91 protein-coding genes and 9 pseudogenes are annotated in these 102,276 nt (G+C 61.3%); 57 read left to right on the top strand and 43 right to left on the bottom strand.

The genetic code is table 11. The features are described from left to right. Window positions 1-91: 91 nt before the first annotated feature. The 3 genes from repA to repC (DAEP_RS0122225) all read left to right on the top strand — a co-directional run bounded on the left by repA (window position 92) and on the right by repC (DAEP_RS0122225) (window position 3,843). Window positions 92-1,303: a plasmid partitioning protein RepA gene (gene repA, locus DAEP_RS0122240; protein WP_027246254.1), complete on the top strand. Its 1,212-nt coding sequence runs from the start codon at window positions 92-94 to the stop codon at window positions 1,301-1,303. Window positions 1,304-1,406: 103 nt separating this feature from the next. Beyond that, complete coding sequence (repB, locus tag DAEP_RS0122230; RefSeq protein ID WP_027246253.1) at window positions 1,407-2,402, top strand: plasmid partitioning protein RepB; 996 nt, start codon at window positions 1,407-1,409, stop codon at window positions 2,400-2,402. A gap of 160 nt (window positions 2,403-2,562) precedes the next feature. Further along, on the top strand, window positions 2,563-3,843 hold the full coding sequence (gene repC, locus DAEP_RS0122225) for a plasmid replication protein RepC (protein WP_027246252.1): 1,281 nt from the start codon (window positions 2,563-2,565) through the stop codon (window positions 3,841-3,843). A 12-nt stretch (window positions 3,844-3,855) separates the two neighbouring features. On the opposite strand, the gene DAEP_RS0122220 is transcribed toward repC (DAEP_RS0122225), so the two are convergent. Then, the gene (locus DAEP_RS0122220; protein ID WP_027246251.1) at window positions 3,856-4,953 is read right to left on the bottom strand and encodes a tyrosine-type recombinase/integrase; all 1,098 of its coding nucleotides are present in this window, start codon (window positions 4,951-4,953) and stop codon (window positions 3,856-3,858) included. A gap of 125 nt (window positions 4,954-5,078) precedes the next feature. Between DAEP_RS0122220 and DAEP_RS0122215 the strand changes: the two genes are divergently transcribed. The 7 genes from DAEP_RS0122215 (at window position 5,079) to DAEP_RS0122185 (ending at window position 12,530) form a co-directional block, all read left to right on the top strand. Next, the gene (locus tag DAEP_RS0122215; protein ID WP_008335645.1) at window positions 5,079-5,963 is read left to right on the top strand and encodes a DUF1403 family protein; all 885 of its coding nucleotides are present in this window, start codon (window positions 5,079-5,081) and stop codon (window positions 5,961-5,963) included. 2 nt (window positions 5,964-5,965) lie between these two features. Next, on the top strand, window positions 5,966-6,556 hold the full coding sequence (scpB, locus tag DAEP_RS0122210; RefSeq protein WP_027246250.1) for an SMC-Scp complex subunit ScpB: 591 nt from the start codon (window positions 5,966-5,968) through the stop codon (window positions 6,554-6,556). A 309-nt stretch (window positions 6,557-6,865) separates the two neighbouring features. Beyond that, window positions 6,866-8,200: a DUF4365 domain-containing protein gene (locus DAEP_RS0122205; protein WP_008335641.1), complete on the top strand. Its 1,335-nt coding sequence runs from the start codon at window positions 6,866-6,868 to the stop codon at window positions 8,198-8,200. After that, window positions 8,197-9,672 carry an argonaute/piwi family protein gene (locus DAEP_RS0122200; RefSeq protein WP_008335638.1) on the top strand — a complete coding sequence of 492 codons (1,476 nt, stop codon included), beginning with the start codon at window positions 8,197-8,199 and terminating at the stop codon, window positions 9,670-9,672. Before DAEP_RS0122205 ends, DAEP_RS0122200 begins: the two co-directional genes overlap by 4 nt. Before the next feature lie 244 nt (window positions 9,673-9,916). Next, on the top strand, window positions 9,917-10,516 hold the full coding sequence (locus tag DAEP_RS0122195; protein ID WP_008335637.1) for a helix-turn-helix domain-containing protein: 600 nt from the start codon (window positions 9,917-9,919) through the stop codon (window positions 10,514-10,516). Next, complete coding sequence (locus DAEP_RS0122190; RefSeq protein ID WP_008335635.1) at window positions 10,497-11,726, top strand: type II toxin-antitoxin system HipA family toxin; 1,230 nt, start codon at window positions 10,497-10,499, stop codon at window positions 11,724-11,726. The genes DAEP_RS0122195 and DAEP_RS0122190 overlap by 20 nt, the downstream gene beginning before the upstream one ends. A gap of 12 nt (window positions 11,727-11,738) precedes the next feature. Next, complete coding sequence (locus DAEP_RS0122185; protein WP_008335632.1) at window positions 11,739-12,530, top strand: AbiJ-NTD4 domain-containing protein; 792 nt, start codon at window positions 11,739-11,741, stop codon at window positions 12,528-12,530. Between the two features lie 209 nt (window positions 12,531-12,739). Here DAEP_RS0122185 and DAEP_RS23850 read toward each other — a convergent pair whose 3' ends face one another. The 3 genes from DAEP_RS23850 to DAEP_RS0122170 form a co-directional block, all read right to left on the bottom strand. Further along, a complete protein-coding gene (locus tag DAEP_RS23850; protein WP_050772053.1) occupies window positions 12,740-13,918 on the bottom strand; it encodes a reverse transcriptase family protein in 1,179 nt (392 codons plus the stop codon). A 199-nt stretch (window positions 13,919-14,117) separates the two neighbouring features. Next, window positions 14,118-15,377: a phosphoribosyltransferase-like protein gene (locus tag DAEP_RS24135; protein ID WP_139199595.1), complete on the bottom strand. Its 1,260-nt coding sequence runs from the start codon at window positions 15,375-15,377 to the stop codon at window positions 14,118-14,120. 78 nt (window positions 15,378-15,455) lie between these two features. Continuing rightward, on the bottom strand, window positions 15,456-16,037 hold the full coding sequence (locus DAEP_RS0122170; protein WP_200813253.1) for a plasmid pRiA4b ORF-3 family protein: 582 nt from the start codon (window positions 16,035-16,037) through the stop codon (window positions 15,456-15,458). A 921-nt stretch (window positions 16,038-16,958) separates the two neighbouring features. On the opposite strand from DAEP_RS0122170, the gene DAEP_RS0122165 reads away from it, so the two are divergent. The 4 genes from DAEP_RS0122165 (at window position 16,959) to repC (DAEP_RS0122150) (ending at window position 21,436) form a co-directional block, all read left to right on the top strand. Then, window positions 16,959-17,297: a DUF736 domain-containing protein gene (locus DAEP_RS0122165; protein WP_008335621.1), complete on the top strand. Its 339-nt coding sequence runs from the start codon at window positions 16,959-16,961 to the stop codon at window positions 17,295-17,297. A 228-nt stretch (window positions 17,298-17,525) separates the two neighbouring features. Continuing rightward, on the top strand, window positions 17,526-18,881 hold the full coding sequence (locus tag DAEP_RS0122160) for a ParA family protein (RefSeq protein WP_027246248.1): 1,356 nt from the start codon (window positions 17,526-17,528) through the stop codon (window positions 18,879-18,881). Further along, on the top strand, window positions 18,878-19,921 hold the full coding sequence (locus DAEP_RS0122155) for a ParB N-terminal domain-containing protein (protein ID WP_027246247.1): 1,044 nt from the start codon (window positions 18,878-18,880) through the stop codon (window positions 19,919-19,921). The genes DAEP_RS0122160 and DAEP_RS0122155 overlap by 4 nt, the downstream gene beginning before the upstream one ends. Window positions 19,922-20,155: 234 nt before the next feature. Beyond that, a complete protein-coding gene (repC, locus tag DAEP_RS0122150) occupies window positions 20,156-21,436 on the top strand; it encodes a plasmid replication protein RepC (RefSeq protein WP_027246246.1) in 1,281 nt (426 codons plus the stop codon). A gap of 12 nt (window positions 21,437-21,448) precedes the next feature. On the opposite strand, the gene DAEP_RS0122145 is transcribed toward repC (DAEP_RS0122150), so the two are convergent. Next, a complete protein-coding gene (locus DAEP_RS0122145) occupies window positions 21,449-22,474 on the bottom strand; it encodes a tyrosine-type recombinase/integrase (protein WP_027246245.1) in 1,026 nt (341 codons plus the stop codon). Between the two features lie 420 nt (window positions 22,475-22,894). Here DAEP_RS0122145 and DAEP_RS0122140 point away from each other — a divergent pair, with 420 nt between their 5' ends. The 12 genes from DAEP_RS0122140 to DAEP_RS0122085 all read left to right on the top strand — a co-directional run bounded on the left by DAEP_RS0122140 (window position 22,895) and on the right by DAEP_RS0122085 (window position 36,778). Beyond that, complete coding sequence (locus DAEP_RS0122140; RefSeq protein WP_027246244.1) at window positions 22,895-23,779, top strand: DUF1403 family protein; 885 nt, start codon at window positions 22,895-22,897, stop codon at window positions 23,777-23,779. Window positions 23,780-23,781: 2 nt separating this feature from the next. Continuing rightward, the gene (gene scpB, locus DAEP_RS0122135) at window positions 23,782-24,396 is read left to right on the top strand and encodes an SMC-Scp complex subunit ScpB (protein ID WP_027246243.1); all 615 of its coding nucleotides are present in this window, start codon (window positions 23,782-23,784) and stop codon (window positions 24,394-24,396) included. A gap of 293 nt (window positions 24,397-24,689) precedes the next feature. Next, window positions 24,690-25,781 carry a MarR family transcriptional regulator gene (locus DAEP_RS0122130; protein WP_027246242.1) on the top strand — a complete coding sequence of 364 codons (1,092 nt, stop codon included), beginning with the start codon at window positions 24,690-24,692 and terminating at the stop codon, window positions 25,779-25,781. Continuing rightward, complete coding sequence (locus DAEP_RS0122125; protein ID WP_027246241.1) at window positions 25,778-26,665, top strand: nucleotidyl transferase AbiEii/AbiGii toxin family protein; 888 nt, start codon at window positions 25,778-25,780, stop codon at window positions 26,663-26,665. Before DAEP_RS0122130 ends, DAEP_RS0122125 begins: the two co-directional genes overlap by 4 nt. 215 nt (window positions 26,666-26,880) lie before the next feature. Further along, window positions 26,881-27,777 carry an ArdC family protein gene (locus DAEP_RS0122120; protein WP_027246240.1) on the top strand — a complete coding sequence of 299 codons (897 nt, stop codon included), beginning with the start codon at window positions 26,881-26,883 and terminating at the stop codon, window positions 27,775-27,777. A 180-nt stretch (window positions 27,778-27,957) separates the two neighbouring features. Next, window positions 27,958-30,612 (top strand): hypothetical protein, encoded by a 2,655-nt coding sequence (locus tag DAEP_RS0122115; protein WP_027246239.1) that lies wholly within the window; start codon window positions 27,958-27,960, stop codon window positions 30,610-30,612. A gap of 481 nt (window positions 30,613-31,093) precedes the next feature. After that, window positions 31,094-31,294 carry a hypothetical protein gene (locus DAEP_RS0122110; protein WP_027246238.1) on the top strand — a complete coding sequence of 67 codons (201 nt, stop codon included), beginning with the start codon at window positions 31,094-31,096 and terminating at the stop codon, window positions 31,292-31,294. Window positions 31,295-31,362: 68 nt separating this feature from the next. Continuing rightward, on the top strand, window positions 31,363-31,722 hold the full coding sequence (locus DAEP_RS0122105) for a DUF2958 domain-containing protein (RefSeq protein WP_027246237.1): 360 nt from the start codon (window positions 31,363-31,365) through the stop codon (window positions 31,720-31,722). Then, complete coding sequence (locus tag DAEP_RS0122100; RefSeq protein WP_027246236.1) at window positions 31,719-31,946, top strand: hypothetical protein; 228 nt, start codon at window positions 31,719-31,721, stop codon at window positions 31,944-31,946. The genes DAEP_RS0122105 and DAEP_RS0122100 overlap by 4 nt, the downstream gene beginning before the upstream one ends. Window positions 31,947-32,296: 350 nt before the next feature. Continuing rightward, the gene (locus tag DAEP_RS0122095; RefSeq protein WP_027246235.1) at window positions 32,297-32,917 is read left to right on the top strand and encodes a helix-turn-helix domain-containing protein; all 621 of its coding nucleotides are present in this window, start codon (window positions 32,297-32,299) and stop codon (window positions 32,915-32,917) included. After that, window positions 32,910-34,850, top strand: a complete 1,941-nt coding sequence (locus tag DAEP_RS0122090) for a relaxase/mobilization nuclease domain-containing protein (RefSeq protein WP_027246234.1) — start codon at window positions 32,910-32,912, stop codon at window positions 34,848-34,850. The genes DAEP_RS0122095 and DAEP_RS0122090 overlap by 8 nt, the downstream gene beginning before the upstream one ends. Window positions 34,851-34,864: 14 nt before the next feature. Continuing rightward, window positions 34,865-36,778, top strand: a complete 1,914-nt coding sequence (locus tag DAEP_RS0122085; RefSeq protein WP_027246233.1) for a type IV secretory system conjugative DNA transfer family protein — start codon at window positions 34,865-34,867, stop codon at window positions 36,776-36,778. A gap of 263 nt (window positions 36,779-37,041) precedes the next feature. Here DAEP_RS0122085 and DAEP_RS0122080 read toward each other — a convergent pair. The 3 genes and pseudogenes from DAEP_RS0122080 to DAEP_RS23225 form a co-directional block, all read right to left on the bottom strand. Then, window positions 37,042-37,932 (bottom strand): annotated as a pseudogene (locus DAEP_RS0122080) (IS3 family transposase); the annotation flags it as partial. After that, on the bottom strand, window positions 37,933-39,294 hold the full coding sequence (locus DAEP_RS0122075; protein WP_027246231.1) for an IS110 family RNA-guided transposase: 1,362 nt from the start codon (window positions 39,292-39,294) through the stop codon (window positions 37,933-37,935). 228 nt (window positions 39,295-39,522) lie between these two features. Continuing rightward, window positions 39,523-39,762, bottom strand: a pseudogene (locus DAEP_RS23225) (transposase); the annotation flags it as partial. A gap of 51 nt (window positions 39,763-39,813) precedes the next feature. Here DAEP_RS23225 and DAEP_RS24130 point away from each other — a divergent pair. Together DAEP_RS24130 and DAEP_RS24470 are read left to right on the top strand one after the other, a co-directional pair. Continuing rightward, a complete protein-coding gene (locus DAEP_RS24130; RefSeq protein WP_158526358.1) occupies window positions 39,814-40,020 on the top strand; it encodes a type 2 periplasmic-binding domain-containing protein in 207 nt (68 codons plus the stop codon). A gap of 784 nt (window positions 40,021-40,804) precedes the next feature. Then, window positions 40,805-40,982: pseudogene (locus DAEP_RS24470) on the top strand (transposase); the annotation flags it as partial. A 291-nt stretch (window positions 40,983-41,273) separates the two neighbouring features. Here the strand turns inward: DAEP_RS24470 and DAEP_RS0122065 are convergent. Further along, window positions 41,274-43,259, bottom strand: a complete 1,986-nt coding sequence (locus DAEP_RS0122065) for a 3-hydroxyacyl-CoA dehydrogenase NAD-binding domain-containing protein (protein WP_027246230.1) — start codon at window positions 43,257-43,259, stop codon at window positions 41,274-41,276. A 193-nt stretch (window positions 43,260-43,452) separates the two neighbouring features. On the opposite strand from DAEP_RS0122065, the gene paaG reads away from it, so the two are divergent. The 3 genes from paaG (at window position 43,453) to DAEP_RS0122050 (ending at window position 46,298) form a co-directional block, all read left to right on the top strand. After that, window positions 43,453-44,244, top strand: a complete 792-nt coding sequence (gene paaG, locus DAEP_RS0122060) for a 2-(1,2-epoxy-1,2-dihydrophenyl)acetyl-CoA isomerase PaaG (protein WP_027246229.1) — start codon at window positions 43,453-43,455, stop codon at window positions 44,242-44,244. 58 nt (window positions 44,245-44,302) lie between these two features. Beyond that, window positions 44,303-45,610 carry a phenylacetate--CoA ligase PaaK gene (gene paaK / locus DAEP_RS0122055; RefSeq protein WP_027246228.1) on the top strand — a complete coding sequence of 436 codons (1,308 nt, stop codon included), beginning with the start codon at window positions 44,303-44,305 and terminating at the stop codon, window positions 45,608-45,610. Between the two features lie 91 nt (window positions 45,611-45,701). Continuing rightward, a complete protein-coding gene (locus tag DAEP_RS0122050) occupies window positions 45,702-46,298 on the top strand; it encodes a TetR/AcrR family transcriptional regulator (protein ID WP_027246227.1) in 597 nt (198 codons plus the stop codon). Window positions 46,299-46,332: 34 nt separating this feature from the next. On the opposite strand, the gene paaZ is transcribed toward DAEP_RS0122050, so the two are convergent. From paaZ to DAEP_RS23450, 8 genes are all read right to left on the bottom strand, one after another. Beyond that, window positions 46,333-48,399, bottom strand: coding sequence for a phenylacetic acid degradation bifunctional protein PaaZ (gene paaZ / locus DAEP_RS0122045; protein ID WP_027246226.1), 2,067 nt, complete (start codon window positions 48,397-48,399; stop codon window positions 46,333-46,335). An 11-nt stretch (window positions 48,400-48,410) separates the two neighbouring features. After that, the gene (paaE, locus tag DAEP_RS0122040; protein ID WP_027246225.1) at window positions 48,411-49,472 is read right to left on the bottom strand and encodes a 1,2-phenylacetyl-CoA epoxidase subunit PaaE; all 1,062 of its coding nucleotides are present in this window, start codon (window positions 49,470-49,472) and stop codon (window positions 48,411-48,413) included. A gap of 279 nt (window positions 49,473-49,751) precedes the next feature. Further along, window positions 49,752-50,255 carry a 1,2-phenylacetyl-CoA epoxidase subunit PaaD gene (gene paaD, locus DAEP_RS0122035; RefSeq protein ID WP_027246224.1) on the bottom strand — a complete coding sequence of 168 codons (504 nt, stop codon included), beginning with the start codon at window positions 50,253-50,255 and terminating at the stop codon, window positions 49,752-49,754. Next, window positions 50,249-51,106 (bottom strand): 1,2-phenylacetyl-CoA epoxidase subunit PaaC, encoded by an 858-nt coding sequence (paaC, locus tag DAEP_RS0122030; protein ID WP_027246223.1) that lies wholly within the window; start codon window positions 51,104-51,106, stop codon window positions 50,249-50,251. The genes paaD and paaC overlap by 7 nt, the downstream gene beginning before the upstream one ends. Beyond that, entirely contained in the window at window positions 51,106-51,390 is a 285-nt protein-coding gene (gene paaB / locus DAEP_RS0122025) for a 1,2-phenylacetyl-CoA epoxidase subunit PaaB (RefSeq protein ID WP_027246222.1), read from the bottom strand. Before paaB ends, paaC begins: the two co-directional genes overlap by 1 nt. Window positions 51,391-51,404: 14 nt before the next feature. Further along, on the bottom strand, window positions 51,405-52,382 hold the full coding sequence (gene paaA, locus DAEP_RS0122020; protein WP_027246221.1) for a 1,2-phenylacetyl-CoA epoxidase subunit PaaA: 978 nt from the start codon (window positions 52,380-52,382) through the stop codon (window positions 51,405-51,407). Between the two features lie 21 nt (window positions 52,383-52,403). Next, window positions 52,404-53,609: a 3-oxoadipyl-CoA thiolase gene (gene pcaF / locus DAEP_RS0122015; protein ID WP_027246220.1), complete on the bottom strand. Its 1,206-nt coding sequence runs from the start codon at window positions 53,607-53,609 to the stop codon at window positions 52,404-52,406. A 121-nt stretch (window positions 53,610-53,730) separates the two neighbouring features. Beyond that, the gene (locus tag DAEP_RS23450) at window positions 53,731-54,609 is read right to left on the bottom strand and encodes a LysR family transcriptional regulator (protein WP_051337565.1); all 879 of its coding nucleotides are present in this window, start codon (window positions 54,607-54,609) and stop codon (window positions 53,731-53,733) included. 102 nt (window positions 54,610-54,711) lie between these two features. Between DAEP_RS23450 and styA the strand changes: the two genes are divergently transcribed. The 6 genes from styA (at window position 54,712) to DAEP_RS0121980 (ending at window position 59,682) form a co-directional block, all read left to right on the top strand. Next, on the top strand, window positions 54,712-55,962 hold the full coding sequence (gene styA, locus DAEP_RS0122005; protein ID WP_027246219.1) for a styrene monooxygenase subunit StyA: 1,251 nt from the start codon (window positions 54,712-54,714) through the stop codon (window positions 55,960-55,962). Window positions 55,963-56,028: 66 nt separating this feature from the next. Further along, on the top strand, window positions 56,029-56,676 hold the full coding sequence (locus tag DAEP_RS0122000; protein ID WP_051337563.1) for an OmpW/AlkL family protein: 648 nt from the start codon (window positions 56,029-56,031) through the stop codon (window positions 56,674-56,676). A 50-nt stretch (window positions 56,677-56,726) separates the two neighbouring features. Beyond that, window positions 56,727-57,230, top strand: coding sequence for a flavin reductase family protein (locus DAEP_RS23215; protein ID WP_051337561.1), 504 nt, complete (start codon window positions 56,727-56,729; stop codon window positions 57,228-57,230). 52 nt (window positions 57,231-57,282) lie between these two features. Further along, entirely contained in the window at window positions 57,283-57,828 is a 546-nt protein-coding gene (gene styC / locus DAEP_RS0121990) for a styrene-oxide isomerase StyC (RefSeq protein ID WP_208855473.1), read from the top strand. A gap of 48 nt (window positions 57,829-57,876) precedes the next feature. Then, entirely contained in the window at window positions 57,877-58,197 is a 321-nt protein-coding gene (locus DAEP_RS0121985; RefSeq protein ID WP_027246216.1) for an EthD family reductase, read from the top strand. A gap of 99 nt (window positions 58,198-58,296) precedes the next feature. Then, window positions 58,297-59,682, top strand: coding sequence for an aldehyde dehydrogenase family protein (locus tag DAEP_RS0121980; RefSeq protein WP_027246215.1), 1,386 nt, complete (start codon window positions 58,297-58,299; stop codon window positions 59,680-59,682). A gap of 63 nt (window positions 59,683-59,745) precedes the next feature. Here DAEP_RS0121980 and DAEP_RS23210 read toward each other — a convergent pair whose 3' ends face one another. The 11 genes and pseudogenes from DAEP_RS23210 to DAEP_RS0121925 form a co-directional block, all read right to left on the bottom strand. Next, window positions 59,746-60,858, bottom strand: a complete 1,113-nt coding sequence (locus tag DAEP_RS23210) for an ABC-three component system protein (protein WP_051337559.1) — start codon at window positions 60,856-60,858, stop codon at window positions 59,746-59,748. A 92-nt stretch (window positions 60,859-60,950) separates the two neighbouring features. Continuing rightward, window positions 60,951-61,967, bottom strand: coding sequence for an ATPase, T2SS/T4P/T4SS family (locus DAEP_RS23205; protein WP_036761589.1), 1,017 nt, complete (start codon window positions 61,965-61,967; stop codon window positions 60,951-60,953). After that, window positions 61,964-63,388 carry a TraB/TrbI/VirB10 family type IV secretion system protein gene (locus tag DAEP_RS0121965; protein ID WP_027246214.1) on the bottom strand — a complete coding sequence of 475 codons (1,425 nt, stop codon included), beginning with the start codon at window positions 63,386-63,388 and terminating at the stop codon, window positions 61,964-61,966. Before DAEP_RS0121965 ends, DAEP_RS23205 begins: the two co-directional genes overlap by 4 nt. Before the next feature lie 2 nt (window positions 63,389-63,390). Next, window positions 63,391-64,113, bottom strand: coding sequence for a TrbG/VirB9 family P-type conjugative transfer protein (locus tag DAEP_RS0121960; protein WP_027246213.1), 723 nt, complete (start codon window positions 64,111-64,113; stop codon window positions 63,391-63,393). Between the two features lie 5 nt (window positions 64,114-64,118). Continuing rightward, window positions 64,119-64,799, bottom strand: a complete 681-nt coding sequence (locus DAEP_RS0121955) for a VirB8 family type IV secretion system protein (protein WP_027246212.1) — start codon at window positions 64,797-64,799, stop codon at window positions 64,119-64,121. Window positions 64,800-64,816: 17 nt separating this feature from the next. Beyond that, on the bottom strand, window positions 64,817-65,830 hold the full coding sequence (locus DAEP_RS0121950) for a TrbL/VirB6 family protein (RefSeq protein WP_027246180.1): 1,014 nt from the start codon (window positions 65,828-65,830) through the stop codon (window positions 64,817-64,819). Further along, the gene (locus tag DAEP_RS0121945) at window positions 65,831-66,181 is read right to left on the bottom strand and encodes a hypothetical protein (protein WP_245595146.1); all 351 of its coding nucleotides are present in this window, start codon (window positions 66,179-66,181) and stop codon (window positions 65,831-65,833) included. A gap of 83 nt (window positions 66,182-66,264) precedes the next feature. Continuing rightward, window positions 66,265-67,032: a type IV secretion system protein gene (locus DAEP_RS0121940; protein WP_027246211.1), complete on the bottom strand. Its 768-nt coding sequence runs from the start codon at window positions 67,030-67,032 to the stop codon at window positions 66,265-66,267. Further along, window positions 67,029-68,141: a lytic transglycosylase domain-containing protein gene (locus DAEP_RS0121935; protein WP_027246210.1), complete on the bottom strand. Its 1,113-nt coding sequence runs from the start codon at window positions 68,139-68,141 to the stop codon at window positions 67,029-67,031. The genes DAEP_RS0121940 and DAEP_RS0121935 overlap by 4 nt, the downstream gene beginning before the upstream one ends. Next, entirely contained in the window at window positions 68,138-68,347 is a 210-nt protein-coding gene (locus tag DAEP_RS0121930; protein ID WP_027246209.1) for a hypothetical protein, read from the bottom strand. Before DAEP_RS0121930 ends, DAEP_RS0121935 begins: the two co-directional genes overlap by 4 nt. Continuing rightward, window positions 68,344-68,775: pseudogene (locus tag DAEP_RS0121925) on the bottom strand (VirB4 family type IV secretion/conjugal transfer ATPase); the annotation flags it as partial. The gene DAEP_RS0121930 and the pseudogene DAEP_RS0121925, both read right to left, overlap by 4 nt. 36 nt (window positions 68,776-68,811) lie before the next feature. Here DAEP_RS0121925 and DAEP_RS0121920 point away from each other — a divergent pair. Continuing rightward, the gene (locus tag DAEP_RS0121920) at window positions 68,812-69,522 is read left to right on the top strand and encodes an IS6 family transposase (RefSeq protein WP_008335478.1); all 711 of its coding nucleotides are present in this window, start codon (window positions 68,812-68,814) and stop codon (window positions 69,520-69,522) included. A gap of 21 nt (window positions 69,523-69,543) precedes the next feature. On the opposite strand, the gene DAEP_RS0121915 is transcribed toward DAEP_RS0121920, so the two are convergent. From DAEP_RS0121915 to DAEP_RS0121900, 4 genes are read right to left on the bottom strand one after another with little or no spacing between them, the layout of a single operon-like run. Beyond that, on the bottom strand, window positions 69,544-69,897 hold the full coding sequence (locus tag DAEP_RS0121915; RefSeq protein ID WP_027246207.1) for a phospholipase effector Tle1 domain-containing protein: 354 nt from the start codon (window positions 69,895-69,897) through the stop codon (window positions 69,544-69,546). Window positions 69,898-69,900: 3 nt separating this feature from the next. Further along, window positions 69,901-70,500, bottom strand: a complete 600-nt coding sequence (locus DAEP_RS0121910) for an SLATT domain-containing protein (protein ID WP_027246206.1) — start codon at window positions 70,498-70,500, stop codon at window positions 69,901-69,903. Further along, window positions 70,490-71,818: an SMODS domain-containing nucleotidyltransferase gene (locus DAEP_RS0121905; RefSeq protein ID WP_027246205.1), complete on the bottom strand. Its 1,329-nt coding sequence runs from the start codon at window positions 71,816-71,818 to the stop codon at window positions 70,490-70,492. The genes DAEP_RS0121910 and DAEP_RS0121905 overlap by 11 nt, the downstream gene beginning before the upstream one ends. 60 nt (window positions 71,819-71,878) lie before the next feature. Next, on the bottom strand, window positions 71,879-72,121 hold the full coding sequence (locus tag DAEP_RS0121900) for a hypothetical protein (RefSeq protein ID WP_027246204.1): 243 nt from the start codon (window positions 72,119-72,121) through the stop codon (window positions 71,879-71,881). A 445-nt stretch (window positions 72,122-72,566) separates the two neighbouring features. Between DAEP_RS0121900 and DAEP_RS0121895 the strand changes: the two genes are divergently transcribed. From DAEP_RS0121895 to DAEP_RS23830, 3 genes are read left to right on the top strand one after another with little or no spacing between them, the layout of a single operon-like run. Next, the gene (locus tag DAEP_RS0121895) at window positions 72,567-72,947 is read left to right on the top strand and encodes a helix-turn-helix domain-containing protein (RefSeq protein ID WP_200796230.1); all 381 of its coding nucleotides are present in this window, start codon (window positions 72,567-72,569) and stop codon (window positions 72,945-72,947) included. After that, window positions 72,944-73,465: an ImmA/IrrE family metallo-endopeptidase gene (locus DAEP_RS0121890; protein WP_027246202.1), complete on the top strand. Its 522-nt coding sequence runs from the start codon at window positions 72,944-72,946 to the stop codon at window positions 73,463-73,465. Before DAEP_RS0121895 ends, DAEP_RS0121890 begins: the two co-directional genes overlap by 4 nt. A 13-nt stretch (window positions 73,466-73,478) precedes the next feature. Further along, window positions 73,479-74,888 (top strand): exonuclease domain-containing protein, encoded by a 1,410-nt coding sequence (locus DAEP_RS23830; protein WP_027246201.1) that lies wholly within the window; start codon window positions 73,479-73,481, stop codon window positions 74,886-74,888. 97 nt (window positions 74,889-74,985) lie between these two features. On the opposite strand, the gene DAEP_RS0121880 is transcribed toward DAEP_RS23830, so the two are convergent. The 3 genes and pseudogenes from DAEP_RS0121880 to DAEP_RS0121865 all read right to left on the bottom strand — a co-directional run bounded on the left by DAEP_RS0121880 (window position 74,986) and on the right by DAEP_RS0121865 (window position 78,413). Continuing rightward, a protein-coding gene (locus tag DAEP_RS0121880) for an IS3 family transposase (RefSeq protein WP_154665125.1) occupies window positions 74,986-76,337 on the bottom strand; the annotation gives its coding sequence in 2 pieces (ribosomal slippage) (window positions 74,986-76,001 and window positions 76,001-76,337; 1,353 coding nt in all). A gap of 84 nt (window positions 76,338-76,421) precedes the next feature. Beyond that, window positions 76,422-77,024 (bottom strand): annotated as a pseudogene (locus tag DAEP_RS23200) (lytic transglycosylase domain-containing protein); the annotation flags it as partial. A 27-nt stretch (window positions 77,025-77,051) separates the two neighbouring features. Beyond that, the gene (locus DAEP_RS0121865; protein ID WP_027246198.1) at window positions 77,052-78,413 is read right to left on the bottom strand and encodes an ISKra4 family transposase; all 1,362 of its coding nucleotides are present in this window, start codon (window positions 78,411-78,413) and stop codon (window positions 77,052-77,054) included. Window positions 78,414-78,578: 165 nt separating this feature from the next. Here DAEP_RS0121865 and DAEP_RS24125 point away from each other — a divergent pair. The 3 genes and pseudogenes from DAEP_RS24125 to DAEP_RS0121850 all read left to right on the top strand — a co-directional run. Beyond that, a pseudogene (locus DAEP_RS24125) lies at window positions 78,579-78,743 on the top strand (IS110 family transposase); the annotation flags it as partial. Between the two features lie 390 nt (window positions 78,744-79,133). Further along, window positions 79,134-79,987 (top strand): annotated as a pseudogene (locus tag DAEP_RS0121855) (IS5 family transposase). Window positions 79,988-80,181: 194 nt separating this feature from the next. Further along, window positions 80,182-81,576 carry a membrane protein gene (locus DAEP_RS0121850; protein WP_007803209.1) on the top strand — a complete coding sequence of 465 codons (1,395 nt, stop codon included), beginning with the start codon at window positions 80,182-80,184 and terminating at the stop codon, window positions 81,574-81,576. Window positions 81,577-81,922: 346 nt separating this feature from the next. Here DAEP_RS0121850 and DAEP_RS23190 read toward each other — a convergent pair. The 4 genes and pseudogenes from DAEP_RS23190 to DAEP_RS0121830 form a co-directional block, all read right to left on the bottom strand. Then, a pseudogene (locus DAEP_RS23190) lies at window positions 81,923-82,447 on the bottom strand (IS110 family RNA-guided transposase); the annotation flags it as partial. A 59-nt stretch (window positions 82,448-82,506) separates the two neighbouring features. After that, a complete protein-coding gene (locus DAEP_RS0121840; protein ID WP_081731462.1) occupies window positions 82,507-83,358 on the bottom strand; it encodes a TniQ family protein in 852 nt (283 codons plus the stop codon). Then, on the bottom strand, window positions 83,295-84,173 hold the full coding sequence (locus tag DAEP_RS0121835) for a TniB family NTP-binding protein (protein WP_007803215.1): 879 nt from the start codon (window positions 84,171-84,173) through the stop codon (window positions 83,295-83,297). Before DAEP_RS0121835 ends, DAEP_RS0121840 begins: the two co-directional genes overlap by 64 nt. A 90-nt stretch (window positions 84,174-84,263) precedes the next feature. Further along, window positions 84,264-85,196, bottom strand: coding sequence for an IS5-like element ISRhba5 family transposase (locus DAEP_RS0121830; protein ID WP_007803217.1), 933 nt, complete (start codon window positions 85,194-85,196; stop codon window positions 84,264-84,266). A 251-nt stretch (window positions 85,197-85,447) separates the two neighbouring features. Here DAEP_RS0121830 and DAEP_RS0121825 point away from each other — a divergent pair, with 251 nt between their 5' ends. Beyond that, a complete protein-coding gene (locus tag DAEP_RS0121825) occupies window positions 85,448-86,290 on the top strand; it encodes a hypothetical protein (protein ID WP_007803218.1) in 843 nt (280 codons plus the stop codon). A gap of 58 nt (window positions 86,291-86,348) precedes the next feature. On the opposite strand, the gene DAEP_RS0121820 is transcribed toward DAEP_RS0121825, so the two are convergent. The 3 genes from DAEP_RS0121820 to DAEP_RS0121810 form a co-directional block, all read right to left on the bottom strand. Continuing rightward, on the bottom strand, window positions 86,349-86,918 hold the full coding sequence (locus DAEP_RS0121820) for a PIN domain-containing protein (RefSeq protein WP_007803220.1): 570 nt from the start codon (window positions 86,916-86,918) through the stop codon (window positions 86,349-86,351). Beyond that, window positions 86,915-87,379: an excisionase family DNA-binding protein gene (locus tag DAEP_RS0121815; RefSeq protein WP_007803221.1), complete on the bottom strand. Its 465-nt coding sequence runs from the start codon at window positions 87,377-87,379 to the stop codon at window positions 86,915-86,917. Before DAEP_RS0121815 ends, DAEP_RS0121820 begins: the two co-directional genes overlap by 4 nt. A 149-nt stretch (window positions 87,380-87,528) precedes the next feature. Further along, a complete protein-coding gene (locus tag DAEP_RS0121810; RefSeq protein ID WP_007803223.1) occupies window positions 87,529-88,596 on the bottom strand; it encodes a helix-turn-helix domain-containing protein in 1,068 nt (355 codons plus the stop codon). Between the two features lie 299 nt (window positions 88,597-88,895). Here DAEP_RS0121810 and DAEP_RS0121805 point away from each other — a divergent pair, with 299 nt between their 5' ends. The 11 genes from DAEP_RS0121805 to DAEP_RS0121755 all read left to right on the top strand — a co-directional run bounded on the left by DAEP_RS0121805 (window position 88,896) and on the right by DAEP_RS0121755 (window position 101,050). Continuing rightward, window positions 88,896-91,067, top strand: coding sequence for a ParB/RepB/Spo0J family partition protein (locus tag DAEP_RS0121805; RefSeq protein WP_027246197.1), 2,172 nt, complete (start codon window positions 88,896-88,898; stop codon window positions 91,065-91,067). A 126-nt stretch (window positions 91,068-91,193) separates the two neighbouring features. Further along, window positions 91,194-91,574, top strand: a complete 381-nt coding sequence (locus DAEP_RS0121800) for a DUF3768 domain-containing protein (protein ID WP_027246196.1) — start codon at window positions 91,194-91,196, stop codon at window positions 91,572-91,574. A gap of 116 nt (window positions 91,575-91,690) precedes the next feature. Continuing rightward, a complete protein-coding gene (locus DAEP_RS0121795) occupies window positions 91,691-91,963 on the top strand; it encodes a hypothetical protein (protein WP_027246195.1) in 273 nt (90 codons plus the stop codon). A 103-nt stretch (window positions 91,964-92,066) separates the two neighbouring features. Further along, window positions 92,067-92,450 carry a DUF6878 family protein gene (locus DAEP_RS0121790; RefSeq protein ID WP_027246194.1) on the top strand — a complete coding sequence of 128 codons (384 nt, stop codon included), beginning with the start codon at window positions 92,067-92,069 and terminating at the stop codon, window positions 92,448-92,450. Window position 92,451: 1 nt separating this feature from the next. Then, window positions 92,452-92,928: a DUF6915 family protein gene (locus DAEP_RS0121785; protein WP_027246193.1), complete on the top strand. Its 477-nt coding sequence runs from the start codon at window positions 92,452-92,454 to the stop codon at window positions 92,926-92,928. 106 nt (window positions 92,929-93,034) lie between these two features. After that, the gene (locus tag DAEP_RS0121780; RefSeq protein ID WP_027246192.1) at window positions 93,035-93,679 is read left to right on the top strand and encodes a hypothetical protein; all 645 of its coding nucleotides are present in this window, start codon (window positions 93,035-93,037) and stop codon (window positions 93,677-93,679) included. A 29-nt stretch (window positions 93,680-93,708) separates the two neighbouring features. Beyond that, window positions 93,709-93,981, top strand: coding sequence for a type II toxin-antitoxin system ParD family antitoxin (locus tag DAEP_RS0121775; RefSeq protein ID WP_245595147.1), 273 nt, complete (start codon window positions 93,709-93,711; stop codon window positions 93,979-93,981). Further along, a complete protein-coding gene (locus DAEP_RS0121770) occupies window positions 93,974-94,273 on the top strand; it encodes a type II toxin-antitoxin system RelE/ParE family toxin (protein WP_027246190.1) in 300 nt (99 codons plus the stop codon). The genes DAEP_RS0121775 and DAEP_RS0121770 overlap by 8 nt, the downstream gene beginning before the upstream one ends. A 126-nt stretch (window positions 94,274-94,399) precedes the next feature. Beyond that, window positions 94,400-98,797: a strawberry notch-like NTP hydrolase domain-containing protein gene (locus DAEP_RS0121765; RefSeq protein ID WP_027246189.1), complete on the top strand. Its 4,398-nt coding sequence runs from the start codon at window positions 94,400-94,402 to the stop codon at window positions 98,795-98,797. Next, window positions 98,794-99,840: a DUF7146 domain-containing protein gene (locus DAEP_RS0121760; RefSeq protein WP_027246188.1), complete on the top strand. Its 1,047-nt coding sequence runs from the start codon at window positions 98,794-98,796 to the stop codon at window positions 99,838-99,840. The genes DAEP_RS0121765 and DAEP_RS0121760 overlap by 4 nt, the downstream gene beginning before the upstream one ends. A gap of 298 nt (window positions 99,841-100,138) precedes the next feature. Further along, on the top strand, window positions 100,139-101,050 hold the full coding sequence (locus DAEP_RS0121755; protein WP_027246187.1) for a DUF2493 domain-containing protein: 912 nt from the start codon (window positions 100,139-100,141) through the stop codon (window positions 101,048-101,050). Between the two features lie 81 nt (window positions 101,051-101,131). Here the strand turns inward: DAEP_RS0121755 and DAEP_RS23185 are convergent, their stop codons facing one another. Beyond that, the gene (locus tag DAEP_RS23185; RefSeq protein WP_232237211.1) at window positions 101,132-101,497 is read right to left on the bottom strand and encodes a hypothetical protein; all 366 of its coding nucleotides are present in this window, start codon (window positions 101,495-101,497) and stop codon (window positions 101,132-101,134) included. 596 nt (window positions 101,498-102,093) lie between these two features. Here DAEP_RS23185 and DAEP_RS0121745 point away from each other — a divergent pair. Then, window positions 102,094-102,276 (top strand): annotated as a pseudogene (locus DAEP_RS0121745) (hypothetical protein); the annotation flags it as partial.

Genomic DNA, 102,276 nt, shown 5'->3' with positions numbered 1-102,276 from the left:
GGTGAAAATCGTTGTTAAGACTCGTTTTTCCGTGTAGATGACACTTTAAAGAGCGAAATCGCTGAAAAAGCGATATTTAGAGGGCAGGCGGATGCGAGATAGGTCATTTACGGCTGATACGAAGGATCAACCCTTCGACGAGATCATCCTTCGGCAGGGAGAGTTGATTTCTGACCGTCTCAATATGTTGCGGCAGGAACAGTATCCTCCAGATGCCCAGAAAGGTCTACGTCAGTTTTCGCTGGCGGAGGTTGCCTACTACCTTGGCGTAACCCAGTCGACCATCAAGAAGCTTCACCTCGAGGGCAAAGGCCCCGAGCCTGAAACGTCGTCATCCGGAAGGCGTAGCTACTCTGCGGAGCAGATGCTCGAGCTGAGAGCTTATCTGGACAAACATGGTCGGCCCGGCAAACGTCGATATGTGCCCTACCGACAGCCAGGCGAAGAGTTGCACGTTGTGTCTGTCGTGAACTTTAAAGGGGGTTCGGGAAAGACCACCACCGCAGCTCATCTCGCTCAGCATCTGGCGTTGAAGGGGCATCGCGTTCTTGCGATCGACTTGGATCCTCAAGCTTCGCTGACAGCTTTGCACGGTATTCAGCCTGAACTCGACAACGTGCCTTCGCTGTATGAGACACTCCGGTATGATGAAGAGCGCAAGCCCATCTCCGAAGTAATCCGACCGACAAACTTTCCAAATCTGGATATTGTTCCGGCAAGCCTCGAACTGCAAGAGTACGAATATGATACCCCGGTTGCACTGACGAGCAGCGACCCCCATGAGGGGCGAACCTTCTTCACTCGGATATCCAAAGCGCTCGGCGAGGTCGAAGAGCGCTATGATGTGGTCGTAATCGACTGCCCCCCTCAGTTAGGCTACCTGACGCTCACCGCTCTTACGGCCTCATCTTCGGTGATTGTGACCGTCCATCCTCAGATGCTGGACGTCATGTCGATGAGCCAGTTTCTTTTGATGCTGGGCGGGATCATGAAGACAATCCGTGACGCTGGAGCAAACATGCGCCTGAAGTGGTTCCGTTACCTCGTAACGCGATTTGAACCGACGGACGGCCCCCAAAAGCAGATGGTCGGGTTCCTCCAGGCAATGTTTCCAAATCAGATGCTTTCGGCTCCGGTGTTGAAATCAACCGCGATATCCGACGCAGGGATCACGAAGCAGACGCTCTACGAAGTCGAGCGGTCGCAGTTCGTCCGGACCACCTATGATCGCGCTGTCACTTCTTTGAACGACGTTAACGACGAGATTGCAGAGATGATCCACAAGGCTTGGGGGCGGGAATGACCGACATTTTGACAGCCGTGCAGATCATTGATTTTGACAGCCGTGCAACTGATCGGATGAGCGCCGAGCGTGGGTTGGACCGCGAAGCAAAGGAGTTAGCGTGATGGCTCGAAAAGACCTCCTGAAAAGCGTCATGAGCGGTTCCCCGGAGCAATCCAAGGATTCTGGCCGCTCTGGTTACGCAATGCGCGGTGCTTCGAAGTCGATGAAAGTTTCAATCGACAGCCTCGCGGAGAACTCGAAGCGTCTCCTCGAAGGGGAAACGATTGTGGAGATCGATCCACAATTGATCGACGTGTCCTTTGTCTCGGATCGCCTCAGCGATGACGACCAAGCGTTCGATGAACTGAAGGCTTCGATCGCAGCCGGCCGCCAAGACACACCAGTATTGCTTCGCCCGCATCCGGAAAAAGACGGTCGCTATATGATCGTCTTCGGGCATCGCCGCGTTCGAGTTGCATCGGCGCTCAACCGTAAGGTTCGCGCTGTTGTCAAACCAATGGACGATGTGGCGCACATTCTTGCTCAAGGGCAGGAGAATACGGCGCGCGCAGATCTCTCGTTCATCGAGAAGGCGCTGTTTGCGAAGAGTCTCTTGGATATGGGGCAGTTAAAGGATGTGATCCAAGCTGCGTTGACCATTGATGGGACACTGCTTTCGCGCATGCTGTCGGTGGCTCAGAATGTCCCGCGGGACGTTATCGAGCAGATTGGCCCAGCCAAGCAGATCGGGCGTGATCGCTGGGAGGATTTCAAGAAGCTTGCTTTGGAGCCGGCGAACGACAATATCCTCAAAGAAGCCTTAGAGTTTGACGGGTTTCAGGAACTCGATAGTGATGCTCGCTTCGAGTTCTTGCACAGCAAACTGGCAGAAGCGGGCAGGGCTCCGAAGCGACGAAAAGCACGCGCTACGCCCAAGAAACGCACCTGGACCGCCGGCAAAGGCCGCATCAAAGGCGTGATCGGCCGGTCCGGTAAGGCATTCAGTATTTCGCTCACGGCGCAAGATTCAACCGAGTTCGGAGACTTTCTCTCCGGTCGACTGGATCAGCTCTACAGCGAATTCCTCGCGACAAAAGAGGAGCAGTCGGAACGATGATCTAGGCAAAAGAAAAGCCCCCAAGCAGCGTGGCCTGAGAGCTAATCTGAAAAGTTTGGTCGCTTAGAAGATACCTCTCCCACGAATCACTGTCAACGACGAACGCTTTTGAGCGAACGGCTTTCTTTTGCCTCCACATTAACGGAGGTGAGATACAGGCATGAAACATACAGGTTGGCGCAAGCCGACACCGGGTCTTGGCATTGCAGAGCAGCTTGCCCAAGCCGGTGAACGAGTAGCTATACCCAAAACGCGGGCCTTCGTGGCCGTGAAGCGCGTTGGAGCCTACATTGGCCTCAAGGCCGGAGACATGATGCTCCTCGATACGCTCGGGGCCTTTACCCAGGGCCAGGACTGGGAGGAGGGGCAACGCCCGATCGTCTGGGCGTCGAACGCCTATCTGATGGAGCAGACGGGGTTCTCGCTCTCCGCGCTCAAGCGCCATGCACGGCGCCTGGCTGAGATCGGCGTGATTTCTTTCCAGGACAGCCCGAACGGCAAGCGTTGGGGCCGCAGGGACGCCGAGGGGCGCATCATCGAGGCCTACGGCTTCGATCTGTCGCCGCTGTCGGCGCGTGTCGTGGAGTTCGAGGAGCTACATGCCGATTTGCAGGCCGAGCGCGAGCTCTGTCAGCGCCTTAAGCGCCAGATCACGGTTGCGCGACGGATGATCCGCGCGCGGATCGAGGCCGCCGTCGGCTGCGCTCTCCGCGGCCCCTGGACGCAGTTCACCGGCCTTTTTGAAGAACTTCTGGACCGGCTTCCGCGCCGTCAGGAAGCCTCCGAACAGCTTGCCCGTCTGCTGACCTGGTTCAAGGAACTCCAGGAACGGGTGGAGGCGGCCTATCTCAAGGCGACTTGTGCGGCGAAACCTGTGGAGAACACCGGTAATAATGACGCCCAAATCATGGAGAAGACTCAAGAAATGAACCCCAGGGAGGTCATTTCCGAACCTCACATACTAATTACAAACCAACTTAATCCTGTAACTAGTAATTCCTCAGAAAAAGAGGAAGCGGCGGGTGTCGTGCACAATGCTCCATCCGAAGAGCGGGTTGACAGCGAGCTGGAAGACTGGGTTGCAGAGGTACGTAAGAAGCGCACAGGGCTCGACCTGCCGACAATCATGCAGGCCTGTCCGGAATTCGCATCCTGGGCGCGCAATATGGGTGGATTCCTGAAGGATTGGGGCGATCTGCACCGGGTTGCAGGGCAACTCAGGCCGATGATCGGGCTCTCGGAGCATGCCTGGAACGTGGCGCAGGACCGAATGGGCACCCAGGTGGCCACGGCCGCGTTTGCGCTCGTCTTCGAGAAGCACAGCGCAGGTGAGGTTTCCTCGCCGGGCGGATATCTGCGTGGCATGGTCGAGAAAGCCGGGGCAGGGGAGCTGCATCTCGAGCGCAGCTTCTATGGCAGGCTCAGCGGGCAGGCGGCGTGATGGGGCAGGGCGTCAGAGACCGGCGGCCTTGGTCAGGTTCACGCGAAACCGGTCGCGGCGCCGCTGGTACCGGCGGGTCATCTCGGCCGATGCGTGGCCAAGGTGTTTCTGGACGTAGCGCTCATCGACTTCGGCGCTGCTGGCGAGGCCTGCGCGCAGGCTGTGGCCGGAGTAGAGGGCGAGGCGGTCTTTCTCGAGGAGCTCGGAGCGGATGCCCGCGTCCAGCACGGTGCGCTTGATCAGGCGCGCGACGTGTTTGTCATTGAGTCGCGCCTCCAGTGCGCGCTTGCCGTCCCGCGAGGTGCCGACGAACACCGGCCCAAAATCAATTTTGGCAAAGTGCAGCCATTGCTCAAGCGTGTGCACGGGGCAGGTTTGTTCGGACGATCCGCGCCCGATTTCGACCTCGCGCCAACCGGTCTTGGTATCAAGAGTGAGCAGAGCGCCTTTATCGAAGATTTGAATCCAGCCACCGCTGTCCGGCGTGTCGTCCTTTCCGCAATCCAGGCTGACGATCTCACTGCGGCGCAGTCCGCCAGCATAGCCCAGCAGCAGAATCGCCCTGTCCCTGAGCCCGCGCAGATCAAAGGGCAGGGTCGCGATCATGGCGAGGATGTCCTCGGCCAGGATCGCCTCTTTCTGCACCGGTGGGCGCGCATGCTTGCGCTTGATCCCGGCCAGGACGCTTGCGATGTGGCGGTTCTTGCGATCGAGAACGAACCCTCGCTGTGCGTAGTTCCAGGCGAGACCGGACAGGCGGCGGTCGATTGTACTGACCGATAGGGCAGGGGAGGAGCCCGTCCCGGACGCCAGATCGGCAAGGTAAAGCCCGATCATCTCCGGCGACGGAGGCAGCAGCTCCGCGCCCTTCATCCGGCACCAGCGCGCGAAGTGCATCCAATCCTTCGCGTAGGCCTTCAGCGTGTTGTCTGAGGCCGCTGCGCGCGCATAGTCGCGGGCTGTATCGACCAAACGATCGAGCGTGCCTGAGCCCGCCACAAAGGAAGGCAGGCTCAAGGACTCGCCGTCAGGACGATCTCTCTCGTTGTCCTCGTTGCCGGAAGACACATTTGGCGGCTCTGAGGTCGATTTCTTGGTGTTTTCTGACATGGCGCTGAGCATAGTTATTCATGCCCGATAATGCAAACTTATTGGACATGACTGCGAGCGACAAGGTGGGGCGGTTTATGTGCTATTTTCTGGTAGAAAGCGCCGCGCTGATATAGGCTGCAGGCATGACATTTGCCCGGCCGGATCACATCGTCGACCTCGACACGTTACCCCGGATGCCCGCCTGGGTCACCTCTGCACGCGCTGAAACCCTTGAAGATGTTGCGTTTTTGTCGGGTTCGGCGCTGAACCACCTGCATCTTATGTTGGGACGCGCGGAGGTGCCCCAAGCCTTGTTTCGGGACCGGCTCGCGCTGCGCGCGGCCGAGGCTTGTATCGCGTTCTCTGGGCGGCCGGAGCGGGCAGGGGAGCTGCGCGACGCGGTGCACCTGCTGCGACCCGGCGATCTGCCCGGACCGGCGGGCGAAACTAGCCTCGCCTGGCGACGCGCTGTGGAACGGCCGGTATCGATCAAGGCTCTGGGTCGAGCCTTGCCCAGCTTCGACCTCCGCCAAATTGCCGCGTGGCTTGATGTGGGGAAAGGGGCGCCGGTAACCTGGGCCGCGAAGGTGTTGGAGGCGGTACTGCACGAGGTGCCGCGCGCAGATGTAGTAGGACTGATCCTCGCGGATGCGGCCCTCGCTCAGGCACTCGGCTGGGATCATCTCGTGCCGCTTCTGGCCCCAGCCCTGAAACGCGCCGACCTGCGCAAGCATGGCGAAGACCTGCGTCTCGCCTGTCATCGGGCGCTCGTCTCATCGGCAGTCGAGGCCGTGCGCCTTGCCGCTGACCTCGAGCGCCGAACGACGCATCTGAAATCCGTCGCGCCGAAACTCCGGGCCAAGGGGGCAGGGCAGGCGGTCGAGTTGTTCCTGACCAGCGATGCGGTTGCCCCTTCGGCGCTGCCCTTGCCGGATCGCGCCGCGCGGCGGCTCTGCGATCGGTTGGTCGACCTCGGCGCTGTGCGCGAGCTGACCGGGCGGGACACCTTCCGGCTTTACGGGGTATAGTGATGGCCAAGGATCGCCCCGAACTTGAGCTTGACCGCGAGTTGTCCGATCTGCCGCCCGAGCTGCGCTGGCGGGAATGGATGCGCCGGATCGAGGCCGTGCTCTTCGCCAGTGCCTCGCCAGTGCCGCGCGAAGACCTTGCCCGCGTGGTGGGGCAGGCGGCTTCGGTCGAATTGCTGGTCGAGGACCTTGCCGCCGATCTGGAAGGGCGGGCCTTCGAGATCGCTCGGGTCACTGGCGGCTGGATGTTCCGGACGCGGGCCGCCTACGCGCCCGCGATCCGCGCAGCGGCAGATGTCGGGAACCAGTTTCTGGATCTGAGCGAGTTCGACGTCGCGGTCCTGGCCGCCATCGCCTACCATCAACCGATCACCCGCGACGGGCTCAAGGACATCTTCGGCAAGGAGATCAGCCGCGACCTGATAGGGCGGCTGCATTCGCGCAACCTGATCGGGACCGGGCCAAAGTCGCCCAGGCGAGGGGCCCCCTATACCTTCGTCACCACCGAGCAGTTCCTGGTCGCTTTTGGGTTGGAGAGTCTGCACGATCTTCCCGATCGGGAGCAGTTGGAGGATGCGGGGGTTGTGGGGTAGCTGCTTCAAGTGGGCGTCGGCTGACGAACTGGAATCCTCGGCATAGAATTCATCCCGACTTTGCTCTCGCGGAATCTACCTCTGGGCATCATCGTCGGCAGCAACGAATTCCATCGTGAGGACAACGTCAGTCGTTTTGAAATCTGGTCGGGAAAGCTTGATAGACCTATTGACCGGTCAGTCCAAGGGTCGCCTACCCAGTTCATCTGCGATCATTCAATCCATCATGGCCTACATGTAGTATCCGAGGCCTTACGAAACGCTGATTGAAGTGCTATCTCTTTCATATGGAAGGTACGGGTTATTGGCGTGAACAAGAAGATTACTGCCAGTCAGCGCATTGGCGAAATCGGGGAGAAGGCGGCTAATCTTCAATTCTTGCGAATTGGGTTCCAATTCGATGGGCGTTCACGGCTGGAAGCGGGGATAGACGGCATCGCTGAGGTGATGGACGATGATCAGCCGACAGCGAAGATGATTGCCGTTCAGGTCAAGGCTACTGAGCGTGGCAGCTATGTCGGCGAGACGGACGCCGGTTTCACCTATCGTGTCCGCGCTTCAGATTTCGACTACTGGCGCGGCTCCAACCTACCCGTGATCCTTGTTCTCTACAGGCAATCAGATGACACGTTCTTCTGGAAATCGCTCGAAAACCTCGTTGGCGAGGCCGAACGCACATTGCAGTTCGACAAGGAGCGCGACGTCTTGGACGGACGTGCGAAGAATCACCTCGCTGCCCTGACCGTCGCCAAGCAAGGACACGGTTACTACGTCCCGCCACTTGGGGGAGGGGAGGAAGCGATCATCAACATGGTGCCATTGCAGCTTCCTGAGGAAATCTTCGTCGCACAGACACAGCTCTCTACCCAGAAGGCGCTCGCCCGGATGAATAAGGTCCGGGACGGCCAGCGGTACGATTGGATGGTCGATGAAACCTCGCTTTGGACATTCTGCGACCCACTAACCACACCCGTTCGCGACCTGGTCGAACGGGATCAGGTCGAACGGATCGAAACCGACTTTCTGGCACAACACGACGCAGTGGATCAGCAATACAAATTTGCGGGTCTGTTGCGACATACTCTGGGCCATGACTTTCGGGATTTGCTTGGATGGGACCGAAAGAAAAAGCAGTTCTACTTCTTGCCAACACCTGGAGGCGTCGCGCGCAAGTTTCGCTATCTTGGTGCGAAGCAGAAGACACAGGCAGACGTTGTCAGCGTCTATCAGAAGTCGAAGGGGGAGGGGCCCATCGACTATGTGCGGCACCATTCATTCCATCCCCGGTTCGAGCGCTTGGCGGACCAATGGTACCTGATCATCAACCCATCCTACTATTTCACTTCGGATGGAGAGCGCGCGCTCAACTATCCGGATGCCTTGTTGTCCGGGAAGAAGCGCCTCGACACAAACAACACCGTTCGAGGCCAGGTGATCATGTGGCATCGATTGCTGTCAGGTATGGAATTTGAAGATGCCGGCGAACTGCTGGCACCCGACACCAAGACGGATCGTATCATCAAGTTTGGTGACCCGCCTTCCATCGAACTGCCAAAGAGTGTGCCCGAGGACGTGTGGGGCGCGAAGGCGCAGAAGTCGAAGAAGCCGTCCGGCTCGAATGAACAAGGCAGCTTTGACCTATGAGCGACTTCAAGACAAAGATCTTCCCGGAGCCTGAACTGGAATTTGGTGACCAACACCATCATCCTGATCCACGATTGGGGTTGCTACAGGCGGGCCCGTTGCAAACGAACCTGGGGGACACGATCAAAGTCGGCGTTGTTGGCAGCGCTCTGACCGTCGAAAAATCAGGCGAGTTTCTGAATGCGATCGAAGATGGGTTCGAGGGTAAGACCGAAAAGCACCCGAACCTGCACCCGGACTTCCCTGGGTTGAGAAACCAGAACCCCTATCGGTGCCGGTTTGAAATGGTGGCTGCCGAAGATGGAGTGCTGACGAAAGGTCAGATCGAGAAGATTGCCAAGGAACCGAGCGATGCGCGTGCTGTGGAGATAGCCGTCGACGCAGTTATGGCGCAACTGGAAAAGTTGGAGGCGCATCATGAACGGCCGGACGTGGTCATGGTTTCTCTCCCTGTCAAGTTGATCGAACGGGTCTGGAGAAACGAGCGGGCGCGCGATGACGAAGGTATAGAGGGCGAAGCGGCCGACGCGAAAGCTGGCAGAGAAACCTCTCCGAACTTCCGTGGCTTGCTCAAGGCCAGAGCGATGGACCTCAGATTCTCAATTCAGATTGTCTGGGAGGATGTCATCAACCCCGATGCCAAGATCCCTCGCAAGATCAAGGAGAACTCTGACCGCCAAACCCAAGATCGAGCTGACCTCGCATGGAACCTCATGACGACGCTCTACTACAAGGGCAGCGGCAAGGTGCCCTGGCGCAGATTGCCGGAAGAAGGCGAGTTCACCGCCTGTTACATTGGCATCAGCTTTTTCAAGGATGCCGAAACCGACGAGATATGGACCAGTGCTGCGCAAATGTTCGACGAGCGGGGCAGAGGGTTCATTCTTAGAGGCGGTCCTGCGCAGTCAGAGTCGCGGGGTCGCCACCCGTTCCTCACTATCGATGAGGCTCACAAGCTTACCGAGAGCGCCTTGGCCGCCTACAAGTCGGTCCATAGAACGATGCCGGCACGCGTGATCGTCATGAAGACGTCGCGCTTTCGCGAGGACGAGGCCGAGGGTGTTGGCAAGGCGCTCGACGAGGCAGGTGTGGAACTGCGCGATCTCGTTTGGATTCATGAGAGCTATTCAGTCAAGGTGCTGCGCGACGGCGACTTCCCTGTCCTCCGCGGCACCTTCGTTGAACTGGACGGCAATGGGCTGCTCTATACCAACGGCAGCATTCCCTACTATGGGACCTATCCTGGCCTCTATGTCCCGAACCCCCTGTTGCTCTGTCCGCACCCGCAAAGCGAGAGCACGATCGAACAGATTGCGAAGGAAGTTTTCAGCCTCACGAAGGTGAACTGGAACTCGACCCAGATGAACCAACGCTTGCCGATTCCGATCCGAGCAGCCCGTAAGGTTGGTGACGTGTTGAAATACGTTCCCTCGGGGCAAAAGGTCAGCAGTGACTATCGGAAGTACATTTAGAAGCTGCACACGGAGCACGCCGTCGGCTCCGTGGCTGCTGTTAAGAGCATCTGATCGTCGATCCTCGAAGCTCCCAAGTTTCCAGCGGATCTTTTTTCGGCAAGTGACTTCTCTGGCGTTTGATACATAAAAGAACATCACGCGCATGCCTTGATGTAGAATTCTACATCAATCTTGAAGTCTGCTTCAGTGAGTGATATGTTTATGAATATCATAGATGGCAAACGAAGCAGCAAGATAGATCATGAGTTACGCAATAGAGCACATCGCAGAGTCGCTCAAAGCCGCGCGGGAACGCAAAGGGATCTCTCAGCGCGCGCTCAGTGCGAAGGCTGGGGTTCCACAGAGCCACATCTCCAAGATCGAGAACGGGGCGGTCGATCTGCGTCTGTCCAGCCTGGTCGAGCTTGCACGTGTACTTGATCTGGAATTGACTCTGGTCCCGCGCAAGAAGCTGCCTGCCGTTCGGGCGATCATTCGCGGTGATGATGATGGTCACCGTGACGTTCAGAGCGCGCGTAAGGCGACGAACCTATTGCAGCGCCTTGATGACCAGATAGCAGCGCTTCCCAGTGAAACGCTCTCTGAGATTGTCGTTCAGGAGTTGCAGCGCCGGGCGCGCGAATTGATGCACTTCAAGCTTTCAGCCGATGATGTTGTTCAGTTGCAAGAAGCGTCTGCTGCCATGCAGGAGTTCCTGAGCGATCCGCGCAATCTGGAAGCGGTCGAGCAGGCGCAGAGCCAGTTGCGCATGCTGCGCAACGCACTCGCCCATGGGGCGGGTGTATCTGCACCATCCTTACCGCGTCCGGCCTATCGTCTGGATGGTGACGATCATGGCTGATGTCAGTGTCCTTGAAGTCCTGCTCTACGGAGAGCCGATAGGTACGTTGACGCGGGTCAGCGGTGATACCTCGCTCTTTGCTTTCTCTGAAGGCTATGTCGCCGATGCGGGCAGGCCGGTTCTGAGCCTCGGTTTCAAGAATGAGCTTGGGGAACTGACCACTGATTTCGGTACGCAGAACATGCACCTGCTGCCCTTCTTCTCCAATCTTCTGCCCGAAGGTCACATGCGAGACTATCTCGCCGAGCGCGCGGGCGTGAAGCCCGTCCGTGAATTTTTCCTGCTCTGGGTTCTCGGCGAGGACCTTCCCGGTGCGGTCACTGTTCGGCCCGCCGATGGTGAGGCGTGGCCCCCCGACGCTGATGATGGTGAAGATCATCACGATGATCATCGAGATCAGGCGCTGAGGTTCTCGCTGGCAGGCGTTCAGTTGAAGTTCTCGGCTTTGGGAGACAAACAAGGCGGTCTTGCGATTCCGGCCAAGGGGGTCGGCGGCTCCTGGATCGTCAAGTTGCCAGCGCAAGGCTTCGATGCTGTCCCCGAGAATGAATTCTCGATGATGACGCTCGCGCGTCTCTGCGGCATGGATGTTCCGCCGATAAGGCTGATCGATGTTGCCGACATCGGCAACCTGCCCGAGGGCATGGATAAGGTCAGCGGTCAGGCGCTGGCGGTCGAAAGATTTGACCGTCTAAGTGATGGCAGCGCTGTTCACATTGAAGACTTCGCGCAGGTCTTTCGCGTTTATCCCAAGGACAAGTACGAGAAGGCAAGCCAGCGCAACATCGCACAGGTACTGGCCGCTGAATGCGGAGAGGCCGACATCGCCGAGTTTATCCGGCGGCTGACTTTCAATGTGCTGATCGGCAATGCCGACATGCACCTCAAGAACTGGTCGCTGATCTATCCGGATCGTAGGCAGGCAGCGCTCGCGCCGTGTTACGATTTTGTTTCGACCATTGCCTACATAGACGACGACAAGGCGGCGCTCACCTTTAGCCGCACCAAGAAGTTCTCCGGGTTCTCGAAGGACGAGCTGTCGCACCTGGCTGCAAACGCCGGTTTATCCGAGAAGCTGGTTCTGGGAACCGCACGCGAGACTGTCGCGCGCTTCCATGAGCACTGGCAGGCCGAAAAGGGAAACCTGCCGCTGACCGCGGATGCGATCAAGGCGATCGAAGCCCATTTGCACACAGTGCCGATAGCGTAGGGGATTGGCAGAATGGCAGAGAGTTTTTCGAACCGGCACGGCTACCGCAGCGCAGCCGCGGAGATAACCGTTCACGAGGACGCGCCCGAAAACCTGCGCTATGCGATCCCGCTGATTGGGCAGGACATCGGCATGAGCCCGTCCGCCATGCGCCGGATCATCTGTCAGGTGTTGCTCGTCCCGCCTGACCGGAACAACTGGTCGGAGCACCCCAACATCTGGGAAGAGGTCGTTGGGCTACTTGCCGACTGTCCTTGGTACAAGGTCTATGACATTGCTGAAGCGTTCCATACGGCACTCGCGCAAGGGTTCAACGACAATGCAAGCAGGTTCGATGGCCGGCTGAACCAGTTTTTTGTCGAAAATGGCATCGGCTGGCATATGAACGACGGCCAGATAGTCTATCGCGGCTCCGAAGCATTTACCGGCGCGACACAAGAGGCCGTCGAAATCCTCGAACATACCGGGCGCAGTGCCGCCGCACGCGAGATCCACGAAGCGCTGCGCGATATTTCTCGGCGGCCAGAGCCGGATGTGACCGGGGCAATCCAGCATGCCTGCGCAGCGATGGAAGCGACCGCGCGGGATCTGGCCGGCGATTCCAAAGCAACATTCGGCCAGCTTGTAAAGCGATTGGACCTTCCAAAACCTCTTGATACCGCAGCCGAGAAACTGTGGGGCTATGCGTCCAACAACGCTCGTCACGGGTTGGAAGGACAGCAGGTTGATACGCCAGAGGCCGAGCTGGTTGTCAGTGTAGCCTGCGCGGTCTGCACCTATTTGGCCAAACGCGCGGTGATATAGCGGCCCGAACAGTCTGATGAAGTGACTGGGATTTCAGAGATACTGGAGCAACGCAGAAGGCCGACACTTAATTCACAGGACCGGTTCAAAATCAGTGCGATCTCAGGCTGGAAAGACCTTCTAGGTTCTCCGGTGGTGATTTGAGCTCAGAAGCTTCTCCAAATTGATGAAAATCCGTAGGTAGAAGACGCCCATCGAACAGATTAAATTCACCTCCTTGTCTGCGACCAATCTGACGAGTCTAAAATCGCCCGACATTTCGCCGCATAGACCGGATCGATCTGACCGGCGAACGCGATCAGGCCCAACAGATGTTGGCGGAGGCCTTCAACGGAGGCGAATCCGCGCCGCGCTGCATGTTGAACCGGCCCCTGATCGGGAGCGCTTATGTGATACAGGTGCTTTCGAAGCCGCGAGCGGAAATCGCGGGTCAGCTTCGGCGTGTCTCCGTCCACCAAAAGGCCGAGCACGACTTTCCGTGCTCCCGGAGAAACAATCGTCGTCTTGGATTGGTTCGGCGCCAGTCCTCGAGCAGCCAGGGTCTCATAGACTCGCCCTACCAGATCATGTGCGCGGGATCTTCCAAACGACTTTCGTGTCGTTGAAAAGGTGAGATCGTCTGCATAGCGCGAGTATCGGACGCCGAAGGTCTTCGCGATAGCAGTCAGTCTTTCATCTAGGTCGCGCACTGCGAGATTGGCCAACATTGGACTGGTTGGTGCGCCTTGCGGCAAGACGCCAAGCAGGTCTCGTGGATAAAGCGATGTCAAGGACGAGTGCCGAAACTTGGGCGTTCGTCGCTGAGGCAAGACAGCAGTATCGTTGCGATGTTTGTCGCGGAGACGGGTGCACAAGCGCGCAAGCTCAAACGCGACCAGCGGCTGGTAGCCCCGCTCCAAAAACACCCGATGCACGTCGATTTCAGTCAGCGATTCGAAGAAGTTCCGCAGATCAATCTTGACCATCCAAACTGCGCGGCAGTGGCGCGCCGCGGCCTGGGCCAACCGAGACCCTGGTGCAAACGCCGTGCTCGCCGAATGGCAGGGTGCGTGGCGCAGGACTTCGGACGCGATCCAAGTCTGGACTCTCAGCAAGGGCGGCTCAGGCACGGCAATTGTTCGATAGCGCGGAGGTTGGCCCGGGATCGGGCGCTTGCGGATCGAGAACTCCCGATAAGGGTCCGCATCCTGCCTTGAGGCATATGTTTTCAAAATACCGACATCGACGCCCGCCAAATGCCCCAGATGGCCAAGGGTGAGGATCGGCGGGCCGGGACTTGGCTGCCGCAATGTGTGTTCAGCTGTCGCGATTGCATTATTGAGGATGGATTCATCCACTCCTGCCGCAAGGCCTTCGGCGAAGTAGCGTTGAGAGTTCCACGTTCGCATCTACTATCCACCCTTCAGGGTGAGCTTGATCGGATCGCAAGTCAGCCTACCGCTGCGGCGACCGCAAGGTCGTGCGGTTCGATCAAGTTGAGCATCAAGCGAAAGCTTGACCGTGAGCCCATCGCAATCGACGGCCCAGGCATCACCTCCTGCGGGCAGGACGTGACACCAACGGTGCCGGTCGTTACCCCGGCAACCACTAGACATCGCGTGGCGCTCTCAACGCATTCGGAAAGTACATCGTGTCGTCGCCTTGGGGAAGGGGGCTCTTGCGGTCTTGGCGAATCAGTCGTGACGCAACCATCCGCCCTCGTTCGGTCAGTTGATGCGACGCGTTTATCCAACCCCAACCTTTCAAGCGGTCAAGGATTTCGCACACATCATCGATGTTCATGCCGAGACGACCCGATATCGCTTCGGAATGACGGGGAGATCGGCGCAGTGCAGACAGGATGATCGTTTCCAAGCTCGTCGGGCGCAGAATTGCCCCGGTATCCGACGCCTTGGCAGACGCTTCAATACGCGCTCTTTCTTTCTCTGGCGTGTGCGGTTCTTGGTAGGGGGAACCAGCTGTACTGGATGCACGCTCCGGTACCAGCGCCGACCATCTTCTTGCATCCTTCCAGAACATCGAAGGTGCATTGTTCGGCATGCCGTGATCAAACGCCAAAAGCGCCCCCACTTCGCCATAGCCCAGGGGTTTGGACCCTGGTGGCGCATAGCGACGACACAGCTCTTCCATCCGCCTGACTTTTCCTCGGGGAAAGACCGTTTGAATTGTTGGGCATCGTGTCACCAAGCTGACGGTGGGCGATGAGGCGTGATCCTTTACGCGTTCGACCCCAGCTTCTGTCCCTGCGTAGGCCACCACTTCGAAACAAAGGCCGGAATGACTGCGCCTCGACCACCAGCTGCGCACTGTCCGCAGCCTCCATGCGGCATTGAGATAGTTGATGACGCGATCTCCACTTCCGATGAAGTCCGTTACCAGAACGAACCGGCGCGCGCGCTTCTCGCGAATTATGTCGGCCCCAGGGTTGAGAAGGATCGACCTTCGATGGCGCTTGTGCAACTGGGTCAGGACGTTGGCGACAACCCCTTCACTGCCTATTTCTTCGGCGACCTGTCGCTGACGAGGCACCAGCGGCGGTCCGACGCGGCCATATGCGCGCACAGTCTTCTTCCCTTTTTGAATTTTACTCGCGCGGGACGTCTCGGGAAACAAACGGTTGGGTTGCCCTTTCCATTTCTTACGCTCTGTTTCGTTGTAAAGCGCCACGGGGTTGGGACCGATCCTCAGGCGGTCTTCAAGGACCCGCGTCAAATCGCGGCGAAAAGCATCACCAGGGACAAGCCGGATGAGGGACGCGAGGATCGCGGCATCCGCCCGGTCCGCTTCTTCGAATTGATCCACCCATGCTTTCACCAACGGCTGCATGATGGTCGAGCTTGTGGTCACGTCGGTACCTCGATCTCAGTTCTTCAAAATGGTTGCGAGGTTCGCCATATGGATCGCGCGCCAAGCCAGCGTCAGGAGTCACTTTAGACCGCGACACTCTTTCGCCCAAACGAACATCGCACCGACGGCAGCATTGGCTTGCTGCACGCTGAACACTTCCGGTTCGAACGCGCCGGCCCATTGCTTTGTATCACGATATTCCGGGTGGCGTTTGTCGGTCAGCGCGTCGAGAAACTCTTCGTAAGAGTAGGGCCCTCCACAGTCCTCTGGCGGGCACGCTCGCGCTCCGGCAACACAGGCGGGAAAGTCCAGATCTGGTCTTCCGGTTGGTTTGCTAACCTTCTCGACAGTGACGAGGTGCCGCCAGCCATCGCCGAAATCATAAGTGTATATGAACTGATTGCCTTTCTTGACCAGCTCGCCAAGAGTAAAGCTCTTTTCGTCCTTCCGGCCATCGTTTGGGTCCCAGCTGTCGTCACTTTCGTCGCGGGCCTCGAACCTGTCTTCGCCAATCTCGAATTCATGCAAATGATAGTCTTGCCAAGGCATAGCGCCCTGGAGAACGGAATGCAGGATGTCCAAGCTGATGTCATTCGGCACGAGGATCCGGCGCCAGATGGGTGGTTTGATGCCAACAAGTTCGATTTTCAGCTCAATCAAAATGTGTTCCGCCTGTCTCAATGGCCCTGCCGTTGAAGTAACTTTTGATTCTTAAGTTGAAGCATTCAAGGGGAACATTGGCCCCTCCTGCCCTTTGGTCAGGACCGCGCCCTACTCGGTCGGCTGCACGCAGCCGCCCGCCCCGAGCTGAAACGCCGCCTCTCGCTGCGACGTGCTGCTGGCGGTGCAGTCTCCTCCGGAGCCAGCCCGGCCAGCCGTCGCATGGTCGTGGCAACGCTTCATCTCGGCCGTTCCGGTTACGGTCGCTTGGGCGGGCGCGTGACAACATCGATCTCGTATCTCGCGTCTCGGCCGGTGTTGCTCCTTGCTTTGCCGGACGTGCCGTGCCGCCCCGTCATCATAGGTCGCAAACGGCGTTCTACGACCGCCGGATTGCCTTGACCGCAGCTGGCATCAGGCCGGTGATGGTCGTGCTGCGCGGATCGCACGTTACGGGGTGCCGTGGAGGGACCGTTCGAAATCCGGGGGGGGCGGAACGGTGTCGAGGCTTCGACGATCTCCCTGCAGCTCTTCCAGACAACACAGATCGGGTTGCCACGGAAACCAGCCGTCGCGGCACGTGAGGCAGGGTCAGCAAAGCTCTGACTGGCCGGGATGCGGCTCGGTGCGAGAGGACAGAAATATCGCCACCACAGGCATTTCTCTCATTCGGTTGTTCACCCTCCTTTCTTCGCGGCCCCGCACTTCTCCTGGTGTCTGAGTTGCATGACATGCTGGTCGCAGCTGTCGACCCGTCCACAAAGGTTGTCGCCGATCTTTTTCCCCTGTCCCTGCGGGCCATTCCGCGCGGAGCAAATAGACCGGCGCCTGCCCCTCTCCGCTACGCTTCGCCTTCGGTGTGACCGGGCCTTGGCCAGCTGCAAGGTGACCATCATTGCAACGCAAACAAGGAGAAGAGCAATGACCACGAACTGCATCAAATTCACCAGCGCCGACATCGAAACCGCCAAGGGCGTCGGCTCCATCTCGACCCTGACCTTCGACCTCGACATCACGGTCGAACCCGTCGCAAGCGCGAACCCGATGGCCCCCACGCACCGTGTCCTCGGACGCTCCCCGCGCGGCAAGCTTGTCGAGTGCGGCGGCATCTGGAAGAAGCAGAACAAGGAGACCGGCGCCGACTACTACACGCTGACCATCCGCGACCACGGCTTCAACGCCAACCTCGGCAAGGCCGCTAACCAGGACGATCTGTCCCTGCAGGCCGTCATCCCCTGGGGTCCGAAAGACGCCGCCTAAGCCAACAGCCAGACCGCTCCGGCGGTCTGGCTTCACCAGGCTGCGAGGTTTTTGCACGCGTGCAAAATCACCTCAGAGGATCAGGTTGCTATCCGTATTTTCAATCGGTGTAGCCCATATTGTGCGCCGGAAATCCTGTAGGCGTACAATATCTGTACATTTCCTCAAAAACCGTGCTATTTACAACTCGGAGCGATTCCGTGAGAGAGTCGAAATGAGAGCGGTGTAATGGGCGGCAGTATAGAACAGTTCCTTCAAGAGCTCGAGCGTGGCCTTGGCCGCACCATGGTCTCGGTCAACAAGGAGTTGACGATGCGTGAGCGCATCAAGCGCTCTTGGTCGATGCGCCAATGTGCTCGCTTCCTGAACATTAGCCATCAGCATCTGACTAAGTTCGCTAAGGACAATGAGGATTTTCCCGCCGGCAAACATGTAGGTCGCGAGCGTGTTTTCACCCTGACGGAGCTGATGCACATCCGGGCTTTGATGGCGGCCTCAGCAAAGCGGCCTGAGCATTTTCTTGCTTGGCGCAAACCCGACGATCCTTTGCCCGTCATTTCATTTGCAAGTCAGAAAGGTGGAACCGCGAAGTCGCTTAGTGCTGCGCACTTCGCTCAGTACCTGAGTCTGCATTACGGCATGCGAGTCGGCGTCATGGACGCTGACCCCCAGAGCACGATCACGCTCTACTTTGTCGGCGGCGAAGAAATGCCAACTTTGCCAGATGACGAAACTCCGACGATGGTTGACTTCGCGGGGCTGTTTCAGACCGACGAGTCCATTCCTTACACTGACTATGATGCGGAGACGCTTGACGGGTTCTTCAAGAAAACTTCCTGGCCGGGCGTGCGGCTAGTACCTGCGCATGGCGAAACCTCCGAAGGCGAAATTCAGATCGCGAGGTTGTTGCGAGCGGGCACCCCGGAAAAGCGGTTCTATAGGTTCCTAAGAGACTCCATAGATCGTTGGAAAGAGGGGCATCCACCGGTCACCCGTCCGAATGAGCTTGTGAGCAACGGTAGGGTCGACCAAGCGAAGCTTGAAATTGCCCTTAACGAGACCTTGGACTGCATCATTATCGACTATCAGCCTGCGCTGACACTTTTCCAGCTGAACAATGTGATGGCGTCTACTTCGTTGATTATCCCGCAGACGATGAAGGGGTTCGACATTGCGACCTTGTCCACCTTTGTGACTGGTCTCCTCACCATGCTGCGCCACATTTTCGCGACGGATCGGATCGATATGGGCGGTGCGGCGCATATGCTGTTGCCCACGATCGTGCAGAGAACAAATGAGCAAGATCTCACACAGGTCGGCAACCTGCTTGAAAACTGCCCAGATGAGGTGCTGCCGGTGTTCTATCTTCGCTCCGATGCTATTTCGAACGCATCGGACGTTTATCAGTCCGTCTACGAGTACGACCCAGATACGCCAGGCAAGCGAAAAGGCATCAACAGGTTCATCGAGAATGCTGACGCAGTGAATGACGCCATCGTCTCACGCCTTTGGCCTGGTCTTGAGCGTGGCTATGCCGAGGATTGGATGCAGAACTTCTACAATTTCGAGGAGGAAGCCGAATGAAGCGAACATTGAGTAGCTCGGTCCTCAAGAAAAAGTCCGCGCGCCCAGATGAGGATGTGTCTGCGGCTCCTGGATCTGGTGCAAGCGAACAGGTCCACGTAGACGAAGCGAAACTGGTTGGTGGGGTTAAGCCAAGACTGGGCGGCTCTGGCAGTGCTTGGAAGGCCGGAGCGCTTTCAGACGCCAGCCAGATGCTTCACGTTGAGCGCGCACAGGTCGTGGAGCGCATTCTCGCGGGTCGACATGAGTTGCAGATTGATCCGTCTCAGATCGTGGACGTGATTGGCTCGGACCGGCGTGAAGATTGGCGCGACCAAGAGGCATTCGAGAAGCTCAAAGCGAGTATCGAGAAGAATGGTCAAGATACGCCCATTCATGTTCGGCCAGCGGATCCTGATTGGCGACCGGATGAACGTGAGCCCGAGAACGTAGAAGGCGTGACATTCCAGTTGATCGTGGGTCGGCGACGCCATGCGATCCTTGAAGCTTTGGGATTGCCTGTCCGCGCCATTCTGGTTCCACAATCCCATCGGGGTTCCCGTGAAGAGCAGTTCGAGATGCTATTCATGCGCTTCCGGGAGAATGAGGAACGTGAAAACCTGAGCGCTTTCGAGCGTCTGGTTTCGATAGGCGAAATGTTCGAGCGGCTACAAGATGCCAAACCGGACGAGAAGATAACTGCAACCGAGTTCGCCAAGCGTGTGGGTGTCCATAACAGCGCGGTATCACGTGGTCGCGCTGTCTATGCGGCTAGAGGTGAGATTTTGCACGCGTGCAAAGATGTCTACGATCTCAGCCACCGTGACCTCGAAAAGGTTCTTGGCGATCTGACAAAAAAGCCGTCCAAGCCTGCAAAAAAGAAATCGCAGAGCCCAAAGAAACTCACGGTACAGCGAAAGATCGGTTCGCGGAAATTGAGTGTTACAGGGCAGGGCGGGAAGCTCTCGGTCGCTGCCACGGGGCTAACATTGGACGAGGACATTCTCAGAGGTTTGAGTGATGTCATCGCTGAGTACTTGGAGAAACACGGATCGAAGTAAGAGGCAGGAGCCGCGGAGACGGTGGTCTTCGATCCAAACGAGGTAAGAAACAGGAGCGGATATGCTTTGAGATAACGGCAAAAGAAAAGCCCCCAAGCTGAGGGCCTGAGAGCTTATCAAGATTAGTTTGGTCGCTATCAAGATAGTTCTCCGGCGAATCACTGTCAACAGCAACGCTCCTGAGCGAACGGGATTCTTTTGCCCTCCATCAAGCAGAGGAGGCGAGAACTATCCATGAAACATACAGGTTGGCGCAAGCCGACACCGGGTCTTGGCATTGCAGAGCAGCTTGCCCAAGCCGGTGAACAGGTGGCTGTACCCAAAACGCGGGCCTTCGTGGCCGTGAAGCGGGTGGGGGCCTACATCGGCCTCAAGGCCGGAGACATGATGCTCCTCGACACGCTCGGGGCGTTTACACAGGCTCAGGACTGGGAGGAGGGGCAGCGTCCGATCGTCTGGGCGTCGAACGCTTATCTGATGGAGCAGACGGGGTTTTCGCTCTCCGCGCTCAAGCGCCATGCGCGACGCCTGGCCGAGATTGGCGTGATCTCCTTCCAGGACAGCCCCAACGGCAAGCGGTGGGGCCGCAGAGACGCCGAGGGACGCATCGTCGAGGCCTATGGCTTCGATCTGTCGCCCCTGTCGGCGCGCGTCGAAGAGTTCGAGGAACTGCATGCCGAATTGCAGGCCGAACGTGAGCTCTGTCAGCGCCTGAAGCGCCAGATCACGGTTGCACGCCGTATGATCCGCGCTCGGATCGAAGCGGCCGTCAGCAGCGCGCTGCGCGGACCCTGGACGCAATTCACAGGTCTCTTCGAGGAGCTTCTGGACCGGCTTCCTCGCCGCCATGAAGCTTCAGAACAGCTTGAGCGGCTGCTAACCTGGTTCAAGGAGCTTCAGGAGCGCGTCGAAGCGGCCTATCTCAAGGCAACCGAGGTTGTTCAGCTTGTGGAAAACACCCCTGAAACCAAGGAACAAGGTTCTAAGAAAACTCAAGAAATGAACCCCAGGGAGGTCATTTCTGACCCTCATATACTAATTACAAACCAACTTAATCCTGTAACTCGTAATTCCTCAGAAAATGAGGAAGCCGCGGCCGTGGTGCCCAATGCTCAGCCCGAAGATCAGGTTGATAGGGAGCTGGAAGAGTGGGTGGCTGAAGTACGCAAGAAGCGCGCGGCACTGGATCTGCCCACAGTGATGCAGGCTTGTCCCGAATTCGCATCCTGGGCACGCAATATGGGCGGGTTCCTGAAAGATTGGGGCGATCTGCACCGGGTTGCTGGTCAACTCAGGCCGATGATCGGGGTGTCCGAGCATGCCTGGAACGTGGCACAGGACCGGCTGGGCAAACAGGTGGCGGCAGCAGCGCTGGCGCTTGTCTTCGAGAAGCATTGCGCAGGCGAAGTATCCTCGCCGGGCGGCTATCTGCGCGGCATGGTCGAGAAGGCCGGGGCAGGGGAGCTGCATCTCGAGCGCAGCTTCTATGGCAGGCTCAGCGGGCAGGCGGCGTGATCGGGCAGGGGCTCAGAGGCCGGCAGCCTTGGTCAGGTTCACGCGGAACCGGTCGCGTCGGCGCTGGTAGCGACGAGTCATCTCTGCCGAGGCATGCCCTAGCTGCTTCTGGACGTAGCGCTCGTCAACTTCGGCCGAACTGGCGAGCCCGGAGCGAAGGCTGTGACCGGAAAACATCGCCAGGCGCTCTTTTTCGGGCAGCTCGGATCGGATGCCGGCGTCCAGGACCGTCCGCTTGATCAGGCGCGCAACATGCTTGTCATTCAGTCGCGTTTCGGTGGCGCGGTTGCCATCGCGCGAGGTCCCGACAAAGACAGGGCCGAAGTCGATCTTCGCGAAGTGCAGCCATTGCTCCAGCGCGTGCACGGGGCAGGTCTGATCCTTCGAGCCGCGGCTGACCTCGACTTCGCGCCAACCGGTTTTGGCATTGAGGGTCAGGAGGGCGCCTTTCTCCAGGATCTCGATCCAGCCGCCGGAATCCGGTGTGTCGTCCTTATGGACATCAAGGCTCACGATTTCGGAACGGCGCAGACCTCCGGCGTAGCCTAAGAGCAGGATCGCGCGATCCCGCAGCCCGCGTAGATCATAGGGCAGAGTGGCCACCATCGCGAGGATGTCTTCTGCCAGGATCGCTTCCTTCTGCACCGGCGGGCGCGCGTGCTTGCGCTTGATCCCCGCCAGGACCGAAGCAATGTGGCGGTTCTTGCGATCGAGAGTGAACCCCCGTTGCGCATAGTTCCATGCCAGACCTGAGAGGCGACGCTCGATGGTGCTGACCGAGAGGGCAGGGGACCCGTTGGTCGGCGCGGCCAGATCGGCCAGATACAAGCCGATCATCTCTGAAGACGGAGGTAGGGGCTCCGCACCCTGCAGCCTGCACCAACGCGCGAAGTGCTTCCAGTCGGCGGCATAGGCCTTGTTCGTGTTCTCGGCCGTCGAGGCTTTGGCGTAGTCCCGAGCGGTGTCGACAAGGCGGTTGAGTGCGCCGGAACCGGCGACATGCACGGGCAGGGAAATCCGATCGTCATCCTCCCTCATAGTAGAACCTCTCTCGTTGAGCTGAAGGCCTTCGGCCGGACATGGGTGCGCGCAGGTCGACGAGAGAGCATGCCAAAATGCCAGGAAGCGTCCGAACCACCGCCAGTCTCATGAATACTGCTCCACCCAGTCTCACGAACCCTGACTCGAATTTGGTCCGCTTCAACCTGGTTTGGCATTTCGTCAGGAGTCCAGTGTTTGAGCTAAAGCCTTGTCCACCAATGAAATACGAACGGGCTCGACGAGAGGGCCGATTTCGGGCGAGTCCAGTGATGAAACATGAGCTGAAGACCATGTTTCTACGCATATCATTTTGTGTCCGATAATGCAAACTTATTGGACGTAAAGAGATCGTGTAAGGCGGGGCGGTTGTTCTCTAATTTTATGGCAAAAAGCGCCGCGCCATTGTAAGCTCGCGCCATGATGTTTGCCCGGCCGGATCACACGCGACACCTCGACACACTACCCCGGATGCCCGCCTGGGTCACCTCTGCACGCGCTGAAACCCTTGAAGATGTTGCGTTTTTGTCGGGCGCCGCGCTGAACCACCTGCATCTTGTGTTGGGGCGTGAAGAGGTACCCCACGCCTTGTTATGGGACCGGCTCGCGTTGCGCGCGGCGGAGGCTTGCGTTGCGTGTTCCGGTCGTCCTGAGCGGGCAGGGGAGTTGCGCGACACCGTACACCTTTTGCGCCCCGGCGATCTGCCTGGACCGGCGGGAGAAACGTATCTTGCCTGGCGGCGTGCCGCCGAGCGGCCGGCGTCGATCAAGGCTTTGGGTCGAGCCTTGCCGACCCTCGAGCGGGGCCAGATAGCCGCGTGGCTTGATGTTGGGAAAGGGGCGCCGGTGACCCGGGCCGCGATGACGCTGGAAACCGTTCTGCGCGAGGCGACAGGTGCAGAGGTGGCTGCGCTGATCCTCGCGGACGCGGCTTTGGCTCAGGCGCTTGGCTGGGAGCATCTTGTGCCACTGTTGGCCCCGGGCCTGAAACGCGCGGATCTGCGCAAGCAAGGCGACAATTTGCGGATTACTTTTCATCGCGCGATCGTTTCGTCGGTGGTCGAGGCCGTGCGACTTGCCGCTGATCTCAGGCGGCGGGCCGCGCATCTCAAGTCCATCGCCCCGAAGCTGCGCGCGAAGGGGGCAGGGGAGGCGGTCGAGGTGTTCCTGACCAGTGATGCTGTCGCGCCTTCGGCCTTGCCCTTGCCGGACCGCGCCGCGCGGCGGCTCTGTGATCGGTTAGTCGACCTCGGCGCGGTGCGTGAGTTGACGGGGCGAGACACCTTCCGGCTCTACGGGGTGTAGCGATGACGAAGGACAGATCGGACCCGGAGCTTGACCGTGAGCTTGCCGACCTGCCGCCGGAACTACGCTGGCGCGAATGGATGCGCCGGATCGAGGCGGTCCTCTTTGCCTCTGCTTCGCCGGTGCTGCGCGAAGACCTGGCCCGCGTGGTGGGGCAGGGGGCCCCGGTCGACCTGCTGGTTGAGGATCTGGCCGCCGATCTGGAGGGGCGGGCCTTCGAGCTTGCTCTAGTCGCGGGCGGCTGGATGCTGCGCACTCGCGTGGCCTACGCCCCCGCGATCCGCGCCGCGGCCGATGTCGGGGATCAATTGCTGGACCTGAGTGAGTTTGACGTCGCGGTCCTGGCGGCCATCGCCTACCACCAACCGATCACGCGCGACGGGCTCAAGGACATCTTCGGCAAGGCGATCAGCCGTGAGTTGATCGGTCGACTGCATGCGCGCGGTCTGATCGGGACCGGGCCGCGGTCGCCCCGACGCGGGGCACCCTATACCTTCGTCACCACCGAGCAGTTCCTTGTCGCGTTCGGGTTGGGGAGCCTGCGCGATCTTCCAGATCGGGAGCAGTTGGAGGATGCGGGGGTTGTGGCGGAAGCACTACAAGTCGATATCGGGTAACCAGTTGCCGATCTTGTTGAGCGATAAATCGCTGATACAAAGATATTTTTGGGCCCGTAACCTCATGTTTTGCCGGTCTCCGTTGCCGATGCCTGACGCGAACTTGGTCGTCCGGCATTGTCATGTGTGGACGGCCCAGCGGGCAGGCGGCCTGATGGGGACATCTCCAGGCTTTTTAAAATTGATCCGAGGGATGAGGTTGATAGTACCAAATTAGTAAGTTCGCTGAACAGTGAATATTGACTTTTTTCCAAAGATGGCGGAGAAGTAGCTAAATCTACTGAACAGTGAATATGCCAAATATTGCGAACATAGAGCCGGAACTTCTGAAAAGCCTAAGCGACAGCTTGGAGGCGGTTCCACATGCGCACCTCGGTGAAATTTCCTGGGAAGCGGGCATCGGCGACCGTTTGCGTCCCGACGCGATCCTTGATGCAGTCGTTGCAGATCGTGAAATCATCTTCGTGATTGAGGTCCGAGGCGATGTCTATCCGCGAGACGCGAGAGAGATAGTCTGGCAGCTCAAACGGTATTTGCGGGAGTTCGACAGTTCCAACCGGCGGTATGTTCCCATGATCCTCGCGCGATCAGTCTCAGAGGGTGCTCGGGAGTTCCTCCAGGAAGAACAGATCGCCTATCACGACCTGAGCGGATCGCTTTTTCTCAGCGTCGATGAGACGTTTGTGCTGCTCGAGAGGCCCAAACCCAAGCGTGCCAAGCGTCGCACCATGAATGTGTTCAAAGGAACGCGGGCTCAGGTTTTGCACGCATTGTTCGAGCGTCCAGGCGAATGGGTAAGCGGATCGGAAATTGCAGAAGATGCGGGCGTGTCTCCGGCGACAGTCTCTGAAACCCTCAAGGACCTTGAGCGTCGCGAATGGCTGGAGGTGAAAGGCGAGGGGCCTGCGAAACGGCGCCGGCTCATCCGGCCAGATGTCCTCCTGGATGCCTGGCGGGACAGCATTCTTGCCAGTCGCGCATCGAAGCGTGCGCGATACTACGTTCCACGGATGAAGCCTGAGGACATGGCTCACGAGATCAAGAGCGGAAACTACTACGACGATTTCGATCTGGAGTTTACCGGCCAGTTCGCAGCCCAATTCTACACGCCATATCTCTCAAATGTATCGGACCTCACGGTGCGAACTTTTGGGAAACGAACCCACGACTGGCTGGTCACAACTTTAGATGCGCGTGAGGTCTCCGAAGGCGCGAATCTGATCCTAATTGATGCAAAGCCCAACAACAATCGTCACAGGATGCATAACGAGATTAAGCGCTTGATGGCCTCGCCTTTGCAAGTCTATCTCGACCTTCTGGAAGATCGTGGCCGCTCCAAGGAGATGGCGGAACATTTGCGGTCGCAAAAACTGGTGTGGCGATGAAGAAACCAACGGCCATTCAAGGCTACAACCAAAATGTCACCGAGGCTTGCGAACGCGTTCTGGTCACGCTGATCCGTCATTTGGGACCATGGCGCGATTCAATCTTTCTCGTAGGCGGTCTGACCCCACGCTACCTCATCAAGGAACGCCCACCGGCGGTGCCAGCGCATGCGGGAACCGGAGACGTCGATGTCGTCGTGGACATGAGACTTCTCGCCAACATAGAAGCCTACCGCACGCTCGAGGACAATATCAGGGCCATCGGTTTCAACCGGTCAGAAAACGACAAAGGCCAAAAACTGTCATGGCGCTGGCAGCAGGAACTGGTCGATGGCACGGTTCTGATCCTCGAGTTCCTGGCCGATGCAGGGGACGAGAAAGGTGGGGCCCTTCAGGAGTTGCCTTCCGAAGGTGCGGTGTCCGCAATTCACATTCCGCATTCCGCCATGGTGCTGGATCACTTTGAGACCGTCGAGATAACGGCGGAGTTGCTCGGAGAGGGCGGTGTCACGACCGAGACCATCCGGCATGCAGATATTGTCAGCTTCACCTGCCTCAAGGCGTTTGCTTTCGATCACAGGGCCGAACCCAAAGATGCGCATGACCTCTGCTATTGCCTCGAACACTACAAGGGTGGAACGGAGGCCTTGCAGTCCGCATTCGAAGCCGCACTGGCTGGCAAGCATGGCGAAACCGTCAAGGTGGCGATAGCAATCCTCGCCCGGCGCTTCTGCGATGGCGACGGTTTCGAGGGCTATCAGAAGGATGGTCCGGTCGCCGCAGCGCGATTTGAGGGCGCAGAGGACTGGATTCCTGACAACCGGATCTTGCGGCGACGTGACTTGAGTGCCGTCGTTCAGGATACCATCGCAACTTTCATCTAATCTAGGTCAAACGGGGTAGGGGGCTTCCAACACTAACCTCCCTCGTTTCAGCCCCGTGCGAGCAAGGGGATCGCGGGTTTGGCGGACGCCGCCGCCCGCGCAAAGGTCTGCCCGCTCCATTCGCTGACGCTCCCGTGTTGACCATGCACGGGCGGCTTGTTGCGTCCGCCATTTCCTCCCGCGTCCCGCACGGGGACGAGACAATGGAGGATCACATGGCAAAGCCCGACATCTATACCCGCATCACCGAGAAGATCATTGCCGATCTCGAAGCTGGCACCCGGCCGTGGCACAAGCCCTGGAATGCCGAACACCTCGCCGGTCGCATCACCCGACCCCTGCGCCACAATGGCATCGCCTACCGCGGCCTTAACATCATCCTGCTCTGGGCCGCATCCGTCGCCGATGGTTACGCCGCCCCCACCTGGATGACGTATCGTCAGGCACTCGAGCTCGGTGGGCAAGTCCGCAAAGGCTCCAAGGGCCAACTCGTCATCTATGCCGACAAGCTCCGCAAGACCGAGACCGATGATGCGGGTCAAGACCACGAGGTCGAGATCCCCTTCATGAAAGGCTACACGGTGTTCAACACCGATCAGGTCGAGGGTTTACCGGAGCAGTACTACGCCGTGGCTGAACAGATGCCAGAGACCGCCGAGCGCGACGCTGCTGCCGAAGCATTCTTTGCTGCCACCGAGGCCGATATTCGCCATGGTGGCAATCAAGCCTACTATGCGGTCGATGCCGAATACGTGCAGATGCCGCCCTTCGAGACGTTTGAATCCCCTGAGGCGTACTACTCAACCCTCGGCCACGAGATTTGCCATTGGACTCGCCACCCCAAACGCCTTGACCGCAGTTTCGGTCGCAAACGCCGGGGCGACGAAGGTTACGCCCAGGAAGAACTCGTCGCAGAACTAGGCGCTGCGTTTCTGGCAGCTGATTTGGGCCTGTCGCCGGAGCCGCGTGATGAACACGCCGCCTATATCGCGCATTGGTTGACCGGTCTTCGCAACGACAAACGGTTCATCTTCCAGGCTGCTGCTCACGCTCAGAAAGCTGTTGATTATCTGCATGGGCTGCAACCAAACACGGATGAGGTCACCGCGTAGGCGGCCTCAATTCGAGATGGTTTCCGATACTGCAAAGCTTCCAGCCCAGTTCTGTTCCAAGGTCGCATGTCTTGAACTTAGACCGCCTGCACGCCACCGCAATCCGCTGGCCAGTAGAAAGTTGACAGAGTGGCAGCCGCACTACAGACTCGCGGCATTCGTCAAAACGGGTTCGTGAAAATGTCTTATAAGCAAACGCTTACGAGTTTTTTGAAGAAATTTCCTTTCTGGGTATTGGGGGCGTTGGTTGCGGTCGTGATCCTGTCCAATGCATGGCCCGGTCTAGGATCGGCATGGGCGAGTGAAACGGTCTGGTCATGGCTGGTAGCCGGGCCGACGGCCCGTGTGTTTTTCGGCGTGACCGCCGTCGGCATTATAGTGGCGGCATGGTTCGGTGAACGGTGGTTGCGCGCGATTGTGGCCCTTCCGCTGCTGGCTTTGGCGCTTTTACCGTTTGACGCTTTGACGCTCGAGGCGGATCTGCTGATCAGTCCGCGAGTGCTGGCCGATCACGGCGCTGCGCTGGAAGTGCAGGAGACTTGGGGCGTCTACGTCCCTTGGGAGGAAAAGGTTGACGAAGAAATCGCCGAGCTGCTGCCAGCGGTGCTTGCGCCGATTTGGGAACGCGCTCTCGCCGCATGGCCTGCTCCGGTGGCATTCAATGCAACCTGGGCAGAGGGTGGCGCCGCCTGGCAAGCGCAGAAGGCGCTTCTGGCCGAAAAGCAGACCCTGGTTGCTGAAATCACCGCGAGCCAGGTGCGGCTGGAGGCGTTGAAGGCGGAATTGGCAAAGATGTCACCGACAATTGATACATGTCTCGTCCCCTTCCGCGGGGTTGACGGACGTGAATCCGGCTGCGCTGAACCTGACTTCAGAACAAACCCGAACTACGTAGCGAAGGCCGACGAGGTCAAATCCGAAGAAATCCGCTTCGCTGCACTCAAGTCAAGACGTGTTCAGAACCTCGTTGCGCGAGACGCTGCCGAATTTGCAGCGGACGCTGCCCGCGCCGCCGCCAAGGCGCAGGCGTTCCGCCACATGCTGTCGTTTTTCGTCGGGATTGCCACCGTAATGGCGGTACTGGTTCTTGCGCTGTTCGATAAAGACGGCGACCAATTCTTCTCTCCGGCGCTGGTTCTCACATTGATCGGCATTGGCGCCGCGCGCTTTGGTGTGGTGCCGGAAGCGCTATTTGCTGCGGTCGGCCCCGAGGCACCACCTCTGACCGCTGGCAGCGCACTGCGGGCAGCTGGCCAACTGGTCGGTTTCCTCGCCGTGTTCCTAGGTGCGCGAAGCCTGCACGTGCTGGCAATGCACAACCGGGCACTCGAACCAGCGATCTTCAATCGAAAAATCCTGCCGGTTCTCGGGCTGACGCTGTTGCTTTGGAGCCCTCTCGGTGCGGCGGCCTACTTTTCCACGTGGTTATCAGGTTGGTTTGAAAATAAATTTCAGGATTTTTCCTACAATATTGAAATCGGGTCAGAATATGGTTTTGCGCCGACCCCGTGCAGCGACACACCTCGGCTTCTGTTCGAAGAAGTCTGTGATGTGCGTTCGGTGGAAAGCGATATCCAGGCGTCATTGTCCCATTGGCTCGACGAAGGGCAGCGCCGTACCCCAGAGGCGACCGCAACGACCGAGGTCGCGGTTAATCTGACCGCGAACAATACCGCCGAAATGGCCGCTTTCCTAATGGATCAGAACGTGCCGAACTGGCTGGCCAAGCGGCCGCATTGGGGCCAGGGGCGCGGTATCAGCGATGCCTTCAACCACGATGAGTCGCCCAAATGGTATCAATTCGGCAAGAAAATAAAAAAGAAGGTGAAAGCTCGGGCCGACGGAACCTATATCCGCACCCGCGCGCGGGCTCTTGCCTGGCTCGACCGCAAGCTTGCCGAAATGGTGGCAAAGACCGAAACGGGAAGCGAACTGACAGAACAGGTCATAAATGCGGAGGTTTTCGCTGCGATCGAAGCGATACGCGCACCGGTGCGCGACCAGCTCTGGATGCTGTTTCGTGGCTGGGATGTGCTTCGCTGGATAGGCGCTCTGATCCTATGGATCGCGATTGTAAAGAGCTTTGGGTTGGTTTTTGGCCGGGTTCTGCATTCTCGCGCTTGGTTTCGGCGTATGGTGCTTGACGAGGCGTCTTCTGCCGAGACGGGTGAGAAGAACGGCGCTCAGGTTTCTGTGGCCTGGAGCGGCGGTCCGTCATTTCCGATCAAGGAACGCGTGGACTACAAATACCTGATCTGGGCCAACCAGACCGGTCTCAGCCGCGATGGCTGGGTGGTGCACCAGCCGTGGGCGCTAGCGATACGCCGCCTGTTGCCGTTTCGCCATCTGTTTCAATTGGGGACAGGCGGCGGTGCCAACTCCGGCGCGTCGTTCAACACCACTGGCGGGCGCTCGTTTGTAGAGATCACATTGCAGCCCGGAGCATCTGCCTATTTTGATGTTGGTGGGCTTTATGCGCTTTCCGGAAACCCGCACTTGTCCGGGGTATGGAACTTCAAGCTGGAAAACCTGATGCGTGGTAGGATACGGCACGCCCGGGCGACAGCAAGAAATAGTGCGCCGTCTCGCATCGTGCTGCGCCTACACGGCATGCCGGCGCCCACAGGTTCTGCGACCCAGGTGACGCCCAGCCAGGTGATCGCTTGGACTGCGAGGACAAGGTTCTTAGCGCTTGGCAAAACCAATTGGCGAGGCGTGCTCACTGGAGGCGCGATGTTTCGTGAAGTCGAGGGCGGTCCTTTTGTGGTCGATGTTGGCCGGGGTGGGATCACCGGCGCAATCGTATTCTTGCCTGCTTTGCTTCTGCCAATTTAGCGTCTTCGATCATCTCGCTTCCTTTGCGTTGGGTACTTTCATGGAAGAGTTCTTCCTCATGATCCATCGTAAGGTAACGGAACTGCACAAGGTGGATGCAGATTGACCAAAAATAATCATGCACTGCCTTCCATCCGCAAGCAAAAGCGGCGTTTTGTTCTGTTGCGTGACCTGATTTCCAATGAAGAGTTTCGCCAGTCAACGTTCGAAACGACCCACACAATGTAAGCGCGACTGGCACCACACTATTAGGTCTGGCGCGATCGGCACGTCGCCCGGCCACCTCTGTTCCGCTCTCGTTTCCTTCCTGATGCAATCTCCGTGACCTAGCCCGTCTGCCGGGCGCGGCTTTCAGCCCCCCTTCAAGCAGAACTTTCCCTTGCCTGCTTCGCAGTCATTCCTCGCGCCCCAAAGTTCTGCCTGACAGCCGGTCCGGACAGTCACGGTCTCTCGTTTGCATCGAAAACGAAGGAGAACCGATATGACCAAATACTACACCGTCACCACCCCCGACACCGGCAAGGATGGCAAGACCCGCTTCCACAAGGTGGGTGTCGCCTTCCCGCAGAACGAAGGCGCCAAGTCCTTCATGACCATCCAGCTCTTCGCAAACCCGGTGAATGGCGAACTCGTCCTCTTCGAGCCGAAGCCCGATAGCGACGACGGCCAGGTCACCGAGTGACCCGACCGGGGAGGGGCCTCTCGCCCCTCCCGCGAACCTCACCGACATCTCATACGAAGGACAGGCACATGGAACTACTGCCCCAACCCATCCTCAATCAGCTTGCCGCCAATGGCCGCGCCAACCAGGCGCGCATCGAAGCTGGCGAGGACACCATTGACCATCACCCGGTCGTCAAGCTCTTCACACCAGACGGCGGTGCCACCTGGCTCCTCAGCGAAACCGACCCTGAGGATCCCGACATCGCCTTCGGGCTTTGCGATCTCGGCCTCGGCTATCCGGAACTGGGCTCAGTTCGCCTCAGCGTCTTGAAGGCACATCGTGGCCGCCTCGGTTTGCCAATTGAGCGGGACCTCCACTTTGAGGCCAACGCGCCGCTCAGCACCTATGCCGAGCGTGCCCGCGAAGCCGGAGGGATCACTGCATGAGCACGAACATTCGTCCCGAACATATCGGCGCCTTCGAGGCGTTGACCTCGGGAGAGCATGACAATTTCGCGCTGTTTTCCTGTTTCCTCGACGGAGCACCTGCGGTTGCAATTGTTGCCGTGACGCCGTCGGAAATCGAGGACGGCAAGTACCAGATCACGCCGCTCTTTGAGGGTATCACGGAGATCATGGTTCTGACGGATCATAAAGGTGCTGCCGCCTGACGGTCGCGCGTCGCATGGTATCTAGAAGAAAAGGTCGCTCATTTCTGGGCGGCCTCTTTCAGTTTCGTTCACGATCCCACGCGAGCAAAGCTGGACGAAAGTTGGGGGGCGCGCTGACGAATTAGAAGGGTTCACTGTTCCCCGGCTGATGATGGTTTGAGGTTTCTTGAATGGTCGGGCCTCGCAGCACTCCGTTGGTCGAGAAGTGCCAGCAATGGGCCGCAAAAAGACATATCAAGCAAAACGTAATATTGTGTACTTTGATGTATTGAAGTATAAGCGAAGGAGAGAAGGAAGACGTTGGCAGGATATGGTCAATGTTTGCACATTTTGTCCGAGGGGTCTGACCCGTGCCGAGGCCAGCGAAAAACCTGAAGCTTGAAGAGCGCATCGAAGTGGCGCGGCGCTTTGCAGCAGGTGAGAGTGCAATGGAGCTGGCGGTGGCATTTGGCATCTCTCCGCGCCACGTGAACCGGCTCGCGAAAGAAGAGGCGGGCGAGGGCATCGCGGTGCGCGATCCAAGCGAGACGGTGGCGTTCCGGGCCAGTCAGTCTGAGCTTGCGGCGTTCGATGCTGAGTGGCGCGAGCGGGGCTATGCCAACCGGTCGCAAGCGCTCAATGCGGTGCTGCGCGGACGGTGCGGATTCCTCGATGTGCCGCGTGATCTGGTCGCGGAATTCTGCGCCGCATGGCGTCAGGCGAAGGATGTGAGCGACGCTGGTTTGGTGCTCGCCAAGGCGGTCCATCGCGGCCGGTTGGAGGTCTCGGAGGCGGATCGCGCGGTGCTGATCGAACTGCTCGATCTGGCGCAGTCCATGAGCCGTGAGATGGGCCGGATGAAGGATGCGGCGCAGGCGCTGCGTCATCAGGAGTGGCCGAAAAAGGAAGAAGGGCGGGGGGTGGAGATCGCGGTTCTGGAGGATGACCCGCGCGCGATCGGGCGCGGATTGAGGCTCGTCAGAAATGGCTGATCCCCTCGCCCTTTACGCCTCGGTCATGGGGCGGCTCTGGGAGGATGAGCGCATCCGGGGCCAGGCCGCAGCGCGGATCGACGCGCGGCTGGCGGGGCGTCGACAGGGGCGGAGTTTCGCGCGCGTCGGATCCATGTCGGCACGCAACGCGCTGAAGGCGGCCTCGGGGCAAAGCCGGGCGGCGGTGTTCAAACGGATCCGGGCTGGGGGCTGCAAGACGCGCGCTTCGCTCGGTGCGCAGATCTCCTACATCAATGACAAGGCGGTCTACACCTACTCGACGATGACCAACGCGCTGACCGATGCGGCGGTGCTTACTGAAGAGCAGAAAGAGGGCATCATCGAGGATTGGGCCGGGACCTGGCGTGGCTCGACCAAGCTCGGCTTCACCTCGCACATGCTGCTCTCGTTCCCGACCGACGTAACCGTCGACCAGGTGCGCGACATCGCCATGGACTGGACGGAGCATTTCTTCGAGAGCGGCGAATACGGCGACCAGTGGGATTATGTCCTCGCGGTCCATGACGACCGGGCGCACAAGCATGCCCACATCATCCTGAACAATCGCGGCGTCGAAAACGGCACTTGGTTCTCTTGCTGGGCCGAGGGCGTGATGTCGCCGCAGCTCATGCGCGAGAAGCAGGCCGAGATTGCGGAGCGCTACGGCGTGATGCTTGACGCGACTACCCGGCTCGAGCGCGGCATCTTCGAGAAGCCCGCCGGGATTGAGGAGATCTACCGCGCCAAGGAAGAGGCCCGCCTGCCGCGCGAGATCGTCTTGACGGCCCAGGAATCCGCCATCGCGCAGGCACAGGTGGTGGGCTTCGCCAAGGACTACAAGAACCTCGCCGACCTTCTGGACCATATGGACCAGCGCCACATGGCGCGCGCCCTGCGCGGCATGGCGGACGCGCTTGGCTCCGGCACGCCGTGGAATTTCACCGAAGGAGAGATAGACATGAAGGACATCAAAACCGTCGGTGATGCGATCGACTATTCCGAGCGCACGATCGAGGCGCTGAGGCTCAAGGCCGAGGAACTGGATCCGACCGAGCGCGCCGCGTTTGAAGCCAAGGCCGCTCCGATTATCGCGGACCTCTCGCAAATGGTTCCAGACCCGGAGCTACGGGCGCGCTTCGGCAAGCAGCTCGAAGAACCCTATCCGCCCGGGGCGGGCAGCGAGGTGCTGATCGCCGCGCTTCAGTCCGGCAATGACGACGGGTTGCGCGACCTGCTCGAGCGCGCCGAGGAAGCCGGCATGGACAGCGAGGAGCTGGTGGCCCGGATCGCGGCGGGCGGTACACGCAACTACGGCATGGCGCAGGACTGGGTCGAGCGCGACATGAACGCGGTGCTGGCAAAGGACGGTCTCAGCGTGGAGACCGCGAGTGACGACCAGCTCGATGCCGCGCTGGAAAAGGTCGATGGGGTGATGGACGCACTTTTGGAACGCGCCAAGGAACTAGGTGTCGAGATCGGTCGAACCCTTGCCGATGAGGAGGAGGCGACACTGCCCCTGATCGACGAGGATGACCGGACGCCCAATCCCTACCTGCAGGACCTCGCCGACATGCTGCGCGACGGCAAGCTCAGCGAGGAACAGGAAGAGACGGTCGAGCGGACCCTGCAATCCGAGCTCTTCAAGGAGTTGGGTGAAGTAGGCTTGGCCGAGCTACGCCGTGGCAACTTCGAGGTGCTGGACGCGGCGCTGCCGAGCAAGCTCGACCAGATCACCGTCACGCAGGAGTTCCTGGAGATGACCTTCGAGGAAACGGGCGATCAGGTCTTCACTGATCGCGCCGCCGGGTTGCAGCAGGACAAGGCGACAGAGGTGGCGCGGCTGCGCGGCCAGCAGGAGGCGCAGGAGTTGGGGCGTGATCTTGCCCGAAACAAAACACTAGACCGCGGTCTCGATGACGAGATGGAATTCTGAGGGGGATGACCACCATGACCAAGACACTTCCCCTCTGGGCCGCGCTCCTCTTCGGTGTGATCTGCGGCGCCTTCATCGGCACCATCGTCGCCGCCTTCTACCTGACCCTGGCCCTGAAAACCGGGTTTCAAAGTTTCGACATGCTGGCGCTCTGGAAGGCGAGCGCGGGCACCCGCGCGGCGCACTCAGAGGCCTTCAAGGTGGGGTTTGGCGCCGTCGGTTTTGGGGCCATCGGCCTCGGCGCTCTGGCGCTGGCCTGGACCTGGAAGAAGGAGCGGGACGATTATGGCTCGGCCCATTGGCAAACCAAGGCCGAACTGAAGAAGAACGACATGCTGCAGACCCCGGGCAAGGGCTTTGTCTGCGGCAAACTCGGTGCGCCGACCTCCAAGGCCGAGTTCATCTCCTCGACCACGATCCCGCATGTGATGATGGTGGCCCCGACCCGCGCCGGCAAGGGCGTCGGCTTCGTGATCCCGAACCTTCTGAGCTTCGCGGGTTCGGTCGTGGTGCTCGACGTGAAGGGCGAGAACTTCGAGAAAACCGCGCGGCTGCGGGCGCTCAACGGTGATGAGGTCTATCGCTTCAGCCCCTTCGATTGGGCCAATGCCACGCATCGCTATAATCCGCTCGCACGGATCGCGAAGGCCCCGAGCTTCGCGCAGCGTTTCACCGAGGTCTCGATCCTGGCGGACCTCTTCCTCGACAAGGACAACAAAACGCTCGACACCTTCTCCGAGGCCGGAAAGTCGATCTTTGTCGCGGCCTGCCTGCTGGCGATCCAGCGCGGCACCCCGAACCTTGGCGAGGTGAACAAGATCGTCGCCGGGGGCGAATACAAGAACGCGCAATACAAGACCTATGCCGACGAGGCCGAGGAAGACATCCTGCGCGAGCTTTGGACCAACGCAGCCTCAGCCTCGTCGCGGTTGCTGACCTCGAATATCCAGGCGCTGATGACGGCCGGTCTCAAACAATGGGACAACCCGGCGGTACGCTCGGCCACGCAAGACAGCGACTTTGATTTCTCGACCTTCCGTAGGACCCCTCAGTCGCTCTTCATCGCGGTGTCCGAGGATCACATCGCGACCCTGGCTCCGCTCCTGCGCCTGATGTTCGCCGATCTCATCGCCTCGATCCGCCTGAACGAGCCGGGTCCGGACGAGCCCTGGCCTGTCATGATGATGATCGACGAATTCCAGCAGATGGGGGCGATGCCCTATCTCGAACGCGCGATCCATTCGCTGGCGAGCTATGGTGGCCGCGTCGCAATGATCGCACAATCGCTTGCCTCGCTCGACCGGATCTACGGGCCGGAGGGCCGCGAAAGTCTTGAGAATGGGGCAGGGCTGAAGCTCTACATCACGCCACGCGACCAGCGGACGGTGAAAGAAGTCTCCGCTGCGGTCGGCAGCACGACCCGCGAGGCGGTGACCCGGATGTATGGCCGCAACAAGGGTTTCCTCGGCGCGACCTCGACGTCAGCGCGACTGGAAGAGCGGCCGCTGCTTTCCGAGACCGAAGCCCGCCTCATGGATCCCGACGAGGTGATCATCCTCGCCTCGCCCCAGCATCCGATCAAGGCGAGCCGGATCAAGTATTACGACGATCCGTTCTTCAAGGAGATGCTGGCCCGCCAGGAGGGCAAGCCCTTTCCATATCCGCCGAGCGTGCAGGGGGTTGGGCCGTGGGGTAGAGACGGTGGTGACGAGGTCGGCGCAGACGAGCAGGCGAAACCAGCCGGACGCGCGCCTGTCCGGGATCGCTCGCAGCGCCGCGAAGCACGCGCGATGAGCGTGATGGCAATGGAGGTCGACCGCGGGCAACCAGAGCCCGAGACTCTCGAGCGGGAAGCCGCCGTGCCGAAGAAATGGGAGGCGGCGCTCGACCGGCAGGGGGATTTCATCGAGGAGTTATTGGGTGGGTGATGACGTGACGGTCCCTCTAACCTACAGTGGTTCCGGGAAAATCGTTTTGGTCTGGAAGGTAGTTTGTTTTGAGAGTTGAGGCCGCGGAAAATCCAAAGCACGATCCGATCGAAGGTGTCTCTTTGGACGAAGCTCGCTCGGTTCTTCGGTCCGCGACGCCGGGTGGTGGAATTGGTCTGGAAGAACTCATTCGCACGTTTGACTGCGATGCGCTTCGTGCTGATGTGGACCTGTCACGCTTTAGTGCCGCCCCAAGCGCTCGTTTAGGCCACTTTCCGTTCGAATTCGACCGGGCTTTTCCAGCCCAGTGCTGAGTGTCGGCGCCGTGGATTGTAAAAGCCATTGATGTACTGGAAGATGGCGGCTTCTGCCTCGCGGCGTGTTTGCCACGGTCTTCGCCAGATCAGCTCTGCTTTGATGGTTTTGAAGAAGGTCTCGACAGCGGAATTGTCGTAGCAATTGCCTTTGCCGCTCATCGATACCTTGAACCCGTGCTGGCGCAGTATCTTCTGGTAGTCATGTGAGCAGTATTGCGACCCGCGGTCCGTATGATGGATGCAGCCTTTCGGCGGTTGCCGCAGTGCGACCGCCATCTTCAACGCCCGGATCGCCAGGTCCCGCTTCATACGATTACTCACTGCCCAGCCAATGACACGCCGCGAGTGCAGATCAAGGATCACAGCCAAGTATAGCCAACCCTCACGCGTCCACACGTAGCTGATGTCGCCCGCCCATTTCTGGTTTGGCAGCTCTGCGCGAAAGTCCCGGTTCAGAAGATTGGGCGCGATGTTGAAGGCGTGGTTGCTGTCGGTGGTCACTTTGTATTTCTTTGATCTTTCGACCCGTATGCCGTTCTCACGCATCAATCGACCGACACGACGATGACCGACGTTCAAGCCAAGCTCTTTGAGCTCTTCGGTCATTCTTGGTCGTCCATAACTGCCCAGACTGAGCCGGGACTGTTCTTTGATATGCGCCAGGACCACCATGTCGCCCCGTTGCCTTTGGCTGGCCGGGCGACTGCGATAAGCGCGTAGGCCGCGTTCGCTGACATCCAGCACGGCGCACATCCGATTGGCGCAAAACGCATCGCGGTGTTCTTCAATGAACCTAAACCTCATGGCTTTTGGCCCGCGAAGAACTGCGTTGCCTTCCTAAGAAACAGCCGGTTCAGGCAAAACGGGCGCCAAGGTGTAGCCCAGGGTCTTGGCGCGCCGCTGAAGGTTCGCGAGAACGCACTGGCGGTGTCGCTCATCATAGGCTGCGGCGCCCTGATCCTGATAAGTCATTCCATTCCGGATGGCGTTATAGAACAGGACGGCGATCTTGCGGGCGGTCGCCGTCACCGCCTTCTGCTTTCCGATCCGCGCCGAGAGACGGTGATAGAAGGCGCCCAGAGCGGTGTCGCTGCGTCCGATGGTTGTGGCGGCCAATCGCAACAGGGCCGCCGCCCGGCTCGAGGAGCGCCGCGTCTTCGACGACAGAAGCTTGCCCCCGGAGATCTTGTTGCCGGGTGCCAGGCAGAGCCAGGATGTGAAGTGCTTTGCCGTCTTCCACGCGCGCAGATCAGTGCCGCACTCAGCCACCAGCTTCAGCGCCAGCGAAGGGCCAAGGCCATGTATCTGGGTCAGGTCGGTTCCCAACACCCCGTAGAGCGCTGCTCGCACGTCGAAGGCCGGTGCATTGACTTGCCTGCCTTTGATCCGGGCCTTCGGCAGCGGCGGCAGATCGTCCCCTCCCTTGACTGAGAGGGCGGCAACAGCCGCCTCCAGCCGCTGATCGCATTCTGCCGTCTTGGCTTTGTAGAAGTCGTAAAGGTCGAACGATTGCGCCAAGGCGAAGACGTGTTCCGCTCGGTCATTGACCACAAGTGCGGCCCGGATCGTCGCCGGCGACGATTTGCACCGCACATCACGGTAGTCTGCCAGCACGTCCGGATCGCGCTCACCCGCGACGATGGCGCGGATGATCTTCATGCCAGTCGCGCCGGTGATGTCGGAGACCACATGATGGAGTTGCAGGTTCATCTCCATCAGGGCCTTTTGCATATGTTGGATATGTGCCGCCGCATATTCCGTCAGACGTTCGCGCTGCCGCATGTAAGCACGCAGGGTGGCGATCTCGGCTTCGGGGCGGAAACTACCACGCAACAAGCCGTAGGAATGCAACTGGCGCAGCCATCCTGCATCGCTGACATCGGTTTTGCGGCCGGGCACGTTCTTGGCATAACGGGCGTTCACGAGGATCACCTCGAAGCCCCTGGCCTCCAGGATCTCGAACGCCGGTATCCAGTAGACGCCGGTGGATTCCATGGCCACGCTGGTGACGCCGCAAGACCGGAACCAGTCTGCGAGGTCGTGCAGATCCTGGGTGAACGTGCCGAAGGCGCGCACCGGCATGTCACAGCTGGACGGGTTTACCGCTGCCATGTGCATCGTTGAGCCGATGTCGATCGCGGCCGCATTGGGATTGACCATCTTCAGGTCCGGGTGGTCGCCGGTCGTAAGTCTGGGCATGCCATCTCCTCCGTTCAGAACGAAGGGCGTGGGCCATGCAAGTTCGTCATCTTCCTATCCGGGATCGCCGCGAGCGCGCCGTCACCACTCTCAAGCGCGCATCAGCCCATGTGCCACGTTTTTTAACGGGGTCCAGCCCACCAATAAGCCATCGGCAACTGCCCTTCGCCAAGAGCGTAACACAGGCTGTTGCTACCGCGCACAGGCGGGCTGCGGCCCGGAACGGTTTTTTAAGATCTCCCTTTCCTCCTTGAGAATGCGGTTCTCGCGTCGAAGCCGTTCATTCTCTCGGGCCAGGTCCAAGTCTTTGTCGGATACTACCTCGGTGTCGCGATGCGCTGTGATCCATTTGTTCAGGGTCGAAAGGCCAACACCCAAATCAGAGGACACTTGCTTCCTGCTCAGCCCGCTCGTCAGCGCAATCCGCACCGCATCAGCACGGAATTCGTCCGTTCGTTTCAGTCCCATAGTTCGTCTCCTTTGCTGCAATAAATGCTATCAAAGGAGCGGCATCAAACCGTGACACGTCCAATCCTTCCAGGCTGGCTGGCGGCCCCCGCCATCCGCGCTGGAACGCTGGAGCAATTGCTCCCGGATCACACGGTGCCCTCTCTGCCGGTGAACCTGTTGACGCCGCCGGGGTCTGAACCCGCTCTGCGTGTCCGCTGCCTGATCGACCATCTTGTGGACCACCGTGCCGAGATCGCGACCCTCATGGCGGGTTGATGGCCTGGTCGCCATGCTCACGGGTGTTACGCGCATCATTGGCCATCTTGTGTACTGCCCGGCAGCACATGCGTCGTGGCGAAGGCACGCATCCTGTGTGACGCATGTGTGACAGGGGCGCCAGACCGGTAAGGGCGGCGGCATGCTTTCTGCTTAGCGCTTCGAGTTTCGGAATGTGTCTGCGTAGGCCGCAGTTCCAGGATGCGTCCAATTCTGGCCAGTATTTCGCCATCCATTACCCGGCAGCGCATCGCGGCACGCGATGACGCAAGAGGGGGGCCTGTCGGTCTTTGCAACATGTCCCGTGGCTTCGGCAATCCGCCGTACCCGCCTTGAATCGACCGATCCGTAAGTCAATCCCCGGCGCGATGGTATACGCTTGAGATCCCGGTGATTTGCTCCGGAGGCTTCACATACGATGAGTGGGCCGCGCTCTAAAGCCCACTTGCCGAAGGCAGCCAATCCGGCAGCATTGGTTCCGAACTGCCGGTGCTCGCTTCTCGCTGGGGAATACGCATCCAACGCCGCTTCGGCACATCGATCCCAATCATATTCTGCTTGGTTATTCCGCGGATCATTTGCGGGACCCTCCGGACTCCGTTCAGGATCGGTGCAGTGCGGTGGCACCTCTCGGGATTCTTCCTGCGCAAAGACCCTGCCGGTCAGCGGTTCTCCATGACCCAGGGGGGTACGATCCTTCCCTCGCCATCACGTCGATAAGCGCAATTGGCGTTATGGCTCGCATCATGCAGCGGGAACTGCCCAGATCATTGGACAAGAGAGGATCAAGGTCCTGTTCAAGCTGCCGCTTCGCCAGACGGCCGGGATGGTGGCAAGCCAGCTGAAACTGGCAGGACGGGAGTGGCCGGTGCCGGATTTCTCCACGCTGTGCCGCAGGCAAAAGACCTTGGCAGTCCAGGTTCGGTATCGCTGCACTGATGGCCCGCTGAACGTGCTCCTTCGCTCTCGGGACATCCCTGCGAGATGCCCTGCCGCATGCGATACAGCATCGGGATCACGTTTGTCGGTGATGGCGCCAGTGGCGCCGGGTGCATCTGGCGATGGACCCGGCCACATCCCGAAGAGCGAACCGATCGGCACAGCGATGCCGTCGGGGTGCGGTCACCGTGTCAAAGACCCAAACAGGCGAAAATAACTTGGCAATTCCTTGCGAACATCCGGGCGCTGCCAAGAGACCTCCGCTGTCGGTTCTACTGCGCCTCGAACAGTTCACGCGGCGGTTCTGGCCGCTGTCATGCTTCTTCATATTCCGAGACCCCCTCCTGCTTGCGGGACGCGTGCATCGGGCCACCTTTCCAGCGAGGAAAGCCGTAGCCGTGCACTTTGACGAGGTCGATGTCGGCAGGTGACCGGGCCACGCCTTCTTTCAGAATGGCTTCTCCCTCACCCGACATGGTGGCCACCAGATGTGTCGCAATCGCGTCACGGGTCATGCTGCGGCTGCCCGTGATCTGCTTGGCCAAGAGCGCTTCCACGGTCGTCGAAGGCAGCGGTCTGCGCGCGCCCTTGTCGTAGTCGTACCACCCGGCGCGGGTCTTCTGACCTTTGCGCCCTGCACGGACGAGGATGTCCCCAAGAGTCTCCGGCACGGCCTGCCCTGCGGCCCGCGCGCCCTCGCGTTGGAGGAATGCGATGTCCAGACCGCCCATGTCCTGCGCTTCGAAGGGCCCCATGCGAAAGCCATAGTCCCGCATGGCGGCGTCGATCTCGGGGATCGCGATCCCCTGCGTGACGAGGCTTTCCGCCTCGGCGCGATAGCGTTTGAGGATGCGGTTGCCGATAAAGCCTTCGCATATGCCCGTCTCTACGGGGATCTTGTTCAGCTTTCGGCCAAGGGCAAACCCGGTGGCCAGAACCTCTTGCGCCGTGTCGGGAAGGGGCACGATTTCCAGCAGTTTCATGACGTGCGCCGGGCTGAAGAAATGCAGCCCGATGAAGCGTTCGGGATGGGGCAGGTCGGCCACGATCTCGCGCGGATCGAGATAGGAGGTGTTAGTGGCGAGAACCGTCCGCGGACCACAAACCTCTGATAGCGTCAGAAAGACTTCGCGCTTTACGGCCAGATCTTCGAAGACGGCTTCGATCACCAGATCGCGGTCTTTCAGGCGGGCGTAGTCAGTGTTGGCCTTCAGGCTGGCGATGGCGAAATCGTAGCCGTCGGGTGTCAGCTTGCCGCGCGTTACGGCCCCGGACAGGATGTCGTCGATCCGCTGCATCCCTTGTTCGACGGCCTCGGCGTTCCGCTCGATCAGGATCACGTTGCTCCCCGCCAGCAGGCAGGCGGCTGCGATCCCGGCCCCCATCGTTCCGCCTCCGATCACTCCGATCCGGTCCAGTGGACGCGGCGTGATCTGTTTCAGGCGGGCAGGCCTTGGCGCGGCGCGTTCCGCCAGGAAGACATGCCGCAACGCGCAGGAGGTCGCGCCGGAGCGCAAGGCCAGAAATGTCTTCCGCTCATGCCGCAGGGCTTCGGTCAGGGGGCGTTCGCTGGCAAAACGCAGGCTTTCGACCGCATGCAGCGGCGCGTCGTGACCGAGCCGGGGCAGGGCGGCGCGCGCTTCGGCCCAGAAGCCGTTGGGGAGCGGCGACAAGGGGCGTTCCGATGTAACCGGCGGCAAGGGGCGGGTCAGCGCCGCACGGGCAAAACCCACGGCGTCGGCGACCAGATCCTCCCCTGTGACTGCGTCGATCAAGCCCGCCTCCAGCGCCTCGGTCGCGGTGATCGGGCTGCCGGTCGTTGCCATGCGCAACGCCAGGTCCATGCCCGTCAGGCGGGGTGTCCTGACCGTGCCGGAGGCACCGGGGATCAGGCCAAGCGTCACTTCGGGCAGGCCGAACCGCGCCCCGGCCTGAGCCACCCGGAACCGGCACCCCATGGCGATTTCCAGCCCGCCGCCCAATGCAGACCCGTGGATCGCCGCGATCCATGGCTTTGCTGCCGTTTCGATCCGCGCCACCACGTCAGGCAGGTGCGGTTCCTGCGGCGGACGGTCGAACTCCTTCATATCGCCCCCCGCGATGAAGGTCCGCCCTGCGCAGCTTAGCACCACGGCGCGCACAGTGTCGTCCGCGTCCAGCCGCGTCACCACGTCGATCAACCCGGCGCGCACGGCGTCCGAGGTCGCACTGACCGGCGGATTGTCCAGCCGGACAACGGCGATATCGCCGTCTGTCTCGACACTCAAAAGAGGCGGGCGGTCGTGGCTGAGGTCATTCATGCGGTCGGTCCCATACTTGTCGGCCATAGGTATTGCAGGGATCGGGCAGGGGGCAGCCGCCGCACAACGGCGCTGACCCCGGTCGTCCTCCCCATATTGCAAAACATAATTGACCGTCCGGTCGGTTTATGCAATAGGTTTATCAGAGCGGGCCGCATTCTGAGGAGGAGCGACAGGCCCGGAGGAGAGCCAATTGACCCAAACAGACACCGTGCTTTCATCTCTGGATGACGGCGTGCTGACCGTGACCTTGAACCGTCCCGACAAGCTGAATTCCTTCAATGAAGACATGCACATGGCGCTGCGCACCCAAGTGCAGCGCGCGCATGACGAGCAGGCCGTGCGCGCGGTCCTGCTGACCGGGGCAGGGCGGGGATTCTGTGCTGGTCAGGATCTCGGCGACCGCGACCCGCGTACCGGAGTGAAGCCCGATCTCGGGCATACGCTGGAGACCTTCTACAATCCGACGCTGCGGATGATGCGCGCTTTGCAGAAGCCGATCATCTGCGCGGTGAACGGCGTGGCCGCCGGGGCTGGAGCGAATATCGCGCTGGCCTGCGACATCGTCCTCGCGGCGCGATCCGCGAAGTTCATCCAAGCGTTCTCGAAGATCGGCCTGATCCCCGACGCAGGTGGCAGCTGGTCGCTGCCGCGTCTGATCGGTGAAGCCCGCGCCAAGGCGCTGGCGCTGACCGCCGAGCCTCTGATGGCCGAACAGGCCGCCGACTGGGGTCTGATCTGGAAGGCCGTCCCCGACGACGCGCTGATGACCGACGCACAGGCCCTCGCGGCAAAGCTCGCTGGCGGCCCGACGCGCGGTCTCGGACTGACCAAGATGCTGATCCATGAGGCGGCCGCAAACGATCTGCCGACCCACCTCGAGCGCGAAGCGCAGACCCAGCGCGACGCGGGCCGAACCGCCGATTACGCCGAGGGCGTCACTGCCTTTCTCGAAAAACGTGCGCCGGTCTTTTCCGGTCGCTGAACCGCGATTCGCTGCACTCGCATGTAACCCTTCCGGGAGGAGCCCCAATATGACCCGAATGACCGACATGACCCCCAGCCGGGAGATCCTCGACCCGATCGAGATCGCCAGCCGCGACGAGATCACGGCCCTGCAGCAGCAGCGCATGGCGTGGTCGCTGCGCCATGCCTATGAGAACTCGTCGTTCTTCAAGGCGAGCTTCGACCGGCACGGGGCGCATCCGGATGACTTCAAGACCTTGGGCGACCTGGCAAAATTTCCCTTCACGGTGAAATCGGACCTGCGCGACACCTATCCCTTCGGCATGTTCGCCGTGCCGCAGGACCAGGTGGTGCGCATCCATGGGTCCTCCGGCACCACGGGCAAGCCGACCGTCGTCGGCTACACGCAGAAGGACATAGACACATGGGCCGATTGTGTCGCGCGGTCGATCCGGGCGTCGGGCGGGCGGCGCGGCGACATCTGCCATATCTCCTACGGCTACGGCCTGTTCACCGGCGGTCTCGGCGCGCATTACGGGGCGGAGCGGCTGGGCTGCACCGTGGTGCCCATGTCCGGCGGCATGACAGAACGGCAGGTGACGCTGATCCAGGATTTCAAGCCGCGCATCATCATGGTGACGCCCTCCTACATGCTCGCCATCCTCGATGAGTTCAAACGCCAGGGGATCGACCCGCGCGACAGCTCACTGCAGGTCGGTATCTTCGGGGCCGAGCCCTGGACCAACGCCATGCGGGCCGAGATCGAGCAGGCCTTCGACATGCACGCCGTCGACATCTACGGCCTGTCCGAGGTCATGGGGCCGGGCGTTGCCAATGAATGCGTCGAGACCAAGGACGGGCTGCACGTCTGGGAGGATCACTTCTACCCCGAGATCATCGATCCGGTGACGGGCGAGGTGCTGCCCGATGGCGAGCTGGGTGAACTGGTCTTTACCACGCTGACCAAGGAGGCGCTGCCGATGGTGCGCTACCGCACCCGCGACCTGACGCGCATTCTGCCGGGCACCGCGCGGTCGATGCGGCGCATCGAGAAGATCACCGGGCGCAGCGACGACATGATCATCCTGCGCGGCGTGAACGTCTTTCCGACGCAGATCGAGGAGCAGATCCTCAAGTGCCGGGGCCTCGCGCCGCATTTCCAGATCGAACTGGTGAGCAGCGGGCGGATGGACGCGATGGTGGTGCATGTAGAGGCCACGCCCGAAATGGCCTCGGGTGACGCCCGCGCGGCCTCGTCGAAGGAGCTGGCGCATCACATCAAGTCTGTCGTCGGCATTTCGACGAAGATCGAGGTACACGACCCCGAGGGCATCGCGCGCTCGCAGGGCAAGGCGCAGAGGGTCATGGACAACCGCGCCAAGTGAGGCACGCGCCCGACCGACTGGTCAAGGAATGAACGATTGGTTAAAGCGGGGGCGACAACGTCCCCGCTTTCGCCATTCGAGAGGAGCCAAGATGGCCCGCACCCGCGCCAAGGATTTCGAGGAGAAGCAGCATCAGCTCTTGGTGGATGCTGCCAACGTCTTTGCGACCGAAGGTATGGAGAAGGCCTCGATGGCCGGCATCGCGAAACGCGCCGGGGTCTCCAAGTCGTTGCTTTATCATTACTATCCGTCGAAGGCGGAGCTGATCTGCGCCATCATCCTCGGCCATCTCGACGATCTGGCAGCGGCGATCGAGGCGGCGGACGATGCGTCGCTCGACCCGCGCGCCCGGCTGGAGGCGATGGTGACGGCGGTGCTGCTGGCCTACGAGGGCGCGGATGATGCCCATAAGGTGCAGCTCAACGCCGCCGAAGCGATGAATGCCGAACAACAGACGCAGGTGCGCGAGCGCACCCGCGCCATAGTTGGGCGGTTCTCGGCGGTGATCGAGACCTTGCTCCCGAACCTGAGCGACGAACCGCGCCTGTTGACGCCGGTGACCATGTCGCTCTTTGGCATGTTGAACTGGGTCTACACCTGGTTCCGGGAAGACGGCGGACTGACCCGCGAAGACTATGCCAAGGTGGCCACCACGATGGTTCTGGACGGGGTGAAGGGCCTTCGCTGAAGGCCCCTCTCCGGGCTGCGCTGAGCCCCTTCCGTCATTCTACCAGCGGCCAGGTCTTGGCCACCATGGTCAGAACGTCGTATTGCGCGACCACTGCGTCGTGCTGGTTGCTCACCCGGCAATCCCAGCGCACCTCGCCGTAGACGGAGCCTTCGCGCGGCGTGATCTGTTTGCAGGTCAGCCGCACCTGTAGGCTGTCGCCGAAGTAGACCGGCGTGAGGAAGCGCATGTTGTCCACGCCGTAATTCGCCAGCACCGGGCCGGGATCGGGCTGTACGAAGAGACCGGCGGCGAAGGAGGCGATCAGGTAGCCATGCGCCACGCGGTCGTCGAAGAAGGGGTTCGCCTTCGCGGCGGCCTCGTCCATATGCGCATAGAAGGTGTCGCCGGTGAACTGGGCAAAATGTTCCACGTCCTCTTTCGTGATGACACGGCGGTCGGTCACCAGCTGGTCGCCCACCTTCAACGTGTCCAATGACTTGCGGAAGGGGTGTTCCCCCGCCGTGTCCGCCGGGGCGCCCGCGACCCATTGGCCGGTGACGGCCGCCAGCATCCGCGGCGTCCCTTGGATCGCCGTGCGGGCCATGAAATGCTTCACGCCGCGCATGCCGCCCATCTCCTCGCCACCACCCGCCCGGCCTGGACCGCCGTGCACCAGAGGTGCGAGGGGGGCGCCGTGGCCGGTCGAGGACTTCGCCGAGTCGCGGTTGCCGATCAGCACGCGCCCGTGTTGCGGGGCCAGGCCGAGGGTCAACTGGGTGGCAAACGCTTCGTCGTCGGTGAAGACCGAGGAGACCAGCGAGCCGCGCCCCTTCATCGCCAGCGCGACGGCCTCTTCGACATCGGCGTAGCCCATGACGGTGGCGACGGGGCCGAAAGCTTCGATGTCATGCGGGGCCTGCGCCGTCATCGGTGACGCGCAGCGCAGCAGGACGGGGTTGAGGAAGGCGCCTTTCTCGGGATCGCCCGAGGAGGTCGTGACCTGATCCGGGTCGCCAAAGACGATCTCCGCCTCGGCTGCGATCTGCGCGATCTTCTCACGCACCGAGGCGCGATCCCCCAGCGAGGCCAGCGCGCCCATGCGCGTGGCCTCGTCCCCGGGCAGGCCGGGAACGGCCTTGGCGAGCCGGGCGGAGAGCACCTCGATCACCACCTCTTCCTGCGCCGAAGGCACCATGATCCGGCGGATGGCGGTGCATTTCTGACCCGCCTTCGTCGTCATCTCACGCTGCACTTCCTTGATGAACAGGTCGAATTCCGGCGTGCCGGGCGAGGCATCGGGCGCGAGGATCGAGGCGTTGAGGCTGTCGGCCTCCATGGTGAAGCGCGTGGAATTTTCCACGATGGCCGGATGCGTGCGCAGCTTGCGGCCCGTCGCCGCCGAGCCGGTGAAGGTCACCACGTCCTGCTCGGTCACGTGATCCAGCAGGTCGCCGACGGAGCCGCAAAGCACCTGCAGCGCGCCGTCCGGCAGGAGCCCCATGTCGAGGATCCGCCGCACCATCAGCTCGGTCAGGTAGGCGGTGCCGGAGGCGGGTTTGACGAGGCAGGGCATGCCCGCGATCAGCGCGGGCGCGATCTTTTCCAGCATCCCCCAGACCGGGAAGTTGAAGGCGTTGATGTGCACCGCGACACCCAGCATCGGCGTCAGGATGTGCTGGCCGACGAAGGAGCCGTCCTTCGAGAGCATCTCCACCGCGCCCTCGGGGATCACCTTCGCGTTCGGCAGCTCCTTGCGGGCCTTGGAGGCAAAGGTCAGCAACGTGCCGATGCCGCCTTCGATGTCGGGCAGGGCGTCGCGCGGCGTGGCCCCGGTGGCGAGGCTCTCGGCATGGAACTCCGCCTTCTGTTCCATCAGCTTCAGCCCCACGGCCTTCAGCATCAGGGCGCGTTCGTGGGTGGTGTGACGGCGCAAGCCACGGCCCCCAACCTCGCGGCCCCATGCGAGCGCGGCGGCCATGTCCAGCCCCTCCGCCCCGATCAGCGCGTGCACCTCGCCGGTGGCGGCATTCAGCACCGGGCGGCCATCGCCATCACCGGCACGCCAGGCGCCTTCGAGGTAGCTGGTCAGGCGGCGGGCGGTCTTGGTTGAATCGAGCATCATCAGCCCCCTTATGCGTCGTAGCTCAGGACAACTTTGTCCGAGAGCGGAATGCATTGGCAGGACAGCACGTATCCGGCGCGGACCTCGTAATCCTCGAGCGCATGGTTGGTCATCATCTCGACCTCGCCTTCCGACACCTTGGCGCGGCAGGTCGAACAGACGCCCGCCTTGCAGCTGTAGGGCGCGTCCATGTTCTGCGCGATGGCCGCGTCGAGGATCGGGGTGCCGTCCTTGGGCATCTGGAAGGCGCGCGTCTCACCATCGAGCGTCACGGTCACGTCGCATTGCGCGCCGTCGCTCTGGACATGGCGCGATTGCGCACGCTGCTTGGCGCGGCCCTGCTGCGAGGCAAACAGCTCGAACTTGACCTGTTCCTCTGTGAGGCCGTGGGCCAGCAGGCTCTCCTTGATGGTGAGCATCATCGGTTCCGGCCCGCAGATGAAGGCGGTGTCGATGCTCTCGGCGTCGATCCAGAGACGGAAGAGCGCCTGCATCTTCTCGGCGTCGATGCGGCCGGTGAAGAGGTCGATGTCGCCTTCGGATTCAAGGATATGCACTACCGAGAGCCGCCCGAGGTAGCTGTTCTTCAGATCCTCCAGTTCCTCGCGAAACATGATCGAGGTGACCTGGCGGTTGGCATAGACCAGGGTGAAGGTCGCGTGGGGTTCGCGCGCCAGCGTCGTCTTGATGATCGACAGCACCGGGGTGATGCCGGAGCCTCCGGCGAAGGCTACGTAATTCTTGGCGGTGGCCGGGTCGAGCACGGTGAAGAAGCGGCCCTGCGGCGGCATCGCCTCCAGCGTGTCGCCGGGTTTGAGGTCCTCGTTGGCCCAAGTGGAGAAGGCGCCGCCGTCCACCCGCTTGATGCCGACGCGCAGCGCGCCGTCGTCGAGACCGGCGCAGATCGAATAGCTGCGGCGCAGCTCCTCGCCGTCGAAGTCGCGGCGGAAGGTCAGGTACTGGCCTTGGGTAAAGGCAAAGTCGCCGCTTTGCGGTTTCAGGGTGACGACCACGGCGTCGCGGGTCTCGTGACGCACGTCGAGCACGTCGAGCGTATGGAAGCGGGGCATGTCAGACCTCCTCTTGTCTGAAGCGGTTCAACGCTGACATCGGATCAGCAGAGCGAAGGGCCACGCCCGACCCTGGGAGGGCAGGCGCAGCGGATGAGTTGGTCGGGCGGCCATCACGCGCATGCCGATGGATCGGAGCGTGTGGCCCCCGAACGCCCTCCCGTCACGCCGGAGGCGTGCTCCGTACAGTGGCGCACCTTCGGTGCGACGGGAGGGTCGGGCGTGGCCCGGGGTGCCCCCGGGCCGCAGTGTCCGAGCTGAACTCCACGACCTCCTGCCTCAATGGCACTTGAAGTAGTCGAAGGGCTCGAGGCAGTCGCGGCAGACATAGGCCGCCTTGCAGGGCGTCGAGCCGTATTGGCTGACCTTCTCGGTCGTGGACGATCCGCAGCGTGGACAGGCGATGGTCAGGTTCGACCCCGACAGACGCGCCGCGCGACCCATGCGGCCATCGCTGGCGGTGCCGTCCACCGGCGGTGCGATGCCGTAGGCACGCAGCTTGTCGCGCGCGCCTTCCGTGATCCAGTCCGTCGTCCAAGGCGGCGAGAGGCGGCGTTCGAGGGCGATCTTCTCGACGCCCTTCTCGCGCAGCTTCTCCTCGACCATCAGGTCGATCACCGCCGTCGCCGGGCAGCCGGAGTAGGTCGGCGTCACCGCGACCTTCAACGTGTCGCCCTCCCAGGCGACCTCGCGGATGATGCCCAGCTCGGTGACCGAGACCACGGGGATTTCCGGGTCGGGCACCTCCGACAGCCAGTCCCAGACCTGGTCCGTGCTCACCATTGTGCCCCCGGATAGGCGCGCTGCAGGAACTGCATCTCGGCCAGGATATAGCCCAAATGTTCCGTGTGCCGCCCCTGCTTGCCCCCCGTGTGCACGTCGAAGCGGCGTTCGGGCGCGGTCAGCGTGGCTTCGTCGAGAACCTCGGCCACCAGCGCCTCCCAACGGGTCCGCAGCTCCGTCAGCGCAGGCGCGATCCCGGCCTCCGCCATGGCCTCGTCCACCGCGTCCGCCACGAACATCTCGCCCGCGTAGGGCCAGAGGTGATCGAGCGCGGCCTGCATCCTTGCGTGGCTCTCCTCGGTGCCGTCGCCCAGCCGCACCACGAGATCCGAGGCGCGGTCGAGCTGATACGCCACCTCCTTCACCGCCTTGGCGGCGATCTCGGCCACGCGCGGCGAGGCGCTGTCCTTCAGCGCACTGAGCAGCTCGAAGTGATAGGCATCGAACAGGAATTCCCGCATGATCGTCTGCGCCATGTCCCCCTTGGGCAACTCCAACAGCTTTGCGTTGCGGAACTGCAGCGCGTCGCGCAGGTAGGCGAGGTCATCCGCCGTGCGGCCCGCGCCCTCGACCTCCGCAGCGAGGCCCAGCCACATCTGGCATTGGCCGATCAGGTCGAGCGCGGTGTTCGCCAGCGCGATGTCTTCTTCCAGCGCAGGCCCATGGCCGCACCACTCGGAGGTGCGGTGGCCGAGGATCAGCGCATTGTCCCCCAGGCGGCAGAGCCAGTCGAAGATGGCCGGGCGCAGCGCCACATCCGCCATATGCGGGTCCTCGGCGGGCTGTTGGGCGGCCGCCCGGGCGGCCAGCCGGGCCACCTCCGGGGTTTGAACGTCGGGCAGAGAGGACATCACATGTGCCCCACTTCGTCCGGAATGTCGTAGAAGGTCGGGTGGCGGTAGACCTTGTCCTCCGCCGGGTCGAACAGCGCGCCTTTCTCGGACGGGGCCGAGGCGGTGATCGCGCTCGACGGCACCACCCAGATCGACACGCCCTCCTTGCGGCGGGTGTAGACGTCGCGCGCGTGGTTGATCGCCATCTCCGCATCCGAGGCGTGCAGCGAACCCACGTGACGGTGGTTCAGCCCGTGCTGGCCACGGATGAAGACCTCCCAGAGGGGCCATTCCTTGTTCATGCTCTCTCTCCCCTTTATTCTGCGGCCATGCGGCGGCTGGCCTGCTTCTCGGCATAGGCCGACAGCCCGTCGCGGAACCATTCGCCGTCGGACCATGCCTTGCGACGGGCGCCGAGGCGTTCCTCGTTGCACGGCCCATTGCCGCGCAGCACCTCGAAGAACTCGGTCCAGTCCGGCTCGGCGAAATCCCAACCCTGCTTGTCCTCGTTCCATGCCAGTGTCTCGTCGGGGACGGTGAGGCCGAGGTAATGCGCCTGCGGCACGGTCTCGTTGACGAAGCGCTGGCGCAGCTCGTCGTTGGTGTTGATCTTGATCCGCCACGCCATGTTCTGGCTCGAATGTACCGACTCCGCATCCGACGGGCCGAACATCATCAGCGAGGGATACCAGAAGCGGTTGAGCGCATCCTGCGCCATGGCCTTTTGCGCCGCGGTGCCCTGCGCCATCTTCATCATGATGGTGTAGCCCTGCCGCTGGTGAAAGCTCTCCTCCTTGCAGATCCGCACCATGGCGCGGGCGTAGGGACCATAAGAGGTGCGCTGTAGCGGCACCTGATTCATGATCGCGGCACCATCGACCAGCCAGCCCACCGCGCCCATATCGGCCCATGTCAGCGTCGGGTAATTGAAGATCGACGAGTATTTCATCGCCCCCGAATGCAGCCGCTCGAACAGCTCGTCGCGGGAGATCCCCAGCGTCTCGCAGGCACTATAGAGATACAGGCCGTGGCCCGCCTCGTCCTGCACCTTGGCCAGCAGGATCTGCTTGCGTTCCAGCGTCGGCGCGCGGGTGATCCAGTTGCCCTCCGGCAGCTGGCCCACGATCTCGGAATGGGCGTGTTGGCCGATCTGGCGGATCAGCGTCTTGCGGTAGCCCTCCGGCATCCATTCCTTGGGTTCGATCCGCTCGCCGCGGTCGATGCGCGCCTGAAAGGCGGCAAGCTCTTCCGGCGTCTCCTCCGACGTTTCCGACTGGATCATCTGTGCGTACATCGTCCGTCCTCACTATGGGGTTCAAACACGTTCCAGGATCATGGCAATCCCTTGGCCCACGCCCACGCACATGGTGCAGAGCGCGTAGCGGCCGCCGGTGCGGTGCAGCTGGCGCGTCGCGTGCAGCACGAGCCGCGCGCCCGACATGCCCAGCGGATGGCCCATGGCAATCGCACCGCCGTTGGCATTCACATGCGCCGCATCGTCCGGCAGGCCCAGGTCGCGCAGCACCGCAAGGCCCTGTGCGGCGAAGGCCTCGTTCAACTCTATCACATCCATCTGGTCGAGCGTGAGCCCGGCGCGGGCCAGCACGCGGCGGGTCGCCGGAACCGGGCCGATGCCCATGACGCGGGGCGCGACGCCTGCCGCCGCCATGGCCACGACGCGGGCCTGCGGGGTCAGGCCGTTCTGCGCGGCGGAGGCTTCGGACGCGAGGATCACCCCCGCCGCGCCATCGTTCACGCCAGAGGCATTGCCCGCCGTGACCGACAGATCGGGGCCGTTGACGCCGCGCAGCTTTGCCAGCTGTTCCGGCGTGGTCTGGGGACGGGGGTGTTCGTCGGTGTCGACGATCAGCGCATCGCCCTTGCGCTGCGGGATGGTGACCGGCGTGATCTCGTCGGCAAAGATCCCGGCCGCATGGGCGGCGGCCCAGCGGCGCTGGCTTTCAAGCGCAAAGGCGTCCTGATCGGCCCGGCTGATGCCGTAGTCCGCCGCGACGTTGTCGGCGGTTTCCGGCATGGAATGGGTGCCGAACTGCTCGTCCAGCCGGGGGTTCTTGAACCGCCAGCCGATCGTGGTGTCGTAGATCTCCGCATTGCGCGAGAAGGCGGCGGTCGCCTTGGCCATAACGAAGGGCGCACGCGACATGGATTCCACGCCGCCCGCGATCATCAGGTCGCCGTCGCCCGCACGGATGGTGCGCGCGGCAAGGCCGATGGCATCCATGCCGGAGCCGCAAAGACGGTTGACCGTGGTGCCCGGAATGGCTTCGGGCAGGCCCGCCAGCAAGGTCGCCATGCGGGCCACGTTGCGGTTGTCCTCTCCCGCCTGGTTGGCGCAGCCGTAGATCACGTCATCGACGCTGTCCCAGTCGACGCCTGCATTGCGGGCCTTCAGCGCGGCCAGGGGGATTGCGGCCAGATCGTCGGCACGGACAGGGGACAAGGCCCCGCCATAGCGCCCGATGGGTGTGCGGATGCTGTCACAGATGAAAGCGTCGGTCATGCGGGTCTCCTCCCCCGGGTCGTCTTTGTAGCGCCCGAACAATTAACCGTCCGGTCGGTCGATTAATTACTAGTCGGAGATTCCGATGTTGTAAATACATTTATTCAGATGCTGTGACGGATCACATGCGCCCCGACCGCTCCACCAGAAATTCGATCAGCGCGCGGACACGGCGCGGGATGATCTTGGCCTCGGGGAATACAAGGCGTACGGGAATGGGTTCCAATGCGTAGTCCGTCAACACCTGTTCAAGCGAAGTGGCATGACCCAGCATCCAGTCCGGCAACACCGCGAGACCGGCATTCTGCCAGGCTGCGCCTTCGGAGAAGTCCACATCGTTGCCGGTGAGGCGGGCCCGAATCGCGATCGATTGACGTCCGTCCTCCGAATCAAAGGTCAGCCGGTCGGAGGGAAAGACCTCCGGCACGATCAACCAATGGTCTTCGAGATCGAGTGGCAGGGCGGGGCGACCCTTGCGCTCGAGGTACTCGGGCGATCCCGCCACCACCCAGCGGTGCGTGCTGAGCAGGCGCTGACGATACGGGCCTTCGAGCACCGCCGCACCGCTGAGCGCAAGGTCGATCTTGTTGTCCAGCAGGTCCGGCGGGCTGCGATGAAGCGCGACTTCGATGCTGATGTCGGGGTAGAGATCCATGAACTCGACCAGTTGCGGCAGCAGGATGCGCCGGCCGTAGGAATGTGGCGCGGCCACGCGCATCTTGCCCGAAAGCTTCGGCAGCTCACCATGGGCCACGCGCAGCACCTCGGCGCGGGCGTCCAGCATGTGGCGGACGTGGGGAATCAGTTCCTCGGCCTCGGCGGTGGGGCTGATGCGCCGCGTGGAGCGCACGAACAGCTGCACGCCCAGCGTTTCCTCTAGCGAAGCGATCTGTTTCGACACCGTCGCCTGCGGCACGTTCAATGTGCGCGAGGTTTCGGAAAAGCTTTTGCGATCCATTAACTCGGCGAAGATTTCATAGGCCTGAAGGCGGTCGCTCATGGATATTTATTCCATTCGTGATAAGTCATATGCGATAATTTATCTTTCGCTGACCGACCTGTCGACTTATTCCTGATCGCCAAAGAGACACGGGAGGAACGAATGTCCAAGAGAATCGCAATCGTCGGCGCAGGCACCGCAGGCCTGCACCTCGGCCTGCACCTGCTGCAAAACGGCATCAAGCCGACGCTGTATACTGACCGCACGCCGGAGCAATACGCCGACGCCCGACTGATGAACACCGTGGCGCATCACCACGTGACCTGCGAGCGCGAAGAGGCGCTCGGGATCACGCAGTGGCCGTCCGGCGAATACGGCTACTTCGGTCACTATTACTACATTGGCACGCCCGAACCGATCGAGATGTTCGGCGACCTCGAACGCCCGAGCCGCGCCGTCGACTACCGCCTGTACCAGCCGTCCCTGTTGCAGGACTATATCGACCGGGGTGGCGACGTGGTCTACGGCGCTGTCGAGCGTGAAATGATCGAAGGCATCTCGGAAGAGCATGACCTCACCGTGGTCTGCACCGGCAAGGGCCCGATCGGCCAGATGTTCGGCCGTGACGACCGGTTCTCGCCCTTCGAGCGCCCGCAGCGGATGCTGTGCGTGGGCCTGTTCAAGGGCATCACCGAGCCCGAGACCCGCGCCGTGACCATGTATTTTTCGCCGGGCGCAGGCGAGCTGATCGAGATCCCGACCTGGTCCTTCAACGGTTGGTGCAACGCGCTGGTGCTCGAGAACCACATCGGCGGCGACCTCGAGATCCTCGCCAAGACCAAGTACGAGGACGACCCGCGCGCCTTCCTCGACCTACTGCTCGAGAAGCTCGAAAAGCACTACCCGACACTTTATGCGCGCATCGACCGGGACGAATTCGATCTGGCGAACTCGCCGCTCGACATCCTTCAGGGTGGCGTGACCCCGACCGTGCGCAAGACCTACACCACGCTCGACAACGGCAACCTGGCCGTCGCGCTTGGCGACGTACATGCGGTGGTCGATCCCGTGCTGGGTCAGGGGGCGAACATGGCGTCCTACGCCGCCGTGATCCTCGGCGAAGAGATCGTGGCCAACGACGTTTTCGACCAGCGCTTTGTGGAAAAGTTCGATGCACGTCGGCATGACCGCGTGATGTCCGGCACCCGTTGGACCAACTACATGCTGGAAAACCTGGCCAAGCTGGACCCGACGCTGCTGGAATTCATCGGTGGCCTCGCCCAGAGCCGTCAGCTCACCGATCAGTTCACCGAGGATTTCAACCACCCTGAAAAGCAGTGGGACGTCTTCTCCAGCCCGGAGCGCGTGCGCGCGACCGTGGCCCGCTCGCAGATGCCGATGGCGGCAGAGTGAGCCCAAGGTGAGCCAGGCGGGGATCGCGCCCACCGCGATCCCCGGCCCCTGACGAAAGTGAACAGCATGAAGACCCTGATCCCCGCGGCAGCCCTGCTGACCGCAACCCTCACCTGTGCGCCGGCGCTGGCGCAGGAGGCCACCGGCCCCTGGTCGCTGCGCCTTGGGCTGGCGCACATCGGATTTGATGAAAGCGCGCAGATCGGCCTCGGTGGGACGACCGTCCCCGGTGCGAGCTTCGAGACCGACAACGACACCACGCTGACCGTTTCGCTGGGCTACCGTTTCAACGAGCGTTTCTCGGTCGAGGGCACGGTGGGTCTTCCGCCGACCGCCGCCCTCACCGGCACCGGCCCGTTGGCGGGCGTTCCGCTGGGCGAGGTCACCTACGGACCCGCGACCCTGACCGGCCTGTACCACATGCCGTTTGCCAACGGCCTCGAGGCCTATGTCGGTGGCGGGGTGAACTACACCATCGTCTTCGACACGGAAGACGGCACCGTGAGCGACTTCGAGGTCGACAATGCCTGGGCCCCGGTTCTGCAAGTGGGCCTGTCGGGGGCGATCCCAGACACCCGTGCCGCGTGGTTCCTCGACGCGAAGTACATCGCGCTGGAGACCAAGGCGCGCGGCACCGTCGGTGGCGCACCGGCCACGGCAGACATCACGCTGAACCCGACGATCCTCACCGCAGGCATCGCCATCTCGTTCTGAACATCGCTCCGCCGGGCCTTCCCGGCGCGGTCCATCACAAAGGAGAGCCCATGGTCACCGTAGATATCTTCCGCGCCGCCCTCGCCGAACTGGCCGCAGGCGTCAACATCGTCACAACGGAGCAGGACGGCGACCGCCGCGGCATCACCGCCACCGCCGTCACCTCGGTCTGTGCCGAACCGGCGACCATCCTCGCCTGCACCAACATGAACACCGGCACCTACGCCATGATCCGGGATGCGGGTCGCTTCGCGGTCAACATCCTGAACGACAGCCATCAGGGCGTGGCCGAGACCTTTGCCGGGCGCGGCGGCGTCACCGGCGACGACCGGTTTGCCACGGGCCAGTGGTCCGCGGGCGAGGCCTTGGGGCTGCCGGTTCTCGCAGGGGCCACATCGCTCGAATGCGAGGTGTCGGAGATCGTCACCACGGGCACCCACGCGGTGATCTTTGGCCACGTCAAGGGCGCATCCATCAACGGCATCGCGCCGCTCGTCTATCACGCCGGGGCCTTTCGCGGCCTGATCGACATGCAGGCGCGCCTGGCGAGCTGAATTCTCGCGGCCCCGAGGAGAGGGCCGCATCATATCCAAGGGAGGGACACACATGGATACCACACTCGACAGCTGGAAGCCGCGCCTGCGGGACATCATGGCCGGAAACGGCGTGCTGATGATCTTTGCCGCGCTGGTCGGCGGACTGGGGCTCTGGATGTACGTTCTGGGCGGCTTCGAGCTGCTGCCGGGCGTCTTCCTCGAATTCCAGTTGCCGGGATCGGAACGTGGCTGGACCGCCGCGCACACCGGGCCGGTGATGAACGGCCTGATGGTCATCGCCGTGGCCTTCGTCATGCCGCACCTGAGCTTTTCGCAGAAGTGGGGTCAGATCTGGGGCTGGATCGTCATGCTCGACGGCTGGTCGAACGTCGGCTTCTACTTCTTCTCGAACTTCTCGCCGAACCGCGGTCTCGCCTTTGCCGAGACGCCCACGCTCGGCGGGGCGGACATCTTCAGCTTTCTCGCGTTGTTCCCGGCCTACGTCTTTGGCGTGCTGAACATGATCGCGCTGATCGCCATCGGTCGGCAGGCGATCCTCGAGGCCAAGGCACGCCGCGCCGGTCACGCAAATGCCGCAGCCATGAAGGCTGCATGATCCAACAACGGGGGCCGAGTGCCCCCATTTCTTCGAAAGGAGCCCGACATGTACTGCCTGTGCGTGCACTACCCGACCCCCGACGATCCGGCGCAGTTTCGTGACCACTACGAGACCCGTCACTTGCCTCTCGCCGAACGCCTGCCCGGACTGCGGTCCTGGGACTTGGCCTGGCCGCAGCCGCTCGGCCCCGACACCGGTGCGCCCTTCTGTGTCTTTCGCGGCTATTTCGACAGTGCCGAGGCCATGCAAAAGGCCCTGATGAGCGAAGAAGGCACAGAGGTCGCCAAGGACGTGCCGAACTACTCGCCCAAGGGTGCGACGATGTATCACTTCGCCGTCACGACCAAGGCACTGGCCCCCGCCTGACCGGAGCCTCACCCAGACATGATCATTCAGAAAATCGCCCGGATATTTCGCGGCGGCGAGCCTGCTGCGACCGCGAACAGCCTCGAAGGACAGATTCCCATGAACACCCAGACCCCCACCGATACCGCCGGTTTCGCCGTGCTCAACCCCTCGACCGGAGAGGTTGTCGGCCATGCACCACTGAACAGCCTCGCCGATCTCGACGCAGCCGTGGCCCGCGCCCAGACCGCCTTTGAAAGTTGGTCGCAGACCCCGGATGCCGAGCTTCAGGCCTATTGCGAAAAAGTGGCCGCCGCCATCGGAGAACACGCCGAAGAGCTGGCGCAGCTGGTCACGCGCGAGCAGGGCAAGCCCTTGAATGGCCTCGGGTCGCGGTGGGAAATCGGCGGCGCGCAGGCCTGGGCCGGCTATACCGCATCGCTCAAGATGGAGGCAAAGGTGCTTCAGGACAGCAACGAGGGAAGGGTGGAGCTGCACCGCAAGCCGGTGGGGGTCGTGGGCTCGATCACGCCGTGGAACTTCCCCGTCATGATCGCCGTCTGGCACATCCTCCCCGCGCTGCGCACCGGCAATACGGTGGTGGTGAAACCCTCGCCGAACACGCCGCTGGCCACGATCCGCCTGGTGGAGATCATGCAATCCGTGCTGCCCGCGAACGTGGTGCAGGTGGTGACGGGCGACGACCGGGACGTGAACCTCGGCGCAGCCATGTCGGCGCATGAGGGCATCCGCAAGATCGTCTTCACCGGTTCCTGCGCCACCGGCCGCCGCGTCATGCAGACCGCCGCCGAGACCATGAAACGCCTGACGCTGGAGCTGGGCGGCAATGATGCGGGCATCGTCCTGCCCGACGCCGATCCGGCGGCCATTGCCGAGGGGCTTTTCTGGGGCGCCTTCATCAACAACGGCCAAACCTGCGCGGCGATGAAGCGCCTCTATGTGCACGATGAGATCTACGGCGCGGTCTGCGAGAACCTCGTGGCCTTTGCGCGTCAGATCCCCGTTGGCGACGGGCAGGACGAAAGCAGCATCCTCGGCCCGATCCAGAACCAGATGCAGTTCGACAAGGTCGCGCGCCTGGTGGACGCCGCCAAGGGCCGGGGCCGTGTGCTGATCGGCGGCAACGCCGGCGAAGGCCTGTTCTTTCCGCCGACGATCGTCGCCGATCTCGACGCCTCCGACCCGCTGGTCTACGAGGAGCAGTTCGGCCCGGCGCTGCCGATCATCCGCTATTCGGACGTGGACGAGGCCATCGCTGCTGCCAATGCGTCGGAGAACGGGCTTGGCGGGTCGATCTGGACCTCCGATATCGAAAGGGGCCGCGCGCTGGCGGGCCGGATGGAATGCGGCTCCGTCTGGATCAACAAGCACGGCGCAATCCAGCCCAACGCGCCCTTTGGCGGGGTCAAGCAATCCGGCGTCGGAGTCGAATTCGGCGAGGAAGGCCTGGCGGAATACACCGATATCCAAGTGGTGTTTTCCTGAGGAAAACGGGCGGCCTGGCTCCCTCCGGCCGCTTGTCGTGCCTTGCCGCCCCTCCCGCAAGGCTCAACTGTCTGCGCATGCAGATCGACTGGTGCAGGTCCGTCTGGCCTGCACCTTTTTCGTCTGGCTCGACCGATCTTGAGGATTACCGCAAAGGCGCTGCCGCCCATGGCACCGGCCCGTGCCGCTGTCGCGGTTGCAGATGAGCCTGTACGACACAGCGACAACTCTTGCGTAGCCGTCCGGGTGCGACTTGTCATGCGTGTCAACGACGCCATCGTGGATCTCATCCTGCAGCGACTCGAATGTGCCGGGTTCGGTTTTGTCGCGAACGAACACACGTAGGGATTCAGCATGAAAAAAAGCTTCACGTGAGCGTTTGAGATGGTCGTTGAGAGGCTTCCACTTTGTGATCTCGAACAAGGATAACTGAGCTTCGCCGGCATGGTCCGCATAGGCCTCGAGCAACCGGTCTACATAGTTCCTTTCGTGGGCTTCGACTTCCTCGGGGGGCATTTCCGACTTCGGCCGAGGCGGAAGTCCGCCACCAAACCGCCTCTGGTGATATCGAGTCTTGCCATGCTGCTCGATCACCTTTCGTGCTGCAGGAGCCTTGAAGATACGGAAATCGAAGTTGTTCACGTATTTCGAGAAATCGCCGACAAGTTCGATAATCTGCTTGTCAGTCACCCTTTTGGAAATAGATTTTTCCCACCCTTCGATGACTTTTTCCTTTAGCTTGGATGCATTTCCCAAAAGCAGATCGAGAGTTGGTGTTGTGCCTTTTGGGGCGATGAAGAAGCAGGCCTTTGGTGCTATGTAGTCGCCGCAGAACGAGTACCAGAGAATCTTCCCGATCTCTGGCGCGATGTCGGTGAAGCCAAGTGGACGTGCATAGTGCTTGCACTGATAGTTGTCCCAGTCACCCAAGAAGCAGTCGGCATCCATGAAACCCGCCACGTCGATCCCTTTGTCGCCGGAACCAGTCGGGCGAACCACGTCGGCATAAATCTCCTTCAGTGAATGAACCCACTCATCGACGAATGTTTCCCACTCATCGGAGTCATAGGTGAAGATCAGCCTCAAAGGATCGATCTTTGGGCCGTCCTCAAAGCCCGCGGCGGAGAGGGTGGTATCGTGGGGAAGTTCCTTAATTGCGCATTCGAACTCGATCATGGAGACCAATTATCAGATTTCTCTACCTAAAAGTGTTGTCACAATATCAAGTGTTCCTCTGTGATCAATCTGCAATTTGTAGTGCGATGGGCCTAACTTGGCAAAGAGTGATCGGGGCGGCGTTTGTCTCCGCCCGGCAGATAGAACTCGGTGATCCCACGCTTTCCATCGACCCGCCCGAGCTGCACGATCACATCGATGGACTTTCGGATGTACTCCCCCACCTCGGCGAAGGTCAGCGGCGTGCCGGCCTGCAGCACCATGATCGCCAGCCGGTCGATGGCGAATTCTGCGGTTTCGGCGTGGATGGTGGAGACTGATCCGCCATGGCCTGTGTTAATGGCCTCGAGATAGGTCAGGGCCTCGGCCCCGCGCAGCTCGCCGACGATAATCCGGTCAGGGCGCATGCGGAGGGAGGCCTGCAGGAGGGCGTTGGCGCTGCGTTGTGAGCCGGGACCGCGGTCGGCCAGGAGGGCGACGGTGTTCGGCTGGCCGGGGAAAAGCTCAAAAGCGTCTTCGATGGTGATCAGCCGCTCGTGCTCGCTCACATGGGTCAGAAGGTGCCGGGCGAAGGTGGTCTTGCCAGTCGAGGTGCCGCCGCTGATCAGGACGTTAAGCCGTGCCTCGACCAGGGTTTGCAGCGCGGCCTCAAGGTTCTCTTCGGCGAGGGAGGCGATGTTTTTCATCTTCTCGGCGCGGAGCGCATCGAGCGAGACGGCTTTGCCGAAGAGATAGGCGGGGGCGTAATCCCGGACGCTACCGGAGGCGAAGAGGCGGATCGTGATCGAGGCACCGCTATCGATGGCGGGCGGCACGGCGACCTGGACCCGAAGCGGACGACCTGCATATTCCACCTTGCCGGAGACGAGCGGGTTCTTTTCAGAGACGCGGGCCTTGGCGTCGCCGACGATGGTGTGGGCCATGTTGAGGGCGGTGGTGCGATCCACGGTTTGGCCTTCGTGGCGCATGGTAGCGTCGCCCGCGACCTCGATCCACACCTTGCCGTCCGGATTGATCGCGATCTCGACCACGTCATCGCGTCTCAGCAGGTCGCGGAACGGGTCGAGATAACGCTCGAGATAAGAGGTTGGTGATGCTGCCTCAGTCAATAAATCACCACATCCCGGTCGACGAGCACGGTGACCGAGGCCCCCTGATCGACATAGATCGTGGGTGCGATCGAGACCTGGTCGGCAATGACCGATCCGACGGCATCCTGAAGATCGCTGCCGACATCGCCCAGAACGATGCTGGTCGTTTCGTTGTTGGCACTCTCCGCCGCCACGGCAGGCGCCGCCCCGATCACGGAAATCAGCGCCGCCCCGCCGAAACGTTCGGCGAACTTGGTGTCGACCAGACCTGTGAGCCCCGAGCGACCGAGCTGATCGCCGCCCACGGCGGCGATTTCCATCGAGGTGCCGTCCGGGGTCAGGACGCGGGTCCAGAGTATCAAGATTCGCTTCTGNTGCATTTCGATCCCGGAGCGATATTGGCCAAAAAGGCGGGAGCCCCGGGGGATCAGGATCCGGTCCCCGGAAAACGCCGGAACCGGCTCGGAGACGACCGCGACAACAGAACCCGGCAAATCGCTGTTGATGGCGGTCTGGAGCGCGGCCTGGATGACAGATCCTTGTGTCAGCGTGCGTTCGGGATTGGTGAGGCGGGCGGCCTCCTGCACCTCGAGCGGTCGCGCACTCTGCAGGAAAGGCTCATTGCCCGACAGGGCCGGACCACCGGTGCCAGGGGCCGCCGGATCAGCGACTGCCGCGCCACTTTGGCCACCACGTGGACCGTCGGCATAGACCACGGCGGGGGATTTGATCTGCGCGGTCAGAAGCTCCTCGGCGACCCGCTCGGCCTCGCGCTGGCGCTGTTCCTCTTCCTGCCGGCGGCGTTCTTCGAGCAGGCGCTGATCGGCGATCAGCCCTTCGCGGTCGAGCTCGGCCTCGAGCCCCTCGCGCTGCGCACGTTCGGCGTCGAGCATGGCCTGCAGCCCCTCGATACGGGTTTCGGTCTGGCGCTGCAGGTTGGCCAGCTCGGTTTCCTTTGCGGCGAGTGTGGCTTCAAGCGCGGCCTTTTGTTCGTCGAAGGCTTCGCGCAGGTCGGCGACGGCGGATTGGATTTCCGAGTTGCGGGCGGCCTGGCTGACGGCGAGGGCCTCGCGAAGCTTGGCGATCTCGGCCAGCACCTCGGCGCTTGGTTCCGGGGAAGGGGCTGCGGGCACGTCCAGCGCCTCCTCGACAGCGATCAGCGCGTCATTNACCCGCTGCTCTGTCTCGTCAGGAGGAAACTCCAGCCGCCCGCCGGTGCCGGGCCGGCGGTCCTGGAAGGTCTCGACATCGGAGGTCTCAAGAGCGCTGTCCCCCTCTTGCAGACTGGTCGCCAGGAAATACGCGACCCCGGCCCCGCCGAGGGCAAGGGCAGCGGCGAGCGCGCCGACCCCGAGGCTGTTGCCGCGGCGTTTGGATTTGCCGCGCTGGCTGAACTGATCGAGGCGGTCCTGCAGGTCGGGAGGGGTTTGATCGGCCATGGTCAGTTGCTCACGTAAATCGCGCTCTCGTCGCGCCAGGCACAGATCGCCTCGTCGCCGATGCGCAGCGTCCAGTAGGTGTTCACCCCGAGCACCCGGACCGTGTTGCCCTGCTGGGTCCAGTTCACGGTGCGCTCACGGCCCTGGTCATCGGCCTTGAAGAGGGCGGGCTGACGGGCGTTTTCCGGGAAGACGAAGTAGGTATAACGACCGTCGTCGTAGATATGGCTGGGTCGAAAATCCCCTTCACCCGAGACCCGGTAGTTGTAGTTGCGCGGGGCCTCATAGCCCTTGGGCTGGGTGGCACCCGCCGCGCGGCGTTCCTCGTCGGGGTAGCGGAAGCGGACTTCGAAGAACATGCCGGTCCGGTTCGGGATCGAACCTTCGCGCAAATGGAAGGAATAGGTGCGTCGGTTGGTGATCACCGTCATGTTGGTCGAGGCCTGCGCCACATGCGGTTTGATCGTGAGCACATTGCCGAGCTCAGGGATCGGATCGACCTGGAAGCTTTCGGTGTCGCCGACAATCACCGCCTCGAACCGCTCCCCGGCCCCGAAATGGATCGTCGTCGAATGCCGCAAGTCGGTTTCGATCCGGTAGACCTGGTTTTCATCATAGACGGCGGTGCGGATGCGGATGTCGAGCGGGCCACCTTGCGGGGTGGCTTCGGCGGATGCGGCAACAGGAAGGGCAAGCGCCAGAAGGAGCGCGGGCAGGGATTTCATCTTGGTCAGTTCTCCAGGGTCTCGGCGTCGACGCGGTAGGAGGTCACCACGAAGCCCAAGGGGTTGGCCCAGACGTCCTGAAGGCGCTGGCGGGTTTCAGGTTGGAAGTCATAACCAACGGTAGCGACATAGGATCGGGTGACGGTGCGGGTGTCGCGGGGACGGCGCAGCGTGCGGGTGAAGCGGACCTGGGCCACGCCGCGCTCAATCTGGTTCACCGACTTGATCACCACCTCGATCTTGGCGTCGCGCCCGTAGACGGTGATCGGGTAGTCCTCGTTCGTGGAGGACCAGAGATCGCGCAGCGTGCGGGCGGCATCGCCATCTGAACGGTCGAGCACCGAGTTGATGCGTTGCTCGCCATCGGTCAGGTCATAGGTCTCTCGATCATCGACATAGGCCACGAGATTGGCCTGGATGATGGCATCGCTCTCGGAAAGGGTCAGCGCCTGTACGGCGGCAACCCGGTCCATCTCGCCGGTTTCCTTGTCGACCACGACCACGAAGGTCTCGGTCGATTTGAGCGGAAAGAGGCTCGCGCCCGCGACCATGCCGGCGACGCCAACCAGGACGCCTGCAGCTGCGACGAACCAGGCGAAACGCTCGCGCCGCCGAGGCCCGTAGATGAAATCCGCCTCAAACGCGTCGCGGTCAGGCGCGGAGGAACTGGCTACAGTCTTCTTCAAAGTCGTCGTCTTTCAAATCAGGGTTTGCGGAAAGCCTTGGCGGCGGAGAGGAGCGCGCCGGGGCTTTGCCGGATCAACTCGCCGGTTTTCACCACGCCCGCATTGGCCATCTGGTTCAGCTCGTGCGGAGACTTGCCGGTGACGAGGCGCGAGGCGGCACCCGTGCCGTATTCCCGCGTGTTCACGAAGCCCTGACGCGCGAGGCCGGTCAGGCCCACGGCATTGGAGGCAATGCCAACGACGCCGGTCAGGTTGGAGGCGATGTAGGGGACCGAGGCCATGATCCCGGCGCTGAGGATCAGGATCACGAGGAAGGGCAGGATGAGGCTGACGGTCTCGACATCGCCCGGATCGGCGGAGGCGTCCCCTATGGCCTCGGCGATGGCGACGATGATGCCCGCCGCGCCTGCGGCGGCGACCGGCATGAGCGCATAGCCGATGGTGGCGCGGGTCCAGGCCTCGAAAAGGGATTGGGTCGGCTTGAAGAGCGAGGTCACGATCATGAAGGGGGCGATGACGATCATCAGCGCGAAGACGATGCGGGCGAAGGCGATGATCCCGGCGGTGACGGCGGCGAAGACCGCCGAGAGGACAAAGAAGATCGCGCCCAGGACCGCGCCAAAGACCCAGCCTGCGCGGTCGCCGATCGTGTCGCCATAGGCGGTGATGCGGGCGACCATGTTGTCGAGGCTTTCATAGACCCCGGCCTCGTCGCCCGAGCCGGTGAGCGCGAGGATCGAGGCGCCGACGGAGTCGGGCACCTGCGTGACGATGTCATAGATGACGCTGAAATTATCCCAACTCTGCGCGAAGATCCCCACAAGTGCGACCTTCATGCCGAAGGCAAACCCGGTGCCAAAGGGCAGGGGGCGGAGTTGCATGACCGCGTTGATCCCGAGGAGCACGACGAGGAGCGCGGCCCCGGCGGAGATCACGTCGCCGACAACGCCTGCCGAAGAGACAAAGCCGTCCTGTGCCACGGTATCCACCGCGGCGTCGACCTGGCTCAGGATGTCGCGAATAACGCCCATCTACTCTACGCAGGCCTCCACAACTTGCGCCTCGAGCGCGTCCGCCTTGGCGTAGAGCTCGAGCACCTTGAAGGGCAGACGCGGGTTGTCCGAGGTCTGGAACCGGGGCAGCGCGCCCAAGGCCTGATCCCAGGTGAACTGATCCAGCAGACAGGTGCAGGTTTCCGAGGCGAGCGCCTCTTCGGCGATCAGGATGCGCAGGATCGCGCGGTAGCCGTTGCGCAGATAGGCGGTCTCGGCCAGATCGGCGGGGGGTTTCGGAGCACGACATTCGTCGGCTTCGTCCCGCGCGATGGCCATCGAATTGAAGGGCGTGTCGCCGGAAGGGTTCGTGCTCGGGGTTTGGGCCAACGCAACACTGGGCAGGGCACTCACGACAAGTGCGGCGAGACCAAGCGTCCGAATTGGTGCCAAGCTGTGGGTCATGGTTTGCCTCATGGATCCACCGCCATCGACCGGAACTTGCGCTCATCCGCGAGGGTCGCTGCATCGACGACGCCAAGCTGGCCGGCGCTGACGCCTTGCGCCGCTTCAAGCCGCCAGATCTGGGTCAGGATGATGCCAAGTTCAGCGGTGACGCGGGTGTTGAGATCGACCGCAGCTTTCAGCCCGTCCTGATCGTCGATGAGCCCGACCATGGTCTCGAGCCGCTCGAGGCTCTGTCCAGCTTCTTCATGGCTTTCTTGCGCGGCGACCGACAACATGGCGCTGGCCCCGGCCGAGGTGGCGATGCGGTTGTCGGCGGGCTGATCCGATCCCGAAAGCGTACTGAGGCGCTCCGAGGTGAAGCCACTGTCCGAAAGAACCCGCTCGACCGAGGCGGAGAGTTCTGCGCCGGGATTGAAGCCGCTGAGAAAATCGCCGCTGGCCAGAGATTGTGCGGTATTGAGGGGCGCGATCAGCTTGCCGCGCAGCGCGCGGAATTCTTCGACCGTCGCGAAAAGTTCACCGAGCCCGCTGCCCTCAATAAGAGAAGTCAGTTGCGCCTCGAGGTTTGTGAGCTGCGACAGTTGGGTTTCCAGTTCCAGCCGCATGGTCGCGAGCTGCTGCATCTGGACATTCAGGTCCTCGGCCATGTGCTCGAGCTGTGCCACGAGCTGACCAAGCTGTGATCCATCAAAGGTCGGCACGCCTTGGGCCGCTGCGGGCGAGGCGAGCCCGAGTGTGGTGACTGCGGCCACGGTCAGGAGAAGCTGTCTCATTCGGGAACTCCCATCTGCATGAAGTCGCGCTCGGCCAGCCGGTCGGCCACAAGGTGCTGTGCATAGGCCGCCTCGCGCTGCTGGCTCGCGGCCATCAGCCGGACGCGGAGGTTGAGGATGCGACCGATTTCGGCCTTGGCGTAGGTGTTGAGTTCCCAGGCCGCCTTGGCATTAGGTTGTGCATCGATCTGCAGGATGATGGCGCGCAGACGGTTGATAACCTGCTCGGTGGTCGCCGAACTGTCGGCGGCGTAATAGACGCCGGCCTCGGAGATGCTGGCATATTCGGCGAGCGCAAAGTCTGAAGGTGAGAGCGTGCCAAGCGCGTGGGCGCCGCCCACCACGGCGAGATACTCGTTGTAAAACTTCGAGATGTTGCGCACGTAGCCCTGGGTTTCGGCAAAGGGCGGTACGCCGCCATATTCGATGACCCGACCGGGTCCGGCGTTATAGGCCGCGAGCGCATGAGGAATGTTGCCGAAGCGGTTGAGCTGCGTGGTGATGTAATGTGCGCCGCCGCGCAGGTTGTCTTTCACGTCATAGCGGTCGACGCCGAGATCGGAGGCGGTGCCGGGCATGAGTTGGGTCAGGCCATAGGCGCCGACCGGGCTTTCGGCAGCGACGTTGAAGCGGCTCTCCTGTTTGATTAGCGCCTGGAAGAGGCAGCGCCACTGGGTGGCTGAGAGACCGGCGCGGGCCACACCGGGTGCGCCAGCGAATTCGCCCGCGACCTCGACGATCATCATCTCGACGGTCTCACGGCCTTCGCCGAAGAGACGGCTGTTCATCGGGTTTGGGTCAATATTGGGATAGACCGCCGCCACCCCGAAATCCGCATTGCCCTCAAGCGCGCGAATATCAAATCCGGGGCCGGTGATGGCCGCCGTCATCTCTTCGAGAACGCGCAACTGGTCGGCCTGGACATCGGCCAGTGTGGACTCGGTGCGATCCTTGTCCTGCTGGACGCCTAGATCCTCGGCCAGTGCCGCTACGCGCGCAATGGCGCGCCCGATCGCGGAATTGTCCTGCGTCGGCACGCCCTGGGCATGCGCGGGTAGGGCGCCGAGGCCGAAGCAGAGCCCGGCGGATATGAGTGCCGCACGGTTCATTCCGGACGGGGCAGGGGCTCGAAACGGCAGTCGGGTTGGGCCGTCTCCTGAGCCGGTGCGCCCATGGTCGAGACCGAAAACGCGGACCGCGTGACCTGCGGCTCGCCATTGCGCCCGAAGCAGAGCGAGGTTTTTTCGGTGTACGTCTCGCAAGCGGCGAGAAGGCCCGCTGCGGCGCAGAGCGCCAGGAGGGGTTTCGAACTCATAGGACATGTCTCCAGAAATCGGGGTTGGCGCGCCAATCGGCGGGTACGCGGGCCTCGCCGGTGGCACCGCCGCCAAGGATGGGAAGGAGGGTGCCGAGGGCGGAGAGATCGGCATCGACGAAGACGCTGTCGCCCGCCGAGCGGACAAGCGCGATGCGTTGACCGATGGTGGGCTGAACGAGGAGGGCCGCTTCCTTGGCGTTCACGCGCAGGAAGTCGTAGTCGGAGATGGTGGCGCGGTCGTTCGGGAAGAGGATCTGCGTTGGGACTGTCTCGACGATGGTCTTGCCGACGCGGGACTCCCGCAACTGGCTCGGATATTGCGTCATCATGATCACGACGCAGTTCATCTTCCTGAGCGTGACCAGCCAGTTTTCCAGCCGCGCCCCGAAATAGGAATCGTCCAAGAGTTTCCATGGCATTGCCAAGTTGATCACGGGGTTCCGTCGGGATAGGCGGTCATCATGAAAACCGTGCCGACAATTCGACGCCTGAAGGGCTTTCGTTTTCCCCGCGAGATCATCTCCTATGCCGTCTGGGCTTACCATCGGTTTGCGCTGAGCACGGCAGATGTCGAGGATCTGCTGGCCGAACGCGGCGTGATGGTCAGCCGGGAAACCGTCCGGAACTGGGTGAACCGGTTTGGCCGCCATTTCGCCGATTGCATCAAGCGCGACAGGCCGGGCGCCAGTGACAAATGGCACTTGGATGAAGTCGTTGTTCCGATCAATGGCGTGAAGTTCTGGCTTTGGCGGGCAGTCGACGCGAATGGGAATGTGCTCGACATTCTCGTGCAAAAGCAACGTAATGCAAAGGCCGCCAGCCGGTTCTTGAAGCGGCTGATCGACCGGTTTGGCGCGCCGCGGGTCGTGATCACCGACAAGCTGCGCAGTTACATCAGGCCGATCCGCAACCTCGTGGCGAATGCTGATCATCGGGCGCACAAGGGCTTGAACAACCGGATCGAAGGATCCCATCGGCCAACCCGCAAGCGAGAGAAACTCATGGGGCGGTTCAAGTCACCCGGACAGGCTCAGAGATTTCTGGACGCACATGACCAGATCAACATGTTCTTCCGTCCCCGCCGCTATCGTCTTACCGCCACATCGTACCGCCACGCCCGATCCGATGCCTTTGATCTTTGGAACGGCTACGCACTCGAGATGACCGCATGACGGGCGCGGAGCAGGCCGCATTCAGCCGGGTGCAAATAAGTTGGCAATGCCTCCGCGAGAGAACCCAAACAGCAGCACGCGATCACCGGGCTCGTAATGGGCAATGATCTGCTCGTAGCAATCGATGATGTTGTGGTCGATGCCAGTTCCGACGGCGCTTTCAAGAATCGGCTTGATCCGGCCGAAAAATCCGCCCCGCTCTCCCGTTCCCAGGCCGGGGTCGTAAAAGGCCACTTGGTCCTTCGGGCCAATTGGTGAATCTGGGCCGGGACGCATGGCTCGATACATTTTGTAGACATTCGATAGCCGTTGGTCCGGCCTGGCGCCACCCATCTGGCCGGTTCCGTCCGAGAATATGCATATGTTCTTCGCCATGATTTAGCTTTTGCCTTCGCTCGGACGAATTTCGATTGGCTTGGGACGTCCGCCTGACCGTTTTAGGGAGAAAGGAAGAAAGCAGTCGATTTCATCGTCGGAAAAGGTCATATCTTCTAGCTTTTTCAGTCGATGTTGCGCTTCCCGGTATGCCTTACCGTCAGTCTGTGGTGCGCTTGCATAAAGGGCTGCGAGAGCCGCCTGCAGTTCGTCACGACGCTCGATTGCTGCTTCGTGCTCAAGCCTTACGAGGTCCGTCAGAAGCGAAAGATAACACTCACGGACATTCCAGAGCTTTGCAGCTGCGTCGCGGTGCTTTTGGGCGATGGCGCCTGGGTCGAAGTTTTTTAGGTAAGCGGCTACGAACAGCGTCAGGAAAGAGACCACGACGGTCGCGATCTCTACCCATTTCTGGTCACTTGCTATGACCCCGACTGCGCCGGCACTGGTAAGTGCTGAGAGCGCGATCTGGGCCATCTTGTATCTGCGCAAAGTAGCCGCGCAATGATCGGCCATACGTTCATGGGTCTTGTGGGTATAGACCACACGTCCGAAGCATTCCCTGACTTGGTCTTCAAATGCGACATCGTAGTCAGGCTGCATAGTCTTCGTCCTCGGCGTCTCGCACACGGATCGGTACACGGATCATGTCCCTTGCTATGACAACGCCACGGCTGACGGCGTAGCACTCGACGAGGTGATCGCCGCGGAAATTTGTCGTTTCTCGACGCTCGCCGCGTCCGTCGTCGCGCACGATCTGACCCCGGATCATATCGCGGCGCTCGGCTTCGTCACCTCGGTTCAGGACTTTCCAGTACAGCTCAATATCATCTGGCAGGTCCGATGTGTCGGAAAGAAAAAACCGAAGTTCTTTCTGCGGTCGGAGGATACCGTACCCTTCTAGTAGCTCACGGAGCATCGTAGGGCGGAACCCATTCTGAGTAACCTCGCAGTTGATTCGAAGATGATGGCGAATATCGACACGGAACCTGTCTTCAACAAACTGTTCAGTGTCTCTAAAGACATGGGAATACGCTGCGGACTCTCCCGCTGCGCTCTTCGTCACAGGTGCCGGATAGGCATTGCCGAATACGTCACGCCACTTTTGGCGCTCATTCTTTTGACCGCTGGCCTCGATTGCCTTAACGCACAAGTCATAGGCCTTCTTGGCCTTCGTCTCGAAGCGCTTCTTGACCCGCACTCGTTGCCGACTACCCAATGCGGCGTATTCGGATTGCTTCGGTTGATCGGCCAGAAACTTGAAAAAATCCCGGCACATCCAGTCATAATAGTAATAGCTTCGATCGTCGTATTCGTCTGTCGATTCTAGGAAATTGTACGCCAAGGTATCGATCAATAGTCCGCCCATGGCGACACCGTGTTTGTTTTTCCACGCCCTCGCCATTTTACAAAGTCGACGAAGGTTGCGGTTCTTGCGCTTGTTGGCCTCGCGCATTTCATCAATTTCTGCCTGCGGCTTAGTGATCTTCCACGATCCGCCATTCGCGGTATCTGGGTATTTGTAACTACCATCATCCTGCTTGAACGCTGGCATCACTTCTATGTGGAAGTCCTTGTAAAGGACGCGAACAACCAAACGGTCCACACGTACCGTTGTAGACGGATAGCGACGCTTGATAGCTTCTTTGGTGTCTTGGAGCAGCTTGGTCTGACCACTGTTCTTATAGTCGTCCCATTTTCCGGCGGGCATGATGTAAATCATGTCCAAGTCAGACACACCCTTGATGGCGGTCCACCGTCCGTAGGATCCAACTTGGAGGCTGTTTGCTGTCTTGGATTCGGTATCTCGGAACTGCTTGTTAAGGGCAGCTGTAACCTCGCCGTACCGTAGCGAAATAGTTTCGGCGTTATCGACCTGGATGTTTTCCAAAAACGCTTTGAAATCGTCGGAAATGCTCATTTGACCTCAACTTCTCTTCTGGAAACACACACCAAGACCGCCCGATCGCAGGGCTTGGCCTCAGCTTGCGCCCATGATTTTCTTTGCTTCTGCGATGGCTTTTGGCGAACCTTCGACATTCCAAGTCGCCTTGCCATTTCGAACCTGCTTGGTGACCTTAACTGGTTGACCTGTTTCGGGATCACAAAGGGTTCGCAGGCGTCGCTCCACCTCGCCTTCGGCCTTGGCAAGCATATCCTTCTTGATGCCGTCAAAGAACTGTTGGCTCGACATTTTGCGCCCGTTGCGTCTGAATTCTAGCATCTGCTCAACTCCCTAGTTCCCATGTCTTCTCCTGTATGTGCTTCTGCCCATCTACTCCGCGAGGAGGTTTCCAAGGCGAGATTGCTATCTTTCGCGCACAGTAGTTTTCGGGTTGGCCTTCCCGTACTTCGCCGTCACAAAACGACCACTTACAGCGCTTCGGTAGCTCCCGCCCGTGGACCCACTCTTTCCGGGCGCCTCTAGGATAGTCGTCCGTGGATGCGATTTCCCGTATGTCTTCGTGACGTAGCGACCCGACTTCGCGCTGCGGTATCCGCCGCCACCTTTTCCCTGGTTTGCCATGATCTGCCCCTTTCGTTTCCAGTGCCCGATTCTTGTTGGTCATACTTAGGATGGATGGTTAACCGCGTGTTGTCAATACAAGCACAACGACAGAATGAAATGTTTAAAATACAAACATGATGTTTGAGATATTGACACGGCAATGACAAAAATGGTAACGGAGCGCATGTCAAGGGAACTGATACACAGGGCGTTCGGTCGTGCAGTGGCGACCAGAAGGAAGCAGCAAGGCAACATGACCCAATTGGAGCTCGCTCAGAAAACGGGGCTCTCGCGTGCGTCGATTGCGAACATAGAGCGCGGTCAGCAGAATGTTGGCCTCCATCACCTTTATTCGATAGCCAACGCACTCGAAGTGTCTTCGTTATCTGACCTGCTACCTCCTCTGAGTATTGGTCAGAATAGGGAGGAAGAACCGCAAATGCGTACTAGCGAGAAACTGTCTGAGGCCAGCAAGGCAGGTGTAGAGCAACTCATCCGCAACGCTTTGAAACAGGGCGCGAAGCAGAGTACCGGACGATGAGTGCGGACAAAGAACGAGCAATCACGGCGGCGCGCAGAATACTTGAAGAGCACAATATTCAACGAGCGCCAGTTCCCGTAGAGCGCATTATCAAGAGCCGGAACATAGTGCTTGATTACGCGCCTCTGGATGAGGACTTATCGGGTATGGCCTATAGCCAAGACGGCGTTTCGATGATCGGGGTAAACGCTTTGCACCATCCCAATCGACAAAGGTTTTCGGCGGCGCATGAGCTGGCTCATCACGTATTGCATGAGGAAAGACTGCATGGCGAAGTTCACCTTTCCAAGGGGTTGCGGGCATTGAGGCGCGATCAAGTATCTTCGCAAGGCACAGACCCGTTGGAGGTCGAAGCGAATACATTCGCGTCGGAACTTCTAATGCCTCACCAACTACTGCTGGATGCTTGTGGCAAAGAGGGCTTGGATTTGGATGATGAGGCCAAGGTCGAGAAGCTCGCCAAGAAATTTCGGGTCAGCGTGTCTGCAATGAAATACCGGCTGGCCAACCTCATGTGATTTTGGTGGCCACATGTCGTTCATATTTTTTGACACTGAAACTACTGGTTTGCACGCTGGTTTCGATCAGATCGTTCAATTTGCAGCCGTCAGAACAGACAATGACCTCAACGAAACCGATCGGTTCGAATTGAGATCAAGAATCGATCCGAATGTTGTTCCGGACGTTCAGGCGATGCTTGCCAACGGTTTGTCAATTGAAGCACTGACAGACCAGCATCTTTCCACCCATTATCAAATGATGCGGGATTTGAATGAGCGGCTGCTGTCTTGGTCTCCAGCCATTTTTTTAGGATACAATTCCATAAGATTTGACGAAGAGTTTCTTCGCCATGCGTTGTATCGAACATTGCACCCTCCCTACCTTACGAGCCTTCATGGGAACGCTCGGAATGACGTTATGTCACTCGCTTTGTCCTGCTCGGCGTCTGGTGACAACGCCCTACGCGTGCCGCTCAAGGACTCAGGTGATCCAAGCTTCCGCTTGCATGATATTGCAGCGGCCAACGGAATTGCAGTGCTCAAGGCACACGATGCAATGTTCGACACACAAACAACGCTTGAGCTCTGCCGTCTTGTGAAGAAGCTGAGCCCGGATCTTTGGCGAAGGTTTGTGCGTTTCTCCAACAAAGCTTCGGTTGCCGATTTTGTTACGTCGGACGAACCCTTCGTACTTACGGAGTTTTATGGAAACAGAGCATATCACACTCCTGTAGTTTTCGTTGCAAATGAACCCGACCAACCAAATGGCATGCTTTGCTTGAGCTTGGTCGAGCCAATCGAAGAGCTCGCATCAATGTCAGATGAGCAGTTGGCAAGCTGGTTATTGAGCCCACCACGCCCAATCCGGAGAGTTCGATCAAACGCAGGTCCGACAATGATGCCACTTTGGGAAGCATCCGAGGAATTTTTCGTGGGCACCTCATGCGAAGAATTAGAGGATCGGGCCGCGCGAATTGTGGAAGACGAGGGGCTCAAAACTCGAATCGAGCGAGTCTTCTCAGAAAACCGTGCGCAGTATCCTGAGCCAGGTCATGTTGAAGAGATGTTGTACACCAAGTTTTCAAGTCGGAACGACGCTACGCTGTGTGATCGGTTCCACAGCGCTCCTTGGAGCGAACGGCACGCAATCGCACAGTCCTTCGAAGATGACCGACTCAAAGAACTAGCGCTGCGCATTTGCCACTTTGAATGCCGTTCTGCACTCGCACCCGAGTTGGTGCAGGCGATGGATGTCGATCTCGCGCATCGACTTATGTCTACCGACGCTCGGCCTCCGTCGGTTGAGCGGGCCCTAAAGAAAGTCGAAGAGGGGCGCCCGAGTTCCGAGTGTGAAGTGAGCGATATCGGGCTGCTGGAAGGCTATGGGGCCTTTCTTTCTGAGCGTCGGATAAAAATTATGAGGTTTCTTGAGGCGCAATAGGAGGCTGTACCGGTTCGTTGGGATGTCCGTCGTCAGAGTTTTTGGGCCAGTTGGCGGCCTGATCTAAGAGAGGGTCTGGCACATCTGGTTGGTCTGATTATGCGGCGGATCTTCGGTGAAGCAAGCGCCGGGTTTCGATAGTCTTTCGTTTGATCCTTTCTCGCTGTTGCAGGATGGTCTGACCGCGCCCGAAGTAGACGTCGGCCGGGGTGAGGTTCTGCAGGCTCTCGTGATAGCGCCGATGGTTGTAATGCTCGACGAAGGCGTCGACCTTCTGCCTGAGATCGCCGGGCAGATAGTAGTTTTCCAGCAGGATGCGGTTCTTCAGGGTCTGATGCCAGCGCTCGATCTTGCCCTGGGTTTGCGGGTGGTACGGGGCGCCGCGGATGTGATCCATCTGCCGATCTTCCAGCCATTCGGCCAGTTCGCCCGAGATGTAACTCGCCCCATTGTCACTGAGCAGTCGCGGTTTGTGCAGCACCGTCGCCTGGTCACAGCCTGAGGCTTGTAGGGCCAGGTCCAGGGTGTCGGTCACATCGCCCGCTTTCATCGTCGTGCAGAGCTTCCAGGCGATGATGTAACGGCTGAAGTCGTCGAGGATCGTCGAGAGATAGAACCAGCCCCAGCCGATAACCTTGAGATAGGTGAAGTCGGTCTGCCACAGCTGGTTCGGCCGGGTCGTCTTGTCCCGGAACTCATCGGCCGCCGACAGAACCACATAGGCCGGGCTGGTGATCAGATCGCAGGATTTGAGGATGCGATACACAGAAGCCTCTGACACAAAATACTTTTCCGTGTCGGTGAAGCGTATGGCCAACTCGCGTGGGGACAGGTCACTTTCCTGCAAGGCTAAATCCTTGATCTTCTCGCGAACCGGCCCAGGAATGCGGTTCCAGACCCGCGACGGCCTGGGGCGGCGGTCTTCCAGCGCCTCGGGACCACCGGCCAGATACCGGTCATACCAGCGATAGAAAGTGGTCCTGGGGATGCCCAGCTTGTCCAGCGTGCGTTTGGTCGGCAAATGGGACTGTTCGACCAGCCGGATAATCTCCAGCTTCTCGGATGCGGGATACCTCATTCGTCGTCGCCCCCATCCCCGAGCATGCTTTTTTTGAGCAGCCGTAGCTCCAGCGCCTGTTCTGCCACGACCTCCTTCAGATCACGGGCCTCACGGCGCAGAACCTTGACCTCGCTCGACGTCGCCGCACGCGCTGTGTCCCCAGCCAGCCGCTTCTTCCCAGCTTCGAGGAACTCCTTCGACCAGCTGTAATAGAGGCTCTGGGCAATACCCTCACGTCGACACAGCTCGGCAATGCTGTCCTCGCCCTTCAGGCCGTCCAGAACGATCCTGATCTTCTCTTCCGCAGAATATTGCTTGCGCGTGACCCGGCGGATGTCTTTGATGATCTTCTCGCCGTGGCTCTGCTTGCTTCCGGGTTTCTGTCTCATCTTCACTCCTTGGTGGTTACGATGAGCCAGAAACCCTCTCTTATCAAATCACCCTAAACTGTCCCATTGGTGCTGACGTCAGACAACGCCCGCCTCGGAGATGCTGGCATATTCGGCGAGGGCAAAGTCCGAGGGCGAGAGCGTGCCAAGCGCGTCGGCGCCCCCCACCACGGCCAGATATTCGTTGTAGAACTTTGAGATGTTGCGCACGTAGCCTTGGGTCTCGGCGAAGGGCGGCACGCCGCCAAATTCGATGACCCGGCCAGGGCCCGCGTTATAAGCCGCGAGCGCATGGGGGATATTGCCGAAACGGTTGAGCTGGGTCGTGATATAGCGCGCGCCGCCGCGGAGGTTGTCCTTCACATCATACCGGTCGACGCCGAGATCGGAAGCGGTGCCGGGCATGAGTTGGGTGAGGCCATAGGCCCCGACCGGGCTTTCGGCAGCGACGTTGAAGCGGCTCTCCTGCTTGATCAGGGCCTGGAAGAGGCAGCGCCACTGGGTGGCCGAGAGCCCGGCCCGGGCGACGCCGGGGGCGCCTGCGAACTCGCCGGCGACCTCGACGATCATCATCTCGACCGTCTCGCGGCCCTCGCCGAAGAGGCGGCTGTTCATCGGGCTTGGGTCGGTATTGGGATAGACAGCCGCCACCCCGAAATCCGCATTGCCCTCAAGCGCGCGGATATCGAAGCGGGAGTGGACAGAACATGGGGGTCATGCGGCGCGTTTTCTGTTTGCGACGGTCAGCCGACCATCGAGAACTGCGGCCCTTGTGACGGCTACTCGGTGAGCCCCTTTGGGCGACCACCGCATCCTTCTGCGCTTTCCCATGCGGGCATTGGCAATGTCATCGACTGATCCTTCGGCACGAGATGACGAGATGGGCAGCCCGTTACGGTACCGTCGGCCATAGTCGACAAGGGATTCCATGTTGTTCGCGAGATAGGTGTACAGTGTCCCGCATCGGGCCTGCACACGAGCGGCAGCGGTGCGGACAGCCAAAGGTTCTTCCGCAAGGCGGGTGCAATCGTGCATGAGCCCTTTCAGATAAGTTTCCGCGACCCGTGCTCTGCCATGCCACAGCCACCAGCGAAGGCTTTTCGCGGGGCGCTGGAACAGCACCGGAATTCCAGTGAATCCCGGTATCTGGACCAGACCCTGAACGGCGGCCTCGACATGTCGAATACGCATCGAGATGTGCCACCAGTCGAGGATATGCTTCACCTGGCCGTCGCCACCCATGGCATTCCGTATGAGGTTCGGGAGAGCAAGCTCGCCATCAGAGATTACCGTCAACAGACGGCCCGGCTTCCATCCAAAGTCTGACAGCTCTTCTCGCATCCGGCTGCCTGGCGATGCCGTCGCATTGGCGACCAAGCCAAATCGTCGGCACATATTGCGACTTTCAATCTTACCGACCACAAGATCCAGGTGTCGCTGCTGATACTCCGGTCGACAGCGGATATGCGCACCGTCCAGAAAAACCGTCAAACCCCCTTTGGGAAGTGCTTCAGCGGGATCGCCTGATGCCCTTCGACTTTTCTCGAGCCCCGCGGCTACTCTTCCCAACCGGTCACGCACCGTGGTGTGATGGGGCGGATGGCAGGGGAGGAAGCTTTTCATCAGCCGCGCGGCTTCGCGAAAGGAATGCCGGGACCCGAGTTCCGCATGGAGCCGCTGCAGCTCCGGGGTAGCCCGGTCAGGAAAGAAATAGGCCAGCGGAGAAATAGGTCCGCCGGGCATCGCCGCTGACCTGGCATCACACGAACAGCGGCGCAAGCGCGCGGCTTTGACCCGAACCCGCCCAAAGAGCGTGTCGAGATCGCGCGTGCGATAGTCATGAATGGCACGAACCGAGGCGCAATCCGGGCATACGCGGCTTTCTCGAATGATCTCATCGACCTGATCGTAAAGGATTACCCTCTGGATCTGTTCGAGGATCCTTTTCCCATCCTCGAGGCGCAGCCCGATCCCGTCTGGGCAGGTCACCCGGTATGGTCGAGAAATGCCGTCAAGCTGATGAGTGCGCTTCTCCCCGTTGTCGAAGGTAGTTTCGATTGTAATCCGTACGTCCATGGCAGCCCCCCATACAAAGAGCTTACCTTAGCACAGGCCAGATCACCGACGACGACCCCCATGTTCTGTCCACTCCCGATTTAAAGGCAAAATATCATATTTAAGGGCAAAGCAAGGCCGTTGATTTCGTTGGATTTCTCATCTCACAATTAAGGGCTACGCGACAGGCATGTTCATGCCGCTGCCCGGCCGGGCACATGGCTTGGCGAGATGCTGACGCGCAAGCCGCCGATGCTGGTGCGGGTCGCGCTGGCGAACAAAATGGCGCGGATCGTCTGGGCGCTGATGGCCCGAGGCGGCGCCTACCAGTCTCCGACCGCTGCGGCGTAAGCCGTCACTGGTCGCGAGGACGTCGGAGCGGAAGAGGGCAAGGAGACGTTTGGCGCACGGTCGTGAGACGGGATCGGGAGAACCAGAGCGCAACAGAGTGCCATCGAGCACGCGGCTTTGATCTGGACCCGACCTGCGAACACCATACGGGCCCGCGGCGTGATGATGGCCGCAACAGAGGCCGGATACATGTCAGCACCCGACACCGCGCGAAACTGATCCAGAAACCCTCTTGCGCAAGGGGCGGTTATACATGTTGCGCAAATGCTGTGAAGGTTTCACCTTGCGAATCCAGTCTGTTAGTCAGGCTGCATGAGCAGACCCATACCCCCGACCTACAAGACCAGGAACTGGCCAGCCTACAATGAAGCAGTCAAGCGCCGGGGCTCGCTGACGATCTGGTTTGACCCCGAGATGAGCTGGGATGCCGCGCCGACAGGCAGGCGTGGCCGCCAGCAGACCTACAGCGATGCCGCTATCCAGACGTGCCTCTCGATGAAAGTGCTGTTCGGCATGGCGCTCCGGCAGACGACCGGGTTCGTCGAGAGCCTGCTACGGCTGGTCGGCCTGAACTGGACGGTGCCCGACTTCAGCACGCTATCTCGCCGCCAGAAGACCTTGGCCGTGAACATCCCCTACCGCGGCTCCAAGGGGCCGTTGCACCTGCTGATCGACAGCACCGGGATCAAGGTCGAAGGTGAAGGCGAGTGGCACGCACGCAAGCATGGCGGCCCGAAACGGCGCGTCTGGCGCAAGCTCCACCTTGGGATCGATGAAGAAACGTTGGAGATCCGGGCCGTCGAAGTCACCGGGAGCCACATCGGTGATGCGCCCATCCTACCCACCTTCTCGACCAAATCCCGCAGGACCAGGAAATCGGTAGCGTTACGGCTGATGGCGCCTACGACACGCGCAAATGCCACGATGCGATTGCAGATCGCGGTGCCCATGCCGTCATCCCGCCCCGCAAGAACGCGAAGCCCTGGAAGACGATCACCGCCGGAGCCGTGGCGCGAAATGAGGCCCTGCGCGCGGCGAAATACCTGGGCCGCGCGCTCTGGCGACGATGGAGTGGATACCACCGCCGAAGCCGCGTCGAGACAAAGATGCATTGTATCAAGTTGCTGGGCCAGCGGCTCATGGCACGGGACTTCGATCGACAGGTCGCCGAACTCCAGGTCCGCATCGCCGTCCTGAACGGCTACACCGCGCTCGGAATACCCGTCACGGAAGCTGTGGGATAAGTCCGTCCGGGGAAAGGGGAACCTCGGCCTTAAGCCGATTTGTGCATCAGAGCCCTTGACACTAATAATTAGCTATCTATGTTTTTCCCGGCGATGGTTCCCCGGAAGAGGAGCCGGATTTCATCGCTGCATCAAACTGGAGGAAATTCATGTCACGGACAGCCAATTTGGTCGGCCCGCGTTCGCGGACCGGAATGGTGGTGCTTTGCCTCGCTCTGACCGCGGGCTTCGCCCCGCTCGCGTCGGCGCAGGAGCAGCCCGCCTTCAACGAACATGCGGGAACCCTGCCGGACGGGACGGCATGGCTGATCCGCGTGCCCGAGAACTGGAATGGTCGACTACTCAGGGATCTGGATTTCGCCAGCAACGTTTCGGTCGCGTCAGCGGTCCAGCGGTATGACGACCTGCTCGGTCGTGGCTATGCCTTCGCCGGGCTCGCCCGGCACCCGCTGCGCCTGTGGCAATACGATCCGCAGCGTGAAATCCTGAATCTACAAGCTGTTCAGGACATTTTCACGGACCTGGAGCGCGCTCCTGACATGGTGCTGCAATACGGCTGTTCTGGCGGAGGGCTCGACAGCCTCGCTTCGGCCGAGGATTACCCGGACAGGATCGACGGTGCCGCCGTGCTTGCCGCCCATACGCCGGTCTGGATCATGAGCAGTTTCCTGGATGGCTGGTTCGCCATGCAGACCCTGCTGGGCGAAAGCTATGAGGCCGCTGGGCACGGTCCGGCCAGCGATCTCGCCATCGTCGGCCTGCCCAATGCCGGAGCGGGTGGCGAGCGCAGCCTTGACGCGATCCGTGCGTCCTGGATGGCCGCCATCGAAACGGCGGGCGAAAGCCCGGAGGGCCGCGCGCGGCTGGCGCTTGCCTTCGCCATCGGACAGTGGTCGCCGTGGATGGTCGAGGGGACCGAACTACCCGACACCGCGGATGCCGGCGCCATGGCCGACATGATCGTGGCCTCGGCGCTGCGCATCGGCGGTAATGTTGGCGGGTCCTCGCGGCTTCTGTTCGAAAACGCCGCATCGGGGCAGCAACTTTCCGGGAACGAGGGGGTCGACTATGCCGCCTTCTACCAGAATGCCGCACCCGCGATGGCGCGGACGGTTGAGGCGCTCTACGAACAGGCCGGTTTGGACCTTCAGGCCGACATTGCCAGGATCGACGCCGCCCCCCGCATCGCGGCCTCGGATTATGCGCGCGATTTCTGGGCCGCAGACGGGCGCACGACGACCGGCGATCTGCAGGTTCCGGCGATCCGCATCCACATGCTGGGCGACTGGGCCATTCCCTACACGCTGATGGAAGGCTACGGCGCGCTGGTGCAGGAGCAGGGTACCGGCGATCTGTATCGGCAGTCGCTGGTCCAGGGCACGGGCCATTGCGAGTTCACGGCTGCCGAAAGCACGGCCATCGTCGAGACCCTGGTCGAACGGATCGAAACGGGCGCCTGGCCCGAGACATCGCCCGAGGCGCTGAACGCCGCAGCCGAGGCGCTGGAAACCGGGAGCGCCCCCCGGTTCATCGAACACGGTGATTGGCGCGTGGCAGCCTATAACCGGCCCTGGGTTCCGGCAGAATGAGCCGATGGGGAACTGGCGCTGCGCCGGTTCCCCCACAGGTCCGGTGGCGCAAGTCATTGGTGGACCGTCGCCAACGCGCAGTGGGCATCTCTGGCGAGGGCAAGTGTTCCCATGTCTGGACGACCCCTGCTGCGCAAGCTGGGAATTGACGCGCCTATGCCGAAAGCAGTCATGTCTACGGCCTTTGTGGTGCGGTCTAGCCGCTGGCCCAGATGAAGTCCGCGGATCGGGTCCCAATCAAAATTGCGCGCTTTCTGCGCCTTGACCCCCTGGGGTGTCCCGATCCCCGGTTCGACCGGTTTGTCATCTCTTCTCAGCTTCACGCATTCCGTCAGCGGTTCCGCGCTCAGGAGACAGGGGCCGCGTAGATCTCGTTGCGGCGCAGGAGCGCCCAAGCGATCCGGGCAGTCTTGTTGGCGAGCGCGACCGCAACGACTTTCGGTCGCTTGCGTGCTTTAAGCCCAAGCATCCAAGCCTTGCCGGCATCGCCCTGCCTTGCAAAGCGAAGCACCGCAGTCGCGCCGGAAACGAGCAGTCGCCGGATATATCCATCACCCTGCTTGCTGATCCCGGTCTGTCGATCCTTGCCACTGCTTGAGTTCGCCCGTGGCGTCAGGCCTAGCCAGGCCGCGAACTGTCGTGCCGAGCGGAACAGGCTCGGATCCGGAACATTTGCAGCAATTGCGCTGGCGGTGATCGGTCCGATACCGGGAATGGTCGCCAGTCGCCGGCTCGTCTCGTGCGTCCGGTGCCACTCGAGGATCCGTTTCTCCAGGGCCTCAGCCTGATCGGCAATCGCCTCCGCTTGGCAGATCAACGCATGGATGGCAGCCGCAGCATGGTCAGGCAACCGTTCCTGGTTCTCTCGGAAGTGGGTGTCGCCTTGCCCTTAAATCCGAGACACGGCGCGTTTTCCGGCCTTTCTTGCCCTTAAATTTGAGATGAGGTGGCTGAACCGCCGACGCGTAGTCGCATCCGCTGAGCAATCTGGTCGACGGTTGCAAGCAGTCGGGGCTCCTTATCGTAGGCGCGAAGCAGGGCAACTCGTGCGTAGACGTCGATGTCCATGCTGCACAACGCAGCCTTTACCAGTGGACGTGATTGGGCGGAGGCAATGGCGGCAAGGCAGAAGAGCCTTATGTTCGGGCGGGGGCTTTGAAGCGCGAAGAAAGGGTCTCCACATAAAGCTTTGAGTCCCATCGCGAAGGTGACCGCCCGCATGGCTCGGCGTAGTTGACGCGCGCTGCCCGACACCGCGACACGCTCCAGGATCCGTGCCCCCCGGCGGGCACGATCAACCAGCTTTTCGGAGACCGCTGCGCCATTTTGCCTGTCGGCCTTTGGAAGAAGCCGGGCACCACAAATCTGGCAGTCGAACGCCCAGGCCCTACGCCAGTGCCTGAGCTCAAGGCCGCCATCAGCGCAGCTTGTGCAAGCCTGGAACGGCACCTGTGCGGTCAACCGCATCTCTGCTTCCGGCATCGCCGCGAAAGTCATCGACGACACGAACGCTGGATCGAAGCGCGCCGCAACGGAAATCCTATCCGCGGCCAGCATGTCGAGATCAAAATCAAGGGCTGCAGCATATTTTGCGTCGATCCCGATATGGGCGAGCAGGTCTGCTACCTCGCAATGATTGGAAGCGGCCAGTCGCGATAACCAACCAGAAAGCAACTCGTCCGGCACTGGCGTCACCGATATCGGCAGCGGGATACACGTCACGCCCCAGATTTCTCGAGCCGTCGCTGAGCGTTTGCATGGCGCGACCAGACCGGTGTCCATTTTGCGATGGCATCATCAGTGACGCACTCGTCACCGCTGATGATCGCGTCGATGGACAGATCCTTGACCAAGGCAAAGATGCGGGACGTCACCCCGCCAGTTAATGCGAGGATCTGCTTGAGCGACCGCACTTGCAGATTGGATTTCTTCTCCAGCGGCATGGCCGCGATCAATGTCTGGATCATATCCGAAAACTCGGCATCATCGCGCCAATTCGGCAGGTGGTGTTCATCAAGCCGACGGGCCAGTTGGACATCGCCGCGAATGGCATCGACGGCTTCGCTGACACCGTAGCAGACCAAAGATGCCTCCAGCTCGTTGCTGAGATACCTCAAGACATTGAGGAACCGGCGCTGTTCCCTATGCGTGCCCGCAAGAAGGTTGTGGACTTCGTCGATCATGATCATCCGCAGCCCGAGGTCGCGCAAAAGGCCCACGACCCGAACTTCCAGCGAGGCAACACTCTGCGCCTTCAGGCTCAGCGTCGACGACGGGGCTCCGACGGCTGCGAGGATGTGCATATAGAACCGCCGCTCATCAGGAGCGGGTGGCGCCTGCAACAGAAGTAACGGGGTGTGGGTGACGCCCGACTCCGGATCATACTCCGGCGCATAGCGTCGCGACAGGTTGCGGGCGATCATTGTTTTGCCGATGCCGGACGCCCCATGCACCAGAAGGCCAGGCATGCGGGTCTGCCGCGACATCTCAATCAGACCATGCAGCCGGTCCAGCACTTGCTCCGCTCGGGGAAAGCCGATCCAGATGTCCGATTGAATGAGGGCGATGCGGCCGTCGTCTTCAGTTTCTGCCCTCAATTCACCAGCGCTCCACCTTGAACATGGGGCGCGATGGGCGTTGTTGCAGAAAGTCGGCCTGAGTTGTGAGTGCCCCTTTCCCATTCAGTTTCATGCCACGCGGACGACGTGGGCGGTGCCGAGCGCGTTGAAGCGATTGACAAGGGCGACCCGGATGTGGATTTCGGCGGTTTGGCGATCTGGATCCCGCGCGGCGATGCGCTCACCGAAGGCCTTCAGGCATCGCATCTTGGCCTCCACTCGGCTACGGGCGTGGTATCCGGTCCACCGCTTCCAGAATGCCCGACCGTAGTGACGCGTGGCGCGCAGGGTTTCGTTGCGCGCCTTGGCAGCCGGGCAGTCCTCTTTCCAAGCTCGACCGTTCCTTCGGGTCGGTATGATTGCCGTGCCACCGCGTGCGATGACGGCGCCGTGGCAGCGGCGGGTATCGTAGGCACCATCCGCGGTCACGGTGCCGATGTCCTCGTCCTCGGGGATCTGGCCCAACAGGTCCGGCAGGACTGGGCTGTCGCCTTCCCGGCTAGGGGTGAACTCGACGGCCCGGATATCCGAGGTGGCGATATCCATCGCCAGATGCACCTTGCGCCATTGGCGGCGGCCCTGAACGCCATGCTTGCGGGCCTGCCATTCGCCGTCGCCAAGAAACTTGATGCCGGTGCTGTCCACCAGAAGATTCAGCGGCCCTTCGGCACGGCGATAGGGGATCTGCACCTTGAGGGTCTTCTGTCTGCGGCACAGCGTCGAGTAGTCCGGAACGGGCCAGTCTAGCCCTGCCAGGCGCAGGAGGCTCGCGACCATTCCGGCTGTCTGCCTGAGCGGTAGCTTGAACAGAACCTTGAGCGACAGGCAAAACTGGATCGCGGCATTCGAAAAGACCGGCGGGCGCCCTGGGCGTCCCTCATGCGGCGCGTGCCAGGTCATCTCCTTGTCCAGCCAGATCAGCAGCGATCCGCGCTTCCTGAGCGCATCGTTGTAGCTGGACCAGTTCGTCGTGCGGTAGCGGGCGGGCTTGGGCTTGCTCATGCAGATCGTCTAACCGCATGGATTCCCGATGTGAATCCTTCACCGACTGAGTTCTGCAACAACGCCCAGTGCATCACCCAAAAAAAGGGAAACGACGCCAGACCGAGAAGCCTGACGCCGCGCTAGAAAAAAACCCCTGAACACGGTTCTTCTAGCGCAGTGTCCGAACCCCTGCAACCAGCAAAGTGTTTTTGCTGGCAAGAATGTTGTTTGCTCTCGACATGGCATCGTCTCTCTCAGGAGATACGACCATGGAACCAACGACTGGCCTGATCCTAAGGCGGATCACGCAGACAGACCTCTCTGTTTCGGCGCACAAACTGGCCACGCTCATCCTCGACGGAATTGCGTGGAAGGACGGGTATAACGGCCTGCCCCGCGGCACGGCTGCCTTCACCCTGTCCTCTCTGGCAGCGAAGATGGGCGTCTCGCGCCAGTACCTGAGCGTTCTGCTGAGTGAGCTTGAAACTTCTGAACTGAAGCTTGAGCGCGAGAAGTCGAACGGCAAGTTCGCCCCCTGGCTCTTCCGCTTCGCGGCCTTTGACGACGGCGAACAGACCCACGATCTCGTGTCAGACGGAGACGACACATCACTATCTAGAGAAGAATCTAACAAAACTATATTCACAGGACAGATCAACATTGACGGTTGCTCGAACGTGTTCCGAACATGCTGGGCCGAGCTGATCAAGGCCGCGAAGAGCGCCCTACCCTGCTGGAACGTCGATACGCAAGTGATCTGGGAACGCTTCCTTGCCTTCAACCGGGCCCGTGGGAACAGCAAGGTTCCGGCCGGTTTCCTGCTCGGCTTCATGCGCCGGTGGCGCACCTCGCTTGGAGAAGCGACGCGCCCACCGGCTCTCCCCGCACCACAGCCGGTTCAAGAGCCACGAGAGCGCGAGCTGCACGAACAGATCAAGGCTGCGCCAAGCTCGAACCGCCAGTTTCACGCGTCAGACCTGTGTCGCGTCATAGGGCAAGCGGCGTACGATGCGCGCATTGTCGCCGTGATCCGGCAGTTCGGTTGCCCGAGGTTCACTGCTACGCTTGCAGTCCACGGGCGTGCAGTCCTGGCGGGCGAAATCTCGCGGTGATGATGGATCGGGTGCCACAACTCTGGCCAGAACGTATTCAGTCAGGGCAGTTCTGGGATCAAAGCAGGTCGGCGAATTGCTCCAGGTCGGCAACCGTGGCGACCAACCCCTGCTGTGTCAGGATCGCGAGATACTCGTCGACGCTTTTGAGCGGATTCTTGAGGCGCGCGCGAACTTTCCGCAGCGCGGAACAGACCAGACCGGGCGCGAGAGACAGTTGGTTCCGGAAAAAGTCGTCAGGGTGTTGGGTCTCGATGCCAAAGGGCGCAAGTGCCGCTGGTGGGAAGTCCTTCAGGTTCTGCGTGACGATCGCGTCACAGCGCCCAACGATTGCCGCCGCCAGAACGTGCCGATCGTCAGGGTCCGGCAGTGTTAGGGCCGGCACCAATGCCTCGTAGCCGGTGACCAGACAGTCGCGTGTGGCCCTGTCCATCAAGTCGCGAGTTCGTTCCAGCGCGGCGCGCTCCCGATGAGGTTCATTGCGCAGAAGCGCATCAATCCACTCCCGATGGATATCGGCCGTCCACTTGGCCTTGAAAAGGTCTGTGACCGCCAACTGCATCAGTGCATCGCGCATCGGCGCGGGATAAAGGACGTTCGCATCGAACAGGACCGTGTACTGGCTCATTTCGAGCGGTAGCCCATGTCCTGCTCTTGAGCGTCGGCGGCCAGTTGATCGAGCGCAGCTTCACGCTCGGTATCGATCGCGGCCTTGTAGGACATCACGTCTTCCATGCGGACGCGGCGATGCTTGCCGACCTTCCGATGCGGTATGGCACCATCCTCGAGCAGCTTGATCAGGAACGGACGCGAGACGTTCAGAACCTCAGCGGCCTGTACGGTCGAGAGTTCGGCGTTCTCGGGGATGATGGTGACCCCCCGCCCCGCTGCCATCGCCTCGAGGATCTCCATGAGCAGCGATACGGCGCCCGCAGGAAGCTCGATCGGCTCCATCTGCTCGGAGTCCGTCACACGAAGTTTCAACGGCGCGCGCGCCTGGGCGAAGCGTGACAATGCCTGGCCAGAGACGCGCGCAATCGCTGCGTCCTGCGGCGTGGGCGGAAGATGTCGGTGTGCCAGCATGTTCATGGTGGTCTCCTCTCCGGTTTCTGTTCTCTACCACCATATATGAAATAAGTGCAACAAATGCATTAAGTGTTGGTGAGTTTCTGCGCGCCCTGCCGCGTGCTCGCGGTTATCGCTGCTGTCGAGTGAGCGGGTGAGACCCACGCTAACCTTCAGTTTGTCGCCTTCCACATCCTGAACCGCCCCTGTCCTGTCACCTCGCGGATCAGACCCCGCTCTTGCATCCATGCAAGGTTGCGCTGAACAGCGGCGCGACTGGCACTCGTCAGGGCCTGGGCCATTGGCGCAGAGACGAGCGGCCATTCGGTCAGCACTGCGCGCAAGGCCGGCGGCGTCCTGCCCGAGAGCAATGTCATTTCGGCTTCCGCCCGCGCCGACCATGCCTCGATATCGTCAAGGTGCCGCACCGCGGTCAGGCACGCGGCTTCCATCCCGTATAGCCAGCGTTCCAGACGTTCGAACGGTGAACCACCGGCTCGTAGTCCCCCTGCCCCGCCCATGGCCAGAGGCGTGAAGACTGCGCCTCTTCCATCGCTGGCCGCGATCCGCGCAGCTGCGACAGCCGCTTCCATACGGTCGTCGTGCTGCCCGAGCCCCGCGAGGCGCCAGAGGTGAAAGCCCGCGCAAGCGCGAGTGATCGGGTGCAGGTCCGTGGCCTGCCCCATCAGATCCAGCCAACCGCTCGCGCGATCCACGAACGGCTCGGTCTCATCACTGATGTTCTCGGGGTCGCGACGGTCGAGGAAGGCGGAAAGGTCCTGCTCCGGTCCCGGTCCACCCGTCAGTCGCCGAATCGCCCATCCGACTCGCGCCAGCGCCGCCGTGTCGTCCTGGACACCGGACAGGCGCAGCGAGATCCAGAGCGCCAGCCGGTCTTGGCTGATGCGGTCACCGGTGTGCCAGCTCAAATCTGCGGCCTCCATCAGCGCAAGCCGATGCCGCCATCCTTCCGGTCCGCGCTTCAACCGGTCGTCCAGCGCGCCGACGCGACCGGCCACACGGGCAAGACGCGCGGCCTGCCCGCCCTCTGCCTTCCGCCATTCGTCGAGGACCTCGGTTTCACGCGGTTCGGCCCGTGGTCCCGGCGGCAAATAGTCCGGCTCGTCGTCCATCGGACCGGGCAGAAACCACAGGTCGTCCTCAGACGCCTGTTCGACCTCCTCAGCATAAATGCCGAGCGCGTCGGATTCATCATACAATGCGGGGGTTCCAGGCCTCATATGCGCAAAATACAGTTATTTTGAGCTTTACCCAAGGGTTTTATCAGAGTGCGTTTGTACACCTTACATAGCACGCGCGCGCGATGGTCCGCGAGACCTCCCTGATCGCGCTCTGCGTATGGAAACCAAGGGCTTTCTGATGAACAGCGCCACAGAGCGCGCCCTTGCATTCATTTACAAACGGTCGATTGTTCACGTGATCCGCATTTGTAAAGAGCCAGAGAAAGGGAAGCCCGGGTGCCGGGCTTGAAAGGATAGAGAGAGGCTCTTCCGGGTCCGGCATGACAAGGACCCTGATCATGGCCAAGACCACGACCCGATCGAAACCCGCCACCAAGAAAAAGACCGAAGGCACCGGACCGGCAACGCCCGACGGCGCCGCCGGCGTCCGGATGATCTCACTCGACCAGTTGGAGCCGAGCCCGCTCAACGTGCGCAAGGTTGCGGCAAGCGCCAGCGATGACGCCGAGCTCCTTGCCAGCATTCGTGAGACAGGCATCAAGCAGAACCTGGTGGTTCATGCTCTGTCTGAGACACGTTTTGCGGTCGATGCTGGCGGCCGCCGCCTCAAGGTGCTGAAGCAGCTCGCACAGGACGGCGTCATTCCCGTTGATCACCCGGTGCCCTGCCTCGTCGAAGATGAGCGCAATGCTGTCCTCACCTCCGCCACGGAAAACCTCCAGCGCGCGGCGATGCACCCGGCCGACCAGTTCGAGGCCTTTGAGGCGATGATCGGCGAGGGGCGCAGTGAAGACGAGATCGCCCTGAAGTTCGGCGTCTCGGTCGACCTGGTGCGCCGCCGGCTTAAGCTTGCCCGTGTCGCGCCGGAAATCATCGAGCAGTTCCGTGCCGGTGATCTGACCCTCGAATGCGTCATGGCCTTCACGTTGACCGACGACCATGATCGCCAGCTTGCGGTCTGGAACGCAGTGAAGGGCGGCTATCACATCCATCCACAGAGCATCAAACGCCAGCTGACCGAGACGGCGCATTCGGCGAACTCGGCCCTCGGGCGCTTTGTTGGCATCGAGGCCTATGAGGTGGCGGGCGGTATTCTGCTACGCGATCTCTTCGACGACCGTGCGAGTGCCCATATGGAAAACCCCGAACTCCTCGAGCGCCTCGCCATTGAGAAACTTCAGGCTGCGGCCAAACCCTTCGAGGCGGCGTGGAAATGGGTCGAAGTGCATCTCTCGGTGGACTACGGCGCGTTTCGCAGTTTCGGGCGGGTCTATCCACAGGATATCGACCCCGATCCGGACCTGCTCGCCGAGGAAGAGCGTCTGATTGCGCGCGAGGAAGAACTGGCGGCGCAGAATGACGGTGAGGATTGGACCGACGCCGAAACCGAGGAATACTACGCCATCGAGCCGCGCCTGCGCGAGATCGAGGCCTTGCAGCGCGAGCGGCAACCTTACGCAGACGAAGACCGCGCTATCGCTGGCGTCGTTCTGACCATCGGTCATGACGGGGCGTTGCGCGTCGAGAAAGGACTCGTGCGACCGGAGGATATTCCCGCTGCGCCGGAACCTGACGAGACCACCGCAGATGCGGATGGCGCCCCCTCCCCTGCCCGCCCACACGTGACGCCGCCGACCTCCTCCACGCCGGTGCCGAGCTCCGACCCGGCCGCGACGTTGCGCAAAGCCGATGGAATTTCGGCGAGCCTTGCTGATGATCTGCGTGCCACGCGTCAGCACATCCTGCGGGCGCATCTGGCGGCGGATTTCGAGGTGGCGTTCGACGCGATGCTCTACGCGCTCTGCGAGGAGGCTATGGGGCGGTCCTACAACAATGAGGCGCTCGATATCTCGATCCGGCCCTTCCAGGCGCAGAACCGCGAGGTTCTGCATGTGGACACCGTCGCCCAGAAGATGCTCGAGGCGCTGGAGCAGGACCTCGCCACCGACTGGATGAAGCTGGAGAAACCCGAGGACTTCCGGGCCATGTCGGTGCTGCCTATTGCCGACAAGCAGGCGCTTTTCGCCTGGGCGACGGGTCTGGCGGTCAAACCGCAGCTCTCCTCCGACAATCGCCCCTCCCCGATCATCGAGGAGATTGGCGCGCGGCTCGATGTCGATGTGGCGGCCTGCTGGCGCCCGACCGCGCAGAACTACTGGGGTCGGGTCAACAAGGGGCATGCGGTGGCCACTGCGCGCAAGCTGATCGGCGACGACTACGCCGAAGATCGTAATCGCGAGCGCAAGGGCGATATCGCGGCCGCGATGGAACGGGCTTTCGCGGAAACGGCGGGCGAGACGGAAGGGTTCAACGCCGCGACGGTTGCAAAGACGACGCGCTGGCTGCCTGACGGGATGGTCTTTGCCGGTGCGACGGAGGCTGACGCCAAAATGACTGGCGATGCGCCCGAGGCCGAGGAAGGCGACGTGCCCGCGGCAGATCCTCTGGCCGAGGCGGAGAGCGATGAACCATCGTCCTTGCCCGCCTTCCTCAGCGGGGATGCGGCCTGACGCAGCAAACACCGATCTGAACCTGACCTGAGCCTTGGGCCGTCCTCACATCGAGGGCGGCCCTTTCCGGCTGACGGGTTGCCTACAGCCGATATCGGATCGGCTGGCCCGTCCTGGAGATATCCCATGACCACCACACTCGATCTCGATCCCGTTCGGGAAGCCGCGCTGATCGCCGCGCAAAACGATGCGTTTCGCCGCTCGATCCTCGGCACGACCCCTGTCGCCGATGCCCCGCAGGGCCAGTTCGTGATGACACGCGGCGTCGCGGCGCTTGGGCCCGACGCCCAACTGGAGCTAACCCGCCGTGTTGCCGCGTTTGACGGGTTCGATGCCGACAGCGACCCGCAGGGTTGGCACGAGATGGGCGTCATCGACCTCGATGGCACAACCGTCTGGTTCAAGGTCGATTTGTACGACGTCGACTACCAATATGGCTCGCCTGAGCCCTCCGATCCCGCGCAAACGCGCCGCGTCCTGACCCTGCTTCTGCCGTCGGAATACTGACGCCCTCCACCCCCAATCGCCGCCCTGGACCGCCCTTGCACAAAGGGCGGTCCTTTCGGGCTGGCGGGTTCCAAGGGGTGCGATGATCGCGTCCGGCCTGCTGCAGGAGACCAGAGATGGCCAAGACACTCGACTACCAGATCACCCTCTATCCCGCGCATCGTGACGGCGCCTTCGTTGTTACCCAGTTCCAAATGCTGGGGAGCTACCCCGAAAAGCGCATCCAGGCCGCTGGCATGGATGACCTGATCGACAAGGTGACGCAGTTCGCAATGGAGCACGGCGAAAGCTGTAGCGCTTCAGTGCGTTGTCTCGCCCCGCGCAAACCTCCGGGGTTCAAGCGCGCGACTGAGAACCTCTATTTCAACCTGGTTGACCGGACGGCTTAAAACCGCGGTGACGCTGCGGCCTGAAGCCCCCCCAAAGGAAACTCCCGGGCGGCCTGGCTGAGCGGGCGCCCTCCCCTTCCTTCAATTCCAAAGGACCAAAGACATGACACAAGCGACTGATTTCTACGCGCAGAAGCTCGAATCCCAGAGACGTGCTGCCGAGCAGCGGGCCGAGACCCGTGCGGCGCTTCTCTCCGAGCTGCGCGCTCTCGGCGTGACCAGCATCGAGGTGCAATACGAAGGCTACGGAGATTCCGGCAACGTTGAGGATGTCGTGGTGACGCCTGATGCGATCACCCTGACGGAGGAGTTGCGACGCCGGGTCGAAGACTTCGGCTGGGATTTTGCCTACGCACTAAGCCCCGGCTTCGAGAACAACGAAGGCGGCTATGGCGAACTGACCTGGGTGCTCGAGGTCGATAAGATCGATGTCAGCCACTCGAACCGCTATGTCGAGACCAACACCACCGAACACGAGGGGCTCTGACATGGCCCATCCTCTCCATCACGCCGAAAGCTCGGCCCGTAAGTTTGGCGGTGTTCCGGATGATTACCAACATGTGCATGATTGGTTCGATGCATCCAAAGAGCACCTGGCCCTCTTCGTTCACAGAGCCTATCGTCATCATACGGCCGGGGTCTATGATGCTCAACGAATTTTCGGCCACAGCCTGATCAACAGCGCGGGCCGGGTCGTCCCGATCCGCTGGATCGGCGAGCAGCATGTGCGCGAGGATTGCCAGGGGCGCATCCCGTCGCTGGCGGACTGGCTCGGGCGCATTCAGCCGGAACCGTGGATGGCCAATGGCCGGATCGACAATGATCCGACGCAGATCGGCAGCGATCCGCGCGCGGCTTGGGTCGCGGCGGTCTCCAATCACCAGACCATTCTCGGCTTCGAGGATTGGCTGCTGAAGGTCTCGGTCGAGCACGTCCAGCATCGCGAGAACCGCGCCGCCGCCTGATCCATGGGGGCAATGACGCCAACGCCCCTCGGAAAGCACTCTGATCGACCCGCTCGAGCCACTACCGGCCGGGCGGGTCAATTTCGTTTCAAGAAAGGACATCGATATGCACGACCCTGTCTATGAGGAGGCCCACCGCGGCCACACCATCAAGATCTACCACGACCCCGACGCTGAGAGCCCGCGGGAGTGGTCCAACCTCGGCACGCTGATTTGTTGGCACCGCCGATACCGCCTGGGTGACAGCCACTCCTTCGACAGCCCCGAGGCGTTCTTGCGCGATCTCTCGGGCATCTCAGCGCAGAGCGACCTTTCGATGGACCAGCTGCGGGACCGCGCCGAACGCAAGTCCGTCCTGCTGCCCGTGTTTCTCTACGACCATTCCGGCCTCGCAATGAACACGATCGGGTTCCATTGCCCGTGGGATTCCGGTCAGGTCGGTTACGTCTATGTGACGCTCGAGGCGGTTCGGAAAGAGTTCGGTGTGAAACGCGTCACCAAGGCGCTGCGCGAGAAGGCTGAAGACATCCTGCGCGGCGAAATCGTCAGCTACGATGCCTATCTCGGCGGCCGGGTCTATGGCTATGTCATCGAGCAGGACGGCGAGGAGATCGATGCCTGCTGGGGTTTTTTAGGGCACTATGAGTTGGACTGCCTGTCCGAGGCACGAGCATTTGTAGACCAAATGAACTTGCGAGAGGCACACTGGCCCGCCGCCGCCGAGCAGGGCGCAAGCCCAGCCCCGAGTTGAAATGCCCGCAATACTCATATATCTTATTCATGCGTATTCCGGAGATGAGAATGGCAAGCACAAGCGTGACACTCGGCCCCCATTGGGATGAATTTATCGCCCTGATGCTGAAAGAAGGCCGATACGGCTCGACTAGCGAGTTGATCCGCGCTTCCTTGCGTCTGATGGAAGAGCAGGAAGGTCAGCGGGCGCGGCTTCGCGTTGCGTTGATGGAGGGCAAGCAATCCGGCTACGCGGGTCCGCTCGATATGGATGAGATCAAGCGCGAGGCGCGGAGCCGCTCCGGCGCTCCTGATGCGTGACATCCATCTCTCCCAGGCCGCAAGATCCGATCTCGTCGACATCTGGGCCGAGACATACCGACAGTGGGGCGCGGCGCAGGCAGACCGCTATCTCGACGACATCGATCGTGCCTTGCAGGGGCTGATCGCCAATCCTCAAATGGGGTCTGACTGCTCTGATCTTCTGCAGGGCGCACGCAAATTGATCACGGGTCGGCACCTGGTTTTCTACGAGGTGGGTCGGGACAGGATATTCGTGATCCGGGTCCTGCATCAATCCATGGACGTGCCGCAACATCTGCGTCCGGCCTGACATCGGACAAACACGCAGCGGGGCTCTGCCATGAAAGAGCAAAAGACAGGACGGGAGGGGTGACCCCTCCCGGGTGAGAGAGTGCGCGCGGGGCTTGGGGCCAACCCTCAACCCCGGAGATTGCCGATGAACGCTCACCCCCATTCCGTCCAGCTTGCAACCGAGCCCGAAGCCCCTGCCCGACGCGAGGCCTCGGGTTTCGCCCAACACCTTATGCAGGTTGCGAGAACCCTCGTCCCCCTGTTCGAGGCAGGCAGGTCCATCGACGCCGCCGCCCTTCGCGCCGCCATGGAAGAGGCCTTCGGCGTCAGCGACACGAGTGGCGCCTGGGTCTGGAAGGACGCCTATGAGGCCGCCGAGACCGCCCAGATCCTGATGCTTTCGCGCTACGGCGCGCTGATGCAGCGCCAGGCACCCTCGCCGCAGGCCTTTCTTTACATGATCGAGCGTCTCGCCGGTCTAGCGCCGTCCCACACGCGGCGCTCTGAGGACAGCGTCCGTCTGCAACAATTCTCAACGCCTTTGCCGCTCGCAGCCATCGTTGCGCAGGCGGCAGGGTTTCGGGCCGAAGATCTGGTGCTGGAGCCCTCTGCGGGCACCGGCATGCTGGCGATCTTTGTACAAATTGCAGGTGCTCCGCTGGCGCTGAATGAGCTTGCGGAAAATCGCCGCGCCTTGCTGGAAAACCTGTTCCCCGGTGCCGTCGTCTCGGATCACGATGCCGCCTCGATCGACGACCGGCTTGATCGCTCGATCATGCCCTCGGTCATCGTGATGAACCCGCCGTTTTCTGCGGCCAACCATGTCGAGGGCCGGTTCCGGCAGGCAACCAGCCAACATGTGCTTTCCGCCCTGGCGCGCCTTGCACCGGGTGGGCGTCTTGTCGTCATCACTGGCGAAAGCTTCCGACCCTCGACGAAATCCTTCCAGTCGACATTCCAGCGGATTGGCCAGAGTGCCGATGTGGTGTTTTCTGCCGCCATCGATGGCAAGGTCTTCGCGCGACATGGCACCACGATCGACACGCGGCTGACCGTGATCGACAAGCGCACGGTCGGCGAACAAGAGAAAGCTCCGGACGACATCGAGGCCGCCTATCATCCGATCTGCGCGACCACGGCCGATCTCCTCGCGTCTGTTCTGACTAACTGCCCGGAGCGCCGCAGCCCCCCGCCCTGCCCTACTAGTTCGGCGTTGTCGGTTCCGTCCAGCCCGACGCGTACGAACCTGCATGCCCTGCGCAATGCCGCCCGCAAGGAAACCCGTGCGCTCGCCGAGGAACGTGCGAGGCATCCGTTCGGCGACATCCAGACGGTCCCGCTCGACTACCTGCCGAAAGCCTGGAGTGAACCCGAGGGCACGCTGCAGGACGCGGTTTACGAGGCCTATGACCTGCAGGCGATCCGGATCGACGGCGCAGCGTTGCACCCGACCGCACTTGTCCAATCCGCCGCCATGGCCTCGGTCCCGCCGCCCGTGCCGACTTATCGTCCCGTCCTGCCGAAGACCCTCGTCGCGGACGGGCATCTTTCCGCGCCGCAGATCGAAAGCGTCATCTACGCGGGCAATGCGCATGAGATGCATCTCAAAGGCTGGTTCAAGCGCGGCGAGATCGAGGGCCAGCTGATGGCGGCGGCCGAGGGTGATGAGGGGGCCTTTCGCCTGCGCAAGGGCTGGTTCCTCGGCGATGGCACAGGCTGCGGCAAGGGGCGGCAGGTCGCGGGCATTATCTTGGATAACTGGCTGCAGGGACGACGCCGGGCGGTCTGGGTCTCGAAGAGCGACAAGCTCATCGAGGATGCCCGGCGCGACTGGATGGCGCTCGGGGGGCGCGAAAGCGATATCGTGCCGCTCTCGAAGTTCCGTCAGGGCGGCGACATCAGGCTGCCCGAAGGCATCCTCTTCGTCACCTATGCCACCCTGCGGTCGGCTGAACGCGAGGGCAAAGCCTCCCGCCTCGATCAGGTGACGTCCTGGCTCGGCGAAGGGTTCGACGGTGTCATCGCCTTCGACGAAAGCCACGCCATGGCGAATGCTGCCGGCGAAAAGTCCGACCGCGGCGACAAGAAGGCGTCCCAACAGGGCCTCGCTGGCCTCGCGCTGCAGAACGCCATGCCCGACGCCCGCGTGCTCTACGTCTCGGCCACCGGCGCGACGGTTGTCGGCAATCTCGCCTATGCTTCGCGACTTGGCCTTTGGGGCACTGGCGATTTCCCCTTCGTGACGCGGGCAGAATTTGTCGCCGCGATGGAGGCTGGGGGCATTGCCGCCATGGAGATGATCTCGCGCGACCTGAAGGCGCTCGGGCTCTATCTCGCGCGGTCCCTCTCTTATGCCGGGGTCGAATACGAGATGCTGGTGCATGAGCTGACCCCCGCTCAGGTCGCGATCTATGACAGCTACGCCGATGCCTACCAGATCATCCACAACAACCTTGAGGCCGCCCTTCAGGCCTCAGGCATTTCGTCTGAGACGGGCACGCTGAACCCCCAAGCGAAGTCTGCCGCGCGTTCGGCTTTCGAGAGCAACAAGCAGCGCTTCTTTAATCATCTCATCACCGCCATGAAATGCCCCTCGCTGATCCGCGCCATCGAGGCGGATCTGACGGCGAGTCATTCGGCAGTCATTCAGGTGGTGTCGACCAGCGAGGCGGTCATGGAACGCCGCCTCGAGGATATCCCGCCTTCGGACTGGGACGACCTGCAGGTCGATTTTACGCCCAGGGAGAACATCATGGACTACCTGATGCACAGCTTCCCGACGCAGCTCTTCGAGCCCTACACCGACGAGAATGGCGATCTGCGCTCCCGCCCTGCCCTCGATGGCGACGGCAATCCGATTATCTGCCGTGAGGCGGAGCGGCGACGGGATGATCTTGTCGAGCATCTTGGGGCCCTCGCCCCGGTGCAGGGCGCGCTCGACCAGATCCTCTGGCATTTCGGCGGGGATGCGGTCGCCGAGGTCACCGGACGCAAGCGGCGCATCGTGAAGACGCGCGAAGGGCGGCTTAAGGTCGAGAACCGCCCCGCCTCCTCCAACCTCGGCGAAACCCAGGCCTTCTTGGATGATGCCAAGCGCATCCTGATTTTTTCCGATGCCGGGGGCACCGGGCGCAGCTACCACGCCGATCTGGGGGCCAAGAACCAGCGCCTCCGGGTGCATTACCTGCTTGAGCCCGGTTGGAAGGCCGACAATGCGATCCAGGGGCTGGGGCGCACCAACCGCACCAACCAAGCGCAGCCGCCGCTCTTCCGCCCCGTCGCGACCAATGTGAAAGGTGAGAAGCGGTTTCTCTCTACCATCGCGCGCCGCCTCGACACGCTTGGTGCCATTACCAAGGGGCAACGCGAGACCGGCGGGCAGAACATGTTTCGCGCCGAGGACAACCTTGAGAGCCCCTACGCGCGCGCGGCGCTGCGGCAGTTCTTCTACAAGCTGCGCGCGGGCAAGATCGACGCCTGTTCTTACGCGAAGTTCCAGGAGATGACCGGGCTGACGCTCGATGAGGCGGATGGCACGATGAAGGAAAACCTGCCGCCGATACAGCAGTTCCTGAACCGTTGCCTCGCTCTCCGCATCGACATGCAGGACGCGATTTTTGAGGCTTTCGGCGGGTTCCTCTCGGCCATCATTGAAGATGCGCGCCAGGCGGGCACGCTGGACGTCGGGCTAGAGACCCTGCGCGCCGAGAAATTCGACATTGTCGACCGCAAGGTCATCTTCGAGCATGAGGCGACGGGGGCGACGGCGACCGCCCTGACCGTTGAGCGGACCGATCGCAACGACCCGCTCACCCTGCCCCGCGTCAAGACTATTTGCTCCGATACGAAGGGTGCGACGCTGTGCTGGAACAAGACTTCCAAACGCGCGGCGCTGATGGTGAAGGCGCCGGCCTTCATGGATGAGGACGGCGTGCCGATCCTGCGGGTGAAGCTCCTGCGACCGATGACAACCGAAATCCTCGCCGCCACCGAGTTTTCGAAATCGCACTGGGAAGAGGTCGACGATGCGATGTTCGAACAGCTCTGGCAGGCCGAGGTCGAGGCGGTGCCAGAGTTCACCATCTCGAAAATCACCCTGATCTGCGGGCTTCTTCTGCCAATCTGGGACCGGCTGCCCGCTGAGAACATGCGCATCTATCGCTTGCAGACTGAAGATGGGGAACGCGCTATTGGGCGTCTGGTCAGCCAGGAGCAGCTTCTCAATGTCTACGCGCGGCTCGGGCTCGATTGCCAGATCGAGATGACGCCGCAGGAAGTGCTCAGCGCAGTGATGGAGGCGAAGACGACCCTCAGCCTGCTCGGGGGCTACCAGCTGCGGCGGTCGCTGGTCATGGGACAGCCGAGGCTCGAACTCATTGGGGGGTCAAGCGCGGCCCTGCCCTCTCTGAAGGCCATGGGCTGTTTCACCGAGGTGATCCAATGGAAGACGCGGGTGTTCATCCCGGTGGATGGCATCGAGGTGCTGGCGCGGGTTCTCGCGGTGCATCCTGTTGGTGCCAGCGCAGCGGATACGGCGGCATGAGCGCGCAGCGCAGCATCGCAGACCTCTCGGCCGATCTTGCGAACCGGGTCGAGAGTTTCTGCCGCCAGTATTTCCCCGACGGACGCAAGCAGGGCAACTATTGGCAGGTCGGCGATACCTCTGGTGCCAAGGGGCAGAGCCTCGCCATCCGGCTGCAAGCGCAGGGTGGTCGTAAAGCCGGATCCTGGCAAGATTTCGCGACGGGGCAATATGGCGATCTGATCGATCTGCTGCATGAACGGCTCGGGTCGGTCACGCTTAAGGAAACGCTGAGGGAGGCCCGGTCCTTCCTCGGTGAATCGCCCTGCCCCGCCGTCCCGCACGCGGCCCGAAAGGCTGAGCGCCCGGATGCTGCCTCCGAAAAACGCATCGCGCGGGCGCGGAAGCTCTTTGCCGCCGGCAAGCCGGTGCTCGGCACATTGGCCGCCACCTATCTGCAGAGGCGCGGGATCACACGGCTCGGCCCGGCCCTCCGCTATCACCCCCGGGTCTTTCTGCGGCAAGGCGAGGATGAGAACGCTCCGCCGCAAAAGGCCCCTGCCCTGCTCGCGAAGATCACCGACAATCGGGGTCAGATCACCGGCTGTGCGCGCACATATCTGGACCCGTCGACCGGCGGTTTGGCCGCGATCGAGAGCCCGAAACGGATCCTGGGGCAGCTGCACGGCCATGCCATCCGTTTCTGGTCCGGTACGGGCCGCTCCGACCTCATCGTCGGCGAAGGTCTCGAGAATACCCTTTCGGTCGGCATTGCCCTCCCTGAGTTCGACCTCGCCTCCTGTCTCACCGCCACCCATCTCGGTCTCTTCATCCCGCCGCCGGGGATCAAGCGTATCTGGATAGCGCGGGACAATGACGAAGTTGGACGGAACGCATCCATGAGATTGCGTAACCATCTGGAATCGCTTGGAATTGCTGGTGGTGATCTTGTACCGCAGTTGGACGATTTCAACGACGATCTGTGGGCATTTGGCAGAGATGCGCTGCGCCGGTCCCTGCTCAAGGCCATGAAAGAGCAAGGTCTGAAGGTCGAGGACGAGTGACAGCCAACCTCCTCTCGGATGCCTGACAGAGCAAAGGTTCCGCCGGTTAGATCTGATCCCGTTTGGATAAGGGGAGCGATGGACCGGCGGGTCGGGGCTGAGCGCCCCTCGCCCGGGCAGCAATGCGCCGCTACCCGGAAAATTCCCCTGCCCCTTCGGGCCATTCCTCGCGGGACCAATTTTCCGGCCCGCGGCGCATTCTCCGCTTTGCTCCGATCCTGACGGATGCGGCCCGGTCGCCGCCGGTCCTGGTATCGCCCCATCCAAATCGGGTCAGATCAAACAGAGGAACCAGACCATGCCCCATCAGACAGACATCCAAGAGGAGACCGGCGTGACCTCCGCCATCCTCGACCACCTCGCACTTCACGGCGCAACGCCCGGGCCCGGCGAGACCGATCATCGCCCCCTGCCCCAGCCCGACGAGGTCGAGCTCGCCATAGCGACGCTCTTTGACACCACCATCGGCCTCCTCACCGGCAGCCAGTTGGAAGACAATCTCGAAGAGATGCTCTGGTCCCTCACCTCGATCTTCCATCGCCGGCTCACCCATATCCAGAAGCTCCTCGACGACAACGAATTCGAGGTTCGGGAAAGTCTGGCCAACCAGGACGGTTCCGAGGTCTCCTCGGTCGAACTCGAGCGCCTCCAAATGATTGGGCTGAAGCTCTGGGACCATCGTGACGCTTTCGAGCAGATGCGCGATCTGGCCGTGGAGCATTTCTCGGCCACCACCGGCTCGCCCTGGCTGCCCCGCACGGGATCGAAGGTCTCGCATCGCGGTCTCACTTCCGCCGTGGTGGACAGCCGTGCCTATCTTTCGGCCAAGCGGCGCAAGGAGACCGAAGTGCACTGCCCCGAAGGCACGCGGATCGCCTTCTCGGGCGGGGACTATCAGGCCTACGACCTGATCTGGTCCGTGCTCGATGCCACCCATGCGAAATACCCTGACATGGTGCTCTTGCATGGCGGTACGCCCAAGGGTGCCGAGATGATCGCCGCCCGTTGGGCAGATACCCGTGGTGTCACCCAGGTGGTCTTCAAGCCCGACTGGAAAAGCCACGGCAAGGCCGCTCCCTTCAAGCGCAACGACAAGATGCTCGAGACGATGCCGCAGGGTCTGATCGCCACCCCCGGTTCGGGCATCACCGAAAACATCGTCGACAAGGCCCGCAAGCTCGGGATTCGCATCAAGAGGATCGGGGCTTAGGCCCCGGTTCTACCATGACATCAGTCTGAGCGCCCTGTGCGGTTCGCTCAATGATTTCACAGTTCTGCGTGATTTGGTCTGTCAGACTGCTGAGTGTGTGGATGAGTGTTTCAAGCTGGTCGCTGTAGCGGGACTTCCTAAAGCCTCATGGCGCTCACGTCGTCCAGCGATCAGCGGGATGTTCGCCGAAAGGCAGCCCATGTCGGCCAGGAAACTGACCAATCCGACGATCGTCTTAAACTTGCGCAATTTGAAGACGCTACGGCTCGTGACAAGCATCTTCGCATCCTTGCCATCCTTCGTCACCGCGTGCACGACCCAGGAGCCATACCAACTGTTGTGGCGCTTCTCGGCGGTCTGGTTGCAGATCACCTCAATGAGGTAGCCATCTGAGAGCAGATTGCGCAGGCCATCCTCGGTGACCACATTCGGTGTTGCGCCATCCAACAGCTTATCCCCTTCACATGTGACGAGACGCAACAGAATTTGAGCAGGCCCGAGCTTTTGCCTGATCTTCCGAGTCGCATGCGTCGTTGCTCAGTTTCGCGATGCCATACGGGACATCCTCGAAGTTCGCAACGCGGCCGGGATTGAAGCCTTCGGGGACAGATACGCGTGTCCTCGCCCTGGCATTTCATCTTCTCCAGCCTGTCAGATCACTTTCTGCTTGAGGCCCCTGGGTGACTCGACCGAGGAACTGAACACGGGCCGGTGTTGCGTTGCGACGGGTCGTGGTGTGTATCGAAAGATCAGGTGTGACTGTGCAAGGATCGCTTCTGCATTCTCGGCTGTCGGCTGTTCACCACCTTCCTTCATGGCCACTGCACTTCTCCGGGTGTCTGAGTTGCATGACATGCTGGTCGCAGCTGTCGTCCCGTCCACAAAGGTTGTCGCCGATCTTTTTCCCCTGCCCCTGCGGGTCATTCCGCGCGGAGCAAAAAGAACGGCTCCTGCCCCTCTCCGCTGCGCTTCGCCTTCGGTGTGGCCGGGCCTTGGCCAGCTGCAAGGTGACCACCATTGCAACGCAAACAAGGAGAAGAGCAATGACCACGAACTGCATCAAATTCACCAGCGCCGACATCGAAACCGCCAAGGGCATCGGCTCCATCTCGACCCTGACTTTTGATCTCGACATCACGGTCGAACCCGTCGCGAGCGCGAACCCGATGGCGCCCACGCACCGCGTCCTCGGCCGCTCCCCGCGCGGCAAGCTGGTCGAGTGCGGC

It is taken from the genome of Leisingera daeponensis DSM 23529 (assembly GCF_000473145.1).
Classification (GTDB): Bacteria; Pseudomonadota; Alphaproteobacteria; order Rhodobacterales; family Rhodobacteraceae; genus Leisingera; species Leisingera daeponensis.
The sequence above is the reverse complement of the archived record's forward strand: the minus strand, read 5'-3'. Positions and strand labels throughout refer to the sequence as shown.

Coding starts and splice junctions, on each gene's coding strand:
- DAEP_RS0121930 (WP_027246209.1), bottom strand. CDS start 68,347: ATGAGTTCGAAACCCCTCCTGGCGCTCTGCGCCGCAGCGGGCCTTCTC.
- DAEP_RS0121770 (WP_027246190.1), top strand. CDS start 93,974: ATGCGTGACATCCATCTCTCCCAGGCCGCAAGATCCGATCTCGTCGAC.
- DAEP_RS0121915 (WP_027246207.1), bottom strand. CDS start 69,897: ATGGCGAAGAACATATGCATATTCTCGGACGGAACCGGCCAGATGGGT.
- DAEP_RS0122185 (WP_008335632.1), top strand. CDS start 11,739: ATGGCAGAGAGTTTTTCGAACCGGCACGGCTACCGCAGCGCAGCCGCG.
- DAEP_RS0121825 (WP_007803218.1), top strand. CDS start 85,448: ATGGAACCAACGACTGGCCTGATCCTAAGGCGGATCACGCAGACAGAC.
- paaE (WP_027246225.1), bottom strand. CDS start 49,472: ATGCCCCGCTTCCATACGCTCGACGTGCTCGACGTGCGTCACGAGACC.
- DAEP_RS0121830 (WP_007803217.1), bottom strand. CDS start 85,196: ATGAGCAAGCCCAAGCCCGCCCGCTACCGCACGACGAACTGGTCCAGC.
- DAEP_RS0121865 (WP_027246198.1), bottom strand. CDS start 78,413: ATGGACGTACGGATTACAATCGAAACTACCTTCGACAACGGGGAGAAG.
- DAEP_RS0121755 (WP_027246187.1), top strand. CDS start 100,139: ATGCCCCATCAGACAGACATCCAAGAGGAGACCGGCGTGACCTCCGCC.
- DAEP_RS0122195 (WP_008335637.1), top strand. CDS start 9,917: ATGAGTTACGCAATAGAGCACATCGCAGAGTCGCTCAAAGCCGCGCGG.
- DAEP_RS0121905 (WP_027246205.1), bottom strand. CDS start 71,818: ATGAGCATTTCCGACGATTTCAAAGCGTTTTTGGAAAACATCCAGGTC.
- DAEP_RS0122050 (WP_027246227.1), top strand. CDS start 45,702: ATGGCCCGCACCCGCGCCAAGGATTTCGAGGAGAAGCAGCATCAGCTC.
- paaC (WP_027246223.1), bottom strand. CDS start 51,106: ATGTCCTCTCTGCCCGACGTTCAAACCCCGGAGGTGGCCCGGCTGGCC.
- paaB (WP_027246222.1), bottom strand. CDS start 51,390: ATGAACAAGGAATGGCCCCTCTGGGAGGTCTTCATCCGTGGCCAGCAC.
- DAEP_RS0122130 (WP_027246242.1), top strand. CDS start 24,690: ATGCCAAATATTGCGAACATAGAGCCGGAACTTCTGAAAAGCCTAAGC.
- DAEP_RS0121795 (WP_027246195.1), top strand. CDS start 91,691: ATGGCCAAGACACTCGACTACCAGATCACCCTCTATCCCGCGCATCGT.
- styC (WP_208855473.1), top strand. CDS start 57,283: ATGGATACCACACTCGACAGCTGGAAGCCGCGCCTGCGGGACATCATG.
- DAEP_RS0122220 (WP_027246251.1), bottom strand. CDS start 4,953: ATGTCAGAAAACACCAAGAAATCGACCTCAGAGCCGCCAAATGTGTCT.
- DAEP_RS23210 (WP_051337559.1), bottom strand. CDS start 60,858: ATGATCGAGTTCGAATGCGCAATTAAGGAACTTCCCCACGATACCACC.
- DAEP_RS0121775 (WP_245595147.1), top strand. CDS start 93,709: ATGCGTATTCCGGAGATGAGAATGGCAAGCACAAGCGTGACACTCGGC.
- paaK (WP_027246228.1), top strand. CDS start 44,303: ATGACCGACATGACCCCCAGCCGGGAGATCCTCGACCCGATCGAGATC.
- DAEP_RS0121765 (WP_027246189.1), top strand. CDS start 94,400: ATGAACGCTCACCCCCATTCCGTCCAGCTTGCAACCGAGCCCGAAGCC.
- DAEP_RS0122140 (WP_027246244.1), top strand. CDS start 22,895: ATGATGTTTGCCCGGCCGGATCACACGCGACACCTCGACACACTACCC.
- DAEP_RS0122000 (WP_051337563.1), top strand. CDS start 56,029: ATGAAGACCCTGATCCCCGCGGCAGCCCTGCTGACCGCAACCCTCACC.
- repC (WP_027246252.1), top strand. CDS start 2,563: ATGAAACATACAGGTTGGCGCAAGCCGACACCGGGTCTTGGCATTGCA.
- DAEP_RS0122120 (WP_027246240.1), top strand. CDS start 26,881: ATGGCAAAGCCCGACATCTATACCCGCATCACCGAGAAGATCATTGCC.
- scpB (WP_027246250.1), top strand. CDS start 5,966: ATGGCCAAGGATCGCCCCGAACTTGAGCTTGACCGCGAGTTGTCCGAT.
- DAEP_RS0121785 (WP_027246193.1), top strand. CDS start 92,452: ATGGCCCATCCTCTCCATCACGCCGAAAGCTCGGCCCGTAAGTTTGGC.
- DAEP_RS0122160 (WP_027246248.1), top strand. CDS start 17,526: ATGGGCGGCAGTATAGAACAGTTCCTTCAAGAGCTCGAGCGTGGCCTT.
- DAEP_RS0121960 (WP_027246213.1), bottom strand. CDS start 64,113: ATGAAATCCCTGCCCGCGCTCCTTCTGGCGCTTGCCCTTCCTGTTGCC.
- DAEP_RS0121800 (WP_027246196.1), top strand. CDS start 91,194: ATGACCACCACACTCGATCTCGATCCCGTTCGGGAAGCCGCGCTGATC.
- DAEP_RS0121910 (WP_027246206.1), bottom strand. CDS start 70,500: ATGCAGCCTGACTACGATGTCGCATTTGAAGACCAAGTCAGGGAATGC.
- DAEP_RS0122215 (WP_008335645.1), top strand. CDS start 5,079: ATGACATTTGCCCGGCCGGATCACATCGTCGACCTCGACACGTTACCC.
- DAEP_RS23450 (WP_051337565.1), bottom strand. CDS start 54,609: ATGAGCGACCGCCTTCAGGCCTATGAAATCTTCGCCGAGTTAATGGAT.
- DAEP_RS0121980 (WP_027246215.1), top strand. CDS start 58,297: ATGAACACCCAGACCCCCACCGATACCGCCGGTTTCGCCGTGCTCAAC.
- DAEP_RS0121950 (WP_027246180.1), bottom strand. CDS start 65,830: ATGGGCGTTATTCGCGACATCCTGAGCCAGGTCGACGCCGCGGTGGAT.
- DAEP_RS23215 (WP_051337561.1), top strand. CDS start 56,727: ATGGTCACCGTAGATATCTTCCGCGCCGCCCTCGCCGAACTGGCCGCA.
- DAEP_RS0122110 (WP_027246238.1), top strand. CDS start 31,094: ATGACCAAATACTACACCGTCACCACCCCCGACACCGGCAAGGATGGC.
- scpB (WP_027246243.1), top strand. CDS start 23,782: ATGACGAAGGACAGATCGGACCCGGAGCTTGACCGTGAGCTTGCCGAC.
- DAEP_RS0122085 (WP_027246233.1), top strand. CDS start 34,865: ATGACCAAGACACTTCCCCTCTGGGCCGCGCTCCTCTTCGGTGTGATC.
- DAEP_RS0121805 (WP_027246197.1), top strand. CDS start 88,896: ATGGCCAAGACCACGACCCGATCGAAACCCGCCACCAAGAAAAAGACC.
- DAEP_RS23850 (WP_050772053.1), bottom strand. CDS start 13,918: ATGCGAACGTGGAACTCTCAACGCTACTTCGCCGAAGGCCTTGCGGCA.
- DAEP_RS0122200 (WP_008335638.1), top strand. CDS start 8,197: ATGAGCGACTTCAAGACAAAGATCTTCCCGGAGCCTGAACTGGAATTT.
- DAEP_RS0121780 (WP_027246192.1), top strand. CDS start 93,035: ATGCACGACCCTGTCTATGAGGAGGCCCACCGCGGCCACACCATCAAG.
- DAEP_RS0121895 (WP_200796230.1), top strand. CDS start 72,567: ATGACAAAAATGGTAACGGAGCGCATGTCAAGGGAACTGATACACAGG.
- DAEP_RS0121790 (WP_027246194.1), top strand. CDS start 92,067: ATGACACAAGCGACTGATTTCTACGCGCAGAAGCTCGAATCCCAGAGA.
- DAEP_RS0122125 (WP_027246241.1), top strand. CDS start 25,778: ATGAAGAAACCAACGGCCATTCAAGGCTACAACCAAAATGTCACCGAG.
- DAEP_RS0121810 (WP_007803223.1), bottom strand. CDS start 88,596: ATGAGGCCTGGAACCCCCGCATTGTATGATGAATCCGACGCGCTCGGC.
- DAEP_RS0122090 (WP_027246234.1), top strand. CDS start 32,910: ATGGCTGATCCCCTCGCCCTTTACGCCTCGGTCATGGGGCGGCTCTGG.
- DAEP_RS0121935 (WP_027246210.1), bottom strand. CDS start 68,141: ATGAACCGTGCGGCACTCATATCCGCCGGGCTCTGCTTCGGCCTCGGC.
- DAEP_RS0122145 (WP_027246245.1), bottom strand. CDS start 22,474: ATGAGGGAGGATGACGATCGGATTTCCCTGCCCGTGCATGTCGCCGGT.
- DAEP_RS0122115 (WP_027246239.1), top strand. CDS start 27,958: ATGTCTTATAAGCAAACGCTTACGAGTTTTTTGAAGAAATTTCCTTTC.
- DAEP_RS0121840 (WP_081731462.1), bottom strand. CDS start 83,358: ATGGACACCGGTCTGGTCGCGCCATGCAAACGCTCAGCGACGGCTCGA.
- DAEP_RS0121820 (WP_007803220.1), bottom strand. CDS start 86,918: ATGAGCCAGTACACGGTCCTGTTCGATGCGAACGTCCTTTATCCCGCG.
- DAEP_RS0121900 (WP_027246204.1), bottom strand. CDS start 72,121: ATGCTAGAATTCAGACGCAACGGGCGCAAAATGTCGAGCCAACAGTTC.
- DAEP_RS0122165 (WP_008335621.1), top strand. CDS start 16,959: ATGACCACGAACTGCATCAAATTCACCAGCGCCGACATCGAAACCGCC.
- DAEP_RS0121760 (WP_027246188.1), top strand. CDS start 98,794: ATGAGCGCGCAGCGCAGCATCGCAGACCTCTCGGCCGATCTTGCGAAC.
- DAEP_RS23830 (WP_027246201.1), top strand. CDS start 73,479: ATGTCGTTCATATTTTTTGACACTGAAACTACTGGTTTGCACGCTGGT.
- repC (WP_027246246.1), top strand. CDS start 20,156: ATGAAACATACAGGTTGGCGCAAGCCGACACCGGGTCTTGGCATTGCA.
- DAEP_RS0122075 (WP_027246231.1), bottom strand. CDS start 39,294: ATGCCCAGACTTACGACCGGCGACCACCCGGACCTGAAGATGGTCAAT.
- DAEP_RS0121850 (WP_007803209.1), top strand. CDS start 80,182: ATGGTGGTGCTTTGCCTCGCTCTGACCGCGGGCTTCGCCCCGCTCGCG.
- DAEP_RS0121920 (WP_008335478.1), top strand. CDS start 68,812: ATGAAAACCGTGCCGACAATTCGACGCCTGAAGGGCTTTCGTTTTCCC.
- repB (WP_027246253.1), top strand. CDS start 1,407: ATGGCTCGAAAAGACCTCCTGAAAAGCGTCATGAGCGGTTCCCCGGAG.
- paaZ (WP_027246226.1), bottom strand. CDS start 48,399: ATGCTCGATTCAACCAAGACCGCCCGCCGCCTGACCAGCTACCTCGAA.
- pcaF (WP_027246220.1), bottom strand. CDS start 53,609: ATGACCGACGCTTTCATCTGTGACAGCATCCGCACACCCATCGGGCGC.
- DAEP_RS0122100 (WP_027246236.1), top strand. CDS start 31,719: ATGAGCACGAACATTCGTCCCGAACATATCGGCGCCTTCGAGGCGTTG.
- DAEP_RS0121985 (WP_027246216.1), top strand. CDS start 57,877: ATGTACTGCCTGTGCGTGCACTACCCGACCCCCGACGATCCGGCGCAG.
- styA (WP_027246219.1), top strand. CDS start 54,712: ATGTCCAAGAGAATCGCAATCGTCGGCGCAGGCACCGCAGGCCTGCAC.
- paaD (WP_027246224.1), bottom strand. CDS start 50,255: ATGGTGAGCACGGACCAGGTCTGGGACTGGCTGTCGGAGGTGCCCGAC.
- paaA (WP_027246221.1), bottom strand. CDS start 52,382: ATGTACGCACAGATGATCCAGTCGGAAACGTCGGAGGAGACGCCGGAA.
- DAEP_RS0122105 (WP_027246237.1), top strand. CDS start 31,363: ATGGAACTACTGCCCCAACCCATCCTCAATCAGCTTGCCGCCAATGGC.
- DAEP_RS0122065 (WP_027246230.1), bottom strand. CDS start 43,259: ATGAATGACCTCAGCCACGACCGCCCGCCTCTTTTGAGTGTCGAGACA.
- DAEP_RS0121815 (WP_007803221.1), bottom strand. CDS start 87,379: ATGAACATGCTGGCACACCGACATCTTCCGCCCACGCCGCAGGACGCA.
- repA (WP_027246254.1), top strand. CDS start 92: ATGCGAGATAGGTCATTTACGGCTGATACGAAGGATCAACCCTTCGAC.
- DAEP_RS0121890 (WP_027246202.1), top strand. CDS start 72,944: ATGAGTGCGGACAAAGAACGAGCAATCACGGCGGCGCGCAGAATACTT.
- DAEP_RS0122190 (WP_008335635.1), top strand. CDS start 10,497: ATGGTGACGATCATGGCTGATGTCAGTGTCCTTGAAGTCCTGCTCTAC.
- DAEP_RS0121940 (WP_027246211.1), bottom strand. CDS start 67,032: ATGAGACAGCTTCTCCTGACCGTGGCCGCAGTCACCACACTCGGGCTC.
- DAEP_RS0122155 (WP_027246247.1), top strand. CDS start 18,878: ATGAAGCGAACATTGAGTAGCTCGGTCCTCAAGAAAAAGTCCGCGCGC.